This is a genomic window from Streptomyces sp. NPDC032822 (assembly GCF_055578825.1).
The window spans coordinates 1-93,582 of the sequence record NZ_JBVIOL010000002.1 but is presented as its reverse complement, the minus strand read 5'-3'; the positions used below and the strand labels follow the sequence as shown (position 1 = coordinate 93,582).

At 72.1% G+C, this 93,582-nt stretch carries 77 protein-coding genes and 2 pseudogenes; 37 read left to right on the top strand and 42 right to left on the bottom strand.

Features of this window, described 5'->3' with window-relative positions; translation table 11 throughout:
- Nucleotides 1-159: 159 nt before the first annotated feature.
- Both ACZ5VD_RS06095 and ACZ5VD_RS06090 read right to left on the bottom strand, forming a co-directional pair.
- Nucleotides 160-597, bottom strand: a complete 438-nt coding sequence (locus ACZ5VD_RS06095) for a VanZ family protein (protein ID WP_468681653.1) — start codon at nucleotides 595-597, stop codon at nucleotides 160-162.
- A 346-nt stretch (nucleotides 598-943) separates the two neighbouring features.
- Nucleotides 944-1,606: a DUF4230 domain-containing protein gene (locus ACZ5VD_RS06090; RefSeq protein ID WP_468681067.1), complete on the bottom strand. Its 663-nt coding sequence runs from the start codon at nucleotides 1,604-1,606 to the stop codon at nucleotides 944-946.
- Between the two features lie 145 nt (nucleotides 1,607-1,751).
- Between ACZ5VD_RS06090 and ACZ5VD_RS06085 the strand changes: the two genes are divergently transcribed.
- On the top strand, nucleotides 1,752-2,969 hold the full coding sequence (locus ACZ5VD_RS06085; protein ID WP_468681065.1) for a cytochrome P450: 1,218 nt from the start codon (nucleotides 1,752-1,754) through the stop codon (nucleotides 2,967-2,969).
- 40 nt (nucleotides 2,970-3,009) lie between these two features.
- On the opposite strand, the gene otr(A) is transcribed toward ACZ5VD_RS06085, so the two are convergent.
- The gene (gene otr(A) / locus ACZ5VD_RS06080; RefSeq protein ID WP_468681062.1) at nucleotides 3,010-4,869 is read right to left on the bottom strand and encodes a tetracycline resistance ribosomal protection protein Otr(A); all 1,860 of its coding nucleotides are present in this window, start codon (nucleotides 4,867-4,869) and stop codon (nucleotides 3,010-3,012) included.
- 200 nt (nucleotides 4,870-5,069) lie between these two features.
- Between otr(A) and ACZ5VD_RS06075 the strand changes: the two genes are divergently transcribed.
- Nucleotides 5,070-6,023, top strand: a complete 954-nt coding sequence (locus tag ACZ5VD_RS06075) for a ribose-phosphate diphosphokinase (protein ID WP_468554162.1) — start codon at nucleotides 5,070-5,072, stop codon at nucleotides 6,021-6,023.
- A gap of 77 nt (nucleotides 6,024-6,100) precedes the next feature.
- Complete coding sequence (tuf, locus tag ACZ5VD_RS06070; RefSeq protein ID WP_468681060.1) at nucleotides 6,101-7,294, top strand: elongation factor Tu; 1,194 nt, start codon at nucleotides 6,101-6,103, stop codon at nucleotides 7,292-7,294.
- An 18-nt stretch (nucleotides 7,295-7,312) separates the two neighbouring features.
- On the opposite strand, the gene ACZ5VD_RS06065 is transcribed toward tuf, so the two are convergent.
- Together ACZ5VD_RS06065 and ACZ5VD_RS06060 are read right to left on the bottom strand one after the other, a co-directional pair.
- Nucleotides 7,313-7,699 (bottom strand): anti-sigma factor antagonist, encoded by a 387-nt coding sequence (locus tag ACZ5VD_RS06065; RefSeq protein WP_468554164.1) that lies wholly within the window; start codon nucleotides 7,697-7,699, stop codon nucleotides 7,313-7,315.
- A gap of 154 nt (nucleotides 7,700-7,853) precedes the next feature.
- Complete coding sequence (locus ACZ5VD_RS06060; RefSeq protein ID WP_468554165.1) at nucleotides 7,854-8,291, bottom strand: MarR family winged helix-turn-helix transcriptional regulator; 438 nt, start codon at nucleotides 8,289-8,291, stop codon at nucleotides 7,854-7,856.
- Between the two features lie 112 nt (nucleotides 8,292-8,403).
- Here ACZ5VD_RS06060 and ACZ5VD_RS06055 point away from each other — a divergent pair, with 112 nt between their 5' ends.
- Both ACZ5VD_RS06055 and ACZ5VD_RS06050 read left to right on the top strand, forming a co-directional pair.
- Nucleotides 8,404-9,858 (top strand): aldehyde dehydrogenase family protein, encoded by a 1,455-nt coding sequence (locus tag ACZ5VD_RS06055; protein ID WP_468554166.1) that lies wholly within the window; start codon nucleotides 8,404-8,406, stop codon nucleotides 9,856-9,858.
- 50 nt (nucleotides 9,859-9,908) lie between these two features.
- Nucleotides 9,909-11,015 carry an NAD(P)-dependent alcohol dehydrogenase gene (locus ACZ5VD_RS06050; protein ID WP_468681059.1) on the top strand — a complete coding sequence of 369 codons (1,107 nt, stop codon included), beginning with the start codon at nucleotides 9,909-9,911 and terminating at the stop codon, nucleotides 11,013-11,015.
- 9 nt (nucleotides 11,016-11,024) lie between these two features.
- On the opposite strand, the gene ACZ5VD_RS06045 is transcribed toward ACZ5VD_RS06050, so the two are convergent.
- Entirely contained in the window at nucleotides 11,025-11,975 is a 951-nt protein-coding gene (locus tag ACZ5VD_RS06045) for an NADP-dependent oxidoreductase (RefSeq protein WP_468681057.1), read from the bottom strand.
- 71 nt (nucleotides 11,976-12,046) lie between these two features.
- On the opposite strand from ACZ5VD_RS06045, the gene ACZ5VD_RS06040 reads away from it, so the two are divergent.
- Entirely contained in the window at nucleotides 12,047-13,030 is a 984-nt protein-coding gene (locus tag ACZ5VD_RS06040) for a GlxA family transcriptional regulator (RefSeq protein ID WP_468681055.1), read from the top strand.
- Nucleotides 13,031-13,116: 86 nt separating this feature from the next.
- Nucleotides 13,117-13,974, top strand: coding sequence for a hypothetical protein (locus ACZ5VD_RS06035; protein WP_468681053.1), 858 nt, complete (start codon nucleotides 13,117-13,119; stop codon nucleotides 13,972-13,974).
- Nucleotides 13,975-13,978: 4 nt separating this feature from the next.
- Here ACZ5VD_RS06035 and ACZ5VD_RS06030 read toward each other — a convergent pair whose 3' ends face one another.
- Entirely contained in the window at nucleotides 13,979-14,542 is a 564-nt protein-coding gene (locus ACZ5VD_RS06030) for a TetR/AcrR family transcriptional regulator (protein ID WP_468554171.1), read from the bottom strand.
- Nucleotides 14,539-14,901: a DUF1304 domain-containing protein gene (locus ACZ5VD_RS06025; RefSeq protein ID WP_468554172.1), complete on the bottom strand. Its 363-nt coding sequence runs from the start codon at nucleotides 14,899-14,901 to the stop codon at nucleotides 14,539-14,541. The genes ACZ5VD_RS06030 and ACZ5VD_RS06025 overlap by 4 nt, the downstream gene beginning before the upstream one ends.
- A 91-nt stretch (nucleotides 14,902-14,992) precedes the next feature.
- Between ACZ5VD_RS06025 and ACZ5VD_RS06020 the strand changes: the two genes are divergently transcribed.
- The 6 genes from ACZ5VD_RS06020 to ACZ5VD_RS05995 all read left to right on the top strand — a co-directional run bounded on the left by ACZ5VD_RS06020 (nucleotide 14,993) and on the right by ACZ5VD_RS05995 (nucleotide 20,130).
- The gene (locus tag ACZ5VD_RS06020) at nucleotides 14,993-15,490 is read left to right on the top strand and encodes a GNAT family N-acetyltransferase (protein WP_468554173.1); all 498 of its coding nucleotides are present in this window, start codon (nucleotides 14,993-14,995) and stop codon (nucleotides 15,488-15,490) included.
- Between the two features lie 226 nt (nucleotides 15,491-15,716).
- Nucleotides 15,717-17,474 (top strand): ATP-binding protein, encoded by a 1,758-nt coding sequence (locus ACZ5VD_RS06015; RefSeq protein ID WP_468681050.1) that lies wholly within the window; start codon nucleotides 15,717-15,719, stop codon nucleotides 17,472-17,474.
- 5 nt (nucleotides 17,475-17,479) lie between these two features.
- Nucleotides 17,480-17,890: a roadblock/LC7 domain-containing protein gene (locus ACZ5VD_RS06010; protein WP_468554175.1), complete on the top strand. Its 411-nt coding sequence runs from the start codon at nucleotides 17,480-17,482 to the stop codon at nucleotides 17,888-17,890.
- A complete protein-coding gene (locus ACZ5VD_RS06005; RefSeq protein WP_468681047.1) occupies nucleotides 17,887-18,258 on the top strand; it encodes a DUF742 domain-containing protein in 372 nt (123 codons plus the stop codon). Before ACZ5VD_RS06010 ends, ACZ5VD_RS06005 begins: the two co-directional genes overlap by 4 nt.
- Entirely contained in the window at nucleotides 18,239-18,844 is a 606-nt protein-coding gene (locus tag ACZ5VD_RS06000) for a GTP-binding protein (protein ID WP_468554177.1), read from the top strand. Before ACZ5VD_RS06005 ends, ACZ5VD_RS06000 begins: the two co-directional genes overlap by 20 nt.
- Entirely contained in the window at nucleotides 18,841-20,130 is a 1,290-nt protein-coding gene (locus ACZ5VD_RS05995) for a cytochrome P450 (protein WP_468681043.1), read from the top strand. Before ACZ5VD_RS06000 ends, ACZ5VD_RS05995 begins: the two co-directional genes overlap by 4 nt.
- Before the next feature lie 150 nt (nucleotides 20,131-20,280).
- On the opposite strand, the gene ACZ5VD_RS05990 is transcribed toward ACZ5VD_RS05995, so the two are convergent.
- Both ACZ5VD_RS05990 and ACZ5VD_RS05985 read right to left on the bottom strand, forming a co-directional pair.
- Nucleotides 20,281-21,312: a 7-epi-alpha-eudesmol synthase gene (locus ACZ5VD_RS05990; RefSeq protein WP_468681041.1), complete on the bottom strand. Its 1,032-nt coding sequence runs from the start codon at nucleotides 21,310-21,312 to the stop codon at nucleotides 20,281-20,283.
- A 180-nt stretch (nucleotides 21,313-21,492) separates the two neighbouring features.
- Entirely contained in the window at nucleotides 21,493-21,657 is a 165-nt protein-coding gene (locus ACZ5VD_RS05985; protein ID WP_468681039.1) for a hypothetical protein, read from the bottom strand.
- 339 nt (nucleotides 21,658-21,996) lie between these two features.
- Here ACZ5VD_RS05985 and ACZ5VD_RS05980 point away from each other — a divergent pair, with 339 nt between their 5' ends.
- Entirely contained in the window at nucleotides 21,997-22,389 is a 393-nt protein-coding gene (locus tag ACZ5VD_RS05980; RefSeq protein WP_468554181.1) for a VOC family protein, read from the top strand.
- 88 nt (nucleotides 22,390-22,477) lie between these two features.
- Here the strand turns inward: ACZ5VD_RS05980 and ACZ5VD_RS05975 are convergent, their stop codons facing one another.
- Complete coding sequence (locus ACZ5VD_RS05975; protein ID WP_468554182.1) at nucleotides 22,478-22,774, bottom strand: DUF4235 domain-containing protein; 297 nt, start codon at nucleotides 22,772-22,774, stop codon at nucleotides 22,478-22,480.
- Between the two features lie 14 nt (nucleotides 22,775-22,788).
- Nucleotides 22,789-23,814 (bottom strand): glutathione S-transferase family protein, encoded by a 1,026-nt coding sequence (locus ACZ5VD_RS05970; RefSeq protein WP_468554183.1) that lies wholly within the window; start codon nucleotides 23,812-23,814, stop codon nucleotides 22,789-22,791.
- A 128-nt stretch (nucleotides 23,815-23,942) separates the two neighbouring features.
- Between ACZ5VD_RS05970 and ACZ5VD_RS05965 the strand changes: the two genes are divergently transcribed.
- On the top strand, nucleotides 23,943-25,022 hold the full coding sequence (locus ACZ5VD_RS05965) for a cation diffusion facilitator family transporter (RefSeq protein WP_468554184.1): 1,080 nt from the start codon (nucleotides 23,943-23,945) through the stop codon (nucleotides 25,020-25,022).
- Nucleotides 25,023-25,083: 61 nt separating this feature from the next.
- Here ACZ5VD_RS05965 and ACZ5VD_RS05960 read toward each other — a convergent pair whose 3' ends face one another.
- Together ACZ5VD_RS05960 and ACZ5VD_RS05955 are read right to left on the bottom strand one after the other, a co-directional pair.
- A complete protein-coding gene (locus ACZ5VD_RS05960) occupies nucleotides 25,084-25,527 on the bottom strand; it encodes a nitroreductase family deazaflavin-dependent oxidoreductase (RefSeq protein WP_468554185.1) in 444 nt (147 codons plus the stop codon).
- Nucleotides 25,528-25,666: 139 nt separating this feature from the next.
- Nucleotides 25,667-26,299: a LysE family transporter gene (locus tag ACZ5VD_RS05955; RefSeq protein WP_468554186.1), complete on the bottom strand. Its 633-nt coding sequence runs from the start codon at nucleotides 26,297-26,299 to the stop codon at nucleotides 25,667-25,669.
- 343 nt (nucleotides 26,300-26,642) lie between these two features.
- Here ACZ5VD_RS05955 and ACZ5VD_RS05950 point away from each other — a divergent pair, with 343 nt between their 5' ends.
- Together ACZ5VD_RS05950 and ACZ5VD_RS05945 are read left to right on the top strand one after the other, a co-directional pair.
- On the top strand, nucleotides 26,643-27,842 hold the full coding sequence (locus tag ACZ5VD_RS05950; RefSeq protein WP_468554187.1) for a cytochrome P450: 1,200 nt from the start codon (nucleotides 26,643-26,645) through the stop codon (nucleotides 27,840-27,842).
- A 12-nt stretch (nucleotides 27,843-27,854) separates the two neighbouring features.
- Entirely contained in the window at nucleotides 27,855-28,055 is a 201-nt protein-coding gene (locus ACZ5VD_RS05945) for a ferredoxin (protein ID WP_468554188.1), read from the top strand.
- A gap of 35 nt (nucleotides 28,056-28,090) precedes the next feature.
- Here ACZ5VD_RS05945 and ACZ5VD_RS05940 read toward each other — a convergent pair whose 3' ends face one another.
- Nucleotides 28,091-28,651 (bottom strand): TetR/AcrR family transcriptional regulator, encoded by a 561-nt coding sequence (locus ACZ5VD_RS05940; RefSeq protein ID WP_468554189.1) that lies wholly within the window; start codon nucleotides 28,649-28,651, stop codon nucleotides 28,091-28,093.
- A 94-nt stretch (nucleotides 28,652-28,745) separates the two neighbouring features.
- On the opposite strand from ACZ5VD_RS05940, the gene ACZ5VD_RS05935 reads away from it, so the two are divergent.
- Together ACZ5VD_RS05935 and ACZ5VD_RS05930 are read left to right on the top strand one after the other, a co-directional pair.
- Nucleotides 28,746-29,204 (top strand): nuclear transport factor 2 family protein, encoded by a 459-nt coding sequence (locus ACZ5VD_RS05935; protein WP_468681036.1) that lies wholly within the window; start codon nucleotides 28,746-28,748, stop codon nucleotides 29,202-29,204.
- A 462-nt stretch (nucleotides 29,205-29,666) separates the two neighbouring features.
- Nucleotides 29,667-30,638, top strand: coding sequence for an aldo/keto reductase (locus ACZ5VD_RS05930; protein WP_468554191.1), 972 nt, complete (start codon nucleotides 29,667-29,669; stop codon nucleotides 30,636-30,638).
- Nucleotides 30,639-30,645: 7 nt separating this feature from the next.
- Here the strand turns inward: ACZ5VD_RS05930 and ACZ5VD_RS05925 are convergent, their stop codons facing one another.
- On the bottom strand, nucleotides 30,646-31,464 hold the full coding sequence (locus ACZ5VD_RS05925) for a phytanoyl-CoA dioxygenase family protein (RefSeq protein ID WP_468554192.1): 819 nt from the start codon (nucleotides 31,462-31,464) through the stop codon (nucleotides 30,646-30,648).
- Between the two features lie 73 nt (nucleotides 31,465-31,537).
- Here ACZ5VD_RS05925 and ACZ5VD_RS05920 point away from each other — a divergent pair, with 73 nt between their 5' ends.
- Together ACZ5VD_RS05920 and ACZ5VD_RS05915 are read left to right on the top strand one after the other, a co-directional pair.
- A complete protein-coding gene (locus ACZ5VD_RS05920; RefSeq protein WP_468681034.1) occupies nucleotides 31,538-32,458 on the top strand; it encodes a helix-turn-helix domain-containing protein in 921 nt (306 codons plus the stop codon).
- Between the two features lie 427 nt (nucleotides 32,459-32,885).
- A complete protein-coding gene (locus tag ACZ5VD_RS05915) occupies nucleotides 32,886-34,838 on the top strand; it encodes a ricin-type beta-trefoil lectin domain protein (protein WP_468681030.1) in 1,953 nt (650 codons plus the stop codon).
- Between the two features lie 49 nt (nucleotides 34,839-34,887).
- Here ACZ5VD_RS05915 and ACZ5VD_RS05910 read toward each other — a convergent pair whose 3' ends face one another.
- From ACZ5VD_RS05910 to ACZ5VD_RS05900, 3 genes are all read right to left on the bottom strand, one after another.
- Nucleotides 34,888-36,144 carry an arsenic transporter gene (locus tag ACZ5VD_RS05910; RefSeq protein ID WP_468681651.1) on the bottom strand — a complete coding sequence of 419 codons (1,257 nt, stop codon included), beginning with the start codon at nucleotides 36,142-36,144 and terminating at the stop codon, nucleotides 34,888-34,890.
- A 107-nt stretch (nucleotides 36,145-36,251) separates the two neighbouring features.
- On the bottom strand, nucleotides 36,252-36,923 hold the full coding sequence (locus ACZ5VD_RS05905) for a DUF4232 domain-containing protein (protein ID WP_468681029.1): 672 nt from the start codon (nucleotides 36,921-36,923) through the stop codon (nucleotides 36,252-36,254).
- A 245-nt stretch (nucleotides 36,924-37,168) separates the two neighbouring features.
- A complete protein-coding gene (locus tag ACZ5VD_RS05900; RefSeq protein WP_468554196.1) occupies nucleotides 37,169-39,547 on the bottom strand; it encodes a SpoIIE family protein phosphatase in 2,379 nt (792 codons plus the stop codon).
- 265 nt (nucleotides 39,548-39,812) lie between these two features.
- On the opposite strand from ACZ5VD_RS05900, the gene ACZ5VD_RS05895 reads away from it, so the two are divergent.
- Nucleotides 39,813-42,914, top strand: coding sequence for a glycoside hydrolase family 2 TIM barrel-domain containing protein (locus ACZ5VD_RS05895; RefSeq protein WP_468681026.1), 3,102 nt, complete (start codon nucleotides 39,813-39,815; stop codon nucleotides 42,912-42,914).
- A gap of 147 nt (nucleotides 42,915-43,061) precedes the next feature.
- Entirely contained in the window at nucleotides 43,062-45,305 is a 2,244-nt protein-coding gene (locus tag ACZ5VD_RS05890) for a glycoside hydrolase family 9 protein (protein ID WP_468681023.1), read from the top strand.
- 123 nt (nucleotides 45,306-45,428) lie between these two features.
- On the opposite strand, the gene ACZ5VD_RS05885 is transcribed toward ACZ5VD_RS05890, so the two are convergent.
- Nucleotides 45,429-45,713, bottom strand: coding sequence for a DUF1589 domain-containing protein (locus ACZ5VD_RS05885; RefSeq protein WP_468681022.1), 285 nt, complete (start codon nucleotides 45,711-45,713; stop codon nucleotides 45,429-45,431).
- Between the two features lie 140 nt (nucleotides 45,714-45,853).
- On the opposite strand from ACZ5VD_RS05885, the gene ACZ5VD_RS05880 reads away from it, so the two are divergent.
- Nucleotides 45,854-47,479 (top strand): RICIN domain-containing protein, encoded by a 1,626-nt coding sequence (locus ACZ5VD_RS05880; protein WP_468681020.1) that lies wholly within the window; start codon nucleotides 45,854-45,856, stop codon nucleotides 47,477-47,479.
- A gap of 21 nt (nucleotides 47,480-47,500) precedes the next feature.
- Here the strand turns inward: ACZ5VD_RS05880 and ACZ5VD_RS05875 are convergent, their stop codons facing one another.
- The 3 genes from ACZ5VD_RS05875 to ACZ5VD_RS05865 form a co-directional block, all read right to left on the bottom strand.
- Complete coding sequence (locus ACZ5VD_RS05875; protein WP_468681018.1) at nucleotides 47,501-48,670, bottom strand: lactate 2-monooxygenase; 1,170 nt, start codon at nucleotides 48,668-48,670, stop codon at nucleotides 47,501-47,503.
- Between the two features lie 90 nt (nucleotides 48,671-48,760).
- The gene (locus ACZ5VD_RS05870) at nucleotides 48,761-50,341 is read right to left on the bottom strand and encodes a purine-cytosine permease family protein (protein ID WP_468681017.1); all 1,581 of its coding nucleotides are present in this window, start codon (nucleotides 50,339-50,341) and stop codon (nucleotides 48,761-48,763) included.
- 202 nt (nucleotides 50,342-50,543) lie between these two features.
- Entirely contained in the window at nucleotides 50,544-51,095 is a 552-nt protein-coding gene (locus tag ACZ5VD_RS05865) for a hypothetical protein (protein WP_468681016.1), read from the bottom strand.
- Nucleotides 51,096-51,428: 333 nt separating this feature from the next.
- On the opposite strand from ACZ5VD_RS05865, the gene ACZ5VD_RS05860 reads away from it, so the two are divergent.
- Complete coding sequence (locus ACZ5VD_RS05860; RefSeq protein WP_468554203.1) at nucleotides 51,429-51,860, top strand: protease inhibitor; 432 nt, start codon at nucleotides 51,429-51,431, stop codon at nucleotides 51,858-51,860.
- 133 nt (nucleotides 51,861-51,993) lie between these two features.
- Here the strand turns inward: ACZ5VD_RS05860 and ACZ5VD_RS05855 are convergent, their stop codons facing one another.
- From ACZ5VD_RS05855 to ACZ5VD_RS05825, 7 genes are all read right to left on the bottom strand, one after another.
- Entirely contained in the window at nucleotides 51,994-52,371 is a 378-nt protein-coding gene (locus ACZ5VD_RS05855; RefSeq protein ID WP_468554204.1) for an STAS domain-containing protein, read from the bottom strand.
- Nucleotides 52,372-52,514: 143 nt separating this feature from the next.
- A complete protein-coding gene (locus tag ACZ5VD_RS05850) occupies nucleotides 52,515-53,522 on the bottom strand; it encodes a Ppx/GppA family phosphatase (RefSeq protein ID WP_468681013.1) in 1,008 nt (335 codons plus the stop codon).
- A 158-nt stretch (nucleotides 53,523-53,680) separates the two neighbouring features.
- Nucleotides 53,681-55,183 (bottom strand): MFS transporter, encoded by a 1,503-nt coding sequence (locus ACZ5VD_RS05845; protein WP_468681011.1) that lies wholly within the window; start codon nucleotides 55,181-55,183, stop codon nucleotides 53,681-53,683.
- Between the two features lie 175 nt (nucleotides 55,184-55,358).
- Nucleotides 55,359-58,175 carry an NHLP bacteriocin export ABC transporter permease/ATPase subunit gene (locus ACZ5VD_RS05840; RefSeq protein WP_468554207.1) on the bottom strand — a complete coding sequence of 939 codons (2,817 nt, stop codon included), beginning with the start codon at nucleotides 58,173-58,175 and terminating at the stop codon, nucleotides 55,359-55,361.
- Between the two features lies 1 nt (nucleotide 58,176).
- A complete protein-coding gene (locus ACZ5VD_RS05835; protein ID WP_468554208.1) occupies nucleotides 58,177-60,402 on the bottom strand; it encodes an NHLP family bacteriocin export ABC transporter peptidase/permease/ATPase subunit in 2,226 nt (741 codons plus the stop codon).
- Nucleotides 60,399-61,205 carry a hypothetical protein gene (locus tag ACZ5VD_RS05830; protein WP_468681008.1) on the bottom strand — a complete coding sequence of 269 codons (807 nt, stop codon included), beginning with the start codon at nucleotides 61,203-61,205 and terminating at the stop codon, nucleotides 60,399-60,401. Before ACZ5VD_RS05830 ends, ACZ5VD_RS05835 begins: the two co-directional genes overlap by 4 nt.
- Nucleotides 61,206-61,349: 144 nt before the next feature.
- Complete coding sequence (locus ACZ5VD_RS05825) at nucleotides 61,350-61,565, bottom strand: type A2 lantipeptide (protein WP_468554210.1); 216 nt, start codon at nucleotides 61,563-61,565, stop codon at nucleotides 61,350-61,352.
- A gap of 889 nt (nucleotides 61,566-62,454) precedes the next feature.
- Here ACZ5VD_RS05825 and ACZ5VD_RS05820 point away from each other — a divergent pair.
- On the top strand, nucleotides 62,455-63,840 hold the full coding sequence (locus tag ACZ5VD_RS05820; protein ID WP_468681006.1) for a S1 family peptidase: 1,386 nt from the start codon (nucleotides 62,455-62,457) through the stop codon (nucleotides 63,838-63,840).
- A 122-nt stretch (nucleotides 63,841-63,962) separates the two neighbouring features.
- Here ACZ5VD_RS05820 and ACZ5VD_RS05815 read toward each other — a convergent pair whose 3' ends face one another.
- Nucleotides 63,963-66,116, bottom strand: a complete 2,154-nt coding sequence (locus tag ACZ5VD_RS05815) for a PP2C family protein-serine/threonine phosphatase (protein WP_468681648.1) — start codon at nucleotides 66,114-66,116, stop codon at nucleotides 63,963-63,965.
- A 338-nt stretch (nucleotides 66,117-66,454) separates the two neighbouring features.
- Between ACZ5VD_RS05815 and ACZ5VD_RS05810 the strand changes: the two genes are divergently transcribed.
- A complete protein-coding gene (locus tag ACZ5VD_RS05810) occupies nucleotides 66,455-67,063 on the top strand; it encodes a LuxR C-terminal-related transcriptional regulator (protein WP_468554212.1) in 609 nt (202 codons plus the stop codon).
- A 240-nt stretch (nucleotides 67,064-67,303) separates the two neighbouring features.
- Here the strand turns inward: ACZ5VD_RS05810 and ACZ5VD_RS05805 are convergent.
- The 4 genes and pseudogenes from ACZ5VD_RS05805 to lanKC form a co-directional block, all read right to left on the bottom strand.
- Nucleotides 67,304-68,374: pseudogene (locus ACZ5VD_RS05805) on the bottom strand (ATP-binding cassette domain-containing protein); the annotation flags it as partial.
- 380 nt (nucleotides 68,375-68,754) lie between these two features.
- Complete coding sequence (locus ACZ5VD_RS05800) at nucleotides 68,755-70,521, bottom strand: ABC transporter ATP-binding protein (protein WP_468681004.1); 1,767 nt, start codon at nucleotides 70,519-70,521, stop codon at nucleotides 68,755-68,757.
- A gap of 88 nt (nucleotides 70,522-70,609) precedes the next feature.
- On the bottom strand, nucleotides 70,610-70,726 hold the full coding sequence (locus tag ACZ5VD_RS05795; RefSeq protein WP_468554214.1) for a SapB/AmfS family lanthipeptide: 117 nt from the start codon (nucleotides 70,724-70,726) through the stop codon (nucleotides 70,610-70,612).
- A gap of 60 nt (nucleotides 70,727-70,786) precedes the next feature.
- A complete protein-coding gene (gene lanKC, locus ACZ5VD_RS05790; protein WP_468681002.1) occupies nucleotides 70,787-73,417 on the bottom strand; it encodes a class III lanthionine synthetase LanKC in 2,631 nt (876 codons plus the stop codon).
- A 198-nt stretch (nucleotides 73,418-73,615) separates the two neighbouring features.
- On the opposite strand from lanKC, the gene ACZ5VD_RS05785 reads away from it, so the two are divergent.
- From ACZ5VD_RS05785 to ACZ5VD_RS05760, 6 genes are all read left to right on the top strand, one after another.
- Entirely contained in the window at nucleotides 73,616-76,072 is a 2,457-nt protein-coding gene (locus ACZ5VD_RS05785; protein ID WP_468554216.1) for a SpoIIE family protein phosphatase, read from the top strand.
- A gap of 218 nt (nucleotides 76,073-76,290) precedes the next feature.
- Entirely contained in the window at nucleotides 76,291-76,470 is a 180-nt protein-coding gene (locus ACZ5VD_RS05780) for a hypothetical protein (protein WP_468554217.1), read from the top strand.
- 84 nt (nucleotides 76,471-76,554) lie between these two features.
- A complete protein-coding gene (locus ACZ5VD_RS05775; RefSeq protein ID WP_468554218.1) occupies nucleotides 76,555-77,622 on the top strand; it encodes a glucose-1-phosphate thymidylyltransferase in 1,068 nt (355 codons plus the stop codon).
- Entirely contained in the window at nucleotides 77,619-78,596 is a 978-nt protein-coding gene (rfbB, locus tag ACZ5VD_RS05770) for a dTDP-glucose 4,6-dehydratase (protein ID WP_468554219.1), read from the top strand. Before ACZ5VD_RS05775 ends, rfbB begins: the two co-directional genes overlap by 4 nt.
- Complete coding sequence (rfbD, locus tag ACZ5VD_RS05765; RefSeq protein WP_468554220.1) at nucleotides 78,593-79,468, top strand: dTDP-4-dehydrorhamnose reductase; 876 nt, start codon at nucleotides 78,593-78,595, stop codon at nucleotides 79,466-79,468. Before rfbB ends, rfbD begins: the two co-directional genes overlap by 4 nt.
- On the top strand, nucleotides 79,465-80,268 hold the full coding sequence (locus ACZ5VD_RS05760; RefSeq protein WP_468554221.1) for a class I SAM-dependent methyltransferase: 804 nt from the start codon (nucleotides 79,465-79,467) through the stop codon (nucleotides 80,266-80,268). Before rfbD ends, ACZ5VD_RS05760 begins: the two co-directional genes overlap by 4 nt.
- 86 nt (nucleotides 80,269-80,354) lie before the next feature.
- Here the strand turns inward: ACZ5VD_RS05760 and rfbC are convergent, their stop codons facing one another.
- Both rfbC and ACZ5VD_RS05750 read right to left on the bottom strand, forming a co-directional pair.
- Entirely contained in the window at nucleotides 80,355-80,963 is a 609-nt protein-coding gene (gene rfbC / locus ACZ5VD_RS05755; RefSeq protein ID WP_468551403.1) for a dTDP-4-dehydrorhamnose 3,5-epimerase, read from the bottom strand.
- Between the two features lie 4 nt (nucleotides 80,964-80,967).
- On the bottom strand, nucleotides 80,968-82,950 hold the full coding sequence (locus ACZ5VD_RS05750; protein WP_468551404.1) for a glycosyltransferase family 2 protein: 1,983 nt from the start codon (nucleotides 82,948-82,950) through the stop codon (nucleotides 80,968-80,970).
- Nucleotides 82,951-83,130: 180 nt separating this feature from the next.
- On the opposite strand from ACZ5VD_RS05750, the gene ACZ5VD_RS05745 reads away from it, so the two are divergent.
- Entirely contained in the window at nucleotides 83,131-83,631 is a 501-nt protein-coding gene (locus ACZ5VD_RS05745; RefSeq protein WP_468551405.1) for a metallophosphoesterase family protein, read from the top strand.
- Nucleotides 83,632-83,933: 302 nt separating this feature from the next.
- On the opposite strand, the gene ACZ5VD_RS05740 is transcribed toward ACZ5VD_RS05745, so the two are convergent.
- Nucleotides 83,934-85,055 (bottom strand): XdhC family protein, encoded by a 1,122-nt coding sequence (locus tag ACZ5VD_RS05740; RefSeq protein WP_468681000.1) that lies wholly within the window; start codon nucleotides 85,053-85,055, stop codon nucleotides 83,934-83,936.
- A pseudogene (locus tag ACZ5VD_RS05735) lies at nucleotides 85,048-85,619 on the bottom strand (VWA domain-containing protein); the annotation flags it as partial. The pseudogene ACZ5VD_RS05735 and the gene ACZ5VD_RS05740, both read right to left, overlap by 8 nt.
- Before the next feature lie 289 nt (nucleotides 85,620-85,908).
- Between ACZ5VD_RS05735 and ACZ5VD_RS05730 the strand changes: the two are divergent.
- The 3 genes from ACZ5VD_RS05730 to ACZ5VD_RS05720 all read left to right on the top strand — a co-directional run bounded on the left by ACZ5VD_RS05730 (nucleotide 85,909) and on the right by ACZ5VD_RS05720 (nucleotide 90,665).
- Nucleotides 85,909-87,879, top strand: a complete 1,971-nt coding sequence (locus ACZ5VD_RS05730) for a GTP-binding protein (protein WP_468680998.1) — start codon at nucleotides 85,909-85,911, stop codon at nucleotides 87,877-87,879.
- A 75-nt stretch (nucleotides 87,880-87,954) separates the two neighbouring features.
- Nucleotides 87,955-89,820: a cellulase family glycosylhydrolase gene (locus tag ACZ5VD_RS05725; RefSeq protein ID WP_468680995.1), complete on the top strand. Its 1,866-nt coding sequence runs from the start codon at nucleotides 87,955-87,957 to the stop codon at nucleotides 89,818-89,820.
- Between the two features lie 182 nt (nucleotides 89,821-90,002).
- The gene (locus ACZ5VD_RS05720; protein WP_468680993.1) at nucleotides 90,003-90,665 is read left to right on the top strand and encodes a TetR/AcrR family transcriptional regulator; all 663 of its coding nucleotides are present in this window, start codon (nucleotides 90,003-90,005) and stop codon (nucleotides 90,663-90,665) included.
- 68 nt (nucleotides 90,666-90,733) lie between these two features.
- Here the strand turns inward: ACZ5VD_RS05720 and ACZ5VD_RS05715 are convergent, their stop codons facing one another.
- From ACZ5VD_RS05715 to ACZ5VD_RS05705, 3 genes are all read right to left on the bottom strand, one after another.
- Nucleotides 90,734-91,963, bottom strand: coding sequence for a glycosyltransferase (locus tag ACZ5VD_RS05715; protein WP_468681646.1), 1,230 nt, complete (start codon nucleotides 91,961-91,963; stop codon nucleotides 90,734-90,736).
- Nucleotides 91,964-92,218: 255 nt separating this feature from the next.
- Nucleotides 92,219-92,569: a hypothetical protein gene (locus ACZ5VD_RS05710; protein WP_468680991.1), complete on the bottom strand. Its 351-nt coding sequence runs from the start codon at nucleotides 92,567-92,569 to the stop codon at nucleotides 92,219-92,221.
- Nucleotides 92,566-93,582: cytochrome c oxidase subunit I (locus tag ACZ5VD_RS05705; protein WP_468680989.1), on the bottom strand; the 1,017-nt coding region annotated here is incomplete at its 5' end. The genes ACZ5VD_RS05710 and ACZ5VD_RS05705, both read right to left, overlap by 4 nt.

The following is a 93,582-nucleotide window of genomic DNA, read 5'->3' as shown; positions in this document are numbered from 1 at the left end:
GCGCCGGGGGTGGGGAGCGCGCGTTGCTGCCTAGCTTGCGGGGGGGCGGGCAAACCGTGTTCCCCCTCCCCCTCCCCCCTCCCCCCTCCCCCCCCCCCCCCCCCCTTTTTTCCTCCCCCCCCCCCCCCCCCCCCCCCCCCCCCCCCCGCCCCCCGGCCCTCAGCTGTGCACGGCCCGGCTCATGCGCCGCCCCAGCAGGAGGTAACCCACCAGCGCCCCGGTCGTGTTGAGGATGACGTCGTCGATGTCGAAGGCGCGGCCGGTGATCAGCGCGCCCTGGGCGAACTCGACCAGAAGCATCACCGTCGCGGTCAGCAGCAGCACCCGGAGGATCCCCCGGGTCCGCGGGGCGACCACCGGCACCAGGACGCCGAACGGCACGCCCAGCAGCAGGTTCCCGCCGATCTGCTTCACGGCGTCCCGCAGCGCGGGCTGATCCAGATAGGCCCGCAGAGAGTCCCCCGGACGCATGTTGGTGTGCGTCAGCTCCACGGAGGCGGGGGAGGGCTCCAGGGTCAGCCGGGCCAGGACGACGGCGAACGCCACCATCACCGCGAAGGCGCACAGGGTCGCCAGCAGGCGGAGCGGGAACGGCAGGGGCCGCCGGTCGTGCCGGGACGACCGCGACGCGCGTCCTCCCCGGCCGGTGGTTCTGCCGTTCTTCGATGCCTTGGTGGTGTCGGCGGCCTTGCCGTTCTGGGCGGCTCTGCCGTTCTTGCCGCCCTTCTCTGCCTTCTCGGTCTGTTCCGCTTTTCCGGCCCTCGCTGCCTTCTCGGTCTTGTCGGGCCTGGCGAAGCGCAGGCGTGGGGCGGAACGCGGACGTGGGGCGGCACGGGCCATGCGTTGGTCCTCCGGTCTTCAACATCCCTGTGTGCTAGGCCGGTTACCCGCGAACCGGCGGAGAATGCCGCCGTGCGGGATCCCCGCGTCCGGTTTCTCGCGGTCAGCTGCCGTACTTGACCTCCACCTTCTCGAAGCCGAGTGAACCCAGTAGGCCCTTCAGCATGTTCGTGGTGTTGGTCTCGGCCCGCTTGGTCAGCTCGCTCTCCTTCGCCGCCTCGTTGATGTGCCGTACCGCGAGCTTCTGCACGGCCTGTTCACCGTTGGGGTTGTCCGAGAACAGGTCGCCCAGGCGATCGAGGAGACCGCGCTGCTTGGAGACGGCGTAGGAGCGGTCGGCGTCGAGCGCCGCCTTGCCGAGCCGGGCGTGCGGCAACAGCAGCGTGGCGGACGTGCGGTCCTCGTTGACCGTCACGTCGTTCTTGCCGACCTTGCCGAGATCGACGTAGGCGTCGACGGCGCCCGCCCCGACGTACAGGGTGCGGGAGCCGCGGATCGCGTCGGGCAGGTACTTGGTGTCCTTCTCCAGGTCCACGACGACCTGGAAATTGCCGGAGGCGGCGTCGTAACGGCTGATGTCCTGGATGGACTGGAGCAGTGCGGGGCCCGAACGGTCGTGTGTCTCCGTGCCGAACAGGTCCTTGAGACCCGGCAGCACGCTGAGCTGGATTCCCGCGAAGAACACGACGAGCACCAGTACGACGGCGCTCACCACCTTCGACCAGCCGGGCATGCGTGTGGACACGCGCCTGATGGGAGTCGTCATGGCGACGGCCCTCCTTCCTACTGTTCGAATTCCCACCAATGGGCGCGGCAGACCGCTTCGTTGGCCGATTGACCCCGCTGACGGAAGCAAGGGCGGCGCACTAGCGTGAGGAAACCCCATCCGACGGCGCGCACGGGAGACCCGGATGAGCGCAGACAGTACCTCTCCGACGCTTCGCCCCATGCACCGCATCGCCTTCCCGGAGCCCGGCCCGCCCCGTCCGGGCACTCTCGCCACCGGCACCCCGGTCTGGGTCGTGACCCGCTACGCCGAGGCCCGCCAGGTCCTCATGGACCCGCGCTTCGACCGGCGTTCGCTCAAGGCCGCGGACGCTCCGCCGCTGCTCCTCGTGCCGAACCTGCTCGACTCCCCGGACGGTCTCCTCAACCAGGACGGCCCCGCCCACCAGCGGCTGCGAGGTACGGTCCAGCGGGCGTTCACGCCCCGGGCGATCACCCGCTGGCGGCCCTGGGTGGCCTCGGTGGTGGAGTCCCTCCTCGACGAGTTCGCGGACCGGCCCCGGCCGGCGGACCTCGTCGAGGGCTTCACGCGTGCCCTGCCCGTCGCGGTCGTCTCCCGGCTGATGGGGCTGGCCGACGCGGACTGGGAACGCATCCGGCACTGGGCCGACCACGCCCTGTCCGGCGGGGCGCACACCGCCGAGGAAGTCGCCCTGGCCATGCGCGAGTTCGGGATCTTCGCCGCGGGTCTCGTCGTCGAGCGGCGGAAGGATCCCGGCGAGGACCTGGTGAGCGCTCTGGTGGTGGCGGGCGACGGCCTCGGGATCGACGAACGTCAACTGGTCACGCTGGTCCTGGGACTGGTCGTGGCCGGGCACGAGACCACCATGACGGCCCTCGGCAACATCCTCGTCCACCTCCTCACCGACGGGCACGCGGCCTGGCCGGGGCTGGCCCGGGACGAGGAGGCGGCGGCGACCGCGGTCGAGCACCTGCTGCGGACGGTCCCGCTCAGCGAGGGCAGGGTGCTGCCCGGTCTGATCCGCCGGGCCGTCGAGGACGTCGAGATCGGCGGAGTGACCATCCCGGCGGGCAGCGTGGTCGCCGTCCAGATCAACTCCGCCAACCGCGACCCCGACGTGTTCCCGCCGGATGAGCCGGGTCCTCTCGGCCCCACCGGCCCGCCCGGCCTCTTCGCCCCGCCGTCCGCCCCCGGCATGGTCTTCGGCGCCGGCCCCCACCACTGCCTGGGCGCCTGGCTGGCCCGACTGGAACTGGGCCTCGCCCTGCACCGCCTGGCCGCCCGCTTCCCGGACCTGCGGGCCGAGTTCACCCCCGAGACCATCGAGTGGCGGGAGGGACAGCTGACCCGCGGCCCACGCCGACTGCCGGTGTCCTGGTAGGAGCCGGGGTCGGCGGAGGAGACCGGTGGCGGAACCGGCGTCAGCGCGGCTTGAGCGCACGGTCGCCCGAGGGCCGCGACCACCACACCCCCTCGCCGCGCGTCAGCCCGGGCAGTCGCAGCTCCGCCTCGCGCACCCGCCGGGCCGCCAGCTCCCCGGCGATCAGCCACGCCGTGGACCCGCCCGTGGTGCCCGTGAACTCGGCACCGAGAGCGGCCAGATGGGCCGTGACCGGCGCCAACGCGTCCAGCGGGACCTCCGCCTCGAAGGCGTGGAACGGCTCGTACAGCCGGGTCCCCGCCCGCTCCAGGGCCCTGCGCAGCACGATCGGCGTGAGCCCCCTGAAGTCGGCGGCCGTGCTGATCGGGGCGCAGAAACCGGACCGGATCAGCGTGACCCGGTAGTCCGTGACGGGCGCGCCGGACAGGCCGGTGGCCAGGGTGGCGTGGACCGTCTCCTCGACGGCCTGGTGGAAGGCACGGGGGAGCGCGCCGAGCTCCGTCTCGTACGAGAACACCCCGCCGGAGCCGGCCGGCCCCGGCGCCACGCGGAGCCCGATCGTCGCCCAGTAGCGGGTCCGGTCGTGCCACGGCAGCTCGTCCACCGCCTCGCGGACGCCGGCCGGCCGCTCCAGGAACCGCACCCGGCCCGGTGTGAAGTCGGCCTCGATCCCGAAGTCCTCGGCGAGGGTCGCCGTGAGGACCTCCATCTGGACCTCGCCGTACAGGAGCAGAGAGGTGGCTCCGGCCGCCGCCGGACGGGCGTGCATCAGCGGGTCCTGGTCGGCGAGGGCGAGCAGGGCGGAGCGCAGCGCTGCCGCCTGGCCGGGGCGGCGGGCCCGTACGAGGGTCTCCAGCGTCGGCGGCGCGAACTGCGGGGAACGCTCTCCGAGGTCGCCGAGCCGGTCACCCACCCGGATGCCGGCGACACCGGTGAGGGCCGCGATGTTCCCGGCGGTGAGCTGCTCCGCCCCGCCGACCACGTCGAGCCGGATCGCGCGTCCGGTGACCTCGGTGGTCCGGCCGTCCGCCTCGCGCCGCAGGAACGTGAGGCGCCGGCGCCGGGTGACGAGGCCGTCGTAGAGCCGCAGATAGGCGGTCCGTTCGCCGCCGGGGCCGGGTCGTACGGCGAACACCGTGCCGCGTGGTTCGGGGTGGTCCGCCGTGGGCGCGGGCGGGATCAGCCGGGTCACGCCCTCGACGAGTGCGGAGATGCCCTGGCCGCCGAGGGCCGAGCCGAAGTAGACCGGGTGGAAGGAGCCGTCGGCGGTGCGCGCGGTCAGGGCGGCGCGCACCTGCTCCGGGGTCGGTTCGGGGCCGTCCACGAGCGCCGCCAGGATGTCCGGGTCGACCTCGGCGAGGGCCTCGGCCAGGGGCCGGCCGACCGGGAGGGGCAGGGTCCGGGCGCGGGGCGTGCCGAGATCCGTGACGGTGGTGAGCGGGGCCGCGTGCGGGGTCAGCCGGCGCCGGATGTCGGCGAGCAGGGCGTCCGAGCGGGCGCCCGCCCGGTCGATCTTGTTGACGAAGACCAGGGTGGGCAGCCGTAGCCGCCGCAGCGTCCTCATCAGGACACGGGTCCGCGCCTGCACGCCCTCCACGGCGGACAGCAGCAGGACCGCGCCGTCCAGGACCTCCAGGGCGCGTTCGACCTCGGCGACGAAGTCCGAGTGGCCCGGGGTGTCGATCAGGTTGACGCGGGTGTCGCCGACGGTGAACCCGGCGACGGCGGAGCGGATGGTGATGCCGCGCCTGCGCTCGATCGTCCCGTCGTCCGTCCGGGTGTCACCGGCGTCGACGCTGCCGAGCCGGTCGATGACGCCGTGGTCGAAGAGCAGCCGCTCGGTGAGGCTGGTCTTACCGGCGTCGACGTGGGCCAGAATTCCGATGTTCAGGGTGTGCATACGGGGTCGTGTCCTCGATAACCGTCGTCCGTTGGGGGCGCTGGGGGTTGTCGAGGTGTCGGCGCATGCGGGGGATCCTGACGTGGGGGGAAACACGGACGCGCCCATCATCACCCGCCCCCGTGGACGGTCCGCAACCGGATTTCTCCGGGCCCGTAGCATGGCCCCGCCAGCCGGAATGATCATGCGAGGAGCGGAACGTGCGAGACATCGCCGTGTTCAGCGGGAGTGCCCACCCCGAGCTCGCCCGGGAGGTCTGCGCGCATCTCGAAGTGCCGCTCAGCCCCACCAGGGTGAGCCGGTTCGCGAACGACTGCCTGGAGGTACAGCTCCAGGCGAACTGCCGGGAACGGGATGTCTTCCTCATCCAGCCGCTGGTCAGGCCGGTCCAGGAACACCTGGTGGAGCTGCTGATGATGTGCGACGCGGCGCGTGGCGCGTCCGCCGGGCGGATCAACGTCGTCATGCCGCACTACTCCTACGCCCGCTCCGACAAGAAGGACGCCCCCCGTATCTCGCTGGGCGGTCGGCTCGTCGCCGACCTGATGGTGGCGGCCGGCGCGAGCCGCGTCCTGGCGATGACCCTCCACTCGCCGCAGGTGCACGGCTTCTTCTCGGTCCCGGTCGACCACCTGCACGCACTGCGTGAACTCGCCGCCCACTTCCGGCAGTACGACCTCTCCCGCACCACCGTCGTCTCCCCGGACCTCGGCAACGCCAAGGAGGCCGCGGCCTTCGCCCGGCTGATCGGCGCGCAGGTCGCCGCCGGCGCCAAACAGCGCTTCGCGGACGACCGGGTCAGCATCAACTCCGTCATCGGTGAGGTCGCCGGACGGGACGTCATCGTGCTCGACGACGAGATCGCCAAGGGCAGCACGGTCCTGGAACTCCTGGACCGGCTGCGGGAGTTAGGTCCGCGTTCGATCCGGGTCGCCTGCACGCACGGTCTGTTCGCGGACGGCGCGCTCAAGCGGATCGGCGAGCAGAGCGACGTACTGGAGATCGTGTGCACCAACACCGTGCCGGTCGCCGACGACGAGCGCACCGACAAGCTGCGGGTCCTGACCGTGGCCCCGGCGCTCGCCGAGGCCGTACGGCGCATTCACAACGGTGAGTCCGTCAGCGCCCTGTTCGACGCGCCGCGGACCGAATAGACAGGAAGGGGGCGCCGCGGGCGCGGCAGCCCGGCGCGGCACGGCTCGGCATCACCGGATGCTCAGGAGGGCTCGTAGTGGCGAAGGCGAAGTTCCAGCGGACGAAGCCGCACGTGAACATCGGCACCATCGGTCACATCGACCACGGCAAGACCACCCTCACGGCAGCCATCACCAGGGTGCTGCACGACCGGTTCCCCGACCTCAACCCGTACACCCCGTTCGACCAGATCGACAAGGCGCCGGAGGAACGGCAGCGCGGGATCACCATCTCGATCGCCCACGTCGAGTACCAGACGGAGCGCCGGCACTATGCGCACGTCGACTGCCCCGGGCACGCGGACTACATCAAGAACATGATCACCGGCGCCGCCCAGATGGACGGCGCGATCCTGGTCGTCGCGGCCACCGACGGGCCGATGCCGCAGACCAAGGAGCATGTGCTGCTGGCCCGGCAGGTGGGAGTGCCGTACATCGTGGTGGCTCTCAACAAGACGGACATGGTCGACGACGAGGAGATCCTGGAGCTGGTGGAACTGGAGGTGCGCGAGCTGCTGACCGAGTACGAGTTCCCGGGCGACGACCTCCCGGTGGTGAAGGTCTCCGCGCTCAGGGCCCTTGAGGGCGACGCCGAGTGGAGCGCCTCGGTGCTGGAACTCCTCGCCGCGGTCGACGAGTTCGTGCCGGAGCCGGTACGGGACGTCGACCGGCCCTTCCTGATGCCGATCGAGGACGTCTTCACCATCACCGGCCGCGGCACCGTCGTCACCGGCCGGATCGAGCGCGGCACGCTGCACGTCCACAAGGAGGTCGAGATCATCGGCATCCACGAGCAGAAGACGCGGACGACGGTCACCGGTATCGAGATGTTCCGCAAGCTCCTCGACGAGGGCCGGGCGGGCGAGAACGTCGGTCTGCTGCTGCGCGGGGTGAAGCGGGAGGACGTGGAGCGCGGACAGGTCGTCATCCAGCCGGGCTCGGTCACCCCGCACAAGGTCTTCGAGGCGCGGGCGTACATCCTGTCCAAGGACGAGGGCGGCCGGCACACGCCGTTCTTCGACAACTACCGCCCGCAGTTCTACTTCCGCACCACCGACGTGACCGGGGTGGTCACCCTGCCCCGGGGCAACGAGATGGTCATGCCGGGCGACAACACGACCATGCACGTCGAGCTGATCCAGCCCATCGCCATGGAGGAGGGGCTGAAGTTCGCCATCCGCGAGGGCGGCCGGACGGTCGGCGCCGGTCAGGTCACGAAGATCGTCAAGTAGCGGGCGCCGCCGGGGCGTTCACACCGAGCCGGACGTGGCCTCGGGCTGGCCCAGGGCGGCGTCCAGGGTCGGCATCGGCGGCAGCAGCCGGGTGAGGCCGGTCACCCGCAGGACGCGCAGGGTGAGCGGATGCGTGCAGACCAGGTGCAGCCGGCCGCCGTGCTCCAGCACCCGGCTGCGGGCGCGGTACAGCAGGCGCAGTCCGGAGCAGTCGAAGAACTCGACGTCGCTGAGATCGAGGACCACGCGGGCGTCGGGCTGCCCGGTCACCCGGTCCAGACACGGGATGATCTCCATCGCGGCGGCGATGTCGATCTCCCCGCGGAACTCCAGGACCGTGTGTCCCCGCTCCTGGCGGACGCGCAGATGCCGGGTGAGCGGTGCAGGTTCCTGCTGCACGACCACATCGCCTCCAACCGGCTCCTCAAGCGGCAGGGGGGCGCGCAATTCCCGCCCCCGCCCTGCAAGTTACCCCCCGATGGAGTGAATTTGAGCATGTTCGATTGACATATGTCGTCGAATCGCGACGCCCGAGTTCACCACGTGGTGGAGCCTGGGTTCACGACAGGGCGTGCCAGGCCTTGGAGAGGGCCTGACGGAGTTGCTCGGCCTGGTGCGCGGTGAGGTCCCGCACCATCCGCTCCTCCAGCTCCCGCACCGCTCCGGCGTGCCGTGCGAGCAGTTCGCGGCCGGTGTCGGTGAGCAGGATCAGCAGTTCGCGGCGGCTCTGCGGGTTGCGCTCGCGGCGGATCAGCTCGCGGTTCTCCAGCGAGCGTACGAGGTCGGCGATGGACTGGGCGGTGACGAACGAGTCGCGGGCCAACTGGGCGGCGGACAGTCCGTCGTGCCGTTCCAGGACGGTGAGGGCCGTGTACTGCAGTGCGGTGATCCCGGACGGTCTGACCAGCTCGTCCAGGTGGGAGCGCACGATCAGCTCGACCTGCTTCACCATGTAGAGAAGAGACGGAGGTGCCTTGGTTGTCTGGGTGCCGACCATGAGTCGAGCGTAGACCATTGACAGGAAACCTGTCCGTAATGAGACTGCCAACCAACAGGAATCCTGTTGGTTGAAATCTTGGCGATCTTGGCAATGAGGCTGAGGAGTGGTGATGACCACCATCGAGACCCAACCCGGACGGCTCTTCATCGCAGGGCAGTGGCGGGAAGCCGCCGACGGCGCGCGCACCGAGGTGGTCGACCCGTCCCGGGGCGCGGTCGTCACCACCGTCGCGGAGGCCGGCGCGGCCGACGTGGACGCGGCCGTACGCGCCGCCCGCGAGGCCTTCGACGACGGCCACTGGTCGGGCATGAGCGGCCGTGAGCGGGGCCGGATCCTGCACCGGGTCGCCCAGCTGATCCGCGAGAACGCCGACGAGCTGGCCGCACTGGAGAGCCTGGACGTCGGCAAGCCGATCACCCTGTGCCAGGCCGTCGACGTGACGAACGCGGCCAACGACTACGAGCACTACGCCGCCCTCGCCTACGGCCTGGACGGCGCGACCCGCGACACCCCCATGAACGCGCTGGCGTACACCCGGCGCGAACCGCTCGGCGTGGTCGCCGCGATCACCCCGTTCAACTTCCCGCTGATCCTCTCCGGCTCCAAGATCGCCCCGGCGCTGGCGGCCGGGAACACGGTGGTCCACAAGCCGGCCGACGAGACCCCGCTCAGCGCCCTCTACATGGCCCGGCTGCTGCAGGAGGCGGGCGTCCCGGACGGCGTGGTCAACGTCGTCACCGGCTCCGGACCCGTGGCCGGCGAGGCGCTGATCCGGCACAGCGGCATCGACAAGATCGCCTTCACCGGCTCCACCGCCGTCGGCCGGCACGCCGCGAGCGTCGCCGGCGAGAACCTCAAGCCCGTGACCATGGAACTCGGCGGCAACGCGGCCCACATCGTCTTCGAGGACGCCGACCTGGAGAAGGCGGTCGGCGCCGTCATCAAGGGCTTCGTCTTCAACAGCGGACAGTTCTGCATGGGCGGCCCGCGGCTGCTCGTGTCCCGTCCGGTGTACAGCACCCTGCTCAACATCCTCGCCGAGGCCGTACCCGGGGTGCCGCTCGGTGACCCCCGGCTGCCCGAGACCGTCGTGGGCCCGATGGCGGGGGAGCGGCACCTCAAGAAGGTCGAGGAGTACGTCGACCTGGCCCGCAAGGAGGGCGGTCGCATCGTCTGCGGCGGTGAACGCCTCGAACTCGACGGCGGCTACTACTACAAGCCCACCGTGATCGCCGACCTGCCGAACGACTCCCGGGTCGTCCAGGAGGAGATCTTCGGCCCCGTCCTCACCGTGCAGCCCTTCGACTCCGAGGACGAGGCGATCGAACTCGCCAACTCCACGCCGTACGGCCTGGCGTCGGGTGTCCAGACGGCGAACCTCGCCCGCGCCCACCGCATCGCCGACCGGCTCCAGGCGGGCATCGTCTGGGTCAACGACTGGGCGATGCTCGACCCGGCCGTCCCCTTCGGAGGGGTCAAGGACTCCGGCTTCGGCCGCGAGTACGGGCCCGAGGGGCTCGCCTCGTACACCAGGGTCAAGTCCGTCGTCGTCTCGCTCGACTGAGCCTGTCCGCCCCCTCGCCCGATCGAACGCGTCCTCAGGGAGTTCCCACGATGTCCATCACCACCCGAGCCGCCGTCGTCGAGTCCGGCGGCGCGCCCTTCACCCTCTGCGACGTCCAACTCGACGAACCGGGCCCGCGCGAGGCGCTGGTCCGCATCGTCGCCACCGGCCTGTGTCACACCGACCTCGGGGTGGCGAGCGGCGCTCTGCCCTTCCCGCTGCCCGGCGTACTGGGCCACGAGGGCGCCGGTGTCGTGGAGGCGGTCGGCGCGGACGTCACCGGCGTCGAGCCCGGCGACCACGTCGTGCTGTCCTTCACCTCCTGCGGCGACTGCCGCAACTGCCGCGGCGGCCACCCCGCGTACTGCGCGACCTGGCTGCCACTGAACCTGCTCGGCGGTCGCCGGGCCGACGGCAGCAGCACCATCAGCCGGGACGGAGAGCCGCTCGGCGGACACTTCTTCGGCCAGTCCTCCTTCGCCGAGCGGGCCCTGGTGGACGAGCGCAGCCTGGTCAAGGTCGACCCGGACGTACCGCTGGAGTCGATCGCCCCGCTGGGCTGCGGTGTCCAGACCGGCGTCGGCGCCGTGTGGAACGTCCTGAAGCCGGTCAACGGCTCCACGGTCGTCGTCCTCGGCGCCGGAGCCGTCGGTCTCTCCGCGGTCATGGCCGCCGCCCTCACCCCGGCCGGCACGATCGTCGCCGTCGACCGGGTCCCCGAACGCCTGGCGCTGGCAACGGAGTTGGGTGCCACCCACACCGTCGACGCGAGCGCGGCCGACCTCGGCGAGGCACTCGCGGAGATCACCGGCGGGCAGGGCGCGGACGGCATCGTGGAGACCACCGGCAGCGTCGCCGTGCTGCGCCGGGGCGTCGACGCGCTCGCCGCCCGCGGCACCCTGGTCGTCGTCGGCGCGCCGCCCTTCGGCACCGAGGTCGCCCTGGACGTCAACGGGCTGCTCGGCGGCAAGCGGGTCGTCGGCCTCACCCTCGGTGACGCCGAGACCCAGACCTTCATCCCGGCCCTGGTCCGGCTGGTCAAGGAGGGACGGCTCCCGCTGCACCGCCTGATCAGCACCTACGAGTTCGGCGACATCGACCGGGCGGTGCGGGACATGGGCGCGGGCAAGGCGATCAAGCCCGTGCTCACCTTCTGATCCGCCGGATCAGTCGACCGTGAGCACCAGCTTTCCCGTGGTCCGGCCGGTGTCGCCCAGCGCGTGCGCCTCGGCGGCACCGGCCAGCGGGAAGGTGCCCGCGATCGTGGCCCTCAGCTTCCCCTGCTCCACGAGGTCCACGATCGCCCGCATCCCGGCCCGGTCGGCGTCGACGAGCATCCTCAGCGCCCGTACGCCGAGCCGCTCGGCCTCCGCGTAGAGGTCGTCCGACCCGACCGGCAGGATCGACACCACGAGCCCGCCCGGCCGCAGCACGCGCAGCGACTTCACGGTGGTCTCGCCGCCGAGCGTGTCCAGGACGACGTCGACGTCCTTCACGGCCTCGGTGAAGTCGATCTCCCGGTAGTCGATCGCCTCGTCCACGCCGATCCCGCGCAGGAAGTCGTGCTTGCCCGCGCTCGCCGTGCCGATCACATACGCGCCCCGCGCCTTGGCGATCTGCACCGCCACGTGCCCGACCCCGCCGGCCGCCGCGTGGACCAGCACCCGCTGACCGGGCCGGAGGTCCGCGTTCTCGACCAGGGCCTGCCAGGCGGTGAGGGAGACCAGCGGCAGCGCGCCCGCCTGTGTGTGGTCGATGGCGGCGGGCTTGTGGGTGAGGGCGCGGACCGGGGCGATGACGTACTCGGCGTGCGCCCCGTGACCGTAGGGGTACGGCAGCATGCCGAAGACCTCGTCACCCGGCACGAACGTGGCGACGCCGATGCCGACCGCCTCGACCGTGCCGGAGACGTCCCAGCCGAGCACGAAGGGCGGTCGGCCCAGGAAGCCGCCGGTCGCCCGGTGCTTCCAGTCGGTGGGGTTGAGGCCGGCGGCGCGGACCCTGACCAGCACCTGGTTGGGGCCCGGCTCCGGGCGCTCCACCTCGACCTCTTCGAGAACCTCGGGACCGCCGAGGGTGTTCTGGCTGATGGCTCGCATGGTGTTCACAGTGCTCATGGTGGAACAGCCTGCCGGGAGCCGCCCGCCCGGGAAATGGCATGATGGCCAACCTTCGATAGGATCGTGCCATGCGTGACGGGGAGCAAGACGAGCGGACTCAGCAGCGCGCGGAGCGGGTCGTGGTACTGGCCCTCGACGGTGTGTACCCCTTCGAGTTGGGTATCCCCAGCCGGATCCTCGGCGCCGCCGACGGCCGGTACGAGGTGCTGACCTGCACGGTCGACGGCCGACCGGTCCAGAGCAACGCGGACTTCACCATCGGTGTCGAACACGGCCCCGAACTCCTCGCCACGGCCGACACGGTGGTCATCGCGCCCGTCGCGCCCTCCCGGGTCTGCGCCGTCCTCCCGGACGAGGTCGGGGCCGCCCTCGCGCACCTCCGCCCCGACGCCCGGATCGTCTCCATCTGCACCGGCGCGTTCGTCCTCGCGGCGGCCGGCATGCTGGACGGCCGCCGGGCCACCACCCACTGGCACCTCGCCGACCGGTTCCGCCGCATGTTCCCGGCGATCGACCTCGACCCGGACGTGCTCTTCGTCGACGACGGCCGGATCCTCACCTCGGCCGGAGCCGCCTCCGGAGTCGACGTCTGCCTCCACCTGATCCGCCGGGACCACGGCAGCGAACTGGCCAACAAGGTGGCCCGGAGCTGTGTGGTCCCCCCGTTCCGGGACGGCGGCCAGGCCCAGTACATCGAGCAGCCGGTCCCCGAACAGGGCGCCGCCGGCACCGCCGCGACCCGCACCTGGGCCCTGGAACACCTCGGCGATCCCCTCACTCTGACCGACCTCGCCGACCACGCCCGGATGAGCCTGCGCACCTTCGCCCGCCGCTTCAACGAGGAGGTCGGCCTCAGCCCCGGCCGCTGGCTGATCCAGCAGCGACTGGCCCGCGCCCGGCATCTGCTGGAGGCCAGCGACCTGTCCGTGGACCAGATCGCGGGCCGGGTCGGCTTCGCCACGGGCGCCTCGCTGCGCCAGCATCTGCACGCCTCCATCGGGGTCTCGCCGCAGGCGTACCGGCGGACGTTCCAACAGGCCGCGGCCCGCTGACCGTTGCGCCGAACGTTCCGGGCCGGTGCCGCGTCGGAGGAGCGGGACCCGGGAGCGGGGCGGCGGTCGGGGAAACGGGGGCGGGAATGCGCGGACGGCTGATGGCGGCGCTGGTGATGCTGGGGGCCGTGGGGGCCGCGGGATGCGGTACGGGCGTGGAGGCGGACCCGGTCGTGGCGGGCACGGCACCGGCGACGCCCTACGGCGGGCCGCTGTACGTGCCCACGCGGGACCTCGACGAGGACGGTGAGGAAGCCGCCCTCGTCGAGTCGGGTGCGGCGGGGCGGGCGCTGGAGTGCGACGGGGAGGTCTACGCGGGCGGCCAGGGCGAGACGTGGCACGGCAGCGAAGGCGGGTCGACCCCCGAGGAGGGGCTGAAGCTGTACTTCGACATCGAGCAGCCGGAGCTACCCCGTTCCGGCTACCGCCTGGAGAGCGCGCGGGGCGACCGGGTCCTCTTCTCCTACGACGTGGACGGCCGGACCAAGGTCGCGGTCGTCGTCGCCAGGGACCAGAAGGACCGGCCCGGCTGGGGCCCGGAGACCAACGCCTCCTGCGATCCGGCCGAACTCCCGGCGAGCTTCACGGACTCCATGGAGATCGAGGTCTGGACCGACCGGTCCGGGAAGCGGGTCGCGACCACCACCCTGAGCAGCGGCACCGGCCCGGAACACTGCGACTGGCAGAGCGCGCACTTCCTCGACACGGGCCGGGGCGAGGACGAACGGCAGTACGTCCGCGATCCCGAGTCGGTGTTCGAGACCGAGTTGCTGACCACCCCGTACGACGGGGACGTCCGCATGCCCGACGACGCCCGGGACACCGGATACCGCCTGGGTGAAAGGGAGTTGTGGCTCACCGGCGACCGGTCCGTCGCCTACGTCCGCACCCCCGACGGTGTGGAGGCCTGGCCCGGGACGAAACAGCGGATCGGCTGCATGTGACCCGTCAGCGGCTCGCGTGCAGGGCGACCAGCAACTGCCAGACCTGGTCGGCGATCTCACGGGCGTCGGCGTCCAGGAGTCCGTGCAGCCAGTCGGCCAGCACCCCGGCGAAGGTGGCGGCGACGGCCGAGGCGACCAGCGGGGCGTCCGCCGCGCCCGCGAGTTCGCGCTCCCGCAGGCTGTAGGCGCGCAGATCCCGGTGCAGCACCCGGCCCAGCGGGCCGCCGCCGCCCGGGGTCAGCAGGACGCGGTACAGCGCGGCACGCGGGGCGAGCGAGGCGAAGAACTCCGCCAGCGCGGGTGGCGCGTGCACCGGGTCGGGCCGGCCGCGCCAGGCGTGCAACGCGTCCACGGCCTCCCGTACGACGTCGGCGCAGGCGTCGACCGCCAGCGCCTCCAGGCCGTCGTAGTGGACGTAGAACGTGGCCCGCCCGACCCCCGCCCGGCGCGCCAGCGCGGCCACCCCGACCTCCGCGAGGGGCCGCTCGGCACACTCGTCGAGCAGCGCCTGCCGCAGCCGTGCCCGGGTGCGGGCGGCCCGCGGGTCCTGCGGGGTCTCCCGGGTCACCGGGCCAGCAGGACGGCGCCCAGGGCGAGCGCGCCGGGCAGGGCCTGGGCGAACAGGATGCGACGGTTCGCGGTGACGGCGCCGTAGACGCCCGCGACCACCACGCACACCAGGAAGAACACCTGCGCACGGAAGCCCGTCGGATCCGAGGCGACGAGCCCCCAGACCAGCCCCGCCGCGAGAAACCCGTTGTACAGCCCCTGGTTGGCGGCCATCGGCGCGGTCGCCGCGGCCATCTCCCGATCGAACCCGTGCAACGCCTTACCGGGCTTCTTCTGCCACAGGAACATCTCCATCACCAGGATGTACACATGCAGCACGGCCACCAGACCGACCAGCACCTTCGCCAGGATCTCCATCGACTCCCCTTGTTTCTTGGACGGGTGTCCACCATACCTGGACAGCTGTCCAGAAAGGCCCTTGTCAGTGCCGCTCGCTAGCGTGCGATCCATGACGGATCAAGAACTGACCGTGCGACCGGCCCGCGTGGACGACATCCCGGGACTCGTCGCCTCCAGCACACGGCTCTTCGCCGAAGACGCCGGCACCCGGGACCCGAGCGTCGATGTCACCTGGCCGCGCGAGCACGGCACCGCGTCGTTCGTGGCGGCCCTGGAGAATCCCGCGCGCCTCGTGCTGCTCGCCGAGTGCGAGGGGAGGATCGTCGGACATCTCATGGGCTCGGTCGCCGAGCCCTCACCCATGCGGCCGGCTCGGTACGCCACGCTGGTCAGCCTCTACGTCCGCCCCGAGCACCGGCGTGCGCACGGCGGCGCCCGGATGGTGGCGGAGTTCCTCGACTGGGTGGGGGATCAGGGGGTCGACGAGGTGGAGGTGACCGCCTACTCGGCCAACGCCGACGCGCTCCGGTTCTACGCACGCCTGGGTTTCGTCGCGCACTCCGTGACGCTTCGCGGTGCGGTGCGGCGCGACTCCGCCGGTGCGTGAAGGTGTGTGTCGACGTGACGGTTTCTGTCGGAGCGTGACGGAATCCTCACCTCCGGTCGGTGGGCGAGGTTGATCCTTTTGGGTTGAAACCCGATAAGCTCCCGTTCGGCGCCGCGAGTTGACGTGATCTTGGTCGGTCGTCCCGCGTGGCGTGCTGATGAGTGCGGTCCCCCTTGAGCCCCCTTGAATCTCCCCTTGTTCGAACGTGTTGCTTCGAAGGATGCAGATGGAACTCGCCACCCCGCCGTCGGCGGCGCGGGCGCCTGTCGCCTGGTACAGCTGGTGGCTGATGCCGCTGGCCCTGGGAGGCGGGACGGTTGCCGCCACGTTCATGAGCTCGGAGCGAATAACCGCCGCCGTCGCGGGGGCCGCCGCCACGGCGGCCGGCGCGGTCTGTGTACGCCTCCTGCTGCGCACCCGCACCGAACTGAGCCGCGCGGAGAGTTCCTTCCGCACCTCGCAGGCCGAGCACTCCCAGCAGTGGCAGCAGCACGTGGCGGGCCTGGAACGCAGGTTCTCGGCCGAACGCGCGGCCCAGGAGGCCCAGTTCGGTGACGAGGCAGGCGCCTACGAGGTGCAGCTCGCCGAGCGGTCCCGGCTCTTCGAGGAGCGGATCGCCGAGCAGGCGGCCGTGTACGAGGAGCGGATCGCCGAGCAGAGCGCCGCCTACGAGGCTCGGATCTCGGACCAGGCCACCTCCTATGAGGTGCAGCTCGCCGACCGGACCGAGGTCTGGAAGGAACAGGTGACGCACCAGCGGGCCGCGGTCGCCCGCCTCGCCGCCGAACAACTGCCCGACGCGCTGGTGCGCCTGCGGGACGGCGAGGCCATCGACGACCTGCTGCCCACCGCCAACCAGTGCGCGAAGGTCGACGCCGAGCTCCAGGCCGAACTCCGCAAGGTCCTCAGGACCGCCCTCATCGGCGTCGAGGAGGAGTTCAACCGCTCGACCTCCGCCGAGCAGGCCGTCATCAGCATCGGCAACCGCATCCACGTACTGACCAGCAAGCTCCGAGGCCGGTTGCACGAACTGCAGGGCGAGCACGGCCGGTTGCCCGCCGTCGCCCGCGGTCTGATGGAGCTCGACCAGGAGATCGGCCCCGCCGACTGCCTCGCCGCCAGCATCGGTGTGCTCGGCGGCTCGGACCGTCCCGGCCGGCAGTGGCAGGAGCCGCAGCGGCTGCTGAGCGTGGTCCGCGGCGGCATCGGCCGGATCAAGGACTTCCACCGCGTCCAGGTGCGCCACCTGCCCGACCTCGGTGTCGACGGTGGTCTGGTCGACCACCTCACCCTGGTCTTCGCCCATCTCCTGGACAACGCGGCCCGCTACTCCCCGCCCACCGAACCGGTCCTGGTCTCCGGCAAGGAGGTCCCCAACGGCGTCGGCATCGAGATCCAGGACTCCGGCAAGGGCCTGAGCGAGGAGAAGAAACGCGAGGCCGAGAACGCCCTGGCGGGAACCGGGACCGGACCGGGCCTCGGCGGTATCTCCGAGGACGCCAACCTCGGCCTCAGGGTCGTCGGCGCCCTCGCCCGCCGCTACGGCATCCGCGTCACCCTCGCGGACTCGCCCTGGCTCGGCACCTCGGTGGTCGTCGTGGTCCCGCACAAGTACTTCAGCCGGCTGCCCGCGGCCACGCCCACCGCCTCCACGGCACCGGTGGCCGAGGCCGTCCCGGCCCCCGTCCCGGTGGCCCCCGCCGCCGAGTCCCCGGCCGCCGAGTCCCCGGCCGAGGACACCGGCATCCTGGACACCACGCCCGGCGGACTGCCCCGGCGCAGGAGCAGGGCGCGGAGCGAGGAGCCGTCCCCGCCGGTCGAACGCCCCGAGCGGGCCACGGAGACGGCCGTGATGGGCGTCCCGCCCGACGCGTCCTTCGCCGGTCTGGCCGCTTTCGCCACCGCCGGACGCGAGTCCGTCGAGGCGGACCGTACGGCCGACGGCCGCGAGTCCACAGAGCAACGCGACGAAGAGAGCGACTAGTTCACATGACGCAACAGGGAACCGACGTGAGCTGGGCGCTGCGCGATCTGGTGGAGTCCATCCCGGAGATCCGCTTCGCCCTCGTGGCCTCCAGCGACGGCAAGGCCATCACCTCGTTCGGCGCCGAGGACCCCGACGACGTGGACCGCTTCGCGGCCGTGGTGGCCGGACTGCAGGCGCTGGCCCAGCCGGTCGCCGAGCAGTTCCCCGCATACGGGGGACAGCTCAGGCTCGCGATGGTCGAGGTCGACGGCGGTCACCTCTTCGTCGTCCGCGCGGGCATCGAGACGTATCTCGGCGTCCTGGCCAGGGAAGGCCTCGACCAGGGGCTGCTCGGACACCAGATGAGGGACCTGGCCCGCCGGATGGGTGAGCTCCTCGGCACCACCGCGCGCCTGGAGGACCACTCTGGATGAGTGCTCCCCGCCGGCCCACGGATCCGTCCGGTCTTGAGCGCTACTACGTCCTGACCGGAGGACGCAGCGGACCGGGCGGTTCGGCGTCGAGTCTCGACGTGGCGACCCTCGTCGTCACCCGCACCGCCCCCGAACCCGGCATGCAGCACGAGCACGAGGAGATCCTCCGGCGCTGCCGCGAACCGCTGTCGGTGGCCGAGCTCGCCGCCCATCTCGGACTGCCCTTCAACATTCTCGCGGTGCTGCTGGCGGATCTGCTCGACGCAGGCCGCGTCGAAGCCCGCGACCCCGTCCCGGCGCACGACGCCGGCCGCGGGCCAGACCTCGCGCTCCTTGAGGAGGTACTCAGTGGACTTCAAAGGCTTTGACCGTCCCGGCGGCCCGGACGCCGGGGGCACCCGCTCGGTGAAGGTGATGATCGCCGGCGGCTTCGGCACCGGGAAGACCACGATGGTCCGCTCGGTCAGCGACATCAAGCCGCTCACCACCGAGGAGACCCTCACCCAGGCGAGTGTCGACGTCGACCACCTCATCGGTGTCGCCGACAAGACCGAGACCACGGTCAGCCTGGACTTCGGCAAGATCGGCATCAACGAGCGCCTGGTGCTCTTCCTGTTCGGCACCCCGGGCCAGGAGCGCTTCTGGTTCCTGTGGAACGGCCTGTTCAAGGGCGCGCTCGGCGCGGTCGTCCTGGTCGACACCCGGCGTCTGGCCTCCAGCTTCCGGGCGATCGAGGAGATGGAGCGGCAGAAGGTCCCCTTCGTGATCGCCCTGAACGTCTTCCCCGACTCCAAGGAACACCCGGTCGAGGAGATCCGGGACGCGCTGGACATCGCCCCGCACATCCCGATCGTGGCCTGCGACGCCCGCGACCGGAACTCCAGCCGTGACGTGCTGGTCGCCCTCATCAGCCACTTGAAGGAACGCTCCGTCGTCGCCCTGGAGCCCCGATGACCGACGACCGGACCCCCACCGGTACCGGCCTGCCCACCGGTCCCGACACCCTCACCGGTCCCGGCGTACCCCGCGGCTGCCCCGTCGCCCACGGCGGGGCCGGTCCCACCCGGCTGTACGGCCCGGAGGCGGCGACCGACCCGTACGGGATCTACGAGCGGCTGCGCGAGGAACACGGCTCCGTCGCCCCCGTCCTGCTCGAAGGCGATGTCCCCGCCTGGCTGGTCCTCGGCTACCGCGACAACCGACGGGTGCTGGACAACCCCCGCCAGTTCAGCCGGGACGCCCGGATCTGGCGGGACTGGCGGGACGGCCGCGTCGACGACACCTCGCCGCTGATCCCCATGGTCGGCTGGCGCCCCGACTGCGTGTCCCAGGACGGCGAGCCGCACCGCCGACTGCGCGGCGCGGTCAACGACGGCCTCCAGGCCGCCTCCGGCCGGGGCATCCGGCGTCATGTCACGCACTTCGCGAGCCGGCTGATCGACGCCTTCGCGGACACCGGACGTGCCGACCTGGTCGCCGACTACGCCGACTTCCTCCCGATGCTCGTCCTCTCCCGCATCCTGGGGCTCCCCGCGGCGGAGGGGCGCAGCCTCGTCGAGTCCTGCGCCCAGGTCCTCAAGGGCGGCGAGGAGGCGCTCGCGCACAACGACCGCATCATCGGGATCCTCGGCGAACTCGCCGAGCGCAAGCGGACCGAGCCGGGATCCGACTTCACCACGGCCCTCCTCGAACACCCCGCGGGCCTCGACGCCGAAGAGGTCGTCAGCCATCTCCGTCTGGTGCTGATCGCCGCGCACACCACCACCAGCAACCTGCTGGCCCGGGTGCTGCAACGGGTCCTCACCGACACCTCCCTGCTCTCCGGCCTGGTCAGCGGTCAGCTGAACGTCTCCGCGGTGGTGGAGGAGGTCATGTGGGACACGCCGCCGCTCGCGGTCATGCCGGGGCGGTTCGCCGTCACCGACCTCGAACTCGGCGGACACCACGTCCAGGAGGGCGACCTGCTGGTCCTCGGGCTCGCGCCGGGCAACACCGATCCGGAGGTGCGGCCCGATCCGGACGTCTCCGTCCAGGGCAACCAGGCGCACCTGGCGTTCAGCGCGGGCCCGCACGAGTGCCCCGGGCAGAGCATCGGCCAGTCCATCATCGAGATCGGCGTGGACGTCCTGCTGCACCGGCTGCCCGGCCTGCGGCTGGCCGTTCCGCCGGAGGACCTCGGCTCGACCGCCTCCACCTGGGAATCCCGACTGGACGGCCTGCCGGTCGAGTTCCCCGCGTAGGGACTGTCCGGCGGACCAGGCCGCGGACGCGGGGTGTGCACCCGTCTGCGGCGTGGTCATCGGTCGGCCCCGTGAACGACGCCGTGGGTCAGGACACCCGGGCGCGGGTCGCGCCGCCCGGTGGGACCGGCCGGGCGGCGCGCCGTCCCGTCACACGGCCAACAGGTCGTCCACCGAACCCCGTCCGGCCCGTTCGGCGGCGACCGCCGGGCCGTCCTTGGCCGCCGCGTAGCGGCCCGACACCAGCGCCCACTCGTAGTTGCCGTTGATCCAGTGCTGGATGGCCTCCACGCCCAGCCGCACCCGGGCCCGCTGGTCCTCGTCGAGGCCGAGTTCGTCGCACATCCGCGGGACGCGGGCCTCCAGTTCGAGGTACTCGTCGAGGCAGGCGGTCGTCATGCGGCAGGCCTCGGTGGTCGCCTCCTCCCACGAGCAGCCCCGCTCCCGGTGCAGCACCGCGATCAGGTTGTGGCCGTCGCCCCGGCGCCGCTCGCGCTCGAAGGAGTGGATGTCGTTCATGAAGCCGATGGTGTCCGCGGCCAGATCGCGCATCCGCTCCATCAGCGGATGGGCCATCGCCTGCGCGGGCACCTCGAAGCCCCGGCTGCGCTCGCCCGCGTCGATGCTGTGGTGGATGCCGACCGTACGACGCCGGAACCCGGTGTACTCGTCCAGCCCGAGTGTCCCCGCTATGCCCCGGGCCGCGAGGTCGACCTCCTCGCAGTGCGCCACCAGGAACCGTCCCCAGGAGGCGGCGAACCGGGTCTGCCAAGTCAGGGACATGCCATCCGAGAGGCCGGCCCAGACCTCCGCCCAGGCCAGCGTGACGGGGCAGGTCACCCGGGGGCGGATCCCCGCCGGCCGCAGCGGCGTGACGACGAGTTCCCGCGCGACCTCCGCTATGCGGTCCGCCCGGTCCGGATGACTCGCGTCGAACTGGTCGTCGAAGAGGAACGCCAGCGAGAACCAGTTCATGAGCACGACCAGGTCGTCCGCGGTCGCGTGCGGATAGGTGCGGGCCGCGGCCTGGGGCAGGTCCCAGGACTTGTACTCCTCGAACCCGGCCAGGCTGCGGACCAGTCCCATGTCCCAGATCCAGCGCAGATGGCGCGCCCGCGCGTACTCCAGGTGTTCGCTCACGGGGGTGTCGAAGGGCAGGTCGAACCGGACGTCCTGAGGCATGAGTTTCCTTTCGGGAGACGTGACGCAGAGCCCCCCTGCCCCTGCGGGCGGACGGCCGCGACAACCGCCCATGCACTCGAACCGGGCTTCCATGGCCGGAAGTTGAACCTGGAAACGGTACGAGGCTTCCCAGAGCCTAAATGATCTACACCGTGACCCGGCCGTTACATCCGTTACTGCTCACGCCACTTGAGCTGCGTACACTCCCTCCCCTCCCACAGAGGCCGGCGCCACCCGCACCACCGAGATCGCCTCCGGTGGCGCCTCGAACGGACCGCGGTCCGGCACCACGAGATCGGCCGGAATACCCGCCGCCACCCGTCCGGTCTCGTCGAGGTGGTTCACATCCGCCGACCCGGCCGTGTACGCCTTCAACGCCTCGGCCGGAGCCTCGCCCTGGCGCGCTCGACTCGGCGAGCGCGGCCATGCCGAAACCGGCCCGGGAGGCGGAGGAGGCCGTCCGGCGGGCGACGTACGCGCGGCTGTCCGCCGAGACCCACCGGCACCTCGTCGCGGACATGCGGCACGGTTCCTCCCCTGCGGCCCGGGAGTTGCTGCTCGACGCCGCGACGGCCCGGCCGGCGGCGGCGGGGGGCCGGTGGCGGACTGAATCGGCCGGGGCGGGACAACCGCTGGGTAGAGGGCGGGACACACCGTGCCACGCCCCGGACCTTCGGAGGAGACATGGCACTGGTCAAAGCGGGCGTCGTCGTGCTCGACTGCGCCGAGCCCGAGAAGCTCGCCGTGTTCTACAGGGAGTTGCTGGACGCCGAGCAGATAAACGAGAGTGCCAACCGGGTCGAGATCAGGGGCGCCGACGGGATGCGCATCGCCTTCCGCCGCGACATGAACGCCACCCCGCCGAGCTGGCCCCGGCCCGAGAACGCCTTCCAGGCCCACCTCGACTTCGTGGTGGAGGACCTGGACGAGGTGGAGCGCAGGGTGATCGGGCTCGGCGGGCGGGCCCTGGACACCAAGGACGTGTCCGGACCGTACGAGGAGCGCGGGTACGCCGATCCGGCCGGCCATTCCTTCACGCTGTGCCTCGTCCCCTCGACCGCGCCCAAACAGGCCTGAGACCGGAGCGGAGGGAACCCGGCCGGGCCCGGGCGGGCCCGAGGCGGAGTGGGTGGAACCCGGCCGTACTCGGGCCGGGTTCCCGCCGTCAGTCCCGGCCGCCCTTCCCGGCGGCCGGCCAGACACCCGTTGAGCGCTCGATGGCCGTGGCTCCGGCGCGGTCCACCGCACTGCGCACCACGGCGAAGATGGCGCCCTGGACCGCCGCGGCCACCAGGATCTCTCCCCAGCCCCGGTCCCGGTCCAGGGCGTCGGGCGCGTTGTCCTCGTGCCGGATCGTCTTCCATGCCTTCTGGAAGGCCAGTCCCGCCAGTGTTCCGCTCGTCCAGCCGAGCACGAAGCCGAGGGGCTTGTACGCGAGGGGCAGCTTCTTCTTCTTTGCCACGTGAATCTCCTTCGTCAGCGGATGGGGCGAGGGGGTGCGGGGACCGCCTCCGCCGCGGGCACCGGTCCCGGCGGTGTGCCGTCGCCGAACGGCCGGCCGCCCAGCTCCTCCCGGTGGTGCGGGGCCGACCAGCCCGACAGGTCCGGCCCGAGGGGCACGATGCCGGTCGGATTGAGGCCGGTGTGCACCTGGTAGTAGTGCCGCTTGATGTGGTCGAAGTCGACCGTGTCGCCGAACCCCGGCGTCTGGTAGAGGTCGCGGACGTACGCCCACAGCACCTCGTTCTCGGACAGCTTCCACCGGTTGCACTTGAAGTGGCCGTGGTACACGGCGTCGAAGCGGACCAGCGTGGTGAACAGCCTGATGTCCGCCTCGGTGAGGGTGTCGCCGACCAGATAGCGCTGCCTGGCCAGCCGGGGCGTCAGCAGGTCCAGGCGCCGGAAGACGCCCGCGCACGCCGCCTCGTACTCCTCCTGGCCGGTGGCGAAGCCCGCCCGGTACACCCCGTTGTTGACGTCCTCGTAGACGTCCGCCATCACACTGTCGATCTCGTCCCGCAGCGCCCGCGGATACAGGTCGGGAGCGCCCTCGCGGTGCAGGGCGCTCCACTCGGTCGCGAAGTCCAGGGTGATCTGCTGGTAGTCGTTGGTGACCAGCTCTCCGCTGGGCACGTCGACGATCGCGGGCACGCTCACCCCGCCCGGGTAGCCACTCTCCCGCCGGTCGTAGGCCTCGCTCAGATAGCGGATGCCGAGGACCGGGTCGCGGTCGTCCGGGTCGAGGGTGAAGCGCCAGCTGCGGTCGTCCTGGATCGGGTCGGCGACGGCGAGGGACAGGGCGTCCTCCAGGCCGAGCAGCCGGCGGGAGACCAGCGCGCGGCTCGCCCACGGGCAGGCCCGGCTGACCACCAGCCGGTAGCGCCCGGCCTCCACCGGCCGGCCGCCGCGCCCGTCCGCCGTGATCCGGTCCGCGAAGTGGCTCTTGGACCGTGTGAACGCCTTCCGGCCGTACGCGCCGTTGCCGTCGTCCGCGTCACCCATGCTTCCTCCCTCTGTGCGGCGGCCTCGTGCTGCGGCTGCCTCGCGGTGTGCCCTGTCCTGGTGAACGCGTTCCCCGTTTTTCGCCGACGGCACGGTGTGAGCCGTATCGGCCGGGGCAGTCGGCGGAGGTGACAGCGACATCCTCGAACCAGCAGGCGAACGACAAGGCGCGGGAGCAGGCGCGGACACGGGCTGAGGAGGAATCTCGGGAGAGGACCCGCGGGGAGACGGACCGGCGGCCGGACGGGCCGGCCGAGGGGGAGGCCGACCGGAAGACCCGCGTCACCGTGCTCGTGGCGCTCGCCGCCAACCTCGTGATCGCGGTCGCCAAGGCCGTCGGCGGGCTCCTCGCCGGATCCCCCGCGCTGCTGTCGGAGGCCGCTCACTCCGTGGCGGACAGCATGAACGAGGTCTTCCTGCTCGCCGCGCTGCACCGCAGCCGCCGCCCCGCCGACCGGCGCCACCCCTTCGGCTACGGCAAGGAGCGCTTCTTCTGGTCGCTCCTCGCGGCCGTCGGGATCTTCGTGATGGGCGGCTGTTTCTCCTTCTTCCAGGGCATCGAGGCCCTCAGGAACGGCGCCGAGGAGGAACTCGGCGGATATGTGGCGGGCCTGGTCGTGCTGGCCGTGGCCTTCCTCGCCGAGGGACTCTCGCTGCTCCGGGCCCTGTACCAGGTGCGCCGGCAGGGCAAGGGCGGGGACGCGCTGCGCGACCCCGCCCTGCGCACGGTCATCGCCGAGGACGGCACGGCGGTGCTCGGCGTCAGCCTGGCCATGGCCGGCATGGCGCTGCACATGGTCACCGGTCAGGTCGTGTGGGAGGCGTCCGCGTCACTGGCCATCGGCGCCCTCCTCGTCTACGTCGCCTACCGCCTCGGCCGTGAGGCGCGCGACCAGCTCATCGGGGAGGCCGCCGACCCGGAGTCCAGCGGCAGGATCCGGGCGCTGCTCGACGCGCAGCCCGAGATCGACAGCGTGGAGGCGCTCTTCACGATGAAGATGGGGCTCGACGTGCTCCTGGTGGCCGCCCGTGTCGACCTGGTGCCCGGCATGGACAGTGAGCGGGTCGAGGAGGTCGCGGTCCGGATCAAGCGCTCCATCGCCAGTACCGTGCCCGAGGCGGGCGAGATCTTCCTCGACGTGACCGACCGGCCGGCCGCGGAGGCAGCGGAAAGCCCCGCCGCGACGGGGGAACGCGGCGGGGCCTGAGGCTCGTGTGCCCGGCGGAACCGGGTCCATGCACCTCGGTCCGAAGAAATCTCCGGACGGTTCAGCTCCCGTCCGCGACCTCCAGGACGAAGACCGGAATCTCCCGGTCTGTCTTCTTCTGGTAGTCGGCGTACGGCGGATACGCGGCGACCGCGCGCTCCCACCAGGTGTCCTTCTCCGCCCCGGTGACCTCACGGGCCCGCATGTCCTGCCGCACCGGACCGTCCTGCAGCTCCACCTGGGGATCGGCCTTGATGTTGTGGTACCAGACCGGGTGCTTGGGCGCCCCGCCGAGAGAGGCGACCGCCGCGTACCGTCCGTCGTGCTCCACACGCATCAGCGGCGTCTTGCGAATCTTGCCGCTCTTCGCGCCCCGGGTCGTCAGGAGGATGACCGGCATCCCCATCATGGTGGTGCCCTTGGTTCCACCGGAACTCTCGTAGGTCTCCACCTGCTCGCGCACCCAGTCCGTGGTGCTGGGTTCGTACTCGCCTTCGAGAGGCATGGCATCCGTCCCATCGTCGTCGACTGCGGACCTGTCCGTACCGCGCTTCAACATCGGTACGAACGGCTTTCATCCCCACCGGGTTCCCCAGCGGCCCCAGAGGGGGCGACCTCCGGCCATCACCTCGGGGGCGGTCGCTTCACGCCGGGGTCATCAGCATCCGCACGGCCAGCGCCGTCATCACCGCACTCGACAGCAGCGCCGTCGCCAGCCGCCCCCGATGCCCCGTCAGGGTCCGGCCCAGCAGGACGCCGCCCCCGGCCAGCAGCAGTTGCCAGCTCGCCGACGCCGCGAAGGCCGCCAGCACGAACACGCCTTGTTCCAGGGGGCGTACGGACTCCTCCGCCCTGGTTCCGAGCACCAGGGCGGCGAAGTAGATCACGGTGGTGGGGTTGAGCAGGGTGATCCCGAGCAGCGACAGGAAGGCCCGGGCCGGGCTCGGGGGCGGCGGGTCGACACGGGTCGCGAGCCGGTGGCCGCGGTAGCGGCGTACGGCCGTGACGGTGCCCAGCACCGCGAGTGCCACCAGGATCAGGGCCGAGGCCCAGCGCAGCGGACCGAGCGCCGGTCGCAGCGCGCCCGCGAGGGCGGATCCGCCGAGGGCGGCCAGCAGAGCGTAGAACCCGTCGGCGGCGGCGACACCGAGGGCGGCACAGGCCCCGGTCCGCAGGGACGTACGGGCGGTGAGGGAGACCAGATAGGCGCCGACCGCGCCGACGGGGACGGCGATGCCGTACCCGGCGAGCAGCCCCGCGACGAGCGCGGCGGTCATGAGCGCGGCAGCGCGGGCCTCCATGGACGGCCGGGCTGCTGCCGGCCGCTCACCGGGCGCACGGTGGTGGCGGTCGACGGCAGCGGGGCGGTGGATTTCGGCATGGCCAGATCCTGGGGGTGGCGGGCGCGCGGGACAACCGAATTTCCGGGAGTACGGCGCCCCGCCCCGGCCCGGGCGTGGATCCGGCCGTCCCCTTCGCCCGCGGATCGCCTCCGGGGAGCGGTGATCTCCGGCCATATCGTCCGCGTCCCCGATCTGGCCGAACTTCTCGTCCCCTCATAGATGCCTGGGGCATCTAATGAGGATCTGTACGACGCACCCTTCGTCTGCGAGGTCTGTCATGACGGAAACGGAACCGGTCGCCTTCCCTCAGGACCGGACGTGTCCCTACCACCCGCCGACCGCCTACGACTCGCTGCGCACCGACCGCCCGCTGGCCCGGATCACCCTCTACGACGGCAGCCCGGCCTGGATGGTCAGCGGTCATGCCGCCGCACGCGCCCTGCTGGCCGACCCCCGCCTGTCCAGCGACCGGACCCGGCCCGGCTTCCCGGCACCCACGCCGCGCTTCGAGGCCGCGCGGAACCGGAAGACCGCGCTGCTGGGTCTCGACGACCCCGAACACCGCACCCAGCGGCGGATGATGATCCCCAGCTTCACCCTCAAGCGCGCCACCGCACTGCGCCCGCGCATCCAGCAGGTCGTCGACGAACGGATCGACGCGATGATCGCCCGGGGGCCGGTCGCCGACCTGGTGAGCGCCTTCGCGCTGCCCGTGCCGTCGACGGTGATCTGCGCCCTGCTCGGCGTCCCCTATGCCGACCACGACTTCTTCGAGGAGCGGTCCCGACGGCTGCTGCGCGGCCCGGAGGCCGCCGACGTGCTGGAGGCGCGCGATCAACTGGAGGCTTATGTCGACGAGTTGATCGACCGCAAACAGAAACAGCGTGAGCCGGGCGACGGCGTGCTCGACGAACTCGTCCACCAGCAGCTGCGCGACGGCGAGATCGACCGCGAGGACGTGATCTCCCTGGCGATCATCCTGTTGGTCGCGGGCCACGAGACGACCGCCAACATGATCTCGCTGGGTACCTACACCCTGCTCCAACACCCCGAGCAGCTCACCGAGTTGCGCGCCGATCCGACGCTGCTGCCGACCGCCGTCGAGGAGCTGATGCGGATGCTGTCGATCGCCGACGGCCTGCTGCGGTCGGCGACCGAGGACATCGAGGTGGCCGGAACGACGATCAGGGCCGGCGACGGGGTGGTCTTCGCGACCTCGGTCATCAACCGCGACGAGGACGTGTACGCTGACCCCGACGCCCTGGACTGGCACCGGTCGGCCCGCCATCACGTCGGCTTCGGCTTCGGCATCCACCAGTGCCTGGGCCAGAACCTGGCCCGCGCCGAGCTGGAGATCGCCCTGCACACCCTCTTCGACCGGCTGCCCACCCTCCGTCTGGCGGTCCCCGCGCAGGAGATCCCGTTCAAGCCCGGCGACACGATCCAGGGGATGCTGGAACTCCCCGTGACCTGGTAAGAGGCTCCGGTCATGCGCATCGACATCGACACGGACGTCTGTATCGGCGCGGGGCAGTGCGCCCTGGCCGCCCCGGGCGTCTTCACCCAGGACGACGACGGCTACAGCACTCTGCTGCCCGGCCGGGAGGACGGCGGCGGCGACGCCATGGTCCGGGAGGCCGCCCGGTCCTGTCCCGTCACCGCCATCACGGTGGCCGAGGCGGTGGGCTGACACCGGGTGGCACCGGCCCCGATTCGTGCCCGGCGTCAGCGGTCCCCGGCGGTCTCCAGCAGCAGCCGGGCCGCCTCCCGGGCCTCGGCGGCCGGCCGTGTGCCGCCGGTGATGCCCGCGGTGACCATGGCGCCCTCGGCCAGCAGGAACAGCGGCCCGGCCAGCGCGGCGGGCCGCCCGGCGTCGGTCACCAACAGGGCGAGGTAGTCGCCGAACGCCCGCTTGTGCGCGCGGACCTGGGCCGCCACGGGAGCCGACGTGGCGCCCAGTTCGCCGTACGCGTTGATCCACGCGCACCCCCGGAAGCCCTCCTCGCCGAACCATTCCTCCAGCCAGTCGAAGACCGCGAGGACGCGCCGCCCCGGGTCCGCCTCGCACTCCACGTGCGCGGCGAGGCGCCCGCGCCAGCGCCCGTCCCGCCGCTCCAGACAGGCCTCGACCAGCCGCTCCTTCGCCGGGAAGAGCTGGTAGAGCCGCTTGAGTGAGACCCCGGACGCGCTGCGGACGTCGTCCATGCCGACGGACTGGATGCCCCGCCCGTAGAACAGTTCCTCGGCGGCGTCCAGTGCGCGCTCCCGGGCGACCTCGCTGTCCATGGACCACCCCTCCTTGACGCGAGAACGTGCGTTCTCCTACGGTGTCGATCGTAGCGGAGAACGCTCGTTCTCCCTGTCTGTCGCGGAGGACGCCATGACCGACCGCCCGCCCCTGCCGCCCTTCAGCCGGGCCACCGCGGCCCAGAAGGTGCAGGCCGCCGAGGACGCCTGGAACACCCGCGACCCGCACAGGGTGGCGCTCGCCTACACGCCGGACTCGGTCTGGCGCAACCGCGACACCTTCGTCACCGGCCGCGCGGAGATCATCGAGTTCCTCACCGCGAAGTGGGCCCGCGAGAGCGAGTACGCCCTGCGCAAGGACCTGTGGGCCCACGACGGCAACCGCATCGCCGTCCGTTTCCAGTACGAGTGCCGGGACGCGGAGGGCCGGTGGTGGCGGTCGTACGGGAACGAACTGTGGGAGTTCGACGAGCACGGGCTGATGTCCCGGCGCGAGGCGAGCATCAACGACGTGTCCATCGGGGAGGACCAGCGGCGCATCCGCGGTCCGCGGCCGGAATCCGAGCGGGGACTGACCTTCCCGGTCGAGTAGCCGGAGTCTCGGGTCGGCGGGAGCGGGGTGGGCGGACGGCCGCCCGGGCCCGGAGACCGCGGCGATGGAGACGCGGACGGGGCGGGCCTTCCGTGCGGCCGGACCCGTCGGCACCCTGGACCCGCCGGGGCGGGGCACAGGCCTCCACGGCCGCTCCGTTCTCCCGGAAGCGCGACCAGCCCTCGGCATGCGCGGGCGGCGCGGTACGCGGGCGCAGCGGCCGGTGCGGTTCCAGTGCCGGGTCCGTCGTCATCGTGTGGCGCGGCGGGCCGGTCACGGAAGAGCGCACGCCCGTCGTTCCTACGGGCTCTCTGTGCAACTCCCCCCGGAAACGCTCCATTTAGGGTGCTCTGTGGTTGTCGCGAAGTCGCCTCACGCCAACAGGAGCCGGCTCCGGCCGCGACGGGTGGGTGGAGTCGTACGCTTTTTTCCGTACCCCTTCCGAAGGCAGGAGCGGCAACGATGCAGTACGTGAAGCTCGGTTCGACGGGCCTGGACGTCTCGCGGATCTGTCTGGGCTGCATGTCCTACGGTCTGCCCGACCGTGGCGCGCACGAGTGGACCCTCGACGAGGAGTCCTCGCGCCCGCTGATCCGGCAGGCGCTGGAGGCCGGGATCAACTTCTTCGACACCGCCAACGTCTACTCCGACGGCACCAGCGAGGAGATCGTCGGCCGGGCCCTGGCCGACTTCGCCCGCCGGGACGAGATCGTGCTCGCGACCAAGGTGAACGGCCGGATGCGGCCCGGTCCCAACGCCGCCGGACTGTCCCGCAAGGCGATCATGACCGAGATCGACCACAGTCTCGCCCGCCTCGGCACCGACTACGTCGACCTCTACCAGATCCACCGCTACGACCCGCACACCCCGGTCGAGGAGACGATGGAGGCCCTGCACGACCTGGTGAAGGCGGGCAAGGTGCGCTACATCGGGGCCAGTTCGATGTACGCCTGGCAGTTCTCCAAGATGCAGTACACCGCCGAGCGGCACGGCTGGACGAAGTTCGTCGCCATGCAGAACCACTACAACCTCCTCTACCGCGAGGAGGAGCGCGAGATGCTGCCTCTCTGCGCCGACCAGGGCGTCGGCGTCCTGCCGTGGAGCCCGCTGGCCCGCGGCCGGCTCACCCGGGACTGGGACACCGTCACCGAGCGCAGCGCGAACGACGACTTCGGCAGCCGTCTCTACCAGGACGGCGACCGAGCCGTGGTGCAGGCCGTCACCCGCATCGCCGACGACCGGGGCGTCCCGCGCGCCCGGGTGGCCCTGGCCTGGCTGCTGCACCGGCGGACGGTGGCGGCGCCCATCGTCGGCGCGGGCCGGCCGCAGCACATCGAGGACGCCGTCGCCGCCGTCGAACTCGCACTCGGCGACAAGGAGATCGAGGAACTGGAACGGCCCTACGGCCCGCACCCGGTCGCCGGCCACTCCTGACCACGGCTCAGTGGGGTCCGTGCGGCGCGAACTCCGTGCCGCACGGACCCGAGCCCTCGCTCTCCGCCAGCGGCACCCGGTCGCCGTTCATGGACAGCGTCCGGTAGTGGTGCCCGATGCGCTCGGCCGACCCGCCGACGTAGTGGCCGATGAACGAACGGCGGAACCGGTCGGCCGAGCCGTTGGGCCGGGAGCCGTGCACCAGGCTGCCGTTGAAGAACAGGACGTCGCCGGGTGACATGTCGACGGGCACGGCCGCGAGACCGGGCGGCGGCGGCACGTACTCCCGGGCGAAGGACACCTCGGCGTCCGCCTCCTCCGGGCAGAACACCTCCATCCGGTGCGTGCCGGGCACGACCTCCAGCCCTCCGTTGTCCCGGTCGATCACATCGCAGGCGATCCACGCCGCCACGCACGTGCCCGGTTCGACCCGCAGATAGAAGTTGTCCTGGTGCAACGCCTGCCCCCGCGCCCCCGGCGGCTTGAAATAGAACATGCTCTGCGCGGCCAGCACCTCCTCGCCCAGCAGGGTCTCCAGCACCTCGCGCAGCCGCGCGTCCAGCAGCACCCGACGCGAGGGCTCGTGGAACTCGTGCGGCTGCATCACCCTCGGGTACCGCCGCAGCGGATCGGCCGACTCCCTCGGTTCGAAGTGCCCGGGCACCGGCCCGGCCGCGTGCAGCGCCGTGAACCCGGCCCGCAGCCGGTCGATCTCGTCGTACCCGAACAACCCCCGCACGACGGCGAAGCCGTCCTCCTCGAACCGCCGCCGCCCGGCCTCGGGCAGGATGGGAGCGCCCAAGGCGCCGATGTCCGTGGCTGTCATACGTCCACTCCTGAGTCGGATGCCTGCCGATGTCCTTGGGGCGACACGCTAGGACGCCGTACTTCCGAGGGGGATGCCCGTGACCGCTGACGGATTGCCCGAGACTGCCGAGCCCGTTGACCCGGGGCCGCCGCCGGGCCTGGTCGTCGTCGGACACTTCGACCAGTCGCCGGGGTACGGCGTGCACCGGCCCCGCGGCGCCGACAGCTGGCTGTTCACCTGGACGACCGGCGGGCGGGGGAGACTGCGCCAGGGCGCCTCGCGGACCTCGGCCGGGGCCGGCGACCTGGTCGTGCTCGCTCCGGGCGTCCCGCACGACTACGGGGTCGAACCGGGCGCCCCGCACTGGCGGTTCTGGTGGGCACACTGCCAGGCCAGACCGTCCTGGCCGGCCTGGCTGCGCCCCTACGGCGTCGGCGACGGCCTGCACGCGGTCTCCTCCACCCCGGCCGACGCGGCCGAGCGCATCGAGTCGGCGTTCCACCGCATGCTCACCGCCGCCCGCTGGACCGGCACCGGGGCACCGCCCGTCACCGACGCGGACCGGGAACAGGTCGCCGTCGCCCACGGCACCGCCGCCCGTGAACTGGCCCTGTGCGCGCTGGAGGAGGTCGTCCTGCTCACCGCCGGCGCCGCGCGCACCCCACCGCCCGCGGCCGGTGTCGACCCCCGGGTGCGGCGGGCCCAGGAGATGCTCGCCGCCGATCCGGGAGCACCGCACACGGTCGAATCGCTGGCCGAAAGTGTCCGGTTGTCCCCGTCCCGATTCGCCCACCTCTTCACCGAGCAACTCGGGCGGTCCCCGATGCGGGCACTGCGCGAGGCCCGACTGCACCATGCCGCCCGGCTGCTGGAGAGCACCGACCTGCCCGTGGAGCGGGTGGCGGCGGCCTCGGGTTTCGTCAGTCCCTTCCACTTCAACCGGGTCTTCCGCGAGCGCTACGGCCTGCCGCCCGGCGCCTACCGGTCGGGTGGCCCAATGGTTGGCGGGTGAGCCGGTCGGACCGGCCCCACGCGCGGTGGAGTGGTCTTTCAATGGTTGGCGCGAAGTCGCGGCGGAACCAGGTGAATACCGTTCTCATTTGCCGTTCGCATACTCGGGCATCCCTAAAGGCGCCGCAAAGGTGCCGCCATTGACCCGGCGTCAAGGATTGTCCGCCCGTGGGCAATGCGCAAAACCCTGGGATCTCTTGTTACATCTCGCTGACCTGTGCAAAGGTGTGCCTTGTCAGCGCGCGGACAATACGTCTTCCGATGCGTGCGAGACCACTCCCGTACACCCCCCTCGCTTCAAAAGAGCTGACCCCGGAGGGTGTTCGAGATGCCGAACCCTTTGCGGACGGCCCCCGGCGCTCGGCCGACGGCACCGCATACCCCTTGGTATGGACTTTATGCAGCGCGCCCTCGGGAGGAATGCCACTGTGAATGACGCAGGCCTGTCGAATTCCCCGACTCCCACTCGTCCCTCGGACGCCACGGACGAGCAACTGAGCGCCGAGCTCAAGAAGTGGAGCGGGGGGACACCGGCGCTCCAGCCCGTCGGTGAACTCCTCGACAGGCACTGGGAAGCGGCCTTCGCCTACGCGCGGCTGTGCACCGACGGGGCCCGCCCCGCGGGAATGCTCACCACCGCCGCATTCACCCGGCTCTTCGGAGAAACACTGCGTCAGAACGGGCCGACCTCGGCCTGGCGGCCCCAACTGCTGGTCACCGTGCGCCGGATCGCGGCGGAGTGGGACGCCGACCACAGACGAGAGTCGCTGCACCCCGACCTCAGAGCCCTGGGCGGCGGGGACCGTATCGCCGCCCGTCTGCTGCCGCCGGCCGGGCGCCGACTGCTGTCCGGCGCGTTCCAGCGGATGCCCCAGTCGGCCCGCTGCCTGCTGTGGCACACCGAGGTCGAGGCCGAACCGCTGGCGATACCCGCCGCGCTGCTCGGCATGAACGAGGAGGACGCCGACATCGAACTGGGTCGCGCCCGCGAGCGGTTGCGCGACGAGTGCCTCCAGGTCCACCGCGAACTCGCCCCCGAGCAGGAGTGCCGCCACTACCTCCGGCTGCTCGACGTGACCTACCGGCGCGGCGGCGTGAACATCGACAAGGACCTGCGCGAACACCTCGGGCGGTGCAAGCACTGCCGGCGCACCGCCGACCAGCTGCACCAGTTCAACCACAGCCTCGGCGGCGCGCTGGCCGAGGCGGTGCTCGGCTGGGGCGCACACCGCTACCTGGAGGCACGCGCCCGCGTCGACGAGGTGCGCGAGGAGACGGAGACCGAGGCACGGGCCCAGCGCCCGGCCGTCGTCGGCGAGTCCTTCATGGCGCCGAACCAGATCCTGTCCGTGTCCGAACCGGCCGAGGTCTTCCCCCCGGCGACGGACCCGCGGGCCCAGCCCTTCGCGGACGAGGTGCCCGCCCGTCCGACCACTGCGCCCCGCACCGGCCCGCGCACCGCCTCCCACCGCTCCCCGCACAAGGCCGCCCGTCGCACCGCGGGCCGCCGCAACCTCACCGCGGCCGTCCTCACCGTGAGCGGGCTGATCGTCCTCCCCCTGGTCATGTGGTCCTCGCTCGGCTCCTCCGACGACACCACGCAGGCCGACGACGGCCCCCTCGCCGACGCGCCCGACACGGGCAGCGAGGCCTCCGACCCGTCCTGGATCGGCTCCGGGGACGACGTGCAGGGCACCGTGCGCGGCCGGCTGCACAACGTGGCGTCCGGGATGTGCGTCGGCGTCGTCGGCAAGGAGGCCGTCGACGGAGCGGAGACCGAGCTCACCGACTGCTCCTCGGCGGCCGCCCAGCAGTGGTCGTACGACCCCGAAGGGCTGCTGCGCAACGCGGACGACCCCGATCTCTGCCTGGACTCCCACCTCGGGTACTCGGTGCGGCTGGCCCCCTGCAAGGGCACCGAGGCGGACGCCAGGAACGTCCGCTACGACTTCACCCTCCAGGGCACCCTGGTGCCGCGCTGGGACCAGGACCTCGCCCTGGCCCCCGCCGCCACCGACGGAGCGGGCTCGCTGGTCCTGAAGACCCGCGACGACGGCCCCGCCCAGCGCTGGGTGCTCGACACCTCGAAGACCGACCTCCAGATGGAGGTCGTCAACTGGGGCGGGGACAGCTCGCTGGTACAGGCGCCGTCACCCACGCCCCCGCCGTCGAGGAAGCCGACGCCGAAGTCCTCGCCCACCCCGTCCCCGACCCCGACGACTCCCGAGGCCACCCCGACCCCGACCCCCTCGTACGGGCATTCCACCGACGGGCCCTGCTACGGCCACCCGTACTACTGCTCCTGGGGCGGCCACAACGGCGGCTACGGCGGCGGGTACGGGGGCGGTTACGGCGGTGGCTACGGCCGCGGCGGCGACTGACCGGAGCGGCACCACCCGGGGCCGGCCGAGCCGATCGGGTCGCGCCCCGTCAGACCCCGATGACCTGGAGCGACGCCCACAGTGCCAGCACGGCGGCGACCAGTGAGGCCGGGGTGGCGAGCAGGCCGAGCCGGGTGAACTCCTTGAGCTCGACCTCGTGCCCGTGCCTGTGCGCGATCCGCCGCCACAACAGCGTGGCCAGCGAGCCCGCGTAGGTCAGGTTCGGGCCGATGTTCACCCCGAGCAGCACCGCGAGGAGCGCACCGGGTCCGGCGGAGGCGGTCAGCGGCAGCAGGACCAGGACCGCGGGCAGATTGTTGATCAGGTTCGCCAGTACGGCGGCCAGCACGGCGATGCCGAGCAGCGCGGCGAGCCCCGTCCCGTCGGGCAGCGCGTGCCGCAGCGCGTCGGCGAGACCGTTGTCGACCACCGCGCGCACCACCACACCGAGCGCCAGCACGAACGCGAGGAAGGCCGGCGAGGCCGCCCGCACCACGCCGAGCGGGGTGGCCTGCCGCCGCACGAGAGCGCGCACGGCCATCACCAGCGCCCCCGCCAGCGCGGCCCAGGCCGGCTCCACACCGAGGGCGGAGGTCACGACGAACCCGGCCAGCGTGCAGGCGACGGTGATCAGCGCGAACAGCGGCAGCTCCGGCGCGTCGGCGGTGTCGGGGGAGGGGGTGACCTCGGCCAGGTCACGCCGGAAGAAGCGGCGGAAGATCACGTACTCCGCGACGATCGCGACCAGCCACGGCAGGGCCATCAGCGCGGCGAACCGGGTGAAGCTCAGCCCGCTCGCCGCGAACGCCAGCAGGTTGGTGAGGTTGGACACCGGCAGCAGCAGCGAGGCCGTGTTGGACAGGTGCGCGCAGGCGTAGACGTGCGGTTTGGCGCGCACTCCCATCCGGGTGGCGGTCGCGAACACCACCGGTGTGAGCAGCACCACGGTGGCGTCCAGACTCAGCACGGCCGTGATGGTCGACGCCAGGACGAACACCCCGGTCAGCAGCCGCCCGGGCGACCCCGCCGATCTTCGGGCCAGCCACGCCCCGCACGCCTGGAAGAGCCCCTCGACGTCGCAGAAGTGGGCGAGCACCAGCACCGCGGCGAGGAAGCCGACCACCGGCCCGAGGCGTTCCGCCTCCGCCCGCGCGTGGTCCAGGGAGATCGCCCCGGTCGCGATGGCCACCCCCGCCGCCGGCACCGCGAGGACCGCCTCCGGCCAGCCCAGGGGGCGGATCACGGCCCAGGCGAGGACGGCGACGAGCAGGGTCACGGACAGGGTTTCGGCGAGCGGGGCGTTCAGGGCCGTTCCTTCGGGGTGTCATCAGGCGGTGCCCGGACATCAAACCAGGCGACGGTAAGAGACTCCCGAGGACCCCGGCTCCGCCGACGTGCGGTCCCGGCGTCGGATCAGGGGGCGGTACCGGCCGAGAAGACCGTCAGGAACACCGAGGACGCGTTGCCGGACACAGGTACCCGGCCGCCCGCCCATGACACCTTCAGCGGGGCCCGCTCGTCCGGCGGGGTCACCAGCAGCGACGCCGGAGTCGCCGCCCGCGCCTCGCTGACCTGCGGGTCGGAGTATGTCAGCCCGGCCCAGGCGCTCTCGCCCGGTGCCAGGGTGACGGTCGCCGGGGTGTCGGCGGTACGCCTCGGATCCGGCCCCAGCTGCCTGCCGGACGCGTCGAGGAAGGCGGCGCCCGGGTAGCCGCGCACGGTGCAGGTACGGCCGGAGTCGTTGGTCAGGACGATCGGGAAGTTCCGCTGCCCGGCTCCCGGATCGTCGCGCCCGACGGAGGCCCGCAGCTCGGAGGTGTGGCAGCGGGTGCTCACGGACGTGGGCGAGTCCTTCGCCGTGGGCGAGGCGCCGGGTGGGACCGGCGCCCCGCTCGGCGCCGGACTCGGCGTCGGGCTCACCGGGTCGGCCGTCCGGCTCCCGGTGGCCGGTGCGGTCGTGCCGACGACCTCGCGCGGAGCGCCCGCCGTGCCGTCACCGCCGCCGCAGGCGGTCAGCAGGCCGAGGACCGCGACCGCGCTCACGAGCAGGGCCGCCCGCGGCACGCCCTGGGACGTCTTCGCCATGTCTGTCCACACTCCCGGCGTCTCCTCGCACACGTGCCGTACGTGCGTGCGGTGCCCGGCGTCGAGATCCCATGGGGCCGGGGGCCGGACGGTTCGCGCGTCACTTCAGGGAATCACGTCGGCCGCCGAGCCGTACGCGATCCGGGACACGCCGGGCGCCGGGCGTGTGGCGTTGTGGTGTCCCGCTCGGCACGTTCACGTCACGGCTGAGCGAGGCCTCACCCGGGCCGTGAAGGGAGGCGTGCTCACTCCTCGTCGACGAGGCTGATCTCCGACCAGATCGTCTTGCCGTCGGCGGTGTGCCGGCTGCCCCAGCGCTGGGTGAGCTGGGCGACCAGCAGCAGACCGCGTCCGCCCTCGTCCCAGGTCTTGGCCCGGCGCAGGTGCGGCGCGGTGTGGCTGGTGTCGGACACCTCGCAGATCAGCGTGGTCGCGTCATGGATCAGCCGGAGCCGGATGGGGCGCGCGCCGTACCGGATGGCGTTGGTGACGAGTTCGCTGACCACCAGTTCGGCCGTGAACGAGGCGTCGCTCAGCTCCCAGCGGTCCAGCTGGGCGACGACCTGCTTGCGGATCGGGGCGACCAGCGCCGGATCGGCCGGGATGTCCCAGGTGGCGACCTGGGACGCGGGCAGTCCCAGGGTGCGGGCCACCAGCAGCGCCACGTCGTCCAGTGCGCCGCCCGGCGGCAGCAGCCCGTGCAGGACGCGGTCGCAGGTCTCCTCCAGCGAGCCGGCGGGTACGGCCAGGGCCTCGCGGAGCAGTGCGTGGCTCGCGTCCACGTCCCGCTCCCGGGTCTCGATCAGCCCGTCGGTGTACAGGGCCAGCACCGTGCCCTCGGGCAGCTCCAGTTCGGCGACCTCGAACGGCAGCCCGCCCAGGCCGAGCGGCGGCCCCGGCGGCAGGTCGACCTCCCGGGGCTCGCCGTCCGGCGGGAGCATCACGGGCGCGGGATGTCCGGCGCGGGCCAGCGTGCAGCGCCGCGACACCGGGTCGTACACCGCGTAGAGACAGGTCGCGCCGACCTCGCCGGGGTTGCCCTCGCCGCCGGCCTCCGCGGACAGCCGGACGACGAGGTCGTCCAGGTGGGTCAGCAGCTCGTCCGGGGCCAGGTCGATGTCGGCGAGGGTGCGCACCGCGGTGCGCAGCCGGCCCATGGTGGCGGAGGCCTGGATGCCGTGGCCCACGACGTCCCCCACGACCATCGCCACCCGCATCCCGGACAGCGGGATCACGTCGAACCAGTCGCCGCCCACCCCGGCGCGGGCCGCCGGAAGATAGCGGGAGGCCGCCTCCACGGCGGGGGTGCGGGGCAGCGAGCGGGGCAGCAGACTGCGCTGCAGGGCAAGGGCGGTCTCGCGCTCGCGGGAGTAGCGGCGGGCGTTGTCGATGCAGACGGCCGCCCGGGCCGTGACCTCCTCGGCGAGCAGCACGTCGTCCGGGGTGAACGGGTCGGGCCGGCGGAACCGGGTCAGGACGGCCACCCCGAGGGTCTGGCCGCGGGCCTGGATCGGCACGGACATCGTGGAGTGGATGCCGTACTCCTTGACGCGGTCCCTGCGCGCCGGGTCCCAGGCGAGCCACTCGGCGAGGTCGCGGGTCTGGGTGGACGCCACGATGGTGTGGCCCACCACGAGGGAGTCGGCCTGCGGTGAGGGCTCGGGATAGACGTCGAGCTGGCCCGGCTTGGCCACGGCCTCGGGGCTGCCCGGGTTCACGGACTGGTGCGCCGCGCGGCGCAGACTGATCGGGGCGGTGAGCCGGGCGGCGGAGGGCTCGCCGCCGGCCTCCGGCGGGTCCAGCAGGTCGACGCTGACGAAGTCGGCGAGGGCGGGGACGAAGACGTCGGCCAGCTCCTGCGCCGTTCGGGTGACGTCGAGGGTGGTGCCGATCCGCACACTGGCCTCGTTGACCAGCTGGAGCCGCTCGCGGGCGAGGTACTGGTCGGTGAAGTCGTGGGCGGCGACGCACACGCCCCGCACCCGCCCCTTGGCGTCGGTGATCGGCGCCATGCGGGCCAGCCAGGCGTTCATCCGGCCGTCGCCGCCGATCGGCACGTACGTCCGCACGTCGTGGCCCCGGCCGGTGGCCAGCACCCGGTACAGATGCTGCTCGATCTCCTCGCTCTGGGGTCTGCCGCTCATCTCGGCCGCCCTGAGCCCCCGCACCCGTTCCTCGGGCAGCCCGAGCACCTCGGCCATGGCGGTGTTCATCCGGCGCAGCCGCAGCCGTTCGTCGTAGACGGCGACGGCGCAGGGGGACTGGATGAGCTCGGCGCGGTCCAGCGCCTCGTCCGGCGCGAGCGGGCCGTCGCCGGTCAGCGGAGTGACCACGAGCCAGTCGCCGGGGCCGGTGCCGGCGGGTCTGCGGTGGGCGAGCAGCCACACGGAGACGGCCGAGCCGTCGCGATGACGCAGGGTGAGGGTGCCGTCCCAGCGGGCGGTCTCCGGCAGCCGGAACGCACCGGGATCGGCCAGCAGTTCCGTGGCGGGGCGGCCCACGACCTCCTGGGCCGGGCGGTCCAGGAGCAGTCGGGCGCCCTCGTTCCACTCGACGACCGTGCCCTTGCCGTCGATGACGGCCCGCGCGGTCGCGGCATCGTCGAACGGATACACCGGGCTCATCGTCGCCACTCCATCGCGGACACTCACAGTGAACAGGCGCGTCACATCGGTCCCAGCCTAGTGCGTCACGCGCTCTCGCGGACGGGAACCGCGGTGCGGCCGGGACCGTCCCCGACCCGTGGTCAAGGGGGAGATCCGGCCGTTGTGACTCCTGGGTCGGAAGCGGCTCACCGCACCCTTGACGGGCCCGTGTGGCACAGCGTCAGAATCTGTTTGTTCACGATCAATTATGAGTACTTCTGGGCCCTGATGAGGGAGAGCCGCCTTGACGGTCACTCGTAGATCGCTACTTTTCGCCTCCGCGGCAGCCCCGGCGGCCGGGACGGTCCTGTCCCCTGCGGCGTGGGCCGCCGACACCGCCGAGACTGCCGGGGTCGCCGCCGGCCGCAGCACGGTCGCGTTGCGCGACGGCTGGCGCTTCGCGCTGGTCGACCCGGGCGGGATCACCGACCCGACCGGTGCGTACGCGGACGCCGCGGCCCCCGGCCACGACGACTCCGGGTGGCGTGAGGTCGCGGTGCCGCACGACTGGAGCATCGAACAGACCCCGACCACCGAGCACGGCACCACCAGCGGCACCGGGTTCTTCCCGGGCGGCCTCGGCTGGTACCGCCTGGCCTTCACGCTGCCCTCCGCCCTGGCCGGCAAGCGGATATCGGTGGAGTTCGACGGTGTCTACATGGACTCCTCGGTCCACTGCAACGGCACGGAGGTGGGCCGCCACCCCTACGGCTACACCGGTTTCGCCTTCGACCTCACCGACCTGCTGCACACCGACGGCACCACCGAGAACGTGCTCGCGGTCAAGGTGCAGAACCGCCTCCCCAGCAGCCGCTGGTACTCGGGCAGCGGCATCTACCGCGAGGCCCGCCTGGTGGTCACCGACCCGGTGCACGTGGCCCGCTGGGGCACCCAGGTCACCACGCCGGACATCACGGCGAAGCGGGCACTGGTCCGGGTGCGGACCGCCGTGGTGAACGAGACCGGCACCGCGGCCGAGGTCGAGATCCGCTCCCGGATCAAGGACCCCGGCGGCCGTACGGTGGCCCGCGCCGCCACCACCGTCACCGTCGGCACCGAGACCACCGAGACCCACGAACTCACCGTCGACCGGCCCAAGTTGTGGGACTTCGCCGCCCCTCACCGCTACACCTTGGAGACCGAACTCCGCGTCGGCGGCAAGACCGTCGACACCTACCGCACCCCCTTCGGCATCCGCACCTACCGCCTCGACCCCGACGAGGGCTTCCACCTCAACGGCCGCTACGCCAAGCTCAAGGGCGTCGACCTGCACCACGACCTGGGCGCGCTCGGCGCGGCCGTCCACATCGACGCGATCCGCCGGCAGATGACCCTCATGAAGTCGATGGGCGTCAACGCCTTCCGCACCTCCCACAACCCGCCCTCCCCGGAGATGATCGAGGTCTGCGAGGAACTCGGCATCGTGATGATGGTGGAGGCCTTCGACTGCTGGAGAAGCCCCAAGACGCGCTACGACTACGGCCGGTTCTTCGACGAGTGGGCCGACCGGGACGTCACCGAGATGGTGCGGGCCGCCCGCAACTCGCCCGCCGTCATCATGTGGTCGATCGGCAACGAGGTCTCGGAGTTCACCTCCACCTCCGGCCTCGCCATGGCGGACCGGCTGATCGCCGCGGTCAAGGCGTCCGACGCCACCCGCCCGGTGGTGATCGGCTCCCACCGGCACCGCACCGTGCCCGCCGCAGGCTCCCCGGGCGACCTGATCCTCGCCAAGCTCGACGGCCTCGGCCTCAACTACAACACCGCCAAGTCGGTGGACGCCCTGCACGCCCGCTACCCGCACCTGTTCCTCTTCGAGTCGGAGTCCTCCTCCGAGACCTCCACCCGAGGCGCCTACCAGGAACCCGAACGCCTCAACACGGGCGAGAACCACACGCCCGGCAGACGGGACACCTCCTCGTACGACAACAACCTCGCCTCCTGGACCATGAGCGGCGAGTACGGCCACAAGAAGGACCGCGACCGGAAGTGGTTCACCGGCGAGTTCCTGTGGTCGGGCATCGACTACATCGGCGAGCCCACGCCCTACGACGTCTTCCCGGTGAAGGCGTCCTTCTTCGGCGCGGTCGACACGGCCGGCTTCCCCAAGGACATGTACCACCTGTTCAGGAGCCAGTGGACCAGCGCGCCCATGGTCCATCTGCTGCCGATGACCTGGAACCACGAGCGGGGCGACACGGTCGAGGTGTGGGCGTACTCCAATGTCGCCACCGTCGAACTCCTCCTCAACGGAAAGTCCCTGGGCACCCGGACCTTCGACACGAAGACGACGGTGGACGGCCGGGAGTACCTGGAGACCACCGAGGCCACCGGCGACGACAAGACCTTCACCGACGGCCCCTACCCCGGCAGCTACACCAGCCCGAACGGCAGCGTGGGCAAACTCCACCTCACCTGGAAAGTGCCGTACGCGCCCGGGGAGTTGAAGGCGGTCGCCCGCCGGAACGGCAGGGTGGTCGCCACCGACGTCCTGCGTACGGCGGGCGCACCGCGCGCCGTACGGCTCACCGCCGATCGCACGTCCCTGGCCGGGGACGGCCGTTCGCTCGCCTTCGTCACCGCGGACATCGTGGACGCCCGCGGCGTGCTCGTGCCCGGCGCCGAGCACCTGATCTCCTTCGGCGTGCAGGGCGGCTCCCTCGCGGGCCTCGACAACGGCCGCGAGGAGAGCGCCGAGCGCTATCAGGCGAGCACCCGGACCGCCTTCCACGGCAAGGCGCTCGCGATCGTCCGGGCGGGCACCGGGCCCGGGTCCCTGAAGGTCACCGCGCGCGTGCACGGCCTGCGGTCGGACACCGTGACCCTGCGCACCACGCGCGCCCGGTCGGCCGCCACCACGCCGGCGCCCGCCTTCACTCCCGACCCGCCCGCACCTGCCGACCACCCCCGGGCGGACGCCGGTTACTCCGGCCGCCCCGACACCCTCCCCGCCGCGATGCTCGACGGCGACCCGGCCACCGGCTGGTCCAACGCCTTCACCAAGGCGGCCACCGCCCTGCTCCCCGCGTTCGGCGGAGCCAGGGCCGAGGACTGGGTCAGTCTGGACTTCGGACGGGCCCGGACCCTCGACCGCGCGGAGGTCTCCTTCACCCTGGGCGCGGCCCACAGCCTGCCCGCCTCCGTCGCGGCCGAGGTGTGGGACGGAGACCGGTATGTGCCGGTCACGGGTGCGGTCGTCGACTGGGCCGAGGCCTCCGACGACCCCACGGTCATCACCTTCGACGCGATCCGCGGCTCCCGGCTGCGCCTCACCCTGACCAGCGCCCACCCGGGCGAGGTCCGGGGCGCGGTGCGCATCAGCAGGCTGGAGGTGCCGGCCGGCTGAGTCACCGTCGCACGGCCTGGACGGGAAACCAGTCCCGTCCGGACCGTTGACTCGGTGTCATGCCTCCAACAAGCATGGCCTGCGTCCGCATCTGGGAGCGCTCCCATCAGTGAGCGTCACCCCGCACCTCCTCCGAGGAGCCCAGACGTGAAACGACGTAGAACCGCCCTGCTCTCCCTGACGGCCCTGATCGGTGCGGCACTGGTGGGTCTCCCCGCCCCTGGCGCCGCCGCCGACGAGGTCGAACAGATCAAGAACGGCGCCTTCGACACCACCACCGCCCCCTGGTGGACCACCAGCAACGTCACCGCGGGCCTGTCCGACGGACAGCTCTGCGCGGACGTGCCGGGCGGCACCGCCAACCGCTGGGACGCCGCCGTCGGCCAGAACGACATCACCCTGGTCAAGGGGGAGTCGTACCGCTTCTCCTTCAGCGCGAACGGCACACCCGACGCACACGTCGTGCGCGCGATCGTCGGCCTGTCGGTCTCCCCGTACGACACGTACTTCGAGGTGAGCCCGCAGCTGAGCGTCTCCGGGAACAGGTACTCCTACACGTTCACCTCGCCCGTCGACACCGCCCAGGGTCAGGTCGGCTTCCAACTCGGCGGCGACGCCGACCCGTTCCGCTTCTGCATGGACGACGTGTCACTGCTGGGCGGGGTACCGCCCGAGGTGTACGAGCCCGACACCGGGCCCCGGGTACGCGTCAACCAGGTCGCCTACCTGCCCTCCGGTCCCAAGAACGCCACGTTGGTCACGGACGCGACCGCGAAGCTGCCCTGGCAGCTCAGGAACTCCGGCGGTGCGGTGCTCGCGCGCGGCTGGACCGTGCCGCGCGGCACCGACGCCTCCTCCGGACAGAACGTCCACTCGATCGACTTCGGCGCCTACAAGAAGCGGAGCACCGGCCTCACCCTGGTCGTGGACGGCGAGACCAGCCGGCCCTTCGACATCGGGACGGGCGCCTACGAGAAGCTGCGCCTGGACGCCGCGAAGTACTACTACACACAGCGCAGCGGCATCGCGATCCGCGACGATCTGCGCCCGGGCTACGCCCGCCCCGCCGGACATGTCGACGTGGCGCCCAACCAGGGCGACTCGAACGTGCCCTGCCAACCGGGTGTCTGCGACTACACGCTCGACGTCACCGGCGGCTGGTACGACGCCGGCGACCACGGCAAGTACGTCGTCAACGGCGGCATCTCCACCTGGGAGCTGCTGAGCACGTACGAACGCGCGCTGCACGCCCGCACCGGGCAGCCGGCCGCACTGGGAGACGGCACGCTCGCCATCCCGGAGAGCGGGAACAAGGTGCCGGACATCCTCGACGAGGTCCGCTGGGAGCTGGACTTCCTGCTGAAGATGCAGGTGCCCGACGGACAGCCGCTCGCCGGTATGGCCCACCACAAGATGCACGACGAACAGTGGACCGGCCTGCCGCTGCTGCCCAGTGACGATCCGCAGAAGCGCGAACTGCACCCCGTGAGTACCCAGGCGACCCTCAACCTGGCCGCGACGGCCGCGCAGGCGGCCCGCCTGTACCGGCCCTACGACCGGGAGTTCGCGGCGAAGGCACTCGCCGCCGCGCGCAAGGCCTGGACCGCGGCCCTCGCCCACCCGGCGATGTACGCCGACCCGAACGACGGCATCGGCGGCGGAGCCTACTCCGACTCCGACGCGACGGACGAGTTCTACTGGGCGGCGGCCGAGCTGTATCTGACCACGGGGAAGAAGGCGTTCGCGGACCACGTCCTCGCCTCGCCCCTCCATACGGCCGACATCTTCGGCCCTGTCGGCTACGACTGGGCCAGGACGGCCGCGGCGGCCCGCCTCGACCTCGCGACCGTGCCGAGCAAACTCCCCGGCCGGGACAAGGTGCGCCGGTCGGTGACCAAGGGCGCGGACGTCTACCTCACCACCCTGAAGTCACAGGCGTACGGCATGCCCTACGCCCCCGACGGCAACCTCTACGACTGGGGTTCCAACCACCAGATCCTGCACAACGCGGTCGTCATCGCCACCGCCTACGACATCGGCGGTGGCTCCAAGTACCGTGACGGGGCCGTCCAGAGCATGGACTACCTCCTCGGCCGCAACGCGCTGAACATGTCCTACGTGACGGGCTACGGCGAGGTCAACTCCCACAACCAGCACAGCCGTTGGTATGCCCGCCAGCTCGACCCCACCCAGCCGGCCCCGCCCGACGGAACCCTGGCGGGCGGTCCGAACTCGTCCATCCAGGACCCCTACGCACAGAGCAAACTCCAGGGCTGCGTCGGCCAGTTCTGCTACATCGACGACATCCAGTCCTGGTCGACGAACGAGCACACCATCAACTGGAACTCGGCCCTGACCCGGATGGCGTCCTTCGTGGCGGACCAGGGCTGAGGACCAGAACCGACACCCACGCTCCACGAGCCCCCGGCCGCTCATCGACGGTCGGGGCGTGGAGCCGGGCCTGATCGGGCGGCTGCCGCACCTCGGCGTACGCGCCGTGCGGCAGCCGCTTGATCATGCCGGTTGATCTCCCCCCACCACCCCGGCACTATCCGGACCGGTTCCTCCGCGAAGCCCGGGTACCGGTCGGACCGGGCCCCCGTGGAGACCAGGTCCGCGGGGAACGGGCCGTACGCCGGAGACGGGGCTGACCGACGCCACCGCAGCGATCAGCGCGAGCGTCGGCGAACACCGGGAAGAAGAAGCCGCCCGCCCTCGCCGGGCATACCTGGATCTCCAGGATGTGGATGTTTCCCGGGCGCCTTGTTGCTCGTGAGGAAGTTGTGCAAGGGTGAACAACTGGTGTGGGGGCTAAGGCGGACAGGCCTGGACAATTTCGCGTCCCCCGCGCCCGCGCCCGAAAGGTCGAGTGCCGACCCCGGCTCCTTTCCGGCGATCAGAACTTCTGTGTCTCATGTGCGTGGGAAGGAATCCGCTCAGTGCCCACCCCCCACCCCCCTCGTCCTCCTTTCCCGCCGCCCGGCGGGGTTCCCGAGGAGTCCGACGAGAGTCTCGGCGCCGCGCTCAGGGGCAGCCCGGACGTCGAGGTGAGCAAGTCCGTCGCGCTGCTGATGGCGCGACACTGGCAGCCCGCCCACACCTACGCGGTGATCTGCCTGGCCTCCACGGAGGAGACGGCCGCGATGGTCAGCGCCGCCGCGTTCCACCAGGTCCTCGACCGGTTGACCCTCGGCGAGCAGGCCGTCGCTCTGCGTCCGCGGTTACTCGTGACCGTACGGGACACGGTCAGGCAATGGGCGGCCGAGGACCGCATATCCGCAGTACTGCCGGAGTTGGGGAAACCGGCCGGAGGTCGCGGTATGCGCGCGGCCAAGTCGCTGACCCCCGAAACCCGAAAGCTGGCGGAGCGTTCATTCCACGCGCTTCCCGGACACTCCCGGTGTTTGCTGTGGCATGTCGAGGTGGAGGGCGAAAACATTGCCGTTCCCGCCGCTCTCCTCGGCATGGACACCGACACCGCGTCGATGGCGCTGGAACAGGCCCGGGAGAAACTCCGCGAGGGTTGTGTACATGCCCATCGGGATCTCGCGCCGACCACGGACTGCCGTTTCTACAACCGGCTCCTCGACGTTCCGATTCGCCGCGGCGGATCCCTGCTGCCGGATGTCCAGCAGCATCTGGGGGAGTGCCGGCACTGCCGCAGCGCCGCCGAGCAACTGAGCCATTTCGAAGGCGGGCTGGGTGTGCTGCTCGCCGAGGCGGTGCTCGGCTGGGGCGGCCGGCGCTATCTGGAGGCCCGGCAGGGCGAGACGGCACCGATGTCCCGCACCCGTGGCTCCTCCCGGCACGGCGGCGGACGCAGGCGCCTGCTGCCCGGTATCCCCTCGCCCCTGCGCCGGCCCCCGGGCGGCGGTCTGCGCTCCTCGCGGACCCTCCTCACGGGCGTGGGCCTGGCCTCGGCCGGACTGCTCGCGACCGTGCTCGTGGCCAGTCTCTGGTCGGACGACGACGGGGTCGACCCGGCCGCCTCCACCAGCGCGACCGGTGGCGTCGGCGTGGCACCGGGAGCCGGCTCGCAGGCTCCGCCGACGGCGTCCTCCGGCACCGCCCAGCTGCCCAACGTGCCCGGGCGCACCCGGCTGCGCAACGTCGCCGCCGACCTGTGCGTCGACATCAAGGGCGACCCGAAGGCCGGTGCCGGGACCGCACTGGCCGCGTGCTCGTCGGTTCCGACCCAGCAGTGGTCCTACGAGGAGGACGGGCTGCTGCGCAGTGCGGCCGACCCCGATCTCTGCCTGGACTCGCACGCCGACGCCGGCGTGGTCATCCTCGGCGCGTGTGCCGGCGAGGAGGCGAAGCGGGCCGACGACGTGCGCTACGACCTCACCGTGCAGGGCGAGTTGCTGCCGCGCTGGGACGACCGGCTCGCCCTGACCTCCACCACCGCTGATCCCGGTGCCGACATCGTCGTCAAGGTGCGGGACGGCTCCACCGAGCAGTCCTGGCTGACCGGCCCCGTCTCGACGGCCACCCCCGGCTCCCTGTCGATCACCGGCACCGACACCCTCGTCGCCCGGCCTGCCAAAGCCCCCGGCCGGCCCTAGCCGGGACCGCCTCCCCGGCTCTCAGGAAGGCCCCTCCAGCAGGTCGGTGGGGCCGACCGCGGCCGGGGTGGCGTGCCCGGTCAGGGCCAGGGTGAGGTCCAACTCGGCGAGCAGGCAAAGGATCACGTGCTCGACGCCGGCCTGGCCGTCGAGGCCGAGGCCGTAGACGTAGGGCCGTCCCAGCAGCACCGCCTCGGCGCCCAGCGCGAGCGCCTTGAAGACGTCGTCCCCGGTGCGGACGCCGCTGTCGAACAGGACGGTCAGGCGGTCGCCGACCGCCTCCGCCACCCGCGGCAGCGCGTCGGCCGCCGCGACCGAGCCGGCCACCTGCCGGCCGCCGTGGTTGGACACCACCACGCCGTCCATCCCCGCGTCGGCGGCGAGCCGGGCGTCGTCCGGGTGCAGGACGCCCTTGAGGACGATCGGTCCCTCCCAGTGCTCCCGCAGGAACGCCAGGTCCGGCCAGGTCTTGCCGGGGTCGGCGAACATCCCCACGAAGTGCATCACGGCCGCGTTCGGGTCCTCGTGCACCGGCTTGGCCAGACCTGCCAGGAACGCCGGGTCGGAGAAGTAGTTGGCGGTGCCCACTCCGTGCAGGAACGGCAGATAGGCCCGGTCGAGGTCCCGGGGCCGCCAGGCCAGGAGTGGGGTGTCGAGGGTGACGACCAGCGCGGTGAACCCGGCCGCCTTCGCCCGGTCGAGGAAGCTCCGGGCCACCTCGGGGTCCTTCGGCCAGTACAGCTGGAACCAGCGTTCGGCGTCGCCCATCGCCTCGGCGACCTGTTCCATCGGCGTGCTCGACGCCGACGACAGGATGTACGGCACGCCCTGCGCCGCGGCGGCCCGCGCGGCGGCCGGCTCCGCGTCCGGGTGCATGATCGACAGCACCCCGACCGGGGCCAGGGCCAGCGGCGCGGGCAGGGCGCGTCCCAGCACCTCGACGGACAGGTCCCGTTCGTGCACGTCCCGCAGCATGCGCGGCACGATCCGGCGGCGCTCCAGGGCGGCCCGGTTGGCGCGGGCGGTGCTGCCGTCACCCGCGCTGCCCGCCACATAGCCGACCGGACCGGGTCCGAGCCGACGCTCGGTCAGCTCCTCCAGCCGGGTCAGATCGGTGGGCAGCCGCGGTACGGCGCCCGAGATCCCGTTCAGATAGATCTCGTACTGGAAATCCGCCCAGTGCTTGCCCATGGCGGCCCCGCCTCTCCTCGTCGAGCAGCGTCGGCCCCGACCATACCGGCGAGTATGCGCGGGTAGCCCATCGGGGAAGGCGGTGGGGGGTCAGGCGCGCGAGGGGGCGGGCGGCGCCGTCTGGTCGGTCGGCGCACCGGGACCGGTGATCGGCGGCACCGGGGTGTCGACCGTCCGGGCCAGCCGCGCGCCCTCGGGGCCGTAGACGGCCCGCGGTTCGGGGAACAGCCGCAGCATCGCCAGATAGAGCACGGCGGACACGGCCAGCGACAGCGGCAGGCTGATGTCGACGCCGTTGGCCAGATCGCCGAACGGGCCGACGAACTGCCCCGGGATGTTGGTGAAGAGCACACCGAGGAGCGCCGACACCCACCAGGCGGTCATGCCCCGCCAGTTCCAACCGTGCGCGAACCAGTAACGGCCGCCGCGCTGACGGCGGTTGAAGACCTGCAACGCCTCCGGGTCGTACCAGCCGCGCCGGACCCAGAAGCCGAGCATCATCACGACCATCCACGGCGTGGTGCAGGTGATGATCATCGTCGCGAAGGTCGAGATCGACTGCACGAGGTTGAGCCCGAACCGGCCGACGAAGATGAACGCGATGGACACCACGCCGACCAGCACGGTGGCCCGCACCCGGGACAGCCGCGGGAATACCGAGGAGAAGTCGAGGCCCGTGCCGTACAGGGCGGTCGTGCCCGTCGACATGCCGCCGATCAGGGCCAGCAGACACACCGGCAGGAAGAACCAGCCCGGCGAGATCGCGAGCAGCCCGCCCACGAAGTCGGGGGCGGCAGGATCGACGTACTCCGGCGCCTCGGCGGCGATGATGCTCGCGGTCCCCAGCCCGAAGACGAACGGCACCAGCGTCGCGATCTGCGACAGGAACGCGGCCCCGACCACCCGCCGGAGCGGGGTGCTCGCCGGGATGTAGCGCGACCAGTCGCCGAGGAACGCCCCGAACGACACCGGATTGGACAGCACGATCAGGGCCGCGCCTATGAACGAGGGCCAGAACAGGGCGTCGGTCGCCGCGTCCGCCGACTCCGTGAACACCCCCGCGTACGACGGGTCGAAGTCACCGGCGAAGGCGACCGCGCCCAGCAGGAACAGCACGGTCGCCGAGGCCACCGCGACCTTGTTGACGAACAGCATGAACCGGAAGCCGTACACGCACACGGCGAGGACCAGGGCGGCGAAGAGGGCGTACGCGACGCCGTACGCCGCAGCGTCGCGCTCCAGGCCGAACAGCCGGTGCGCGCCGCCCACCAGGGCGTCGCCGGAGCTCCACACCGAGAGGGAGAAGAAGGCGACGGCGGTGAGCAGCGAGAGGAACGAGCCGACCACGCGGCCGTGCACACCGAGGTGCGCGGACGAGGAGACGGCGTTGTTGGTGCCGTTCACCGGACCGAACACCGCCATCGGGCACAGGATCAGCGCACCCACGACGACACCCAGGAGGGTGGCCGCGAGGCCCTGCCAGAAGGACAGTCCGAACAGGATCGGGAAGGCGCCGAGCACGCAGGTGGAGAAGGTGTTGGCGCCGCCGAAGGCGAGCCGGAACAGGTCGAGGGGGCTCGCGCCGCGGTCCGCGTCGGGGATGCGGTCGACGCCGTGCGTCTCGACCTCCGTCAGGGACGGCGCGGGGGAGGTGTCGGGCTGCGGGGACAAGGGGGCTCCAGCGAGGGGACGGCTGCGGAGCGCGTGGTGGCGCGGTGGCGGGGACGGCCGCTCGCCGGCGCGGGGGTGTGCGGGGCGAACGGACGCCGTCCTCCGAGGGGTCTGCCGACCGTAAGGCCGCGCGAAGGACCCGCACCAGAGGACGGTTCATCCATCCTCTGAAGCGTGCGAGGACGAATCATCCACCTGCTGGTCACTCCTTGCCCTCGGCGGGCTCCTCCGGCTCGGTGTCCGGCCCCTGGGCCCGTACCCGCTGGACGTGTTCGAGGGAGTCCCGCAGCTCCACGAGCCAGTCGTCGGTGTGGCGCTGGACCAGCCGCACGCACCAGGCGAGGGCATCGCTGCGGCTGCGGGCGACACCGCCGGCCACCAGGGTGTCGAGGACCTGCCGCTCGGGCTGGCGCAGCCGGGTCATCACGGGCGCCGCCAGATGCGTGAACAGGACCCGCTCCCCGCCGCACTCCACACCCCAGGACACCTTCCGGCGGAACCGGTGCTCGGCCTCGCGGGCCACCGCGATCCGGGTCTCCCGGGTGCGCTCCCGGAACTCCTGGACCCGGCCCTGTACGGCAGCCTCCCGCTCGGCGGGTGAGGCGTCCTCGGCCGAACGGGGTTCGGGGACGCGGCCGATCACGGTGATCTCCTCGCGGTCGACCGTCACCTCGACCCGGCCCTCGAAGAGGTCGTCCGGCACCCGCCCGGTGAACCACCCGCGCAGCTTCTCCTGCTCCTCTGCAGTAATCATGTAATGACGATTACTCCGCCCGACCGACAGCGCAAGGGGCTGGGCGGGAGTGCGCTCACGGCTGAAGCGGAATGTTTCAGGACTATTAAATGACGGGGGGAATCCGGCCATCGGGCCGGTGCCGACGATCAAGACCCGTGCGATTCCCGGATCGACGCGTTCGAATTCCGTTACTTCACGCCACTGATTCAATACACAAGGTTACCGAAATCAGTGGGGTCGATGTGAGTTTCGGTGCCGGACTCGGCAGACTCGCGCTCGCCGCACCGGCACCGACCGAGTCGGATCGCGGCACGTCGACATCTCGTCGAACCGAGCGGAAGGATGCACACAATGCGGAACCCCGCGCGCTGGGCAGCGACCCTGGGTCTCACGGCCACCGCCGTCTGCGGACCCCTGGCAGGCACCGCCCTCGCCGAACACGCCACCCCGACCGCGCTCTACGCCCCCTCGGCCCTGGTGCTCACCATGGGCCACGGCGACAGCGCCGCCACCGTCACCCCGGAACGCGCGGTCACCCTGACCTGCGCGCCGACCGCCTCCGGAAGTCACCCGGCCGCCCTCTCGGCCTGCGCGGAACTGCGCGCCGTCGGCGGGGACTTCGATGCGCTGGCGGTGAGAGACGACGTCCAGTGCACCAAGGAGTACGACCCCGTCGTCGTCACCGTGGACGGTGTCTGGCGCGGCCAGCGCGTCTCCTACCAGCGGACCTTCGCCAACGAGTGCGTGAAGAGCTTCCACGGCAACAGCGTCTTCACGTTCTGATGGACCGGGATCGCAGGTCTGCGTGAATGTCCCGCGGGGCCCGCAGGTGGGGAGTGCCTGGCCCTGACGCGGAGACCTGTGATCCCGCACCGGGGCCGGCGGGCGGAGTGGGGCCGCCCGCCGGCCTCCCGGATCACTCCTCGTCCTTCGCCGCGGGAATCGCGGGCAGGAGGGGGAAGCGGCCCAACAGGCCCGCGGCACGCAGCAGTCGGCGGACGCGTGGCAGATCGCTGACCAGGCGCAGTCGGCCGCCGCGTGCCCGGGCCCGGGACTCGGCGCGGCACAGCACCCGCAGCCCCGAGCAGTCGAGGAAGCCGACGCGCCGCAGGTCCACCAGGACGTCCGGCGCCGGATCCGCGGTCGCCGCGTCCAGATGCTCCGCCAGGAAACCGGCCGTCGCGAGATCGATCTCGCCCAGGGCCTCGACCACCGTGCGGCACCCGTCGGCCCGGGTGCGGGCATGCGGGTTCGCCGCGGGGGGTGGTAAGGCGCGGTCGTCACCGTCCGACATGTCCGCTCCACCTCGGCAGGGGTACATGGGATCTCGGTAGTTACCCCGGCGCGACGCAAACCATCCCCGCTGTGACCTCCGCAAGATCTGGTTCACTCGACAAGGTGAACTTCTGTCGTTTCAGTTGACGAGTGCCGTTGGTTTCAGTGTGTTGCCGACGCGATGCGCAGAGGTACCGGGTCCTGGGGCGCGTTCTCCTCGTTGCGGCGGATGATCTCCGCCCACCAGGACGGGCCGTCCTCGATGTGACGCAGCAGCACGCCCTCGCGGATCGCCCACGGGCAGAGGGTGACGGTCTTGAGGCCGGTCAGCTTCATGGCGGTGTGGGCGACCACCGCACCGGCCAGGCTCTGGGCCGCGCGGGGCGCGGAGATGCCGGGCAGCTGGGCGCGGCGGGCGGCGGGCAGTACGGCCAGCCGCTCGACCGCCGCGCCCAGGTCCGTGCGCCGCAACCGGCGTTCCATGAAGGGGCCGTGCCGCCCGGGCGGTGCCCCGCACAGACGGCCCAGTTGCTGGAAGGTGCGCGAGGTGGCGACCGCGGTGCGCGGGCCCTCCCAGCGGATCCGGGCCGCCGCGTCCCGGAGCTGGTGACGGACCTTGCGGCGCAGCTCCCGCACCAGTTCGGGCGAGGGCGGGTCCTGGCCCTCGAAGAACTCGTGGGTCAGCCGGCCCGCGCCGAGCGGCAGCGAGACCACGAAGTCCGGCAACCGGCCGCGGCCGAAGGCCACTTCGAGCGAGCCGCCGCCGATGTCCAGCAGGGCGAGCGGCCCCGACCGCCAGCCCATCCAGCGCCGCGCCCCGAGGAAGGTGAGCTCGGCCTCCACCTCGCCCGGCAGGGTGCACAGCCCGACGCCGGTCCGGTCCCGCACGGTGTGCAACACCTCCTGGCGGTTGGGGGCGTTGCGCACCACGGCGGTCGCGAAGGCCGGCGGGCTCTCCGCGCCCCAGCGGGTCGCGGTCCTGGCCGCCTGGGCCACCGCCCCGACGAGCTGCTCGACCGCCTCCGGCGGCACCGGGTCGCCCGGTTTCATCTGATCGGACAGTCTCAGGCGCCACTTGGCGGTGTGGACGGGCAGCGGCACCCCGCCCTCCGCGTCCGCGACGACCAGTCTGACCGTGTTGGATCCCACGTCAACCACGCTGATTCGCATGGTCGGTGAGTACCCGGTCGGGCGATCTTCCAACGCCGAACGCCCCGTCGCGACCTCGCGGACAGGGAAGAGGGGCCGCCGTTTCCCTGCGGACGGCGGCCCCTCGGCTCGGTACGACCCCCCGACCGGTGCGGCTCGGTCGGATCGGGTGGGTCGGATCACATGTGGACGACCTGCGCGGCGTCCGGGTCCTGCTCCGGCACCCCGCGCCGGTAGAGCAGGAAGGCGATCAGCGCGCCGGCGGCGAAGAAGCCGGACGACCACCAGAAGGCGGTGGTGTAGCTCTCGATCGTCGCCTCGGCCTGGACCAGCTTGTTGGTGGGGTCCTTGCCCGCCAGGTAGTCGGTCGCGGCGCCGGCGGCCAGCGTGTTCAGCAGGGCCGTGCCGATCGAACCGCCCACCTGCTGCATGGCGTTGACGGTGGCGGAGGCGACGCCCGCGTCCTCGGCCGCGACCCCGCCGGTGGCCAGCTGCATGGCCGGCGGCATCACGAGACCGAGACCGAAGCCGGTCACGACGAGCTGCGGCAGCACCGAGGACAGATAGCCGGAGCCGACGCCGATCCCGGTCAGCCAGGCCATGCCGACCCCGGCGACCGCGAAGCCCAGCGGGATGACCGCCTTCGGCCCGATCCGCGGGACCAGGACCGTGGTGCTGGCCTGTGCGGCCACCATCAGCGCGGCGACCATCGGCAGGAACGCCACACCGGTCTTGGTCGGGCTGAAGCCCAGGTTCAGCTGGAGGTAGTAGGTGAGGAAGAGGAACACACCGAACATGCCCGCGCCGGAGATCAGTACGGCGAAGAAGGAGGCCGCGCGGTTGCGGTCGAGCAGGATGCGCAGCGGCAGCAGCGGGTGCGCGGCACGGGTCTGCCACCAGGTGAACGCGGCCAGCAGGACCCCGCCCGCGATCAGGAAGCCCCAGGTCGCCGGGGAGTCCCAGTCGTGCGTCTCCGCGTTGGAGAAGCCGTAGACCAGGGAGAAGAGACCGGCGGCGACCAGGACGGTGCCGGGCACGTCGAGCTTGGAGTTCGAGGCGTCGCGCTTGTTGGACAGCAGGATCCAGCCGCCCGCGAAGGCGACGACGGCGATGACGACGTTGACGTACAGCGTCCAGCGCCAGTCGAGGGCGTCGGTCAGGAGGCCGCCGAGCAGCAGGCCCACCGCGCCGCCGGCACCGGCGATGGCGCCGTAGACGCTGAACGCCTTGGCGCGCTCGCGGGCGTCGGTGAACGTCGTGTTCAGCAGCGACAGCGCGGCGGGCGCCAGCAGCGCGCCGAAGGCGCCCTGGAGAGCGCGTGCGGTGACCAGCATCTCGAAGTTGGTGGCGGCACCGCCGAGGGCGGATACGGCGGCGAAGCCGACCACGCCGACGAGGAAGGCGGGCTTGCGGCCGAACAGGTCGGCGATTCGGCCGCCGAGCAGGAGCAGGGAGGCGAACGCCAGGGCGTACGCGGTGACGATCCACTGCCGGTTGCCGTCGGAGAACCCCAGGTCGGCCTGGGCCGAGGGCAGGGCGATGTTCACGATGGTCGCGTCGAGGACCACCATCAGCTGGGCGAGCGCGACGACGGCGAGGATCCACCACCGCTTGGAGGCGGAGCCGGAGGGCGCTTCGGCGGCGCCTTCCGGACCGCTCTCGGTCAGAGTCTTCTGGGACATCGGGGAACCACTCCAGGGAAAGTCGTCCGAAGGTAATGAGCACGTAAACGAAACCGTTTCGTACACCTGGAGATTAGACCACTTCCAGCGAAACGGCAACGTTTCGCTGAGGGTGGGCAGGTCGGTCACCGGCGGTGGTCGGAGCCGGATCCGCGGGACGCGGCCCGAGGGCCCCTCACGCCAGCTGGCGCCGCACCAGCTCGTGCAGCCGCCCGCCGGTGTCCGCGAGGAGCTCGGCGGGCGGGCCCTGCTGGGCGACCTTGCCGTCCTCCATGACGATCACGCGATCGGCGTCCAGCACTGTGGACAGCCGGTGCGCGATGACGATCCGGGTGGCGTTGAGGGCCTTGGTGCTCTCGATGACCGTGCGCTGCGTCTCGTTGTCCAGGGCGCTGGTCGCCTCGTCGAAGAAGAGGATCCGTGGCCGGCGGATCAACGCCTGGGCGATCATGAGGCGCTGGCGCTGGCCGCCGGAGATCGCGCCACTGCCGGAGACGATCGTGTGCAGGCCCATCGGCATCCGCTTGATGTCCTCGGCGAGCCCCGCCATCTCGGCCGCCGCGAGGGCCTCCTCCGGCGTGTACGGCTCCGTGCCGCAGATGACGTCCAGGATGGAGCCGGTGAACGGCTGGGCGTGCTGGAGCACCACCCCGCACTGCCGCCGCACCGCCGACTGGTCGAGGGCGGCCAGGTCCTGGCCGTCGTAGAGCACGCTGCCCGAGACCGGGCGGTCGAAGCCGATCAGTAGCCTGAGCAGCGTCGACTTGCCGCAGCCGCTCGGGCCGACGATCGCGACGAACTCGCCGGGCCGGATGTCGAAGGACACGTCGTCCAGGACCAGCGGACCGTCGTCCGCGTAGCGGAAGGACAGCCGGCGGGCCTCGATGCTCCCGGAGAGCGGACCCGGCCGGGTGCTCGCCGTGCGGACCTCGGGCCTGGCGTCCAGCACCGGCTTGATCTCCTCGAACAGCGGCAGCGCGGCCACCACCGAGACGAAGGATCCGGTGAGCTGGGTGACCGCCGTCAGCAGCATCGTCACCGACGTGTTGAAGGTGAGGAAAGCCGCCGCCGACATCGCGCCGCGCGCCGGGCCCGCCAGCAGCATGAACATGATCAGGGTGCACAGCGGCAGATAGACCGCGCCCAGCACGGCGGTGAGGTTCTTGATGCGGCCGACCTTCTGCTGGAGCTCGCGACTGCGCGCGAACTCCGAGGCCCAGGCGGCGTACGCGTAGTTCTCGGCCGCCGCGACCCGGAGTTTCGGCAGGCCGCGCAGGGTCTGGAACGCCTGGTTGTTCAGCTTGTTGCCGAGCACCACCAGGCGCCGCTGCCAGCGCACCTGCCACAGCCCGAGCCCCAGGAACACCGCTGCGATGACGACGAGCATCCCGATCGCCGCCAGCGCCATCGAGGCGCTGTACCAGAACAGCAGGCCCAGGTTCATCGCGCCGATGGTGACCGACTGCGCCACCACCGGGCCGATGCCCGCCATCATCCTGCGGATCGCGCTGATGCCCATCGCCGCGCTCGCCAGCTCACCGGTCGAGCGCTCGGTGAAGAACTTCGTCGGCAGCCTCAACAGCCGGTCCCACACCGCCGGCTGGAGCGTCGACTCGATCCGGCCCTCCAGCCGGAGCATGGTGAGGTTCTGCATCAGCATGAAGGCCGCCGCCACCACGCTGCTGATCATCACCGCCAGACAGACCTGCACGATCAGACCGGTCTGCGCCCTCGGCACGTACTCCCCGAGCACCTTGCCGGTGGCGATCGGCACCAGCGACCCGATCGCCACCGTCACCAGACCGCTGACCAGCAGGTTCGACAGGTCGCCACGGGTGCCCCGCATGCTGAAGCGGAGGAGCCCGAACGGATTGAGCGGCCGGTCGGGCAGCGGACGGTAGAACATCACCGCGCGCGGCTCGAACTCCTCCGCGTTCGCCTTCTCGACCGGTGTCTCCCGGCCGGTCGCCGGATGCACGGACACATAGCCGCCGCGCCGCCACAGCAGCGCCACCGGCGCACCGGACAGAGCCCGGTGGCCCACCAGCGGGCCGACGTCGTCCCGCCACCAGCGGCCGTCGAGGCGAACGGACCGCAGCCGCACCCGCGAGGCCAGGGCGATCCGCTCGACCGGATCGAGGCGGTCGCTCTCGGTGCCGGACTGCGCGGGCTCGGCCAGCGGGATCCCGGCCGCCTCGGCGACCAGCTTGCAGGCCGCGTGACTGGCGTCCGCGTCGGCGGCCGTCGCGCGCTGCGCGGACCGCTTGCCGATCGACGCCAGCAGGGTCTGGTCCGCCTGGGCGCGGACCGCCTCACCGGCCTTGATACCGGCGGCCGTCCGGGTCTCGTGGGTGTGCTCCAACTGCTCGATCCACCGGTCCAGCGTGGTGAGCAGCCGGTACTGCTGGTCGACCATGCTCTGCCACACGGCGGGATCCATCAGGAGATCGGCCGCCGCCTCCGCCCCGTACAGCGAGCCGTACTGCACGCTGCCCGGCGGGACCTGCATCCAGAACACGTCCTCGTCGGTAGGCGCGGCCGACCGCTCGGTGGCCATCGGCGCCTGGAAGAGGATGGACAGACTGCGGCCGACACCCAGGGCGAGGGCGTACTCCAGCGGACTCGTCGTCGGCGGCACGTACTGGGGATTGCCGTACGCGTCGTAGGACCATGTCCGGGTGTCCGCGGGCTGGTAGAGCTCACGCAGGTTGATCCGGCGCACCACGCAGTCCCTGAGCGGACGGGCGACCAGGGTGTGCTGGGGACCCGCGACCGGACCGAGCAGCAGGGACCCCGCCTCCAGGCGCCCGAGGTGGTGCCAGTGGCCCTGCCCCTCGGCGTCCACCGCGAACAGGTCCACGGCGCCGGCCGCGACCAGCCACAGCACCTGCGGCCCCTCCAGCTCGATACGGCTGAAGCCGGCACAGTCCACCGGCGTGCCCATGGCGCCCAGCGCCTGCAGAACGAGGTCTCCCTCGTGTGCGGTCGTCATCTCACCGCTCCCTGACCAGCTCGGCGTACGCGCCACCGCGCGCCACCAGCTCCTCGTGCCGTCCGCGCTCCACGATCGTGCCGTGCTGGAGTACGACGATCTCGTCGCTGTCGCGCACGGTGCTGAGCCGGTGCGCGATCACCACACAGGCACAGCCGCGCTTGCGCAGGTTGTCCATGACGGTCAGCTCGGTCTCGGCGTCCAGCGCGCTGGTCACCTCGTCGAGGACCAGGATGCTGGGCCTGCGCACCAACGCCCGGGCGATCTCCAGGCGTTGGCGCTGACCGCCGGAGAAGTTGCGGCCGTCCTGCTCGACCCTGCTGTGGATGCCGCCGGGGCGGCGCGTCACGACGTCGTGGAGAGCGGCGTCCCGCAGCGCCTCCACCACGGCCTCGTCGGGGATCGACGGGTCCCACAGCGCCACGTTGTCGCGGATCGAGCCCTCGAAGAGGAACACGTCCTGGTCGACGAAGGAGACGGAGGACGCCAGCGCCCCGCGCGCGATGTCCTCGATGCGCTGCCCGTCGATCCGGATCACGCCCTCCCAGGGCGCGTACAGACCGGAGATCATCCGGGACACCGTGGACTTCCCGCTGCCGGAACCGCCGACCAGCGCGACCTGCTGGCCCGGGCCCACCGTCAGGTCGAAGCCGGACAGCAGGGGCTTGTCGAGCGGGTTGTAGCCGAAGGTGATGTTCTGCAGCTCGACATGGCCCTGCAGCCGGCGCGTGGAGTCACTGGAGCCGGGGCGGCCGTAGAGCGGGTCGGCCTGGAAGTTCTCCACGTCCTTGAGCCGGGCCACGTCGGCCGCGAAGTCCTGGATGCGGCTCGCGACGCCGTTCAGCCGGGTGATCGGGGCGGTGAAGCGGGTGACCAGCGACTGGAAGGCGACCAGCAGGCCGATCGAGATGCCGCCCTCCACCGCCCGCATGCCGCCGATCCACAGGATCAGCGCACTGTTCAGCGAGGCCAGGGTCGGCGCGACCACGCCCAGCCAGGCGCTCGGCACCCCCAGCCGCTGCTGCTCCTCCAGGGTGGTGGCGTGCTGCCCGGCCCACTTGCGGAAGTAGCCGTCCTCGCCGCCGGTCGCCTTCATCGTCTCGATCAACTGCAGCCCGGTGTACGCCGTGTTGGTGAGCCGGGCACTGTCGGCCCGCAGCTTCGCCGTGCGCGTGGCGCGCAGCCGGATCACCACCCGCATGGCCACCACGTTCAGCAGGGCCACGCCGATGCCGACATAGGTGAGCTGCGGGTCGTACGTGTACAGCAGGAACGCGTAGAGAACGACGACCACCGCGTCCACGCCCGCCGCCGCGAGGTCGCGGGCCAGCGTCTCGGCCACCGCGTCGTTCGACTGGAGGCGCTGCACCAGGTCGGCGGGGCTGCGCTGGGAGAAGAAGGTGACGGGCAGCCGCAGCAGATGGCGCAGGAAGCGGGCACTGGAGAGGGTGGAGGAGATGATGCGGCCGTGCAGCAGGTTCGCCTGCTGCAGCCAGGTCAGCACCAGGGTGAGCAGCACGGACGCGCCCATCGACGCGAACAGCACGCCGAGCAGCGAGGTCTGCCCCCCGATGAGGAACATGTCGATGTAGGTACGGCTCAGCGCGGGCACCGCCGCGCCGACCAGCACCAGCAGCAGGCTCGCCAGTACCGCCGCCGGCATGGTGCCCGCGGTGCCGCGCAGCCGGGCCGGCATCGCGCCCAGCACACCCGGCTTGCGCCCGCCCCTGCTGAAGTCCTCGCCGGGCTCCATGACCAGGACGACACCGGTGAAGCTGCCGTCGAAGTCCTCCATGGGCACGAAACGGCGGCCCTTGCCGGGGTCGTTGATGTACACCCCGCGGCGGCCGAAGCGGCGCCCCATGCCGTCGTAGACGACGTAGTGGTTGAACTCCCAGAACAGCACGGCCGGTGTCCGCACCCCGGCGAGGGCGGCCGTGTCCATCTGCATGCCCTTGGCGGTCAGACCGTAACTGCGGGCCGCCTTGAGGAGGTTGCTGGCGCGCGAGCCGTCCCGGGAGACACCGCAGGCGATCCGCAGCTCCTCCAACGGGACGTGTTTTCCGTAGTGGCCGAGCACCATCGCGAGCGAGGCGGCACCGCACTCGACAGCCTCCATCTGGAGCACGGTGGGCGTACGCACCGTCTTGACCTTGCCCGTGGGAACGGGCCGGCGCTTGGGCGGGGCGGCGCGGCGCCTGCTTCTGGTGTCCTGGTCGGCGCTCACGGCAGCAGCCAGTCGACGGGACGCTGATCGGCCAGCCGGATCGAAGCGTCGGCCATCGTCATCGAGGTCAGGGCGAACGGCGGCCCGTCCGAGGACGACCACCGGTAGCCGCTCTTCGTGCCGGACGACCTGTCCAGCCTCACCAGGACGGCGACCGGACGGCCGTCCTCGCTGAACTGCTCGCCGAGCTGACTGTCGCCGAGGAACGCGGCGATCTGCTGGGGCGACTGGACGGAGCGGTCCACCGACTTCACCTGGCCGCGCAGCACGCCGTACTCCTGGGTGGGCACCGACTGGACGGTCAGGTCCACGGCGGCGTTCGCGGGGATGGAGGCCGCGTTCTCGGCGGGCACGTACACCGTCGCGTACAGGGGGTCCGTGGCCCGGGCGACCTTCTCCACGGCGGCGACGTTCGCGCCGGTCTGGATGATCTGCCCGATGGTGGCGGCGAGCGCGGTGACCCGTCCCGCGGCGACCGTCCGGACGACGACATCGCCCTGGCCGGTACGGACCTTCAGGACGGGGGAGTCGGCGGGCAGCCGCTCGCCCTGCTCGGCGACGACGGCCGTGACCTGCCCGGACACCGGACTCTGCAGGAGGTAACTGCCCTCGCCGTGGGAGAGGATCGCGGGCGCGCCGACGGTGGAGGCCACCGAGCCGGTGACCGCCCACACCGATGCGGCCGCCATGACGATCACCGTCACGGACAGCACGAGCCAGCCCTGGGGGCGGGCGAAACGCACCGGAAGGTCGAGCTCCTCCGGCGACTGGAGCTTGGCGAGGGCCTGTTGGCGGAACTGCACGGAACTTTCCCTCACCTGCGAACGAGTAAGGACCGGCTCGCCCGAGCCGGCTGGAGCGGGGCCGCTTTCACCACCGGCCCCACGACAACCGAGAGTCCCGGAGCCGCAGTACGGCTCCGGGACGCAACGATCGCGGAAAGGCGATCAGATGCCGGCGACCAGGCTGGTGACCGGGGCGGTGTTCAGGCCGGTGACACCCTCGACCGTGCCGACAGCGGTGTTGACCAGGCCGGAAACCGGGGCAATGCCGTCCACCAGGCCGGTGACGGTGCCGAGGGCGTTCACGGACAGGCCGCCGGAGACGTTGTCGAGCTCGGCGTCGGAGATCTCGACGGTCGCAACCTGGGGGGTGGAGTTCATGATGGAACTTCCCTTCATATGGGTATTCACAAGGGGGGAGCGGCCCCCTCTGGGGACAGACGGACGGCCGCGACCACAGGCGCCGGACACCCCGTTTCCGGATGAGCCCTGGACGGCCCCTGCGGTGCGATGGATCAAAGCACGCGGCGGGTCCGGGCTTCCAATCAATCCCCCGTCCCACCAGGGCACTTGTGCCTCATGAGCACCCATGCGTGCAGGACCGTCCACGCTCTGGTGGCGACTTCTTCGTATGTGGCACAGCGATGTGCAGCAATCGACCCCGGTCGGGCCGGCCGCGAATCCGACACTCCGCCCCAATGACGTGAGGGGCACCCTTTGCCTCTGCAGATCCTTCACACGCGGTGCCCTCGGTGGGCAGCCGATGTGCAGATTCCCAGGAGTCGGGATTCGACCGGCCGATCACGACGGACCGTTGTCGACCGATCGCTGAACGTGCCGGAGCGGAAAAGACTGCCGACCGCTTCGATCAGGACATCCGAACCGGTCACCGCGGGCCGGAAGGGCCTCGGGGCGCGGACATCCCGGGCGGCAGGCGCCGCGGCCCCGGCCGCCGTGCCGGCGGTGGTCGTCGGGGACCACGACTTCCCTGGTCGGAGTAGATGTCACCGTCACGGCACACGAGGACTCCGGGGCCGGGGACGCCGTCGGCGACCGTGTCGGCTTCGCCGGAGGACATCGTCATATGGGGGATTGCTCCTCCCCTCGCGGCGACGAGGGTCCGCGATGGCCGATTCGGTGGTGCAAGAGGGGCGCACGGAAACGGAATTGAACGCCCCGTGAGCTCCGTGCGTACCCACTGCCATCCAGGCGCCCTTAACAACTGCCAAACACCGGCAGCAGACTCCGGTCCCTCAGGAGGTCGAGAAGTTTGAGTCACAAGCGAATTCCGAAGCGCAAGGCCGCGATAGCGGCGGGCAGCGTGGTGGCGCTCGGAGCGGCGGCGATCCTCTTGCCGAACGCCAACGCCTCCCAGGACGGCTCCTCCAACGACGCCGCCGCCGCGCCCAGGACCTTGAAGGCGGGCGACGCTTCGGATCTCGCCTCGCAGCTCTCCGGACTCCTCGGTGACGCCTTCGCCGGTTCCTACTACGACACGGACAGCCGGCAGTTGGTCGTCAACGTCGTCGCCGGCGACAACAACGATGTGGTCGTCAAGGCGGAGAAGGCGGGCGCGAAGGTCCGCGAGGTCGAGAACAGCATCCGCGAACTGGAGGCCGGCGCCCAGACCCTCAAGACCGAGGCGACCGTCCCGGGCACCGCGTGGGCCGTCGACCCCAGGACCAACAAGATCCTGGTCACCGCCGACAGCACGGTCACCGGTGCCAACTGGGACACCGTGGAGTCGACCGTCGAGAGCCTCGGCTCCGGCATGGCCACCATCAAGAAGTCGGCCGGCACCTTCAAGACGTTCCTCTCCGGTGGAGACGCCATCTTCGGCGGCGGCGCACGCTGCTCGGCGGGCTTCAACGTGACCGCGGGTGACGGCACCCCCGCCTTCCTGACCGCCGGTCACTGCGGGGTCGCGGAGGAGGCGTGGGCCGACTCGGAGGCCGGCGCGCCCATCGCCACCGTCGACCAGGCGACTTTCCCCGGTGACGGCGACTTCGCGCTCGTCAAGTACGACGACCCGGCGACCGAGGCCCCCAGCGACGTCAACGTGGGCGGCGGCCAGACCGTGGCGATCTCCCAGGCAGCGGACGCCACGGTCGGCCTCGCAGTCTTCCGGATGGGCAGCACCACCGGGCTGAACGACGGCCAGGTCCTCGGACTCGACGCCACCGTGAACTACCCGGAGGGCACCGTCACCGGGCTCATCCAGACCGACGTCTGCGCCGAGCCCGGCGACAGCGGCGGCTCCCTGTTCACCCAGGACGGTCAGGCGATCGGCCTGACCTCGGGCGGCAGCGGCGACTGCACGGTCGGCGGCGAGACCTTCTTCCAGCCGGTCACCACCGCGCTGGCGGCGGTCGGCGCGACGCTCGGCGCCGGAGACGCGGCGGGCGGCGAAGAGGCCGGGGCCGGCGAGGAAGCCGGAGCGGGCGAAGAGGCCGGAGCCGGTGAAGAGGCGGGCGCGGGCGAGGAAGCCGGTGCTGGCGAAGAGGCCGGTGCGGGCGAGGAAGCCGGGGCCGGTGAGGAAGCCGGAGCCGGTGAGGAAGCCGGAGCCGGTGAAGAAGTAGGCGGCGAGGAGGCCGGAGCCGGTGACGGCACCGGGACCGGTGTCGAGGACGAGTCCGGCGTGACCGAGACCCACTGATCCCACCGACCCACACGTCGGAAGCGGTTCGCCCCCACTGAGCCGCTCCCGACAGGACCGGTCCGGCCCTCCGGCGGGAGGGCCGGACCGCTCTGTTCTCCCACCGGGCGGGACCGCGTCGTTCAGTCTTCCGCCCGCGCCCGCAGCAACAGCAGCGCCACATCGTCGCTCCGCTCGCGCGTGGCCGCACTGTGCCGGACCAGTTCGTCGGCCAGCTCGTCCAGCGGCCGGTCCCCGACCTCGGCCAGCCGCCGCCCCAGCGCGGCGAGCGCGTCCTCGATGTCGACGCCCGGCGACTCGATCAGCCCGTCCGTGTAGAGCACGAGCACGGAACCCGGAGCGAGATCCACCTCCGTCGTCGGATACCCGGCCGAGCTGTCGATGCCCAGCAGCGGGCCGCCGGCCAGGTCCAGCACCCGCACCCGCCCGTCGGGCCGCCGCAGCAGGGGCGGCGGATGCCCCGCCCGGGCCATCACGGCCCGCCCCCGGCCCGGGTCGAGCCGCAGATACAGACAACTGGCGAAGAGATCCGAACCGAGGTCGATCAGCAGCCGGTTGGTGCTCCGCATGACCTCCTCGGGAGGCTGTCCCACGGTCGTGTACGCGCGCACGGCGGTACGGATCTGCCCCATCAGCCCGGCCGCGGTGACGTTGTGGCCCTGCACGTCCCCGATGACCGCCGCCGCCAGCCCCTCGATCGGCACCAGGTCGTAGAAGTCGCCGCCGATGTCCATGCCCTGGGTCGCCGGCAGATAGCGGGCCGCCGCCTCGATGCCGGGCAGCGACGGCAGCGAGTGCGGCAACAGGGCCGCCTGGAGGCCGTGCGCCAACTGGTGCTTGACGTCGTAGAGGACCGCCCGCTCCAACGCCTGGGCGATCAGCCCGCCGAGGCTTGTCAGCACCGCCCGCTCGTCCGCGGGGAAGGGGTGCGGTTCGGCGTAGGCGAGCACACAGGTGCCCACCGGCCGGCCGGACGCGACCAGCGGCAGATACGCCCAGGACGCGAAGCCGTCGGGGGTCGCGTGCCGGGCCGGGTACAGCCGCTCCAACTGCTCCCGGGAGTCGAAGAACGTGGGCACCCCACTGGTCAGGACCTGCGTGCCCGGTGTCTGTTCGGTCAGCGGCAGCCCGTCGAACCGCTCCACGACGTGCGGGTCCGCATAGCCGCGGTGGCCCAGCACGTGCAGCCGGCCGGCCCGGGAACCGAGCACGACCAGGGCCTGGCTGCCCACCGCCGGGGCGATCTCGTCCGCGACCAGCTGCACCACGTCCTGCACGCTCGCCGCCTCGGTGAGCGCCCCGGCCAGACTCAGCACCTGGGAGATCGTCACGAGCCGGGAGAGCGCGTCACCGGGCCGCGGCCCGGCCCGGGTCATCTCCGCCACCGCCCGCGCCCGGCTGACCCGCACACTCAGCCCGGTCGTGCTCGGATACAGCCGGAACGACAGCCAGTCGCCGGGCGGGCGCAGCGCCACGAACGACGTGGTGTGCTGGCTGAGCAGCGCGGCCCGGTAGCGGTCCTCGTACGCCGGATCGTTCAGCCACGGCACCGACGCCCACAGCGGGGAGCCCAGCAACCCGCTCACCGGCACCCCCGTCAGTTCGGCCGCGGCCGTGTTGGCGAAGGTGACGCGCCCGTGCAGATCGAGGGAGCACAGTCCGTACGGCAGCCGTGCCACCATCCGTGCCGCCTCCACCGTGCCGAGCGTGCCGGCCGGGCCGCCCATCGTGGGCGCCCCCAGCAGATCCGGCTCGGCGTGCAGCGGGACGCTGTCCAGAGCGGCCCGCTCCAGCCGCACCGCGAGCCGGTCGCAGGCCGCGGTGAGATGGTCCCGCTCCCGCGCGGACAGCTCCGAGGGGTGCGAGCCGGGCCAGGTCACGAACACCGCCCCGTACTCGGTGGACTCGGTGGCGACGGGCACCGCGGCCAGCGCGAAGGGGTAGGGCAGGACGACCGCGATCCGGGGATAGCGGCGGGCCATGTCCTCCTCGCCGCCCACCCACACCAGCCGCCGCTCGCGCACCGCCTCGGCAACCGGGATCGGCGCACTGCGCCCCACCCGCTCCCAGGGGGCCGCGAACGCCCGGGGCAGCCCCGCCATCACGGCCATCTCCAGCACCGACGCGTCGTCCGCGAGCAGATAGACGGCACCGGAGTGCGCGTGCACCTCGTCCATCATCGCGGCCAGGGCCAGCGACAGCAGAGGGCGGCCGGCGCGGGTCCTGGCGGTCACCGGCGGCTGCGCGGACATCTGTCCGTCGGACACGCCGACCACCTCCTCGCCCGGCCACGCGGCGGGTCCCACGCCACAAATCTGCCCCCTGGCGGCCCATCGCGCACGGCGAGCGCCGCCCGGGCGCACCGCCGACCGACCGGGGGAGGGCGTGCGCACGGCACAGGAATGCCCGCGTCACGGTGAGGTCGGCGGGGTACCCCGTCCGCCCGGAGCCATGCCCCCACAGTCGAAGCGCGCGACGGCGTGCGCGCGCCGTCGCGTGCGCCCCCGCGCATCCCGTTGGCCGGTTCTTCGCGCCGAGGAACGGTCACGGACGCGAACAATGGGGCACGCGCTCAACACCGAGAACCGGCGTACGGCGAGCTGAAGGGGCGGCAGTGATCCGGGTGCTTCTGGTGCATGACGCGTGTCTGGTCCGATCGGTACTGGCGGAGTGGCTCCGCAGGGAGGCGGATCTGAGGGTGTACGACACCCCGTGGCGTGGTGCGCCGGGGCATGTACGGTCCGTTCGGCCGGACGTCTGCGCGGCCGACCTGGAGTGCGCGGACGCCTACGGTCTGCCGCCGCTCGGTGACCTCTTCCCCCGGGGCCCGGCCGCGACGCGGTCCCGGCTGCTGGTACTGACCGCCGCGAACCGGCCCGGTCTGCTCAAACGCGCGGTGGAGGCGGGAGCGCTCGGATACGTCGACACGGACCGCTCGCCCGACAACCTGGTCCGCGGAATCCGCCGCGTCGCCGAAGGGGAACGTTTCGTCGACGACTCGCTCGGCTTCGGGTTCCTCAAGGCCGCCGAAATGCCGCTGACCCGAAGAGAGCTCAACGTGTTATCCCTGGCCGCCGAGGGCGCCTCCGTCGCGGAGATCGCGGGGAGCCTGCACCTGTCGCACGGGACGGTGCGCAACTACATGGCGGCCATCACCCGCAAGACCGGGGCCCGCAACCGCATCGACGCTATCCGTATCTCGCAGGGCGAGGGCTGGCTCTGAGCGCCCGGACGGCACCGGCGTCCAGCCGCCGACCAGCGCACGGTAGGACGCCGAACCCCGCACCAGCTCCTCGTGCGTCCCGTACGCCGTACGGCTGCCGTCCATCACCAGTACCCGGTCGGCCCGCCGGGCCGAGCTGATCCGGTGGGCGACGACGACCAGCGTGCCGCCCGGCCGGTCCGCGAAGGCCCGCTCGGCGCGTTCCTCCGCCACCGGATCCAGATGGCAGGTCGCCTCGTCGAGCAGCGCGAGCGGGGCGTACGACAGATAGGCCCGGGTCAGCGCGATCAACTGGCGTTCCCCGGCGGAGAGCGCCGCCGGATCCACCCGGCCCGCGGGCCCGCCCCACGCGTCGAGCAGCGGGGTCAGCCCCACCGCCTCCGCCGCGGCGAGCAACTCCGGCTCGGGCACGGGATCCGGCCGCAGATGCGCGAGGTTCTCGGCGAGGCTGCCGGAGAAGACGTACGCCTCCTGCGGGATGAGCACCCTGCGGGCAGCCGCCTGGCGGGCGGGCAGCCCACAGACCCGGATCGTGCCCTCCCGGGCCCTGAGCAGCCCGGCGACCAGCGCGGTGAGCGTGGACTTCCCGATGCCGCTGGGCCCCACGACGGCCAGGTGGGCACCGGGCGGGAGGGTGAGGCCGAGATCCTCGATGACGGGGGCGGCGGCGGGGCCGTAGGCGAAGGTGACGGAGGTGAGGCGCAGCGCCGGGGTGTCGGGGGACGGGGTGGGACGGGCCCGCGGGAGCGGTGTGCCGACGGCGGGGACGGCCGGCTCCCGGACCAGTCGGCGCAGCACCACCACCAGCCGTGAGCCGCTGCCGCCCAGGCCGTGGATCAGGTTGTGCAGCGCGGGCAGCAGGGACTGGGTGACGTAGGCGAGGGCGCCGACCAGGGCGCCCGCGGTGACACCGCGGGCCAGCAGCCAGGGCGCGGTGGCCAGGAGCAGGACGATCGGCACGTGCCCGCCGACGGTCAGCGCGGCCACGCGCAGGACACCGAAGCGGGCGAGGGAGCGCGCGGCCCGCAGTTCGGCGTCGATCCGGCGCCCCGTGCCGGCCGCGACCCGGTGCTCCGCGCCGGCCGCCGTGATGTCCCGCAGCCCCGGACAGACGGCGCCGAGATCCTCGGCCAGCGCCTCGTCGGCCACGAGATACGCCTCCTGCCGGCGGGCCAGCGGTCGCAGCGTCACCGCGAACAGGGCCACGCCGGCGAGCAGCGGGGGACCGACGACCAGCAGGAGCAGCGGGGCCAGCGAGAACAGGCCGACCAGGGCGCCGACCACGGTGAACACGAACGACCGCGACACCATCACCAGGCCGGCGAAGGTGTCCCGGGCGATCTCCACCTGCTGGGTGAGTCCGGACAGCGCCCCGCGGTCCGCCTCCCGCACCCCGCGCGCGACCACCCGGGTCACGAGCCGGTCCCGGAGCGGTTCCACCAGCGCGGCCACCGCGTCGTACACCCGCGCGGTGCCGAAGGCGCCGACGACGACGCCGAGCCCGGCCACCCCGAGCCAGCCGAGGCCGACCTCCGGCCGTCCGGCGAGGAACCCCGCGTCCAGGGCGCGGGCGGGGGCGTACCCGGTGAGGAAGGTCTGTCCGGTCTCCAGCACCGACCAGCCGCCGAGCCGCACCAGTACCCGCCACCGCTCCCGCAGGAAACGGCCCCCGAGCCGGTGGATCGTCCCGGTCACGACGACTCCCCCTCCCCGGGCCTCCCGGACTCGGCAGGCTCCAGGTACGCGTCGGGCTCCCCGTACTCCCCGACCCCCGTGAACCCCCCGAACACGGCCCGGTATCCGGCATCCCGCCACAGCTCCTCGTGTCGGCCCACCGCCCGCACCCGCCCCCCGTCCAGCCATGCCACCGCGTCCGCGCGCGCCGCGGTGGCGGCCCGGTGGGCGATCAGGAGACGGGTGCCGCCCGAACCGCCGCTCACCAGGGCCTCGGTGATCCGGGCCTCGGTCACCGTGTCCAGGCTGGAGAGCGCGTCGTCGAGGACCAGCAGCCGGCCGCCGTGCGCGAACGCCCGTGCCAGGCCCAGGCGTTGGGACTCACCGCCGGAGCGCGGGGCCTCGGCGCAGGGTGTGTCGTAGCCGTGCGGCAGGCGGCGGACGAAATCGTCCGCGTGGGCCGTGCGGGCGGCCTCCCGGACACGGGTGGGGGAGGGGGATCGCAGACCGAGGCCGATCGCCTCCTCGACGGTGCCGGTCAGCAGCGCGGGGCGTTCGAAGGCGTGGCCGACCGCGCGGCGCACCTCCTCACGGGTCAGCTCGGGCAGCGGCACCCCGTCGAGCAGCACCACTCCGGCGTCCGGGTCGGCGAGCCGCCCGGCGAGCGCGGCGAGCAGCGACTTGCCCGCACCCGACCGGCCGACCACCGCGAGGGTCGTCCCGCCGGGGACGACCAGGTCGAGCCCGTCGAGCACGGCCCGGCCGCCGCGCCGGGCGGTCACCCCGCGCAGTTCCAGCCGGCCGGGGCCGGGAGGCAGCCGCCGCGGGCCGTGGGAGGGGGCGGGTGCGGCGAGGACCTCGTCGAGCCGTCCCGCCGCCGCCCGGGCCCGGGCGAGTCCCGCGAGCTGTCCGACCAGTACGCCGACCCCGGCGGCCAGGACCGCGTACCGCCAGGCGGCGAGCACCTCGCCCACGGACAGCCGGTGCCGGGTGAGCAGCACCCCGGCGACGGCCACGACCGCGAGCTGGAGCAGCGGGGCCACGGCGACGGCCTGCCCGGCGGCCCGCCCCTGCACCTGCCACATCCGGTGGCCGGCCCGGGAGAGTTCGGGCAGCGGACGCAGGATCCGCGCGGTCTCCCGGTCCGCCGTGCCGGCGGCGGCGATGGTGCGGTGGCCCTCGACGGCCTCCGCGAGCGCGGACGCGATCCGTCCCTGCACCTCCTGGTAGCGCGTCACGCACTGGGAGGTGTCCCGGGACAGGGTCCGCAGCAGCAGGGCCAGTACCGGGGCCCCGGCGAGGAACACCACCGCGAGCCACGGGTCGATCAGGGCCAGGGCCACGACGCCGCCGACCGGTCCGGCGAGCGCGGCGAGCAGCGCGGCGCGGGCGGCCGGGGCGGTACCGGCCTGCGCGGCGTTGCCGACCAGCCGGGCGACGAGGTCGCCGGGGCCGAAGCGGGCGCCCAACCGGGGGCCCACGTCCAGGACATGCCCGGTCAGCCGTCGGCGCAGCCACGCCGTGCTCCGGGCGTCTACCGTGCCGCCCAGCACGGTCTGGCACGCGTCGAGCAGGGCGAGCACGAGAACCAGCCCGGCGCAGTACAGCACCCAGCGGGTCGCCGGGCTCTGCGCCAGCAGCAGGTCCAGGGCCCGGCCCAGCGCGGCCGGCAGCAGCAGTCCGGCGCCGGTCGCGGCGGTGCTCACCAGACCCAGGGCCACACAGTGAACACCGCTGTGCCGGGCGGCCGTTGCCGCCGGCTCCTTCTCGGCGCAGGTGGTCATGCGGCCTCACATCCGAAGGATGGTGCGCAGGGCCCCGGGCGGTCCTTCGTGCGAAGGGCCGCCCGGGGCCGTGGGTGCGCGGTGTCGGTCAGAGACAGAGCGTGATGCTCGCCGCGCTGACGCAGGACAGCAGGCTCAGGGTGCTGGGGCCGCCGCCTTCGGTGGGCTCGTCGGACTCCATCGTCTGCAGGTCGAGAAGTGCCATCTCGTGTTCCTTCCTCTAGAGGTTGTCCATCCGTGGGGACGGGGTCGGTTCACGGCTCCGTCAGGTCGCGGAACCGCGTTCTATGGGCCGCCGGAGCGGCGGCAGGAACGGCAGGTGAGCGGTGGCCGGACCGCCGGGGGCCGGGTGGGCCGCGCCGAGCGCGAGCAGGCATCCCGCCGTTCCGGTGCCCAGGTCCATCGACAGCCGCATCATCTGGTGTCCCGGGAAGGCCAGTTGGCCCTGGTAGGACATCGCGAACCAGCCGAGCCCGGCGATCTGTTCGGCGAGCCGGTCGCCGCCGGTGCCGGGCGCGGTGGTGCGGGCGAGGTGCAGGATCATCCCGGCGCGGCCCTGGAAGAGACCGGGCTGCGCGTAGAAGCGGGAGGTGGCGGCGGCCAGGATGCCCGCGCGGGCCCGCTCGAACTCCCCGGTGTCCTCGGTGGCGTGGGCGAGGTAGTCGTCCAGGACCATCCCGATGCCCGCGCTGCCGTCCCCGAGGTAGGGCAGTGTCCGCCAGCCCTCGTCGACCTCCAGCTCGCCGCTCTCGCGGGCCACGCAGCACGCCAGGTCCCGGCGCAGCGCCCGCCCGGCCGCGGCCAGCAGCTCCGGCTCGCCGGTGCGCTCGTACCGCCGCAGCAGGAACAGCGCGGGCCCGCTCCAGCCCCGCAGCAGCCCGGCCCGCGGCCGGGGCGTGTCCGGACGCGGTTCGGCGAGCCGCCGCACGAGGATCCGCGCGGCCTCGGCGGCCCGCTCGGCCGCCTCCGGCTCGCCGGTCGTGCGGGCCAGGTCGTCCAGGACCAGACCGAGCCCGGCCAGCCCGCCGTGCAGGTCGGAGGAGAGGTTCTGCCAGCGCTCGCCGAGGATCCCGTCGACCAGGTCGAGGGCGCGCTGCCGGTGGCCGAGGCGGCCCAGGACGTGGGCGACGCCCGCGAGACCGTCGTAGAGGCCCAGCGGCGTGCCGATCGGCGGCGGGGCGCAGTGGTCGAGGAGCCACTGCTCGCCCTCGTCGTACCGTTCGGCGCCGACCGCGTCCAGCGCGTACAGCACCCCGGCCGCCCCGTGCGCGAGACCGAGGCCGCCGCCCTCGGAGAACTGGGTGATGTCCCCGGGGAAGAGCCGGTCGTCGCGCTCGGGGGTGGCCGAGGCGAGGAGCGCCTTGACCATGGAGTCGCGGCTGTGGGGCCAGTCGCCGGGCTCCACCAAGGAGAGCGGCGACGACGGTGCCGATGGTCCCGAGGGGCTGGTGGCCACGTTCCGGGTGATCTCCGTGACCGCCTCGTCCAGGAACTCCTTCGGTACGTCCGGGAACTGGTCGGCGATGATCTCCGCGAGGTGGGCCGCCTTGCCGCGGTCCACCACGAACAGGGTGGTGACCGGCAGGAAGAGGGCCAGCCGGAGACAGGCGAGCGCGTACCGGTCGACGTCGATGCCCGTGCGGTCCGGCGGGGCGAAGAACCCGGGGTGGGCGACGACCTGGCGGCCCTGTTCGGAGACGGGCGCCGCGGCCTCGAAGTCGAGCAGGGACACCGACTCCTCGTCGGGGGCGACCATGATGTTGAAGACATGGAGGTCGTTGAAGACGATCCCGCGCGCGTGCACCGTCTCCACCGCCCGCTCCACCGCCCCGTGGATGCGCACCGCCCACGCCGTGTAGGCGGCCACCGCCGCCGGATCGGGGTCCGGGGTGAGCAGCGGGTGGCGCTCGGCGAAGAACGAGTTGAGCGGGCGGCCCTCCAGGAAGTCCATGACCAGGAAGCGGTGGTCGCCGAGCAGGAACCAGTCCCGCACCTGCGGCACCACACCGCTCCCGGACACCTGCTCCAGGGCGTACTTCTCCCGCTCCAGGCGGGCGACCGCGTCGGCCCCGTCGGAGGCCAGCCCCGCGTGCGGCCGCCCCTCCTTGAGGACGACCCGGCTGCCGTCCCGGGTGTCGACGCCCCGGTACACCCCGCCGCCGTTGGAGAAGTGCAGCGCCTTCTCGATCCGGTACGGCAGCTCGCCCACCGTCGTGGTGTTCCGGGCCGCCAGCTGCGGTTCCAGGAAGGCCGGCAGCGTCACCCACTCGGGCACCTGGAAGGACGGCGCCCGCCGGTCCGGCACCAGCCGACCCGACCCGTCCCGCACCGCGGGCACCAGGGAACCGCGTTCGTCGACGACGAAGGTCCGCGCGAAGGCGCCGTAGCGGACGTACAGCGGGCCGTCGTTCCAGCGCAGGTCGGTGAGGATGTACGGCCCCTCGAAGCCCTCCAGGAGCGCGCCCAGCTCGCGCAGCACCTCGTGCAGCCGCTCCTCGTCGGCCGGGTAGACGGTGACGAACTTGCCGCTGGTGTCGCGGCCCGCGTACTTGGTGTTGCGCAGATGCAGCAGATGCGGGCCCGGCACGAACTTGAAGGGGATGCGCCGGGCCACGCAGTAGTCCCACACGATCGCGGCGATCCGCTCCGCGTTCTCCCGGGTGGCCGAGGCGTGGATCTTCCAGCCCTGGGCCGTCCCGGTGGGCGAGGAGCCGTCCGGGTCGAGGGGTGTCAGCGTCAGCCAGTCGCCGAACCGTGCCGCGTGCCAGCCCTCGGGCACCTCACGCCGGGCCGTCTCGTACAGCGGCGCGGCCGTCCCGCCCGCCGCGGACAGCCGGTCCGGGCTCTCGTAGAAGTGCCGGTCGGCGAGTGCGTACACCTCGTACCGCTTGTCCATGCGTCGCGTCCCCCTTTGGTGGAACCGGCAACGAGCCTCCCAGCGGGCCCCGGCCACGGACAGTCACCGCTGTCACGAGAACGCCGTGCAGAACGCATGGGTCAACACCTGTTCGGGGAGTCTCGAACACGGACCGTCTCTCTCCGTGACTCCACGGAACGGTCCCAGGGGCTGCGCGGGTGCCGCATAAGCGCTGTAATGGCGAACGTGGTCAGTGAGGGCGCACCGGGACGCAGAACGAGAACGCTGCGTGCCGAAGTTGCCCTCAGAACGCTCACGGACGATCCGGACTCACCCGATCGACTCCACCGCGTCCTCGAACAGGCGCTCGTCTTCGCGGGCGCGACCTTCGCCGCCGTGTACACACCGGGGGAGGACGGCGACCTGTTGTGCCTGGCCGAGTCCGCCGGTGTGCCGAGATCGCTGTACGGGCTGCGCGACACCTACGACCGCGCCGGCCGCTCCCCGGTGGCCGAGGCCCTGCGGGACGGCCGCCCGGTCTGGCTCGGCCCCGAGGAACTCGCCACCTGCGCGGAGTCCCGGCGGGCCCCCGCGCGGGAGTTCCACCTCGCGGCCCTGCCGGCCCACGGCGACGACGGCGGGGCCTGTCTGCTGGCCCTCAGCGAGGACACGGCCGGCTTCGACACCGACGGCCGCAAGTGCCTCGAACTGATCGCCGACGCCGTCGCCTGCCCGGCCCGCGCCGAGCACACCGAGACCGGCGAACTGTCCGCGGGCGCCTTCAGCCTCGCCATGGACACCGGCCGCGTCGAGGTCGGCGCCGACATCCTCGACCTGTTCGGTCTCGCCCCCGGCGCGTTCGACGGCAAGGTCGAGACACTGCTCGGCCTCACCGTGCCGGAGGACCTCCCCTCGCTGATGTCCGTGGTGGAGGCCGGCCACATGTCCATCGGCGACCGCGAGCTGGAGTTCCGGATCCTGCAGCCCGCCGGACCACCCAAATGGCTCAGGCTGCGCGGCCGTCTCCTGCCCGGCGGCGAGGGCCGTCCGGCCCGGCTGGTCGGCACCGTCGGTGACGCCTCCACGCTGCGCTCCGACGTCACCGACGTGGCCCGCGTCCAGCGGCTGGCCGCCGCCCTCGCCATCGCCGGCACCGTCCGTGACGTCAGCCAGGCCGTCGTCTCCGCACTGCGCGGGCCCCTGAGAGCCGACCGGATCGCCCTCGCCGAACTGGAGGGCGACCGGCTCGTCGTCACCGTCCTCGACCCGCCCGAACCGGAGAGCTGGCCCGAGCTGTGGCGCACGGAGTGGCGCTCCGAATGGCCCGACGCGCCCGTGCGCTCCATGCCCACCCTGGCCGCCGCCCTGCGCGAGGGCCGCGCCCAGATCTGGCCGGCCGGCACCGCCCTGGAACCCGCGCTCGCCGAGGTCGGCCCCGGCGGCCTCGCCGTGCTGCCGCTGCCCGGCGCCGGCCGGATGGCGGGCGCCTGTCTCATCGGCTGGGACACCCCGCACGACTTCGGCCCCGACGAACGCGCCCTGCTCACCGCCTCCGCCGGCCTCGCCGGACAGGCCCTGATGCGCGCCCACGCCTTCGACGCCGAACACGAACTCGTCGGCATGCTCCAACGCCAGCTGCTGCCCCGCCGGCTGCCCGCACTCCCCGGCGCGGTCGCCGTCGCCCGCTATCTGCCGAGCACGGCGGGTCTGGAACTCGGCGGCGACTGGTACGACGTGATCCCCCTGCCCGACAACCACGTCGCCCTCGTCATCGGCGACGTCCAGGGCCACAACGCGGGCGCCGCCACCCTCATGGGCCAGATGCGCACCGCCCTGCGCGCCTACGCCGTCGAGGGCCACCCCCCGGACGTCGTCGTCTCGCACGCCAACCGCCTCCTCGTGGACATGGAGACCGACCTCTTCGCCACCTGCGCCTACGTCGACGTCGACCTGGAGGAGGGCTCCGCCTGGTACGTGCGCGCCGGGCACCTCCCGCCGGTGCTGCGGTACGCCGACGGCAGCACGGAGATCCCCGAGGACGACGGCGGCCCGCCGCTCGGCGTGGTCACCCAGGCCGACTTCCCGATGAGCCCGCTCCGGCTGCCGCCCGGCACGGTCCTCGCCCTGACCACGGACGGCCTCGTCGAGTCCGCCGACGCCGACATCGACGAGGGCATGGGCCGTCTCGCCGGCGAACTGGCCGCCTCCGACCCCGCCCACCTCGGACTCGTCGCCGACGCGCTGCTCGGCAACGCCCGCCGCAGCGACGACGTCGCCCTGCTCCTGATGCGCTACGACGGCATGGCCGTCCGACCGCAAAGGGAGAGCTGGACCGTGTGGCGCGTCCCCCAGGCCGTCGGACAGGCCCGCCGCTTCACCCGCCGCACCCTGCGCACCTGGGGTGTCCCGCAGGACGCCCGGGACGCCATCCTGCTCGTCGTCTCCGAACTCGTCACCAACGCCCTCGTCCACACCGACGGACAGGTCCGCCTCGAACTCACCCGCGTCAACCACCGGCTGCGCGTCGCCGTCGCCGACTCCTCCCCGCGCACCCCCGTCAAGCCCACCAGCATCGGCTGGGAGGCCACCGGAGGCCGCGGCATCCTCCTCGTCGAGGCCATGTCGACGTCCTGGGGGACCGTGCCGGTCAGCGGCGGCAAACAGGTGTGGAGCGAGGTCTCGTTGGAGGGATGAGGAGACCCGCCGGGGTGCCTCCGCGACCTCGGCGCGGCCCGGCCCGACACACCTGGGGACGACAGCCCGCACGGAAGTGCGGAACCGGCGCCCGCGGGGGGACACGCCGGTTTGGCGGGACCGGTGGCGGGGACCCGGTGTCACGGCACAGACGATCGAGCCCCCGGACCCGGAGCGGGCCGGGGCCAGGACCGGACGCAGAAGGAAGATGAAGCGCCGTGACCGCGCAGACCAGCGAGAAACCCGTCCCCCGCAGGCCCGAGACGGGCTGGTCCAGGGCCCGTCGGCTGCGCGGCGGAGCCGCCCCGCGGACCTGTCTGCCCGCGGTGGCGGACGACGGCACGGCACCCGCGGTACAGCCGGGCGCGGAGGGCAACATCTTCCGGGGCGAGGACTGACCCGTAACCGACCGCCGTGCACCGGCCGTCACGCGAAGGCCACGCACTCGCCATGGTCCGTTCGACCGGGCTAAGGTGACGCAGATGAAGGCTCTCGTGTTGTCCGGCGGCGCCGGTACGCGGTTGAGGCCGATCACGCACACCTCGGCCAAACAGCTGGTGCCCGTCGCCAACAAAGCTGTCCTGTTCTACGGCCTGGAGTCGATCGCCGCAGCCGGCATCACCGACGTCGGAGTGATCGTCGGTGACACCGCCGCCGAGATCCAGGAAGCCGTCGGTGACGGCTCCAAGTTCGGCCTGGAGATCACTTACATCCCCCAGGAACGCCCCCTCGGACTCGCCCATGCCGTGCTGATCGCCCAGGACTACCTGGGCGACGACGACTTCGTGATGTACCTGGGCGACAATTTCATCGTCGGCGGCATCACCGGCCTCGTCGACGAGTTCCGCAGCCACCGGCCGGACGCCCAGATCCTGCTCACCAGCGTTCCCGACCCACGGTCCTTCGGCGTCGCCGAACTCGACCCGCAGGGCCATGTGATCAGCCTGGAGGAGAAGCCGGAACATCCCAAGAGCGACCTCGCGTTGGTCGGGGTGTACCTCTTCACCTCCGCGATCCACGACGCGGTGCGCGCCATCGAGCCGTCCTGGCGCGGCGAGTTGGAGATCACCCACGCCATCCAGCACCTCATCGACGTCCACGCCGACGTACGCTCCACGGTCATCCAGGGCTACTGGAAGGACACCGGGAACGTCACGGACATGCTGGAGGTCAACCGCAGGGTGCTGGAGACCATGGACCGCCGTATCGACGGCGAGGTCGACGAGGCGTCCGAGACCGTGGGACGCGTCATCGTGGAGGAAGGCGCACGAGTGGAGGGCTCGCGCGTGGTGGGCCCGGTCATCATCGGCGCCGGAACCCTGGTCCGCGACTCCTACGTCGGTCCCTTCACCTCCATCGCGGAGAACTGCCGGATCACCGACAGCGAGGTGGAGTTCTCCATCGTGCTGCGCGACTCCTCGATCCACGGAGTGGGCCGGATCGAGTCCTCACTCATCGGCCGCCACGTCGAGGTGACCCCGGCACCCAACGTGCCCAGTGCCCACCGCCTCGTCCTCGGAGACCACAGCAAGGTGCAGATCCACACATGAACCTCCTCGTCACCGGCGCCGCCGGGTTCATCGGCTCGACCTACGTCCGCACGCTGCTCGCGGACGAGGCGCCCGACGCGCCCCGGATCACCGTGCTCGACAAACTCACCTACGCGGGCACCCTCGACAACCTCGAACTCGACCATCCGCGCCTGGAGTTCGTGCAGGGCGACATCCGCGACGCGGAACTCGTCGACAAGCTGATGGCCGAGGCCGACCAGGTCGTGCACTTCGCCGCGGAGTCGCACGTCGACCGCTCGATCGCCGGCGCCGACGACTTCGTCCTCACCAACGTCGTCGGCACCCAGACCCTGCTCGACGCGGCGCTGCGGCACGGCGTGGGCCCCTTCGTGCACATCTCCACCGACGAGGTCTACGGCTCCATCGACGAGGGCTCCTGGCCGGAGGACCATCCGCTGCGGCCGAGTTCGCCCTACTCCGCCTCCAAGGCGTCCTCCGACCTGTTCGCCCTGGCCTACCACCACACCCACGGCCTGGACGTCCGCGTCACCCGCTGCTCCAACAACTACGGCCCCCACCAGTTCCCCGAGAAGGTCATCCCGCTCTTCGTCACCAACCTCCTCGACGGCGGGAGGGTCCCGCTGTACGGCGAGGGACTCAACGTCCGAGACTGGCTGCACGTCGAGGACCACTGCCAGGGCGTCGAACTCGTGCGCACCAAGGGCCGCCCCGGCGAGATCTACAACATCGGCGGCGGCACCGAAATCAGCAACCGGGAACTGACCGGCCTGCTCCTCGACGCCTGCGGCGCCGACTGGGACCGCGTCGACCGCGTCACCGACCGCAAGGGCCACGACCTGCGGTACTCCGTGGACTGCTCCAAGGCCCGCACCGAACTCGGCTACCGCCCTCGGCACGACTTCACCTCCGGTCTCGCGGACACCGTCGCCTGGTACCGCGACAACCGCGCCTGGTGGGAGCCTCTCAAGCGGCGTGCGCAGGGGCTGTCATGAGGTGGCTGGTCACCGGCGCGGGCGGCATGCTCGGCCACGACATGGTCGACGAACTCCGCGGCCGGGGCGAGCAGGTGACGGGCCTGGACCGGGCCGCCCTGGACATCACCGATGCCGAGGACGTGGAACGGGTCCTCGGCGAGCACCGGCCCGAGATCCTCGTCAACTGCGCCGCCCACACCGCCGTCGACGACGCCGAGACCGACGAGGAGCGGGCGCTGCTGATCAACGGCGAGGGCCCGCGCCTGCTCGCCCGCGCCGCGGCGCGACACGGCACGCGGCTCGTCCACGTCTCCACCGACTACGTCTTCGACGGCGCCGCCCGCACCACGCCGTACCCCGAGGACCATCCGCCGGCCCCGCGCACCGCGTACGGCCGTACCAAGCTCGCCGGTGAACAGGCCGTCCTGCGTGAACTCCCCGGCGCGAGCGTCGTTCTGCGCACCGCCTGGCTGTACGGCGCGCACGGCCGCAGCTTCGTCCGGACGATGACCGAACTGGAAGCCCGCCGCGACACCGTCGACGTCGTGGACGACCAGCGCGGCCAGCCCACCTGGAGCGCGGACGTCGCCGCCCGCATCGCCGACCTCGGCCCGCGCGTCGGCGACGACGCGAGCGGAGTCCTGCACGCCACCGCCTCCGGCGAGGCCAGCTGGTACGACCTGGCACGCGAGGTGTTCCGGCTCCTCGACGCCGACCCCGACCGGGTGCGCCCCGTCGGCAGCGAGGCCTTCGCCAGGCCCGCACCCCGTCCCGCCTACAGCGCTCTCGCGCACGGCCGCTGGCAGTCGCTGGGCCTGCCGCCGCTGCGTGAGTGGCGTTCCGCCCTGAATGAAGCCCTTCCTCGGATCCGCAAGGAGTCCCCTGCGTGAAACGCCATGAGTTCCTGCGGGACCTGCACAAGGTCTGCGCCAACCGCAACTACCTCGAAATCGGGGTCAACGACGGTCGCAGTCTCACCTTGTCGCGCGTCCCCAGCATCGCGATCGACCCCGCGTTCAAGGTGGTCACCGAGATCCGGTGCGACGTCCATCTGGTGAAGGCCACCAGTGACGACTTCTTCGCCCGGGACAACCCGCTCGGCCACCTCAAGGGCGGTCGCCACCCGGTGCGCAACCTGCGCCGGGGCCGCAGCCCGATCGGCTACTGGCGGCGCACCACCCTCGACCTGTCGTTCATCGACGGCATGCACCTGTTCGAGTACGCGCTGCGCGACTTCATGAACGTGGAGAAGCACTCCGACTGGTCGAGCGTGATCGTCCTCGACGACATGCTGCCCCGCAACATCGACGAGGCCGCCCGCGACCGCCACACCGACGCCTGGACCGGCGACGTCTACAAGGTCGCGGAGATCCTCAACCGCTACCGCCCCGACCTGGTCACCGTCCACGTCGACACGAAGCCCACCGGCCAGCTCATCGTCTTCGGCGCCGACCCGGACAACACGGTCCTGCACGACAAGTACGACGAGATCATGGCCGAGTTCGACGTCCCGGACCCGCAGAAGGTGCCCGAGGCGATCCTGGAACGAGTCCGCGCGGTCCCCGCCAAGGACCTGCTGGAAGCCTCCTTCTGGGGCTCGCTGACCAAGGCCCGCAACCTCGGTGTCCGCCGCTCCCGCGGCCTGGACCCGCTGCGCAAGGCCCTGGAGCCGTACTCCTCCAGTCACTGAGCCGACCCGCGCAAGGAAGCGGCCCCCGGCCGTCCACCGCCCTGTTACGGGCGGTGGACGGCCGGGGGCCGCTCACCGTTCGTCCCTCAGCCGTCGGACCGCCCGGCCCGCAGCCGCTCGTAGTACGCCGAGCAGGTCGCGTACGACGGCAGCAGCCCGGACCGCTCCGCCTCGGCCAGCGACGGCGCCTCGGCGTCCTTCGGCGACACCACCGGCTCGATCCCCTCGGGCCAGGGAAGCCCCAGCGCGGGGTCCAACGGGTTCACCCCGTGCTCGCGGTTCGGCGCGTAGCCGGTCGAGCACAGGTACACCACGGTCGCGTCGTCGGTCAGCGCCATGAAGGCGTGCCCGAGCCCCTCGGCGAGGAACACGGCGTGCCGGTTCTCCTCGTCGAGCCGGACGGCCTCCCACTGCCCGAAGGCGGGCGAGCCGACCCGCAGGTCGACCACCACGTCGAGGACGGCGCCCCGCACACAACTGACGTACTTGGCCTGGCCGGGCGGCACGTCGGAGAAGTGCACGCCGCGCAGGACGCCCCGCCGCGAGACCGAACAGTTGGCCTGCGCCAGCGACAGGTCGTAGCCGGTGGCCGCACGGAACTCCTCCCCACGGAACCACTCGTGGAAGGTGCCCCGCTCGTCAGGGAAGACCTTGGGCTCCAGCACCCAGGCACCCTCGATCCCCAGTGATCGCACGCTCTCAAGCCCTCCAAGTCCTGATCCGGGACGCGGCCCTGCGCCGGATCCGTCCGAGTACCCGCCGGGTCCGGCGCACCAGCCGCTGTACGCCACCCGGCCCGGGCGGGCGGATCGGGCGCACCGGGCGCACCACCTCCACGCCCGCCGCCCCGACGCGCAGCGCCAGCGGCAGCAGGAGGAAACGCGGTGTGTCGGCCTCGGGAGCCGGGCTCAGCGCCACCTGCCAGGTCGCGCCCGCGAGGTCGGCGACGGGCAGTTCGGCCGCCAGCAGTGCCCCGGAGCCGTCCGGCGCCGGCGACAGCGTGCCGCGGACCTCCCGCCCGGTCCTGCCGGTGAGCCGCAGCAGCACCTCGGTGTCGCCCGGGACGTGCAGCGGCAGCGGTGCGCGCAGCCGGTCGCCGGTGACGGTGACGTCCTGCGGGGTGAGCGTGCCAAGGCCCAGACGCTGCGTGGCGCGGTCCACGTCCAGGGCGAGATTCGCGTGCGGGTCGGTCCAGTAGGGCAGCACCACACGGCCGGCCGCCACACCCCCGGACGTGGCCGTCCGGTCCTTGCGGGGGACCGGACGGATCGGGCCCAGCCGGCACTCCTTGGTCCAGCCGCCCAGCCTGACCCGGACGAAGAAGTCCCACAGCCCGCCGTTCACCGGGGCACCGTCGGCCGCGGTGGCGGGGTCGACGAGGGCCGAGGCACGCAGCACCAGACGGACCGGCCCGCCCGCCTCGTCCGGGACGATCTCCCGGGTGACCTCCACCGGCTGGAAGTACTGCGCGGCGGTGGCGCGTTCCCGCAGCAGCAGGTCCGCCGTGGCCGACCCGAACCGGGTGACGCTGTCGGCCGCCACCCGGGCGACCGCCTCGGCGACATCCTCCGGGGCGTCCGAGGGCGCGCTGCCCGCCGCACCGGCCGGGAACGTCATCGGCACACCGCCGACGGCGTACTCGGTGACGAGGTCGATCCGCAGCGCCCCCTTCTCCCACCGCACCCCTTCGGGCTTGGCGGTGAGGGTGACGGAGGACTCCCACTCGGCGAACGCGACCACGTCGTCGAACCGGTCGGCGGCGATCAGCGCGGCGACGATCTGCTGGGTCGGCGGGAGCCCGGCGGCGACCCCGGGCCCGAAGCGCTCGACGACGACCCCGTGGATCTCGTCGAACAACTCCCTGCGATAGTCCGCGGGCAGGGCCAGCAACCGTCGGCCGCGCATGCGCTCGACCATCTCGTTGCGCAGCCAACGCCGCATCAGCCGGTCGCGCAGTGGTCCCGGCTCGGTGTACTCCTCGACGACGTCCAGGGCCTCGCGGAGGTTCTTGAAGTAGCCACCGGGCTCGAAGCGCTGGAAACCCGCGTTGGATGCGTCGTCACGCTTGACGTGGTAGTAGCAGACGTAGTCGCTGAGCACGGACACGTTGTCCGCGCGCAGGAACGCCTCGGTGACGAAGACATGGTCCTCAAGCCGCCGACGGCCCTCCGGGAATCTCAGCCCGATGTCGTCGAGGAACTTCCGGCGGAACATCTTGTGCGGGGTGAGACTGTCGATCAACGGGGCGTTCTCGACGGTGGCGCGCGGATGGTTGCGGCGGAACAGTTCCACCGGCACAGGCCGCCCCTTGCCGGCCATCTTGCCGATGACGACGTCGGCGCCGTTGGCCACCCCGTAGTCGTACATCCGCTCAAGGGCCTCGTCGCCGAGGTAGTCGTCGTTGTCGACGAACATGACGTACTCGCCCTTGGCGGCGGCGATCCCCACGTTGCGGGGCTTGCCCGACCAACCGGAGTTCTCCTGGTGGACGACCGTCACCCGGGGGTCGTCGGCGGCCACCTCGTCCAGGCGGGCGGGTGCGCCGTCGGTGGAACCGTCGTCGACGAAGATCACTTCGTACTCGTCGGGAGGCAGCGACTGCCTCAGCAACGAGGAAATGCAGTCCTCGATATAGGTCCCCGGGTTGTAGACGGGAACGATGACACTGACCTTCACCGGCATCGGGCTCCGGGCCCCCTCAGGTCGCTTGCCGTGGGTGATGTCGCTGATACGCGTGGGCAGATGCTAACCCCATTGGGCCCATTGTCCGTCGTCGGCCCTCCGGCGAAGGACCCGGTGTGTCCCGCAGACGGGGCTGGGCCCGCAGGCCGTGTACCCGTGCCGCGCGGGTAATCTGACGCCGTGCGCCTCCTGCTGATGTCCGACACCCACCTCCCGCGGCGCGCCAAGGAACTCCCCGCGCCGCTGCTCGCCGAACTCCCGCGCGCCGACGTCGTGTTCCATGCCGGGGACTGGGTCGACCCGGCCACCCTCGACCTGTTGGAGAGCCGCAGCACCAGACTGGTCGCCGTGTACGGCAACAACGACGGACCACGGTTGCGGGCCCGGCTGCCCGAGGTGGCGTACGCCGAACTCGACGGTCTGCGGTTCGCCGTGGTCCACGAGACGGGCACCGCACAGGGCCGCGAGGCCCGCTGTGCCGCCCGATTCCCCGACACCGACGTGCTGGTCTTCGGGCACAGCCACATCCCCTGGGACACCACCGCGGCCACCGGTCTACGGCTGCTCAACCCCGGCTCGCCGACCGACCGCCGCCGCCAGCCCCACTGCACCTACCTGACCGCGTCGGTGACCGACGGCCGCCTCCTGGACGTGACGCTGCACCGACTGCCCCCGCGGTAGGCCCGGGCCGCCCTGTGCGTGGGAAGCGGTCCGGGCGCCGTGGGTGTGCGCTGTCACGGACCTCCTTCCGGGTGGGAGGTGCCGACGAGGACACGCGTGCCCTCGTCCGTCGTGCGACGTCTGCCCCCGCGGGTCGGCCCCGCACCGTCGGTTCGCCCGGTGCCCGGACGGTCGCCCCGCGGAGCCGGCCGGCGGGCCCGCGACCATCGCCCGGATACGCCGTCCGCCCGCCACCGGGCTCCCCCAGCGGGCGCATCCGCTCCTCACCCCGGTGAGGCAGCCCGGCCTGGACGGTGAGGCCGTCACCGGCCTCTCCGGGGCTGGGAACCGCTCGGATGGATCGCTCCGGCCGTCGCGGTCAGCGGGCCGCCGCTGCCGCCCCAGCGCAGCGCGACGATCTCCGCGGCGACGGACACGGCCACCTCCTCGGGTGTCCGGGCGCCGAGGTCGAGCCCCACCGGGGAGCGCAGCCGGGACCGCTCGCGCTCGCCGAGTCCGGCGTCGGCCAGGCGTTTCGCCCGGTCGTCGTGGGTACGGCGGCTGCCCATCGCCCCGATGTACGCGGCCGGCCGGCGCAGTGCCTCCTCCAGCAGCGGCACGTCGAACTTGGGGTCGTGGGTGAGGACGCAGATCACCGTGCGGTCGTCGGTGTCGGTGCCCCGGAGATAGCGGTGCGGCCACTCCACGACCACCTCGACGCCCGCCGGGAAGCGCTGGGGTGTGGCGAACACCGGACGGGCGTCGCACACCGTGACCCGGTAGCCGAGGAAGTCACCGATACGGGCGACCGCCGCCGCGTAGTCGATCGCGCCGAAGACCAGCATGCGCGGCGGCGGCGCGAAGGAGTGCAGGAAGACGGTGACGGCGTCCTCCCGGCGTTCGCCGCGCGGGCCGTAGTGCCTCAGGCCCGTGGCGCCCAGGCCGAGTTCGCCGCGCGCGTCGGCCGTGACCGCCACGTCCAGACCCTCCGTGCCGAGGGTGCCGGCGACCCGGTCCGGCCACACCGCGAGGGCCGCTCCACGCGGCGCGGGCCCGTCGGTGACCGTGGCCACGGTCACCGGGCGGCCGGCGGCGACCGACTCGGCCACCGCGCCGAAGGAGGGGTCCGACTCCGGGGTGACGGGCCGGACCAGCAGGGTGATCTCGCCGCCGCAGGTGAGCCCCACCGCGAAGGCGTCCGCGTCGCTGTACCCGAAGGTCTCCAGCCGGGCCTCCCCGCTCGCCACCACCTCCTGGGCGAGCTCGAAGACCGCGCCCTCGACACAGCCGCCGGACACACTGCCCACGACCTCACCGCCGGGTCCGACGGCCATCGCCGCCCCGGGATCGCGCGGCGTACTGTGGCTGACCGCCACCACCGTGGCCAGGCCGAAGGGCGCGCGGGACGCGTACCAGTCGTTCAGTGCCGGGAGGATCTCACGCATCGTCGGCTCCTCTCACCGCCGCCGCCGGACGCTCCGGCGCGGCCAGGCTGTGCCCCTCGACGAAGGCGTCCACGCCCGGCAGCGCCGCCGTCCCGGCCGCCGGGGGGCGCGTAGCCGGGCCGTGCCTTGCGCGGATCGCCCCGGATCACCCGGTGCGCCGGCCGGTGCAAGCGTCGCATCCGGTCCGTGAGCGGCTGCGGATCGCCACGCTCCCAGCCGTCCGAGAGCAGCACGACGACCGCGCCGCGTGCCATGCCCCGCTTGTCCCCACCGGTCTAGGAACTCCCGCAGCAGTGCGCCGAGCCGGATGCCGCCGCGCCGGTCGGGCACGGCCGCCGCGACCGCGGCCGTCGCCAGGTCGGGATCGCGGTGCGACAGCTCCCGGGTCACCCGGGAGCCGATGGTGCGCACCTCCGTCCGGGTGCCCCGCGCCGCCGCGTGCGCGAACCGCAGCCACGCGTCCGCGTACGGCACCGTCGAGCCGCTGACGTCGACGAGCAGCACGACCCGGCGGGGCAGCACGGTCCGCCCCCGGCGCCGCAGCCGCGCGGGCTCGCCGCCGCCCGCGGGGCTCCACCCCGTCCTGGTACGTCGTGCCGTCCACCCTCACCCAGATACGGGTCATGTGCCCTCCCAGGATCACGGGACGTGAGGGGCGTCGCTCCAGGACCGCGGCGCAGCGGGGGCGAGGGGCCGGACGACATGGGCTGAGCGTTAATCCGTTGCCGAGGAGGCCCCGGCTCTGCTGGACTTCACATGACCTTGTCGCCGCACGATCCAGGAGCAGCAATGCGCGCACCGTTCATGTCCGCCCCGGAAGGAACGACTCCCTCTTCGAAGGACATGACGCTTCGTGCACTCGCTCAATCTCGGCATCCTCGCCCATGTCGACGCCGGTAAGACCAGCCTGACCGAGCGGCTGTTGCACTCGGTCGGAGTGATCGACGAGATCGGCCGCGTCGACGACGGGAACACACAGACCGACACCCTCGCGCTGGAGCGCCGGCGCGGCATCACCATCAAGTCCGCCGTCGTCTCCTTCGCGGTCGACGACGTGACCGTCAACCTCATCGACACCCCCGGCCACCCCGATTTCATCGCCGAGGTGGAGCGGGTCCTCGGTGTCCTCGACGGCGCGGTGCTCGTCGTCTCGGCCGTCGAGGGCGTCCAGGCGCAGACCCGCGTGCTGCTGCGGACCCTGCGACGCCTGCGCATCCCCACGCTCCTCTTCGTCAACAAGATCGACCGGCGCGGCGCGCGCCACGAGGCCGTGCTGCGGGCGGTCTCCGAACGGCTCACGCCCGCCGCGGTCCCGATGGGCACCACCGCCGGACTCGGCACCCGGGACGCCCGCTTCGTGCCCGGCCTGGGCCCGGCCGCGCTGGACATCCTCGCCGCGCGGGACGACGACCTGCTGTCCGCCTACGTCGAGGGCACACTGTCCGACGCCGGGCTGCGCGCGGCCCTCGCCGACGCGACCCGGCGGTGCCTGGTGCACCCCGTCTACTTCGGCTCCGCCGTCACGGGCGCCGGCATCGACGAACTGACCGAGGGCATCAGGGAGTTGCTGCCCGCCGCGGACGGCGACCCCGACGGACCGCTCTTCGGCACCGTCTTCAAGGTGGAACGGGGGCCGGCGGGGGAGAAGATCGCCTACGCGCGGATGTTCTCCGGAACCCTGCGCACCCGCGACCGGATTCCCTTCCCCGACCTCCGCGAGGACGGCAGGATCACCGCGATCAGCGTCTTCGACGACGGCTCCGACGACCGCCGGGACACCGTACCCGCGGGCCGGATCGCCAGGCTGTGGGGGCTCACCGACGTCAGGATCGGCGACGCCCTGGGCGAACCCCGCTCGGCCCACGGCCACTTCTTCGCCCCGCCCACCCTGGAGACCGTCGTCGTCCCCGGGCCGGACACCGAGGGCCGGGCCCTGCACCTCGCGCTCACCCGGCTCGCCGAGCAGGACCCGCTGATCGGCCTGCGACACGACGAGGTCCGGCGGGAGACCTCGGTGTCCCTGTACGGCGAGGTGCAGAAGGAGGTCGTCCAGGCCACCCTGGCCGAGGAGTTCGGGCTCGACGTCACCTTCCGCGAGACCACGCCCCTGTGCGTCGAACGCCCGGCGGGCACGGGCGCGGCGCGCGAGTTCATCAAGAAGGACGCCAACCCCTTCCTGGCGACCGTCGGCCTGCGTGTCGATCCGGCGCCGCCGGGCACGGGCATCGGGTTCCGGCTGGAGGTGGAGCTCGGCTCCATGCCGTACGCCTTCTTCAAGGCCATCGAGGACACCGTGCGCGAGACCCTCGGACAGGGCCTGAACGGCTGGCAGGTCACCGACTGCACGGTCACCCTGACGCACTGCGGCTACTGGCCCCGGCAGAGCCACGCCCACCAGGGCTTCGACAAGAGCATGTCCAGCACCGGCGCCGACTTCCGCGGGCTGACCCCGCTGGTCCTCGTCGAGGCGCTCCGGCGGGCGGACACCCGGGTCCACGAGCCGATGCACCGGTTCCGCGTCGAGGCCCCGGCGGACACCCTCGGCGCCCTGCTGCCGGTGCTCGCCGCCCTGCGGGCCGTACCGCGGACCACCGAGACGCATGGCGCGATCTGCGTGCTGGAAGGGGCCGTTCCGGCGGACCGGGTGCACGAGCTGGAGCAGCGGCTGCCGGGACTGACCCGTGGTGAGGGGGAGTGGGAGAGCGCCTTCGACCACTACGCGCCCGTCACCCACGGCACGGTTCCGCGCAGGTCACGCACCGACAACAACCCGCTGAACCGCAAGGAGTACCTGCTGAACACGACGCGCAGGGTGGGCGGGTGAGGTCCCACCCGCCAAAGTAGAAACTTACTCAACAGTCACCAGGTGTTGACGTTGTCCCGAAATCACCGGACTGTAATGGACATGCCGAATATGCGTGCGCGTCTGCTCGTTGTTCTGGTTGTCCTCTCCGGACTGTTGACGGCGACGGGTCTGCGACCCGCCACCGCCGAAGCCCTGCCCGACTCCCTCTGGTTCGACGACACCCCCCTCACCGTCCAGGACGGCCGCTTCACCGACGGCCAGGGCCGCGAGGTGGTCCTCCGCGGCTACAACGTCTCCGGCGAGACCAAGCTCAAGGAGAACAACGGCCTGCCGTTCGCCTCCGTCGCCGACGCGAGGAAGTCCGCCGCCGCGCTGCGTACCCTCGGTGGCGGCAACACGGTCCGCTTCCTGCTCTCCTGGGCCTACGCGGAACCCGTGCGCGGCCAGGTCAGCACCTCCTACCTGGCCGCCGCCACCGCGCAGATGGGGGCGTTCCTCGACGCCGGCATCCGCGTGTACCCCGACTTCCACCAGGACCTCTACTCCCGCTGGCTCTTCGACTCCGACAGCTGGTACACCGGCGACGGGGCGCCGAAGTGGGCCGTCGACCTCGGTGACTATCCCGACGAGTACTGCGGGATCTGCCCCTTCTGGGGCCAGAACATCACCTCGAACGCGGCCGTGACGGAGGCGTCGTACGACTTCTGGCACAACGCCTACGGCATCCAGGACGCGTTCCTCACCACCGCCCAGAAGACGATGACGTATCTGCGGCAGAACCTCACCACCGCCCAGTTCACGGGTGTCGCCGGCTTCGACCCGTACAACGAACCGCACGCGGGCAGCTACGACGCGGGGCAGACCAGCAGGGCCTGGGAGAAGGACGTCCTGTGGCCGTTCTACGTCAAGTTCCGTGCCCGGATGGACACGGCGGGCTGGCAGGACAAGCCCGCCTTCGTCGAGCCGAACCTGTTCTGGAACGCCAACCTCGACTTCCAGAAGCAGGAGGGCGGGCTCCTCGACGCCGGCACCCTGGGCCCGGACTACGTCTTCAACACCCACTTCTACGACCAGAAGGCCATCTCCGGCATCTTCATGTGGGGCAAGGCGGCCGACGGCCAGTACGCGGGCGACTTCAAAACCGTCCGTGACCGGGCCGCGGCCACCCACACGGCGGCGATCGTCAGCGAGTTCGGCCACCCCCTGGCCGGCAACGTCTCCGACAAGGCGCCGACCGTCCTCAAGGCCATGTACCAGGCCCTCGACTCCCGTGTCCCGGGCGCGAGTTGGTGGTCGAACCCGAGTGCCTCCGGTCCGGTCCTGTCCGGTTCGCAGTGGCAGTGGGACATCTACAACGGACGACACCACGAGCTGATGAACGACAACCCCGACAAGGTGCTCACCACCGGTGACGCCTGGAACGACGAGGACCTCTCCGCCGTGGGCCTCAACGACGCGGGAACGGCCGTACTGCGCCAGGACGCCCGGCTCCTGGACCGCGTCTACCCGAGCGCCACCGCCGGCTCGACCGTCGCCTTCACCTACGAGGACCGCTCCCGCGACGGCTCCACGACCCTGACCTGGAACCCCGTCCCGAGCTCCCTCCCGAACGTCTCCCGGCTGGTGGGTTCGGGACAGTACGGTCTGCTGGCATGGCGCTCCGACGGCTCGGCCGCGCCCACCGAACTCCACCTCCCGGCGTCCTTCCCGACCGCCACCACCACGGTCGTCTCCGACCTGGGCACGTCCTACGCCCCGCCGGCGTACACCAGGACGACCCCGATCGCGGCGGCCCCCGAACCGGGCGGCACCGGAAGCCGCCGCCTCCTGCTCACCGCACCCGACAACGGCGTCCTGCACTACGCGCTGGTGACCAACGGGGCGACGGCCCCCTCGTCGACCCTGCTGAACGCGGCCCGCGCCGAGCTGTCGGCCTGGGCGGCGCAGAACGTCGACTGAGCCGCGCGCGACCACACGGCCGAAGCCGGTGCCCCGCTCCATGCGAGGGGCATCGGCTTCGTCCTGTCAACTTACTGCCGAGTAAGACGAAGTGTCCTTCTCCACAGGGCTGCGTACACGACAAAATCGGTCGTCAGGCGGATGATCGGACGTGTGACACGGGGCGAGGAGAGGGAGGCAGGGTGACGGGCAGGCTCAAGGCGCCGACCGGCCGCTACGGCGGCAAGTCGGCCGAGGAACGGCAGGCCGACCGCCGCCGCCGCCTCCTGAACGCCGCACTTCAGCTCTTCGGCGACGTCCCCGGATACCGCGCCACCACCGTCGCCGCGCTCAGCGAGACCGCCGGGCTCTCCACCCGCCAGTTCTACGAGGAGTTCCGCACCCTGGAGGACGTCCTCGCCGCCCTGCACCTCCAGGTCAACGACTGGGCCGAGGAGGCCGTGCTCGCGGCGGTGGCCGACTCGCGCCACCTGCCGCTCGCCGAACGGGCCGCCGCGATCTTCCGCGCCTACGCCGCCAACGTCACCACCGATCCGCGGCGCGTCCGCATCACCTTCGTCGAGATCATCGGCGTCAGCCCGCGTCTGGAGGAGCAGCGCCTGGTCCGCCGCGCCCGCTGGGTCGACCTCGTGTGCGCCGAGGCGGGGACGTCCGTGGCGCGCGGCGAGGCCGCCCCGCGCGACGACTACCGGCTCGCCGCGACGGCCTTCATCGGCAGCGTCAACGGTCTGCTGCACGACTGGAACGCGGGGTGGGTGGAGGCCACGCTGGACGAGGTGGTCGACGAACTGGTCCGGCAGCTGCTGGGGATCATGCGGCCTCCGGGGTGGTCGCCCGGGGTGTGACGCCGCAGAGGTGGCACACGGGAGGTCCGACGGCCGGGGTGTGACGCGCGCGAGGTGTCCGAGCGCGTCTAGTGACGCAGCCGTTCCACCGCGTCGAGCACCGGTGCGATCCCGTCCTCGCTCCGGATCCGCGCCCCCAGCGCCCGCGCCCGCTCCGCATGCCCGGGATCACCGGTGGCCCGTACCAGCGCCGCGGCCAGCGCGTCGCCGCTCAGCCGGCGCAGGGGCAGCGCGCACGGGGCGACCCCCAGGCCGACCAGGCGTGCCGCCCAGAACCCCTCGTCGAACTGGACAGGCACCGGCACGGCGGGTACGCCCGCCCGCAGCCCGGCCGCCGTGGTGCCGGCGCCCGCGTGGTGGACGACCGCCGCCATGCGGGGGAAGAGCAGGGAGTGCGGGACCTCGCCGACGGTCAGCATGTCCTCCCCGGAGGCCTCCAGACCGGCCCAGCCCCGCTGGATCACCCCGCGCAGCCCGGCCGCCCGCAGCGCCCGCACGATCACGGCACCCACCCGCCCGGGATCGGGCACGGTCGCACTGCCCAGCCCGACGAAGACCGGCGGCGTCCCGGCGGCGAGGAACTCCTCCAGCCGGGCCGGAAGCCGGTCCGTCGTGTCGTAGGGCCACCAGTAGCCCGCCACGTCCAGTCCCGTCCGCCAGTCGCGCGGCCGGGCGACCACCAGCGGGCTGAAACCGTGCAGCACCGGCCAGCCCTGCCGCTCCCGGGCTCGCAGGCCCGCGGTCGTGCGGGCGCGGGGCAGTCCAAGCCGGGCCCGCAGCGGGGGTACGGCACCGGCGTAGACCTGCTCGACGGCCAGGCTCACGCCCCTGCCGGCCAGCCGGTTGCCGACCGGTCCCCAGGAACCGACGCCCAGCATCGGTGGGGCGAACTCCCTTGTGGGGGAGAGGGGTTGGAGGTGGACACCGAGGCTCGGCAGGTCCAGTCCCTCCGCGATGGCGTGACCCAGCGGGCCGACGGAGGCGGCGAGGAGCAGTGCGTCGCTGGTGCGGGCCGCCGTGACCAGGTCGTCCGTCATCCGCCCGGCGACCGCCCGTGCCATCGCCGCCACCCGCACCAGCTTGCCCACGCCGGTCGTGCTGCGGTGCAGTCCCCGCCCGCGCGAGGACTCCAGCTCGGCCCGCGGGTCCACCGGCAGCGGATGGAACGAGAGCCCCGCCCGGGCCGCCAGCGGCTCGAAGCGGGCGTGGGTGACCAGGGTGACCTCGTGTCCGGCCCGGGCGAGGCCGTGCCCCAGGCCGGTGTAGGGGGCCACGTCACCCCGGGATCCCGCCGTCATGATCGCTACGCGCACGACGGTCAGTATGGCGGCCCGGCACGTCACCGCGGGCGAACGACCCGTGCACAGCGGCGACTTCACGCCGACCTACGTGCGAAATATCGGCCCACGCGAACGCCGGCGGCACCCTGACCGATGTCGACGCCGGTCTCCCCCCGGACGCGAACAGCAACGGCACGGCCAACGGGTCGCTGCCCGTGCTGCGGTCCTGCAACGGCGGCGGCAACCGGACGTGGACGGTGACGTGACGCCTCGCTAGGCGAGACACACCAGCAGCAGGACCGTCGACATCGCGGCGCCGCCCAGCAGGCAACAGGCCAGCAGGCGGCGCCGCAGACGTCGGTACGTGTCCTCGTACTCGCCCCGCAACTCCCGGGCCCGCGCTGCCGTGCGCTGCCAGGAGAGGTGGGCGAGAACGAGGTACTCGGCCTCGAACCGGCTCTCCACCTCGGCCCGTTGGGCGTCGGTCAGCCAGTGCAGGGGCGCACCGAACCGTGCGGCGGCGCTGCGGCTCTCCTCGCGGGTGGCGGCCAGCAGGAGATGTCCCTCGACATCGCCCAGGAAGTCCCGGATTCCCCGCGCCCTCCGCGTGTCCTCGACGCTCACCGTGCCGTCAACTCCCTCTCCCGCGAGGGGGTGTGGTGCAGGTCGTAGGCGGGGGACTCGCTGCGGATCCGGGGCAGTGCCGTGAAGTTGTGCCGGGGCGGCGGGCAGGACGTGGCCCACTCCAGCGAGCGGCCGTAGCCCCACGGGTCGTCGTCGGTGACCGGCGTGCCGTACTTGGCCGTCTTCCACACGTTGTAGAAGAAGGGGAGGAGCGACAGCCCGAGAAGGAAGGAGAAGACGCTCGACAGGGAGTTGAGCGTCGTCAGACCCTCCACCGCCAGATAGTCCGGAATCCGGCGCTGCATTCCGTTCACGCCCAGCCAGTGCTGGACGAGGAAGGTGCCGTGGAAGCCGATGAACAGTGTCCAGAAGGTGATTTTCCCGAGGCGTTCGTCGAGCATCTTGCCGGTCATCTTCGGCCACCAGAAGTGGAAGCCGGAGAACATCGCGAAGACGACGGTGCCGAAGACGACGTAGTGGAAGTGCGCCACCACGAAATAGGTGTCGGACGTCGGGAAGTCGAGCGGCGGCGAGGCGAGCATGACACCGGTCAGACCACCGAACACGAACGTGATGAGGAAGCCGGTGGCCCAGAGCATCGGGGTCTCGAAACTCAGGCTTCCCTTCCACATGGTTCCGATCCAGTTGAAGAACTTCACGCCGGTCGGTACGGCGATGAGGAACGTCATGAAGGAGAAGAACGGCAGTAGGACGCCGCCGGTGACGTACATGTGGTGGGCCCACACGGTCACGGACAGGCCCGCGATGGAGATGGTCGCCGCGATGAGGCCCATGTAGCCGAACATCGGCTTGCGGCTGAAGACCGGGATCACCTCGGAGATGATCCCGAAGAAGGGCAAGGCGATGATGTACACCTCTGGGTGGCCGAAGAACCAGAAGAGGTGTTGCCACAGGAGAGCGCCGCCGTTGGCGGAGTCGAAGACGTGCGCGCCGAACTTGCGGTCCGCCTCCAGGGCGAACAGTGCCGCGGCCAGGACCGGGAAGGCGAGCAG

Coding starts and splice junctions, on each gene's coding strand:
- ACZ5VD_RS05920 (WP_468681034.1), top strand. CDS start 31,538: ATGCCCGTGACCGCTGACGGATTGCCCGAGACTGCCGAGCCCGTTGAC.
- ACZ5VD_RS05825 (WP_468554210.1), bottom strand. CDS start 61,565: ATGAACTCCACCCCCCAGGTTGCGACCGTCGAGATCTCCGACGCCGAG.
- ACZ5VD_RS05850 (WP_468681013.1), bottom strand. CDS start 53,522: ATGCGAATCAGCGTGGTTGACGTGGGATCCAACACGGTCAGACTGGTC.
- ACZ5VD_RS05795 (WP_468554214.1), bottom strand. CDS start 70,726: ATGGCACTTCTCGACCTGCAGACGATGGAGTCCGACGAGCCCACCGAA.
- ACZ5VD_RS05945 (WP_468554188.1), top strand. CDS start 27,855: ATGCGCATCGACATCGACACGGACGTCTGTATCGGCGCGGGGCAGTGC.
- ACZ5VD_RS05865 (WP_468681016.1), bottom strand. CDS start 51,095: ATGATTACTGCAGAGGAGCAGGAGAAGCTGCGCGGGTGGTTCACCGGG.
- ACZ5VD_RS06010 (WP_468554175.1), top strand. CDS start 17,480: ATGACGCAACAGGGAACCGACGTGAGCTGGGCGCTGCGCGATCTGGTG.
- ACZ5VD_RS05775 (WP_468554218.1), top strand. CDS start 76,555: ATGAAGGCTCTCGTGTTGTCCGGCGGCGCCGGTACGCGGTTGAGGCCG.
- ACZ5VD_RS05875 (WP_468681018.1), bottom strand. CDS start 48,670: ATGGGCAAGCACTGGGCGGATTTCCAGTACGAGATCTATCTGAACGGG.
- ACZ5VD_RS05800 (WP_468681004.1), bottom strand. CDS start 70,521: ATGACCACCTGCGCCGAGAAGGAGCCGGCGGCAACGGCCGCCCGGCAC.
- ACZ5VD_RS05750 (WP_468551404.1), bottom strand. CDS start 82,950: ATGCCGGTGAAGGTCAGTGTCATCGTTCCCGTCTACAACCCGGGGACC.
- ACZ5VD_RS06085 (WP_468681065.1), top strand. CDS start 1,752: ATGAGCGCAGACAGTACCTCTCCGACGCTTCGCCCCATGCACCGCATC.
- ACZ5VD_RS06060 (WP_468554165.1), bottom strand. CDS start 8,291: ATGGTCGGCACCCAGACAACCAAGGCACCTCCGTCTCTTCTCTACATG.
- ACZ5VD_RS05950 (WP_468554187.1), top strand. CDS start 26,643: ATGACGGAAACGGAACCGGTCGCCTTCCCTCAGGACCGGACGTGTCCC.
- ACZ5VD_RS06090 (WP_468681067.1), bottom strand. CDS start 1,606: ATGACGACTCCCATCAGGCGCGTGTCCACACGCATGCCCGGCTGGTCG.
- ACZ5VD_RS05990 (WP_468681041.1), bottom strand. CDS start 21,312: ATGCCTCAGGACGTCCGGTTCGACCTGCCCTTCGACACCCCCGTGAGC.
- ACZ5VD_RS05955 (WP_468554186.1), bottom strand. CDS start 26,299: ATGACCGCCGCGCTCGTCGCGGGGCTGCTCGCCGGGTACGGCATCGCC.
- rfbD (WP_468554220.1), top strand. CDS start 78,593: ATGAGGTGGCTGGTCACCGGCGCGGGCGGCATGCTCGGCCACGACATG.
- ACZ5VD_RS06035 (WP_468681053.1), top strand. CDS start 13,117: ATGCGCGGACGGCTGATGGCGGCGCTGGTGATGCTGGGGGCCGTGGGG.
- ACZ5VD_RS05980 (WP_468554181.1), top strand. CDS start 21,997: ATGGCACTGGTCAAAGCGGGCGTCGTCGTGCTCGACTGCGCCGAGCCC.
- ACZ5VD_RS05715 (WP_468681646.1), bottom strand. CDS start 91,963: ATGACGGCGGGATCCCGGGGTGACGTGGCCCCCTACACCGGCCTGGGG.
- ACZ5VD_RS06015 (WP_468681050.1), top strand. CDS start 15,717: ATGGAACTCGCCACCCCGCCGTCGGCGGCGCGGGCGCCTGTCGCCTGG.
- ACZ5VD_RS05905 (WP_468681029.1), bottom strand. CDS start 36,923: ATGGCGAAGACGTCCCAGGGCGTGCCGCGGGCGGCCCTGCTCGTGAGC.
- ACZ5VD_RS05930 (WP_468554191.1), top strand. CDS start 29,667: ATGCAGTACGTGAAGCTCGGTTCGACGGGCCTGGACGTCTCGCGGATC.
- ACZ5VD_RS06005 (WP_468681047.1), top strand. CDS start 17,887: ATGAGTGCTCCCCGCCGGCCCACGGATCCGTCCGGTCTTGAGCGCTAC.
- ACZ5VD_RS05900 (WP_468554196.1), bottom strand. CDS start 39,547: ATGAGCCCGGTGTATCCGTTCGACGATGCCGCGACCGCGCGGGCCGTC.
- ACZ5VD_RS06050 (WP_468681059.1), top strand. CDS start 9,909: ATGTCCATCACCACCCGAGCCGCCGTCGTCGAGTCCGGCGGCGCGCCC.
- ACZ5VD_RS06020 (WP_468554173.1), top strand. CDS start 14,993: ATGACGGATCAAGAACTGACCGTGCGACCGGCCCGCGTGGACGACATC.
- ACZ5VD_RS05960 (WP_468554185.1), bottom strand. CDS start 25,527: ATGCCTCTCGAAGGCGAGTACGAACCCAGCACCACGGACTGGGTGCGC.
- ACZ5VD_RS05970 (WP_468554183.1), bottom strand. CDS start 23,814: ATGGGTGACGCGGACGACGGCAACGGCGCGTACGGCCGGAAGGCGTTC.
- ACZ5VD_RS05940 (WP_468554189.1), bottom strand. CDS start 28,651: ATGGACAGCGAGGTCGCCCGGGAGCGCGCACTGGACGCCGCCGAGGAA.
- ACZ5VD_RS05995 (WP_468681043.1), top strand. CDS start 18,841: ATGACCGACGACCGGACCCCCACCGGTACCGGCCTGCCCACCGGTCCC.
- ACZ5VD_RS06040 (WP_468681055.1), top strand. CDS start 12,047: ATGCGTGACGGGGAGCAAGACGAGCGGACTCAGCAGCGCGCGGAGCGG.
- ACZ5VD_RS05860 (WP_468554203.1), top strand. CDS start 51,429: ATGCGGAACCCCGCGCGCTGGGCAGCGACCCTGGGTCTCACGGCCACC.
- ACZ5VD_RS05855 (WP_468554204.1), bottom strand. CDS start 52,371: ATGTCGGACGGTGACGACCGCGCCTTACCACCCCCCGCGGCGAACCCG.
- ACZ5VD_RS05785 (WP_468554216.1), top strand. CDS start 73,616: ATGGCGAACGTGGTCAGTGAGGGCGCACCGGGACGCAGAACGAGAACG.
- ACZ5VD_RS05935 (WP_468681036.1), top strand. CDS start 28,746: ATGACCGACCGCCCGCCCCTGCCGCCCTTCAGCCGGGCCACCGCGGCC.
- ACZ5VD_RS05925 (WP_468554192.1), bottom strand. CDS start 31,464: ATGACAGCCACGGACATCGGCGCCTTGGGCGCTCCCATCCTGCCCGAG.
- ACZ5VD_RS05840 (WP_468554207.1), bottom strand. CDS start 58,175: ATGACGACCGCACACGAGGGAGACCTCGTTCTGCAGGCGCTGGGCGCC.
- lanKC (WP_468681002.1), bottom strand. CDS start 73,417: ATGGACAAGCGGTACGAGGTGTACGCACTCGCCGACCGGCACTTCTAC.
- ACZ5VD_RS06025 (WP_468554172.1), bottom strand. CDS start 14,901: ATGGAGATCCTGGCGAAGGTGCTGGTCGGTCTGGTGGCCGTGCTGCAT.
- ACZ5VD_RS05725 (WP_468680995.1), top strand. CDS start 87,955: ATGGACATGCCGAATATGCGTGCGCGTCTGCTCGTTGTTCTGGTTGTC.
- ACZ5VD_RS05845 (WP_468681011.1), bottom strand. CDS start 55,183: ATGTCCCAGAAGACTCTGACCGAGAGCGGTCCGGAAGGCGCCGCCGAA.
- rfbB (WP_468554219.1), top strand. CDS start 77,619: ATGAACCTCCTCGTCACCGGCGCCGCCGGGTTCATCGGCTCGACCTAC.
- ACZ5VD_RS05740 (WP_468681000.1), bottom strand. CDS start 85,055: ATGCGTGAGATCCTCCCGGCACTGAACGACTGGTACGCGTCCCGCGCG.
- ACZ5VD_RS06055 (WP_468554166.1), top strand. CDS start 8,404: ATGACCACCATCGAGACCCAACCCGGACGGCTCTTCATCGCAGGGCAG.
- ACZ5VD_RS06045 (WP_468681057.1), bottom strand. CDS start 11,975: ATGAGCACTGTGAACACCATGCGAGCCATCAGCCAGAACACCCTCGGC.